Here is a 115,343-nt window from a genome sequence, read left to right as displayed (position 1 = left end):
GGCATCACCTCGAAGACCACCAGCAATTACACCGGGAGGTGTGCCGGATCCCCGCTCGGCGGCACCCGCAGCTCGCGCTGCACCAGCAGCGCGAGCTCGCGCAGCAGCACCTGGTCGACCTCGGCGAGCGAGCGCGGGGCCGGGTCGAAGACGCACAGCGATCCGATGCGCTCCCCCGACGGCGATTCGATCGGAAATCCGGCATAGAAGCGGATGAGCGAATCGCCGAGCACGAGCGGGTTCTGGCTGAACCGCTGGTCCTTTTGGGCGTCTTCCACTACGAAGGGTCCACTTCCGGCAATCGTGTAGGCGCAGAGCGAGTCGGCGCGCGGAAGCTCCGGGGCCGCCACTCCCACCCGCGCCTTGTGCCATTGACGATCGCGATCGATGACGCTGATCACCGCCGACTCGGTTTCAAACAGTCGCTGTGCCAGGGCGACGAGTTCATCGAACCGGGCTTCCGGTGGGGTGTCGACAATGCCGAGGCTGTCGACGGCGGCCTGCCGGGTGCCCTCCTCGCTGGCCACATTCGACGCCCGCTGACCAATTTGTTCGGCGTTGATGCCGAGGCGTGCCGCATCGAGAGTGTCGGCCATGGCACCGGCCAGCAGCAGGGACCAGTCCCGGTAGTCGGCCGGGGTGCGGTGGCGGTCGGGCGTGAGCGTGGCGGCGGGTGAAAAGGGCAGAAAGGTGGTGCGCGGTGCCTCAGCCGCGAGCTGCGCGCTGACCCGGTTGAGGTCTGCTGCGGAATGATCGGCGATGAACCCCAGCGGCAGGTTGAAGATCTCGATACTGCGAATCGGCGCGACCCCCAGAATGTAGATTTTGGTACTTTGCGAAGTCTCCTGTTCGAGCACCCGGAGCAGTTCGCCGAGTCGGGTGCGCCACTCATGCACGCTCATGAGTGCCAGAGCCTCGTTGACGCCAACCGTCAGCACGACGGCATCGAAGCGGCTGAGCCTCCGACCGTGCAGTGCGGTGAGCGCATTCGCCGCCGTCATGGTGCGACTGGCCACCAGGTCGATGTCGACTCCGCGACCGGTGAGCACCGACAGTTCCCGGGCGAGGTAGCCGGGCAGGGCGAGTTGGTGGCTGAGCACGCCCCAGCCGACGGCCGGTCCGCCGCCGAGGATGAGCACCCGATCACTGTCGATTCCGGGAGCGTGCGCCTGCGGGGCGTCACTCGGCCGGGGCAGGTGGCGGTCGTGGCGCTGGGCGGACGCCGTCCACACGCGCATCAATGGGCGGAGCACCCACCGGGTGAAATCGTGCATGGGTGCCTTTCGGGTACAGCAGAAAAACTCATTCTGCCCCGAATGGGGGAAGCCCTTTTACCACCATCCTAGTTCTCGGCTGATTCGCAGGATATGCGCCTCAGATCAGCGCAGCCACCGCGTGCGCGAGGGTGAAAATCATCAGGCCAGCGAGGGCGCCGACCACGGTCCCGTTGATGCGAATGAACTGCAGGTCGCGGCCCACCTGCAGCTCGATCTTCGTCGCCGTCTCTTCGGCGGGCCAGCGCTCCACGGTCTCGGTGATCACACCGGCGATCTCGTGGCGATAGTTGGCCACGAGATAGCTGGCCGTGTCGGCAATCCAGCGGTTGATACGGGAGTCGAGAGCGGCATCCGCTATGAGACGGCCACCGACATCGTTCAAAGTCGAACGGATGCCCGTCCGCAGCGCGCTCGTCGGGTCATCGAGGGCGTCGGTGAGGGAGACCTTGATCGCCTCCCAGGTGTCACCGGCAATTTCACGCAGCCTGGCGTTGTCGAGCACCTCGGCCTTGAGCTTTTCTACCCGGGCGATCATCACGGGTTCATATTGCAGGTCATGCATGACCTCGCCCAGGTACTCGTCGAGGGCCCGCCGTACCGGATGCTGCCGGTCACCCCGCGCCGACGCCACGAAGGCCAGCACCTCGCGGTAGGCCTTGTCGTCGACGAGCTTGTCGACGAAACCGGGCAGCCAGGTCGGCAGCCGCTGCGACACCACCCGACCGAATGCTTCCGGGTGGGCACGCAGCCAGCCGTCCGCGCGGTCGAGCAGCAGGTCGACGGCCGCGTGCTGCTGCCCGCTCGTGACCAGGCGATCCCCCACCCGGCCGACACTCGGGCCCCATTCGGGCTTGACCAGGTGCTCCCGAGCGACGGATTCGATGAGATTCTTGATCGCGTCATCACCGAGCAGGTTGAGCAGGCCCTGGCCAACGACGGCCAGCTCGTCGGTGAGTTTTTCTGCATTGCGCGGATTGCGAAGCCACACGCCGACACGATGGGAGACATCGATCGATTCGAGCTTGCCGCGAATGACGCTCTCGGAGAGAAAGTTGGTCTCGACGAATTCGCCGAGGCTCGCGCCGATCTCGTCTTTTCGGTTGGCAATGATATTGGTGTGCGGAATGCGCAGGCCGAGCGGGTAGCGAAACAGGGCGGTCACGGCGAACCAGTCGGCAATGGCGCCGACCATGCCGCCCTCGGCGGCGGCGCGCACGTAATCCAGCCAGGGGTAGCGGCCTGCCAGGGCGAAGGACACCGCGAAGATGACGGCCATGAGGACGAGAAGCCCCGCCGCGAGCCGTTTCATGCGTTTCAGCGCGGTGCGGCGGGCGTTGTCGTTCGGGGAGTCGGCGGGGGGTGCCGTGGATATGCTCTGCGCCATGACTCAAGCCTGCCCGATTGGGCGGCCGAGTGGTGCCCATTCATGCGTGTTCCGCTCGAACGGTCGGTCGGCAACGCCAACGGTGCTCGTCGGCAGTGGGATTGAGATACGGATATACCCTTAGGGGGTATACTCCGAGGATATCAGCAGATTCGAAAATCGAGGAGTGACATGACACGGCCCAACTCGAACCACAGCACGCACGACAGAACGAACCACCTGGCGCCGGAACACGCGGCCATGAACCACGGCGCCATGAACCACGCCGGGCACGGCGATCACGTCGGGCAGTTCCGGCGCCTGTTCTGGACCATGCTCGTCATCGCGGTGCCCGTGGTGGCGTTCAGCCACATGTTCGGGGCGCTCCTCGGGTATGCGCTTCCGAGCATCGCGGGCGTGACTTGGATCTCCCCCGTGCTCGGAACCGTCATGTATGTCTGGGGCGGACGACCTTTCCTGGGCGGAGCGGTGTCTGAACTGAAAGCACGGAAGCCCGGCATGATGCTGCTGATCGCCCTGGCGATCACGGTCGCGTTCCTTGCTTCCTGGGGCGCGAGTCTCGGCGTCATCGATGCCGAGCTCGACTTTTGGTGGGAGCTCGCGCTGCTGATCGTGATCATGCTGCTCGGCCACTGGATCGAGATGCGGTCGCTGGCGCAGACATCCACTGCACTGGAATCTCTCGCCGCGCTACTGCCCGACGAGGCCGAACGGGTTTCGGGTGACGAGATCGTCGTAGTCTCCCCGAGCGACCTGGTGCTGGGCGACCTCGTCGTGGTGCGGCCGGGCGGGCGGGTGCCGGCCGACGGACGGATCACCGAGGGCACGGCCGACGTCGACGAATCGATGATCACCGGCGAATCACGGCCGGTGCGGCGCTCGCGCGGCGACCAGGTCGTGGCCGGTACGGTCGCGACCGACTCGGCCCTGCGGGTGCGGGTGAGCGCGGTCGGCGATGACACTGCGCTGGCCGGAATTCAGCGACTTGTCGCCGAGGCGCAGAATTCGTCGTCGCGGGCGCAGCGCATCGCCGACCGCGCCGCCGGCTGGCTGTTCTGGTTCGCGCTCGGCGCCGGAGTTGTGACCGCGATCATCTGGACCCTGCTCGGCCAGCCGCAGGATGCCGTCGTGCGCACGATCACCGTGCTCGTGATCGCCTGCCCGCACGCTCTCGGGCTGGCGATTCCGCTGGTGGTGTCGATCGCCACCGAGCGCGCCGCGAAGGGCGGCGTGTTGATCAAGGACCGTCTCGCCCTCGAGAGCATGCGGCAGGTAACGACGGTCTTGTTCGACAAGACCGGCACGCTCACCAAGGGTGAGCCCACGGTCAGCCACATTGCCGTCGGCGGCACCGCGTTCTCGAGCGACGAGGTGCTCGCGTGGGCGGCGGCGGTGGAGGGCGACAGCGAGCATCCGCTGGCCCGCGCCATTGTGACGGCGGCGCGAAGCCGCGAACTGACCGTGCCGCGGGCAAGCGAGTTTCAGACGACTGCTGCTATCGGCGTGACCGGGCTGGTCGAGGGCCACCGCGTGGGTGTCGGTGGGCCCAGCCTCCTCAACGAGAACGGGGCGCGGCCGCTGGCCGAGACCGTGGCATGGCAGAATCAGGGCGCGATCATTCTGCACGTGCTTCGTGACGGCGTCGTGATCGGCGCGATCGGCCTTGCCGATGCGATTCGCGAGGAGTCGCGGCAGGCTGTGGGAGCGCTACACCGACTCGGCATCGAGGTTGTCATGATCACCGGCGACGCCGAGGCGGTGGCCCGTTCGGTGGCCGCCGAACTCGGCATCGACCGGGTTTTCGCCGGCGTGCACCCGGAGGACAAGTCGCGCAAGGTCATCGAGCTGCAGCAGGAGGACCGCCGGGTGGCGATGGTCGGTGATGGCGTCAACGACGCACCGGCCCTGGCCCAGGCCGATGTCGGCATCGCCATCGGCGCCGGAACCGACGTGGCGATCGCATCGGCGGGCGTCATCCTCGCGAGTGACGACCCGCGTTCGGTCCTCTCGGTGATCGAACTTTCCCGGGCAAGCTATCGCAAGATGAAGCAGAACCTCTGGTGGGCCGCTGGCTACAACCTGCTGTCGGTTCCGCTCGCTGCCGGGGTGCTCGCGCCGATCGGGTTTGTGCTGCCGATGGAGATCGGCGCGCTGCTCATGTCGGTGTCGACCGTCGTCGTCGCCGTCAACGCGCAACTGCTGCGCCGCCTCGACCTGCGACCAGAATCCAGCGTTCGCGAGCGGTAGCCCGCCGGCGGAGAGTCGGCTAGTCCGGGCCGGCCGAACCGCGGCGATGACCGGCCTCGATGCGTTGACCCCAGAAGGTTCCCGCAATGATCAGAACGGCCCCGGCCGCGCCGACAAAACCCAGTGTTTCGCTGCCGATCGACACTCCTACGAGCACCGCCCAGATCGGTTCGGTGCCCATGAGCAGGCTCGCACGGGCCGCGGACGTGCGGCGAATCGCCCACATCTGCGCCAGGAATGCGAACACGCTGCAGGCCAGGCCGAGATAGACCACGCCGATCCACGCTGCCACGTCGAAGGTCTTGACGGCCAGGGCGAGGCCGGGAAGGTCAAACACCGTGAAGACGACCGCCCCGACGAGCGCCTGCAGGAGCGTGAGCGTGATGGTGCTGTCGCTGCGGCCGCGGGTGAGGTGGCCCATCATGGTCACGTGCAGGGAGCGCACGAGCGCCGCCGCGAGAATGAGAAGATCACCCAGGTTGGGCTGCGCAAATCCGCTGCCTGAGACGAGTAGTGCGACCCCGACCACCGCAAGCACCGCGGCTACGAAGAATGGACGCGGCAGCCAACGCCGGGCAGCGAGCGACTCCAGCACCGGTGTGACGATGATCGTGAGGCTGATGATGAGCCCCGCATTCGTGGCCGACGTGAACGCCACGCCCTGGGTCTCTAGCCACAGGATGCTCGCCTGGGTCACCCCGAGCAGCAGGCCCACCCCGAGCGCACGCCGGGGCGGCAGTCGTTCGCGTCGCAGCACCCACACGATCAGCAGGGCAACGGCCGCCACCAGAAACCGGAGCGCGAGCACGGCCGACACACTCGCCTGCTCGGTGAGTATCTTCGCGCTGAGGTAGCTGCCGCCCCAGACCGCGGCCACGAGCAGCAGCACGAGGTCGACGCGGTAGCGCCCGAGGTGCGGCAGCAGCGCACGGCGGGCCGAAATGCGGCGGGTCGGCGTGATGGTCATGAGGCAATGGTGCTGGGCGGCATCCGTTAAGTCTAGATGTCACTTCTTGAACAAATGCTTTAGCCTGAGCTTATGGAATTGCGTCAGCTGGCCGTACTGCGGGAACTCGGCGAGCGCGGAAGTGTCGCTGCGGTGGCCCGGGCGCTGCACATTTCGTCGTCGGCGGTCTCCCAGCAGCTCAGTGCCCTCCAACGGCGGGCCGGCGTTCCGCTCACCGAGAAGCGCGGTCGGGTGCTCGGGTTGACGCCGGCCGGTGCGGCTCTGGCGTTGGCCGCCGCCGACGTATCGACGGCGATGGCGCGGGCCGATGAGGCCGTCGCGCGGTTTCAGCACGACGCCAGCTTGCCAGTGACCGTGAGCGCGTTCCACAGCGCCGGTCTCGCCTGGTTCGGCCCGCTGCTGAACCGCCTGCACGAGATCGGCGGGCCAACCGTGGGCTGTGGCGACGAGGATGTACCACGGGAACGCTTTCCCGTGCTCGTGGCCGACTATGACCTGGTCATCGCGCACCGGGTTCCCCACGACCCCGTCTGGCCGAACACGGTCGCGGTCACTCCGCTGTTGTTTGAGCCGCTCGACGTGGCCGTGCCGATCGGGCATCCGCTCGCCGGCCGTGCGTCAGTGTCGATCGACGATATCCGCCACGAGCCCTGGGTCACCGGACACACCGGTTTTCCGCTCGCCGAGGCGGTGAACATGGTCGCCGCTGCGGCCGGTCAGCCGTTGCGCATCGTGCACCGCATCAATGAGTTCTTCGTAGCGGCCTCGATTGTGGCTACCGGAGCCGCGATTGCTCTGCTGCCGCGGTACACCATGGCGCCGCGCGCGGGAGACGGTGTGGTGCTCGTGCCGTTTCGCGACCTGCCAGTTGGACGGCGAATCGATGTATTGAGCCGCCCGGAAACGCTCGCGCGTGCGTCGGTGCGTCGGGTACTCGCCGAACTGGTCGGCGTGGTCGGACAGCGTTCGCTCACGCAGGCCGACAGCTCAAAACCAGCGTGACGGATCCCCCAGCGCACGACCCACTGTTCCCCCGGTGCGACCCAGTGCAGGCCGGCACCGGAGTTGAAAGCGTTGGCGGGAGCCGTCATCGGCTCGATCGCGATGGCCAGGCCGCGCACGGGCACACCTGATTTGTTCGTCGCGCCGTTCGATACCGGAAAGATGCGCGGAGTGAACACCTGCACGTAGCGCATGTTCTCATCACCCCACAGGGTGAGGCTGCGGCCATCCGCCGCGGTGAGGGAATGCTCGCAGCGGCCGCCCGTCGCGATCACACCGCCGAAGCCGTCATCCAGGTCGAGGTCGCCCACAACGACACCAGAGCGGAGGTCAAACCGTGTGCCGTCTACCGGGGACTCACCGACCGCATTGAGCCGCTCGTCGACATCGATGTGCTTCGATGCGGCCACCTGTAGAACGAGGTCGGCCGTGGGTACATCCCCGATTTTCAGAAATGGATGCGCCCCCACGGCCACCGGCGCCGGTTCCGCTCCGACGTTGCGCACCCGGTGCGTGACGTCGAGGCCGCTCGAAGTGAGCTCGTAAGTCACCTCGGTCTCGACGTGAAACGGGTAGCCGGACTGCGGAAACACGGTCGCGGCCAGGGTCACCGTGTCGCTGGTTCGTGACAGCTCACGATAGGGAGTGAATCGCAGCAGTCCGTGGCTGGCATTCTGTTTGCCCGGCTCGGTGATCGCAAGCTGCCGGGTGACCCCGTCTTGAGTCCATTTGCCGTCGCGAATGCGATTGGGCCAGGGCACGAGCACGATACCCGCCGCCATTGGCGGCTGAACGGCCTCGCTGAACGTCTCCACGAGATCTATGCCATTCACGGAATATGCCCGCAGTCCGGCCGCGACCTCCGTGACAATGGCCCGTGCGATGCCGCTCGGGGTCGTTGCCGTCAGTTCGTATTGAATCCCGGTGGCTGCTCGCATTCGTTCAGCCTACGGCCACGCGGCAGTCCGGCCGCGAAAGGTGTGCGCGACCTCGTGCGAGTGCGCGACCGGAGTGCGATCCTGAGCCGTTTGGCCCTGTGCCGCTACGCGGACGCGCGGATGATGAGATCGGTCGGGAGAATTATGGTGGCGGGTCGTTCCCCGTCGATGACGCGGAGCAGCAGGCGCACCATTTCCTCGCTGATCCGGCCGAAGGGCTGACGCATCGTCGTCAGCTGTGGGTCCATCGATGTGGCGATGGGTGCGTCGTCGAATCCGGCGACGGCTACGTCGTGCGGCACTCGACGCCCCGCATTGGTCAGTACATCGATCGCTCCCGCTGCCATCATGTCATTGGCGGCGAACACGGCATCGAGGTCTGGATGCCGGCTCAGCAACTCGGTCATGGCCGCCGCGCCGCTGGCCCGGCTGTAGTCGCCACGAGCCACCATGCTCGGTTCATAAGCCGCGCCCTGCTCGGCAATATAGGCATCGAGCCGGCGCCGCCCGCCCGAGGTGTCATCCGGGCCCGCAATGGTCGCGATCCGCCGCCGACCATGCGACCCGAGATAGCCGATCATCTCCCGGGCGCCGTTGTAGTCATCCGCCGCGACGTACCCCATCTTCCTTTCGAACCCCAACGGCACCCCGCAGGCGATGGCGGGAATATTGGCCGCGACGATGTCCGAGATCAAGCCGCTTCGCGTGCTGTGCGAGGAGACCAGAAGAACTCCGTCAACGTGGCCCGCGTTGATGAATTCCGTGGCCCGTCGCTGCTCGTCGACGGTGCCGGCCATGATCAGGACCAGGGAAATATCCCGTGCGGCGAGCGCCGTCGATGCGCCCTGCATGAGGGCGGCAAAGTTAGGGTCTTCAAACAATCGATCGTGAGTTTCGGAGAGCAGGAAGGCGACCGAATTAGCCCGGCTGGTAGCCAGGCTGCGAGCGTGCGGGTTTACGCGGTAGCCGGTTTTCTTGATCGCTGCGTTCACAGCGGCCAGGGAATCCGGACTCACCCAGTGTCCACCGTTGAGAACCCGCGATACCGTGCCACGAGACACCCCAGCCGTCGACGCAACGTCGTCTATGGTCGGGCGCCGTTTGGCGGGGGGGATACTCACGGTCACAGCCTAACGACCGTCAGGCCTTGACCGCGCCCGCGGCCAGGTCGACTTTCCAGTACCGCTGCAGCACGAGGAACAGAACAACCAGTGGAATGATCGAGAGAAGTGCCCCGGTAATCACGAGTGTGTACATGGCCGGCGCGGTCGCCCCCTGGTTCAGCAGTCCGCTGAGACCCACCGTGACGGGGTACAGCGCGTCGTTGCCCAGCATGATGTACGGGAGCATGAAGTTGTTCCACACGGCCACGAACTGGAACAGGAAGATCGTCACGAGACCGGGAGCCATCATCGGCAAGGCGATGCGGTTGAAGACGTAGAGCTCACCGGCCCCCTCGGTGCGGGCCGCTTCGATCATGTCGTTCGGCACCGCGGCCGCCGCGTAGATGCGGGCGAGGTAGATACCGTATGGACTGATGATTTGCGGCAGCAGCACCGACCAGTAGGTGTTGGTCAAGCCGACCTGCGCGAGCAGGAAGTACTGCGGGATGGCCAGGATGACCCCGGGCACGAGGACGCCCATCAGCAGCACCGCAAAGACCTTGCCCTTGCCGGGGAAGGCAAACTTGGCCAGTACATATCCGGATATCGCTGATACCCAGGTGGAGGCCAGCGCCCCTATGCCCGCGTACAGTGCGGTGTTCAGCACCCACCGCCAGTACAGGCCGTCTCGATAAGCGCTGAGTTCGACGATGTTGTCCCAGAGGTGCGTACTGGGCATGAGTGTGAAAGTCGAGAATAGTTCGGAGCTATCTTTGCTGGCGGCCATGACCACCCAGAACACGGGGAACAGGCAATAGGCGGCACCGATCAACAGGATGCTGGTCGATACGTAACTGGGTTTCTGACGGAATACACGTGTTTTGGCCACGTCTAGTCCTCCTGTCCGAATGCGCGCTTCTGCACGACGCGCAGAAACAGGAACGAGATGGCGAAAGTCACGAGGGCGATCACGATTGATGTCGCGGCCGCCGAGTAGATGTCGTCACGGGTGAAGGCGTCGCGGTACACGAGCATGAGCGGTGACCAGCTGGTGGAGAGACTGTTGGTCAGCGGGCGCAGCGTGGTCGGCTCCGCGAATACCTGCAGGGTGGCGACCATGGAGAACAGTGCTGTCATCACGATGGCCGGGGTGATTATCGGAATTTTGATGCGCCAGGCGATCTGCACCTCCGAGCATCCGTCCAGCTTGGCTGCCTCGTAAATGTCGGTCGGCACGGCTTTCAGTGACGTGTAGATGACAATCATGTTGAATCCGACGCCGCCCCAGAGTGCGATGTTGGAGATGGCAAAGATGACAGCCGATGAGGCCAGGAGCGAGGGAACGTCCCAGCCCAGCTTGTCGAAGACGAAGTAAAACGGGCTCACCGCCGGGAGGTAGAGAAACCCCCAGAGCAGCGAGCTGATGACGGCCGGCACAGCGTACGGCAGGAATATCGCCGTTCGGGAGAAGTTGCTGCCCCTCGTGCGCCGCGAATCAAGCAGCAGGGCGAACAGCAGGGCCAGTCCGAGCATCACCGGGATGAGGATCACGCCGTAGAGCAATACGCGTCCGGCACTGGCCGCGAATTCCGGGTTGGACAGGGACGCAATGTAGTTGTCGAGCCCGGCGAAGGTGGTCGTGCGGGAACCAGACCCCAGACCCAGGCCGCTGACCTGAGACTTCTGAAAGCTCAGGAACAGCGTGTAGATAATAGGCGCAGCCATGAACAGGACGAACAGAATGATGCCCGGCGCCAACATGAGGTAGGGAACCAGCACACGCTGGCGAAAATTACTGCGCCGTGCTGCCGGCCGGTATTCGGCGCGGACCACGGGCTTCGGTGCCTCGATCACGGTCACGAGATGTCCTCAATAAAAAAAGAGATGGAAGGGAGGGGAGGGCCGCTGGCGGCCCTCCCCTCCGTGTTATTTGGTGGTGCAGGTTATTTGGTGGTGCAGGTTATTTGGTGGTGCAGGCTTTTTAACGGTGCAGATTATTTGACGGTGAAGCCGCTCTTCTTCATATCGTCGATGGTGATTTTCTGCATGGCCGCTACGGCCTCGATGAACCGAGCCTGCTGCTTCGATTCCGCTGCCTTGGCGAATTCATCGTTGTAGGCGCTGTATGCCACGTTGACGTTCGGCCCGTAGGTGAAGGGAGCCACGGTCTGCGCAACCTCGGCCGCGACGTCATAGAAGTCGGGCTGGTTGCTGAAGAACTCCGGCGGCGCGGTGAGGGCTGCGGCGGCCGCGGCCGTGTCGGCCGGGTAGATGTTCGCCGTGGTCACCAAAGCGGCGACGGCATCCGGGTCGGTATTCAGCCAGGTGGCAAACTTGACCGCTTCTGCGGGATGTTCGGACTGAGTTGTCACGCCGGTGGACGAGCCACCCCAGTTGCCGGTTGCCGGTGCGGAGGCATCCCACTGCGGCATCGGGGCAGCCTTCCATTTGCCCGCGGTGTCTGCGGCGTTACCGGCGAGAACGCCCGGTGCCCAGATCGCGCTGAGCCAGCCGACCTGCGTGCCGCTGTTGAGGCCGGCATTCCACTCCGGGGTGTACATGGGCGTGTTGTTGACGACACCCTCTTCAACGAGTCCGCCCCAGAATTCGGCGACCTGTTCCGTGGGCGTTGCGTCGATATCGACGCTCCAGGCGTCACCGTCGATGCCCCACCAAGATGCTCCGGCTTGCTGGGCCAAACCGGTGAACCAACCGGCGTCGTTGGCCGAGAACGTGCCGAGGTAGTTCGCCGGATCGGCTGCGTGAACGGCCCGCGCTGCATCGGCGTATTCGTCCCAGGTTGTGGGAACAGCAAGGCCCAGTTGTTCGAACACGTCGGCACGATAGTAGAACATCATCGGGCCGCTGTCTTGCGGGATCGCGTAGACGGCATCGCTGCCGAGCGTGACGGCATCCCAGACACCATCGGCGAAGTTGCTCTCGATATCTCCGGCGCCTTGAGCCGAGATGTCGGCGAGGGCGTCGGCCGAAACCAGGGTCGGAATCTTCTGGTACTCGGCCTGAATCAGGTCGGGAGCACCGCTGCCGGCTTTGATCGCCGTCAGGAGTTTGGTGATGGCCGGGTCGCCGCCGTCTTGTTTCTGGACGGTGACCTGAATGTCGGGGTTTTCTTCGTTCCAGATGTCAACGACCTGGTCGAGGTTGGGCGCCCAGGCCCAGTAGTTGAGCTCAACGACCCCGGACGCACCCCCCGAATCGGTCGCCGTGCAACCGGCTGTGAGCAGTACCGCGGCGGCGGCCAGGGCCACCGCGCTTCGGCGAAATGATGTGCGCATTCGTCCTCCTTGTCGAAAGCTGTGCTGCGTGTGGTCACGCTGGTAACGCTGACGGCACGAGAACCGGGCGAAACTGGGAGCGGTTCTAGTAACTCATAGTAGCTAAATGTTGTCAACACTTGGTTAGCATCTTTTTTTTTGGTCGAAGTCGTGCTAAAACTGGGAGCGCACACAGTCAAAGGAGATCCCCCATGCCGGTTCAACCCGTATCCCCTTCCACCTCCCGCGCCACGGCGCGCTGGATGAGCGGCACCACCAAGTTGCGTTACGGCGGCGACTACAACCCGGAGCAATGGCCCCGCGAGGTGTGGCTGCAAGACATCTTGCTCATGAAGCAGGCCGGCATCAATCTGGTCAGCATCGGGATTTTTTCCTGGGTCCTGCTGGAGCCGCGCGAGGGTGAGTACGATTTCGGATGGCTTGACGACATCATGAACCTGCTCGGGGAAGCGGGCATCGACGTGGATCTGGCAACGCCGACCGCGGCCCCGCCGGCGTGGTTTTGGAAGAAATACCCGGCATCTCGTCCCGTCACCCGTGACGGCGTCACGCTGGGTAACGGTTCGCGTGGCATGGTGAGCCCGAGCTCTCCCGAGTATCGGCATGCGGCCACCGCCATCACGGAGCAGTTGGCTCGCCGCTATGCCAGCCATCCGGCGCTCGTGATGTGGCACGTGCACAACGAATACGGCGCACCGATCAGCGATTCCTACGACGACTATTCGGTCGCGGCATTTCGCACCTGGTTGCAGTCACGGTACTCAACGTTGGACGCGCTGAACGAGGCCTGGGGCACGACCTTCTGGGGCCAGCGCTACGGCGAATGGGGCGAGATCGACGCCCCGCGGGTCTCAGCATCGGTCAGCAACCAGGCCCAGCGCCTCGACTTTCGGCGATTCACTTCCGACGCACTGCTGGCCTGCTACGTGGCCGAGCGTGACGTCATCCGTCGCTTCACCCCCGACCTGCCCGTCACCACCAACTACATGGCTACCAACTGCCTCGCCGCGGACTACTGGACGTGGAGCCGCGAGGTCGACATCGTCTCGAACGACCATTATCTGGTAGCGGAACGAGACGACAACCACATCCTGCTGGCAATGGATGCCGACCTGACCCGATCTCTGGCCGGCGGCGCACCGTGGATTCTGATGGAACATTCGGCGGGAGCGGTCAATTGGCAGCCCCGAAATATCGCCAAGCGACCAGGAGAACTCGCCCGCAATTCCCTGGCACATTTGGCGCGAGGCGCCGACGGCATCCTGTTCTTCCAATTCCGTGCATCGCGATTCGGGGTGGAGAAATTCCACTCGGCCATGCTGCCGCACGCAGGCACGGACACGCAGGTCTGGCGCGACGCCGTAGCGCTTGGTGACACTCTGGATCAACTCGAGTCCGTGCGCAGCACGCGGGTGCAGGCCAGGGTGGCGTTCCTCTGGGATGTGGAGTCGTTCTGGGCACAGGACCTGGAGTGGCGCCCCAGCGTCGACCTCGATCACCGGGCATGCATCGAGGCGTATTACACCGCGCTCTGGAAGCGGAATGTGACGATTGATTTCGCGCACCCCGCCGCGGACCTGGGTTCCTATGACTTGGTCGTTGCGCCCAGCCTGTACCTGGTGGGGTCGAAGGCGGCCGCCAACCTGAGCGCGTATGTGGTCGCGGGCGGACATCTGTTGGTGTCCTATTTCTCCGGCATCGTCGACGAACACGACAGCGTGCATCCCGGTGCCGCTCCCGGAGCTTTGCGCGATGTGCTCGGGCTGGCCATTCACGAGTTCAAACCCCTGCACGAGGGAGAAACGCTCAGCCTCGAACAGGGCCGCAGCGGTTCGACCTGGGCCGACGACATCCACGTGTCGACCGCCGATGTGCATACCCGATATCTCGACGGTCCAGCGGCTGGCGGGCCTGCGATCACGCGGAACAACCACGGAGCAGGAACGGCGTGGTACGTCTCCACCGGCCTGACCGGCACCGACCTGGATTCCCTCCTCACCGAGGTCTTGAGCGGTGCCGGTATCGCGGTTCCGGCACCGGCAGCAGCTGGCCTCGAGGTGATAGCGCGCAGCGCCGACGACGACGAATTCGTGTTCCTGATCAATCACGCTGACACCGACGCCTCCTACCCCTGCCCGGGATACGAGCTGCTCACCGCCGCGGAGATTGCGGATACGGTCGTGATCCCCGCCGGGCTGACCCGGGTCGTGCGCCGACGTCGTTGACGGAGATTCCCGGGGCGGCGCAACGCATGGCCCCCGGGATCGACTCGGCTAGGCTGACGCGTATGACTGCCGAGAGCGCCGCCCGAATCATCGCCTTGCCGAACATCCCGGCCCCGAGCATCGCCAAAACCGCCTTCGTCGCCCCCGGCGCCGTGATCGTCGGCAACGTCTCCCTCGCCGACCGGGCCAGCGTCTGGTACAACTCCGTGCTGCGTGCCGAACTCGAGCCGATCACGATCGGCGCCGGCTCGAACCTGCAGGACAACGTCTCCTGCCACGTCGACACCGACTTTCCACTCACCCTCGGCGCGGGTGTCTCGGTCGGCCACGGCGCCGTGCTACACGGCTGCACGATCGAAGACAACGTGCTGGTGGGCATGGCTGCGACCATTTTGAACGGTGCCGTCATCGGCACCGGATCGCTTGTGGCCGCCGGCGCCGTCGTTCTCGGCGGAACCATCGTGCCCCCCGGGTCGCTCGTGGCCGGTGTTCCCGCCAAGGTTCGACGCCCCCTCACCGACGACGAGATCGCCAGCATTCGGCATAACGCCGAAAACTATCTCAAGCACACCGAGCTGCACCGCTCGGCGCTCGCCCAGCAATAGAAGACCAACGGCATCTAGCGGGATTTTCGATCCGCCCCTGCCGCTCCCGGCCGGTCCCGGCCGATCCCGGCCGATCCCGGCCCAGTTTCGCACTACACGATGCCCTGTTGCGTGAACGGTTGATAACAATGCTGCGCGTTGCCCGTGCCGCAGGCGGCCCGGGCACCGCAAATTGACAAAGTTTAGCTCTTCGAGGTGACCGCGACCAGCCCCCGGATGGGGCGTACTTCCACACATCTCAGCCCCGTTATAGTGCTGACACTGGTAGTTGAGATTTATTCAAATTATCCGCGAGCCTGACATATCCCGGTGTGATCCTTCCAACGGATGCTCGACCGGCGCGTTCCAGTAACTCCTGTTCCCCCCGAACTGCAGGGATTCCATGAAGGCACCAGACCACCAACCCTCGACACCCAGTTTCCCGCCAGTATCGGTTTCTTCCGCCCGCAACGTTGTTTCGAAGGCTCGTCCCAGTCGGATGGACGAATGACCGAATCCATAGCCTCGTTCCCGCATGCTCGCATCGCCGCTTCTGCAGACATCGATGATCAGGCTGACATCGGACCGGGAACCGTAATCTGGCATCTCGCCCAGGTGCGCGAGCACGCGGTCCTCGGCCGAGACTGCATTTTGGGGCGGGGTGCGTACATCGGACCCGGCGTCACCGTCGGCCACAGCTGCAAGATACAGAACTACGCTCTGATCTACGAACCTGCATGCCTGGAAGACGGAGTATTCGTCGGCCCCGCAGTGGTACTCACGAACGACACGTTTCCGCGCGCCGTCAATGTCGACGGCACACCTAAAACCGCTGAGGATTGGGATGCCGTCGGCGTGCTCGTGCGCACGGGTGCCTCGATCGGCGCCCGCTCCGTGTGCGTAGCCCCACTGACCATCGGGCGGTGGTCTCTGGTCGCTGCCGGCGCCGTCGTGACCCGGGATGTGCCCGATTACGCCCTGGTCGCCGGAGTACCAGCCCGGCGCATCGGATGGGTCGGGCGCAGCGGCACCCCACTCAAAGATGAAGGCGGCGGCCGGTTTGTCTGTCCAATCACGGGTGACGCGTATTTCGAACGCGACGGCGCGCTCACGGAGGAGCAGTGATGACGTGACATGTCATCACCCTCAAATCAGAGCAACCATCCGTTCCTGTGCGCATTGCGCACACCAGACCTCTTAGGTAGTGCAGATGACAGTCAATGAAACTCGAATCGTGCTTGGCGGGTCGGTGGTCGACCTGCTGGAAATGCAGGATGCGTTGAAACGCATTTCCGATCACCTCACCAACCGAGCGGATGCACCGCTCGCGGTGGCATCGGTGAACCTCGATCACGTGCACCATTTTGGAACCGGTGCAACGCTGGCGGTAACCCTGGAGCATCTGCCGCGCGGCGGCTCCTCGGAGGAAGTCGACTGGCTGCACCTGATCGACGGAGCACCGCTTGCCGCTCATGCGCGTCGCCTGACCGGACGTGCTTGGCCGCGGCTCGCCGGCAGTGACTTGATCGAGCCCATTCTGGAGAGTGCCGGGCTTTTGGGCGTTCGTGTCGGCTTTCTCGGCGGGACGGAAGATACCCATCAACGCCTGCGCTCCGAGTTCGCGCTCGTGCGGCCAACTTTGCGGGTGGCCGGTTACTGGGCACCGAGTCGCGAGGTCGTCTCCGACCCGGCACGCTCGGCGGCCCTGGCGGGGGAGATCAAAAATGCCGATATTGACCTGCTGGTCGTCGGGCTCGGAAAACCACGGCAGGAATTGTGGATAGCCGAACACGGTGTACAAACCGGGGCGACCGTGCTTCTGGCATTCGGCGCCGTCGTAGATTTTCTGGCCGGCCGGGTTCGTCGCGCTCCCCACTGGGTCACCGTTCATGGTCTGGAATGGGCCTGGCGCCTCGCGATCGAGCCCACCCGGCTCGCGTCACGCTACCTCGTTGACGGTCCGGCCGCGTACCTTCTGGTGCGGCGCACGAACGCGGCCAGCGCCGTGTATTCCGGTCCGAAGCGGCCGACCCGATCCGAGCCACCGCCGCCCCTCATCGACGCTTCCCCCCACAGCCCCCACACGGGCAATCCGCACGGCGCCATCATTATCCCGGCTCACAATGAAGCGGGCGTCATCGAACGCACCCTCGGTTCGATTGCAGAGCTGGCCACACACGGCCAGGTCGAGGTCATCGTGGTATGTAACGGGTGCACCGATGCGACGGCAGCTCTAGCGCGCCGTTTCACCGGAGTTGTCGTGCACGAGATCGAGACGGCTTCGAAACCGTCCGCAATGAATGTCGGCGATGAGGTGGCAAACTCGTGGCCTCGTTTGTATCTCGATGCCGACATCGAGATCACCCCCGCCGCGGTGCTCGAAGTGCTCGAGGCGCTCCGGTCGGACTCGATTCTCGCCGCCCGCCCCGCGTTCGCGTACGACACCACCGGCGCCTCGTTCCCGGTGCGCAGCTATTACCGGGCCCGAATGCGCATTCCGGTGACGAAAGATGCGCTGTGGGGAGCCGGAGGATACGCACTCAATGCCACCGGCCATGCCCGTTTCGGCCGCTTCCCCGAGCTAACGGCCGACGACGCGTTCGTCGACGGCATGTTTACCAGCGCGGAAAAACGGGCGTTGGTTACGGTTCCGACCCGTGTGCGCACGCCACGACACACGGCCGGGCTGCTCGCGGTACTGACCAGGCAACGCCGCGGCATCGTGGATCTCGACGCCGCCGGATCGGCCCTTGAACGAGTTGCGGCGCTTTTTTCCTCGATCCGGCGACCCTCCGACGCGGCGGATGCGTGCTGGTACACCGCGCTCACGGGCGCCGCCCGATTGCGCTCCCACTGGTCGACCCGAAATTCCCGTCTGGTGTGGGAGAGAGACGTCTCCAGCCGCACTGCCCTGTCTGATGCCGCTGATGTCTGCGCCCCCTTTGGGGGCATCCCCAACCCCCTCGCCCCGCGCTAATGTCATCGTCGTAGGAGATGAGCAACGCTCAGCGAGATTGCTGCTGAAGCCAGCATACGAAACATTTTTGACGACCACTCGACAGGCAAGGGAAACCACGTGGACTCGCTCAGGATTTCATACACGAGCTCCCAACCGAACCGGGAATGGCGTTGAGCGCGCAACCCGGTTTCGGCATAGACAGCGACGCTGACGTAGATATCGTCATCGTCACGCACAACAACGACGCGGATGTCGACGCCGTGCTGCACAGTTTGCCGGCTGGGGCTCCAAATCTGCGGCTGCGTGTCGTCGTCGTTGACAACGACTCCACCGACGACACCCTGCTCAAGCTTGCCGCTTACCCGAAGGTTCGGGTGCTGCGCAGTGGCGGCAATCTCGGCTATGCCGCTGGCATCAATATTGCACGCCGAGAATTCGGCAGATCCCGTACACTGCTGATCCTGAACCCGGATGTCGAGGTGATGCCCGGTGCCATTGCCGCCCTGCATAACAGCATGGCGCAAACCGGCGCGGGGATCGTCGTGCCGCTGTTGCACGACTCGGCCGGCGTGCGCCAGGCGTCACTCCGCCGTGAACCGTCAGTAACACGCACTCTCGGCGAAGCGCTCTTCGGCGATCACCTCGGTGGTCGGCCCGGCTGGTTGTCCGAGATCGACCGCCGGGCGTCACACTATCGGCTCCCCCGAGAGGTTGAGTGGGCGACCGGCGCTGCCCTTCTCATCGATGGAAGCCTGGCTGAACGACTCGGGGACTGGGACGAACGCTATTTTCTGTACTCGGAAGAGACGGACTACTTTCGGCGCGCCCGCCAGGCTGGAGCCGTTGTCTGGTTTGAACCAGCTGCCCTCATTCGCCACCGGCAGGGCGGATCGGGTGGATCAGACGGTCAGATTGCGCTTATGGCCGTCAACCGGGTTCGCTATGCGCAGGCCTGGGGGACGCGAGCGCATGCCACTCGGATTCGCGCTGCGGTCATACTTCATGCCTCCCTGCGCCTGAACCAACCCGCGCAACGCTATGCTGCCATGGTTCTGACACGCCGTGGCCGGTGGCACGGGCTGCCGCGCGCGACCCTGACTGGCGTCGCGAATATCAGCGGGGCCACGCCGCCCAGCATCGAGCACGTGCTATTGACCCGATTCAACCTGCCGTCCGCAGGACCGGAACGGGTGATTCGGGCACAGAAGGGCTGGCTTGCCGAGCGGATCATCCTCTTTGAGCGCTACTGCCTTCCGTCGGTTCGCGCCCAGACCAACCAGAATTTCACCTGGATCATCTATTTCGATCCCGAAAGTCCACACTGGCTTCGAGACCGCGTGAGCGCTCTGCAGTCGGACGGCATTTTTCAGGCCGTGTTTCGTTCCTCGGTCAGCCGTTCCGACCTGATCTCGGATATTCGTGCCGTTGTGGGTCGAGAGCGCGACGTGCTCATCACCACAAATCTGGATAATGACGACGGCCTCGCCACGGACTTTGTGGACCGATTGCAGCAAGCGGATGCCCCCTGTTGCCGTGCTGCCCTCTATATCACGGGCGGTCTCATCGTAAGTCCGAATGGTTTGTACCTGCGGCGGGATACCCACAATGCCTTTTGTTCCGTGCGGGAAAGTTGGGGCGATCCCGTTTCCTGCTGGGCAGGCTGGCACACCCGCCTGGGCGAGTCCATGCGCGTCGTCGAAATCGACGGCGCTCCCGGCTGGCTCCAGGTGGTGCACGGCTCGAACGTCAGCAACCGGGTGCGCGGTCGGCTCGTCTCCCCGCTGCCCTACGCCGATTTATTCGGTGCGCAGCTCGACGCGCTCACCGTGCCCGCGCGCCGACGGCTGCTGGTCGACCGCTTGGTCGCGGTGCCAACCAGAAACGCGCGGGAAGCGCTGCGCGCCGGGGCCAAATGGGTGGCCGTGCAGCTGTTCGGCACGGCGGGACTTGACGACATCAAACTGCGGTTCGTTCGGTGGGTCCGGTGACGACTCGGAAACTGCTTCAGATCCTCGCGCGGCGGTGGTATGTCGTGGTCGTTGTGCTCACGCTGACCGGTCTCGTTTACATCTCGCTCGCCCGGGACGGCTCAGCCTACTCCAGCGAGGTTCAGGTTGTCTTCGTCGCCCCTGGGGATGTTGTTCTCGCACCGTTCAACGACCAGCGCCGAGAAACCCTGGTCGGTTTCGCCGCCGCCATCGAAAGCGAAATGAACAACGGACGGCCCACAAACCGACTGGCCGAACGTGCCCCGCTCTTCGGCACCGGGGTCAATCAGGGCTATCAGGTGCTCCTGCCCAATCGCGGTGGTCAGTGGCAATACAGTTTTCCGGATCCGGTACTCACAATTCGCGCCGTGGGACCAAACCCGCAGTGGGTCACTGCGACCGTCGACGGGCTCGTCACGCGCATCAACGCATTGGTCGCTGACCGGCAGCAAGGCAGCGGGGTGCCCATCGTCGACACCATTCACACCAAGCGAATACCGAACGAGACGGCCGTGGATTTCGTCGGAAGCTCCGCGGGCGCCCGCACCCGGGCACTGGTTTCGCTCCTTCTTGTCGGCCTGGCCGTCTCGGCATTCCTGGCCGTAACTGTCGACCGACTAGCGCAGAAAGTGCACACGCAATGACCCTTAGCAATTTTCTGAACAGTTTGGCACGACGCTGGCATCTTCTGCTTGGAGCACTCACGCTCACCGCGAGCCTATGCCTTCTCGCCTATTCCGCCGTGCCCCCCACCTACGAGCGCGCAGCCAGTGTTCTTCTGCTCCCTGGCACACAGACCATTCCTACCGGCGGAAACCCCTACCTATATCTCGCCGGCCTCGGCCAGGCCAGTGAAGTTCTGGTGGCAGCGATGAACGCAAGCTCGGTGCGACAGGATATTCGGCTCGACTACCCGAGCACGGAGGTCTCCGTGGCTCGAGACCCAGCCAGCAGCGGCCCGCTCATCGCGGTATCAGTGTCGGGGCCGAGCGATGCGGCGGTGACCGCTGTTCTAGAACGAGCGCTGACGGCCATTCCTGAGACGTTGTCGACACTACAAACGCAAGCGGGTGTTTCGGAGACGGCTCGGATCGACTCACTGCAACTCACCAGCGATCCCACCAGCATGCTCGTGCGTAAGAATCAGTACCAGGCGGTCGTCATTGTCGCTGCCGGGGGTATAGTCCTGTCGCTGCTCGGGGTCGGTTTCGTCGACGGGCTCCTCCTGTCTCGGCAGCGCGGCCAGCTCGGCAGCATCCGCGCGTGAGCGTCTCTCCCGCTGCGCTCCTGCGCATCTCCCGGCTGAGACCCGGCGGCCGGATTCCAGATTTTGACGGGCTCACCGTGCTCACCGTCTATCTGGTCCTTTTGTTCGCGGTGCCGTCCAATCTGACTATCACTGCGCTCGGCTCGGCCGGCCGGCCGGCGTCACTGTGGGCTTTGGCTGCCGGGGTGTGGTGGTGCTGGTGGCAGGTGCAACGCTACGTACCGTCGGGTTGGCAGCCTCAGCCCGTTCGACTTGCCGTTTTCGCCTTTCTCGTGATCGGAGCGCTCAGCTACTCCACAGCGCTGTTGCGGGGGCTTCCGGCCGACGAGACAAATCCCGCCGATAACGGCATGCTGCGTCTGGTGGCGTGGACCGGAATCCTGCTCGTGGCCAACGACGGCCTGCCCGACGCCGATGCCTTGCGGCGCCTATTGCGGCGCATCACGTGGGCCGCCGCTCTTCTGGGCGGTTTGGGGATCGCGCAGTCTCTCACCGGAAATCCCCTGATCGAGTGGATCTCCATTCCCGGGATGAGCTCGGACTTCGCCGTTCTGGACTCCCGTGGTGGTTTCATCCGCGCCTCGGCCACCGCCAGCCAGCCGCTCGAATACGGCGTAGTGCTCTGCCTGACGTTTCCCATCGCCGTCATTCTGGCTATGGAAGACAGAACCCGTTCTCTGCTGGCACGCTGTCTTCCCGCCGCAATCATCGCTTTCGCCTCGGTGTTCTCGGTGTCTCGGTCGGAACTGATCGGCCTCGCCGTCGGTTTTGTCGTGCTCCTGCCCAGCTTCTCGAGGAGAACTCGACTGATTTTCGCTGCTCTGGGAATCGCGCTCGCCGGAGTGATCGCCGTTCTGGTGCCCGGCTTGTTGGGAACCATCCGCGGGCTCTTCACCGGCATCGCGATAGACCCGAGCACCCTCTCCCGCACGAGCAGTTACGACGACGCAATTGAACTGGTGAGCCGGTTTCCCCTCGTGGGAAAGGGGTTCGGCACCCTACTGCCCCACTATCACATCTTCGATAATCAGTACCTGCTGCTAACCATCGAACTCGGCTTGCTGGGGCTTCTCTCCTTTCTCGCGCTCGCGATCACCGCGCTCGTGGCCGCCGGCGTGGCTCGCGAGCGCGCGGCCACGCGCATTGATCGTCAGCTGGCCTTGGCCCTGCTCGCTTCCGCCCTGGCCGGGGCGGTCATGATGGCCTTTTTTGACGGACTGTCATTCTCGATGTCGGCGGGGGCGTTGTTCCTCGTTCTCGGTCTGTGCGGTGCCGCACTCCGCCTCTTTTCGAATCCCCCGGTACCGGCATCCTCTCAATCGATGTTCACGCGGTACACGTGATAGCTGTAATCCTCGGCGAAGGTATCGCGAAATTGCCCGGAAGCATCGACCGGCAGGCTGCGCCCCTCATCCAGCACCGTCACCGACGACCCGTGCACACTGGGAGGAAGCGTGAAAGTGCGGGTGCCCGGCATCGACGATCCATCGATCATTGCGAACACATAGGCATACCCGTCGTGGCTCTTGAGCATGGTGTCCAGTTCTGCACCGAATGAGTAATCATAAGATTGGGTGTTGATCACCCCGGCGAGCGCGTGGATCTGCGCGTTCACTTCTTTCACGGCCCCGACCTGAGCATTTCCGCAGAACCCCGGAGTCACCTGCGATTGCCGGAAGACGTTCACGGCCTGACACGACCCGCCCAGACTCTGATTGAAGTACGCGATTCCGCGGGCCTCGTGGATGATGGAGCTCGCCACAGCGCCTTTGAGTTGGCCCGGGTTGATGTTGTTCGTCGGCGGCGCATCGGGTGGACCGCCATTGAGGTTTTCCACCCACGCCCAACGGGGCTGCAGATCGCCGTCGGCGGCGTCCTGCAGGGTCAACCCGGTGAGGATCTTTCCATAGCTCGACGCCGAACGACAGTTGGCCTGCTCGACCGGAACCAGATAGGCGTCCCGATACGGCAACGAGTCGCAATAGGGAATTGTGTACCAGTACATATCAACCGAGACCACATCGGTGTACCTGTTCACATATTGCTGCGCAACCTGTTGGTCTAGATCTTTCGCCACCACCATCTGCGTGAAATTGGCGTATTTGAACCGACCGTCTTCGGGAAGACCATCGACGATCGCCTGCAGATGCGCTGGTCCGGCCGTCGGAGAAAACCTGCCATCGACCTCGTCGTCAAGAAATCGACCCACCCAGTTCGCACTGTCGTCGGAGAAGCTGCTGTTGAGCTTGTTACCGATCCAAAACACACCATTGTCCGCAAACAAGTGATAAGGGGTACCCTCCCACATGCCGCTGTAGGTGTTGATTCCCAGTGATTTGTCGTACTGGACTTCAGCGTCGGAGCTGAAGTTTCCGAACCAGGAAATGATGGGAAAAAAATTCGGGTCGCTCCAGCCGGCCGCGCTCGCCCTCTCGAACCGATCCCAGTAGGCGGGTCCGCCTTCCCACGGAATCCGCGGCAGGGCGAGGGCTCCTGAGACAACCGGCTGCACCGAGGCGGGCTGCACCGACTCGACGCTGTCGACCTTCGACGTGCCGAGCAGCACAACGGGCAGCCCGACAACGGCCAGAAACGCACACGCGACGACGACCGTTTTCCACCGAGTGCCCGGAACCCGCATGCTCCGAAACTTTCTCATGTTTTTATTCCCTCCTGCGCGTTCGCAAGAATCAAGAATATTGAGCAATTGGAGGGCCCGAGCGTTCCAACTGTGCTCTCGGGCGAAAGCGAGGCGCATTGCCGTATCGACCGCGTTGTCGGGACGGGAGAGCAGGCTGCGCACCCGGTGCGCGAAATCCGCCGGGTCGGTTGCCACCTCGATCAGGTCCGTGTCGAGCCACTGCACCGCGGGCAGGTCAGTCGACACGACAGGTAGCCCTGCTGCCAGATATTCCAATGTCTTGAGCGGAAAGCTCGCGCGATTGAAGGCCGTATCGGCGTACGGCGTGAGACCCACCCCCATGAGCCCGAGCAGCTTGGGCAGTTCGGCCTGCGGCACCTCCCCGTGCCAGGTCACGCCGTTCGCGGCGAGAAAGCGGTCGAGGAACGCACGGGTTTCTGCAGTGCGCTCGGCGCGCGGTCCGACCACGATAATTTCGGTTCCACCGGCCCGAACCGCTTCCAGAATCTCTGGATCCAGGCGTTCATTCAGCTGCCCGATCAGTCCGGCAATGGGTTTGCGCCGCGCACCCGTGGGCGAGTCACCGCTGGCCGGGTCGCATCCGTTCGCGAGCACCTCGACCGTCACGGCGTAGTCGCGCGCGAGCCGGGCGGCGAGGTTTGGCGACACCGCGGCCGTGACGTGCGCGGCGTGAACGTTGCGCTCCAGATCGTTCTCGATACGAACTGTTGACAGTCCCATCAGCGCCGCCCCGGCCAGCCAGTCGTCGGTGACATACAGCAGACGGGTGCCGCCGATACGGTGCGGAAATCGTTGCCGGGGTGATGCCACGATCACGGCGGACACCTCCAGCCGCAGTCTTCGCACCACCGATCGGATGTGCCGCTCGAGCACGACCGTGGCGGCGCAGCGAATTCCCGGCCGCGACGCACCGGGCCAGGTGCGAGTCTGTAGCCGGGTGACGCCAGGGGCCACGAGGGAAATACCGGACCGGTTGTGTTCTTTTCCACCGCCCTGTCGGCGCGTCAGCACCGAAAACGGCGGATCCACCCACAACACCGGAATGAAGACGCCCAGCGCGGTCATGAGTCTGCGATCGGTCCCCGCCACCGACTCCCACCGTGTGCCGGCGATGAAGACGATCGATCGCGTCATCATACGCCCGTCGATCGCCAGCGGTACCGACCGAGCACGAGCGCGGCGCGATGCCGGAGGGCATGTGCCAGCAGGTTGGGCGAAAATCGCGACTTGACCGGCCCCAGCCGCTCGGCCCGACGCAAAGCTTTCGCTTGCGGCAGGCTGTCAAGATCGGCGTGGATCTCCCGGGCGTACTGCAGGTAGCCGTCTGTTTCCGGGGAGCCCCCACGGCCGGCCGAATACGCCTGGGTGGTGCGGGTGAGTGCCTCGTTGGCCAGTGTGGCCCGGGCGATCCGAAGTAATCGCGCGTCTGCGACGGCATCGCCCAAGCCGTCGGTGAGCAGCGTGAAGAAGGCGTCGGCTCGTTCCTCCAAATCACGTTTCACATCGACTTCTCGGGCCGACAGGCTGTCTGAGTGCTCACGGTGCCAGGCTTGGTCAGCGCCGCCGACCCATCCCACGTCAGACACGCGGGCGAGCCTCAGCCACAGTTCCAGATCGTGGGTATGCGCCAGGGGGCGCATACCGCCGACCGACCGCAGCGTGCAAGCCCGCATCAGCACTTCGGGTGAGGTAATGCAGTTGTGACCGAGTCTGCATCGGCGTTCCAGCCAGCCTCGGCCGGGCCAGACGGTCCAACTTCGCGCAGAGCCTCGATGCCGCAGCACGGTGGGTGCCGTGAAATGCACCGGATGGCCGTACACAAGGCCCACGCCGGGAAAGTGTTCGGCGAGGGCGGCGGCCCGAGCAATCGAGCCCGGCGTCAGCATGTCATCGGCGTCGAGCCTGATGACGAATTCCCCGGTGGCGTGGGCAAGCCCTTCGTTGAAGGCAGTGGCCGGTCCGCCGTTGTGCGTGCGTGTGACCAGCGTCACTCGTGAGTCGGCGGCGGCCAGATCTTCTGCCAGCTGCACCGAATCATCCGCTGACGCGTCGTCAACGATAATGACGTCGACACGCACGCCGCGTTGGACTAGCACGCTGTTCACCGCCTGTCGCAGGTACCGTTCATAGTTGAAGTTGGTGATCACGACACTGACCCGTGGCACCCGGATGGGTGTTTGACGCACCCCCGGCCCGTCCACTCGGCCCGTCGCGCGGAGGGCTGCCGTTGTCACCTCAGCCCACCGCGCGCAGAGCGGCCCGCTGCCGGTGCAGGCTCAGGGCGTTCCGCAGGGCCGTCACAATTCGGTCCTGCTGCTCGGTCGTGATGCCGGGGTAGATCGGGAGCGACATGATCTCATCCGACAGGTGTTCCGCCAGCGGAAAGCTGCCGCGTGGCAGCCCGAGGTCGGCGAACCCAGGCTGCAGGTGCACGGGAACCGGATAGTGCACGGATGCGCTGATTCCCTGCTTCGTGAGATGCTCGACGATCCGGTCACGATGGGGCACCCGAACCACGTAGAGATGGAAAACGTGTTCGTTGCCTTCGACCACGCGCGGAATGACAACCTCGGGCAGGTCGACCAAGAGCTCGTCGTAGTAGCGGGCGGCATCTCGCCGCAGCTGATTCCATCCATCCAGTCGGGCGAGTTTCGCCGACAACACGACACCCTGAAGACCGTCCAGTCGAGAATTCAGCCCGGCAAACCGGTGCTCGTATCGGTTGGTACCGCCGTGATTGCGCAGTGCTCGCACCATATCGGCGACGAGATCGGAATTCGTGAGCACCGCCCCGCCGTCCCCGTAGGCACCGAGGTTCTTGCCGGGGTAGAAGCTGGTCCCGCCGGCATCACCCAGACTGCCGGCGCGCGCGCCGAACCTCGTCGCTCCCTGCGCCTGGGCCAGGTCTTCCACGAGGAACGCGTCGGGACCGCTGGCCTCCCGCAGGAGCTCCATCGGTGCCATCTGGCCGTAGAGGTGCACCCCGATAACGGCCCGGGTGTGCACAGACACGCTCGATCGAACCGCTTCCGGATCGATGAGAAAATCTTCGTCACAATCGACGAGCTTCACCACGGCACCCGCCCGCAGCACCGCCTCCGCTGTGGCGACGAACGTGTTGGCGGGCAGGATGACCTCGTCGCCCACTCCGATTCGAGCTGCACGCAAGACGAGCTCGAGCGCATCGGTGCCGTTTGCCACCCCGAGAACGTGTTCGACTCCGCAGTAGGCAGCGAACGCGCCTTCAAAACGCTCCACCTCCGGACCAAGTATGAAACTCCCGTTGTTCATTACCCGATCGAAGCCGGCGTGCACTTCGTCGTTGATCGCGGCGTGCTGGAAGCCGAGGTCTACCAAGGGCACGGGGAGGGGAAGGTGGTCCAGGTGAGTCACTGTGACGTTCCGTTCTGATCGGGTGATTGCGGTCTGTTCCTGTATTCGTCGGGCGAGCTGCGCAGCACGACGACGCCGCCGCAGTCCGGTCGCCGGTCGACAATCCGAAATCCACGGGTTTGCGTCAGCTCCGTCAGAATCCGGTAGCCGGCAGGTTCATCGGTGCCCTCGAGGAGCACTGTCGTCGCCGTGTCCAGCACGCCGATATCGTCGATCAAGGTGATAGCGCTCTGGGCGACGAAAACCAGGCGCTTCTCGTGATGCCCGTGCCGAACGAGCTCGGCGGGCCTCCACTGCGGTGTCTCGATGACGGCAACCTGTGTGACGGCGGGGTTACCGAGTAAGCCACGTTGCACGGCACGACTGGACCTGTTCCAGGAATCGCTGCCCAGGAAGATGACTGCCCGCGTCACGGGTTCGCCCTGCGCGAAGCCCTGCAGGTATCGGGACCAATCGTTGCCGGTCACCCGCTGCTTGAACGGAGACAGCCGGGCGCGCAACCACCGCTCCGTCGGAGGGAGGGTGCTGCCGTTTCGCAAGCGCGCTACCCGACCCGCGAGTCTGCGTCGAGGGCCGGGTGGAGCGACGATACTTCGCGTGGCGGCGAGCGCCCTGCCTGCTGGTGCACTGTATGCGCGCTCGAGCCGGGTGGCCAGCTCAGCCTGGCTCGCGGCTCGGAGCATTATGAGGAGGTGTTCGTGCCAGTCGGCCGGGGAGAACGGGGGCACGGGACTGATCGACGACCGCCATTGCACCGAAACCGCGGAACCGGTAGCGATGGTGCGGCCCGTCAGTGCGGCCACGACGGCACGCATCCGCTCCAATTCCGGATGCAGCATGGCCGGGTACATCAGGGCAGCCGCGTTCGCTGCGTGCAGGTCGCCCCGGCACAGGTCGACCCGAATTTCACAGGCCCAGTGCACCGGGTCGGGTTCGGCCGACTGGTGGTGGGACAGCACTGCAATCTGCAGCCTGGAGAGCCAGTCCTGCGCAGCTCGCCAGTCACCCTGCAGCAGCGACGTATAGATAAGGCCGACGACGCCCTCCGGAATAAAAAAGTAGTTCAGGCAGCGCACAAATTCCCGTTGGGCAAGCGGGTAGTCTCGATGCCGCAGAGCGGTCCATCCCTTGCTGATCAGCTGCCGGTCCCGGCCGGGACTGCTCACGGCCGGTGTCGGGGACCGCTGCGTTTCTCCCACGAGGCTCAGGTCGCCGTGCGGCCACCGCTGCGTAATCTCGATCTGCGTGCCATGTCTGCTGACGAGGTCGAACCACTGCCTGATTTGACTGCGTTGGGCCAGCGTGTGGTAGTCATGAACCAGCCGATGCCCCGCGCGGGTGATCCGCTCCAGCTCCTCCGGGGCGCCCAGCAGGTGACTGATCTTGTCGACAACGTCGTTTTCGTCGGCGAAAACGCAGTTCACCATGTGCCTAAAGCCGAAGGCTTCAATGGATGCTGTTCGCTCCGTGACCAGGCAGGTCATGGAGGCAGGGATTTCCAGGTGTTTACGAACGACATCCTGGGCGATCGTGCCGCAGGTGGGGGCAAAGCTGCTGGCGTTGAGAAGCCGAGAATACCCCTCACCGAAGAGCATGCGACCGGTGGGCGACTCTGAATTCCAGCCGAAATGCGGCGTGGCCATGGTGATAAATTCGGGAACGAGAGCGCGACTCACGGCATTCCGCCACGGATAGTGGCTGGCCTGGCTTCCGGTGAGCAGGACGGGCACGTTCTTGGCCAGGCCATAGTCACGGAACACAGCCGGGTCAATGGCGTTGGGCCAAACGAAAAGTCGACCGCCGATCTCGGGCGTGTACTCGGCCATCGACATGGAGGTCGTGACGAACCAGTGCACCTCCCACCGCGCCATATCCGCGACGAAGGCTGCACGAGAGGAATCGAAGGCGTCGGCGTGCAGAAAACCCAGTTTGGGTATGTCCGGATGAGTAGAGGTGTTGCTGATGACGCGATTCCCCGCGTACACGCCTGATTCGAACAGGCATAGGTCAGGGCGGATGCGATCGCACACCTCGTCGTAGTCGCAATCACTGTCGATGACGACCACGTCGAAGAACTCCTCGAGGCTTCTGAGTTGTTCTTGCACGTGAGCTTGCAGAAAAGCGGGCAATCCGGGACGCGTCCACCGAAAAAAGGCCATTCGCGGACGGGCTGCTGCCTCCGGCGGCAAATCGCTCGCCCGGCTCATGATTCGGCTCTCTTTCCTTGCAGACCCCGAAGCACCCAGCCGTGGACGGCAAGATAGAAAGAAAGGCGAGCGACGAGGCGTTCCGGCAGGTAGCTGCGCATCATCGGCAGGGCTGCCACCAGGTAGACGGCCAGTCCGGCTGTTCCACCCACGGCCAGTCGCAGTAGGTTCCCCTCAAGCGACACCATGGCTAGATACCCCGTTCCGGCCGCAAGGCTTGCGGCCAGCAGGGGGCCACCGACAGCCCGGGCCAGCACCCGGGGCACGGAGTGCAGCACGGGTCGCAATGCCCACAGATACACCGGGATGACGACGACGACGATCACCACGACGTGCGCGATGGCGGCGCCCTGCACGCCCAGCACTGCAACGCCCACCGCGATGGTCGGCAGCAGGGCCAGCAACCAAACGGCCTGAATCAGGAAGACGCGACCGGTGCGCCCGATCCCGACCAGAAGATTCGACAGCAGCAGGGTCACCACAAAGATTCCCCCGTACACGGCCAGGATGGCCAGGACTGGCGCTGCTGCAGACCATTGCGCCCCGTAGAGCACTCCGACGATTTCCGCCGACAACGCCACAGTCAGGGCGCTGACCGGAAGAGCCGCGAGTGCCACCATCCGCGTCCAGTGCAGCAAGGCCTCCTGCAATCGCTCCGGATCCCGGCGCAAGGCCGAGAATGCGGGCATGGCCACACTGTTGATCGTTCCGGCGAGAATCGACGTCGACCAGGATGCAACGCTGAAGGCCAGGGTGTAGATGCCCAACAGAGCGGGCCCCGCCAGGGCGGCGATAAAAGCAGCATCCGCATTCAGCAGCATGTAGTTGAGAAAGTTCGCGCCGGCGAGGGGAACGCCGAACTTGAGCACCCTGGCGGCTTGCGCGCTGTTCCAGCGCGGTGCATACCAAGGGCGGGTACCGGAAATCACCACCATACCCGCGACGACCACGCCGACGACTCGTGACCAGGCAAAGGCCAGGGCGCCGTCGCCGTGCAGGGCGAGAATGATCAGCACGGCGTTCGAGGGGATGAACGCGATGGCGGTCGCTGCGAAGAGGCGTCCCTGCCGGTAGTCCCGCACCAGGATGGCGGACGACACCGCGGTAAACGAACTGAGCAGAATGGGAATGGCAAGGATCTGAATGGCCGTCTGGGCTTCCGGAGCGCCCAGGGCTGCCGCGATCTGTCCGGAGGTAAAGAACATCGCTGTGGCCAGGGTGAAGGAACTAATCATCGACAAGGCCGTCACCACCGATGCGGCGTCGGCCAGTTCCACGTCACGCCTCGCGATGCAGGAAGACAGACCCAGTTCGCACAAGGCCGAGACGATGACGTACACGACCAAGGCGGCCGCGAAGATACCGAAGTCGTATGGTGAGACGATGCGCACCACGAAGATGGTGACGATCATGCCCGCCACCTTCGTCACGAGCGTGTTCACGAAACTCCAGCTGACCCCGTGTTTCAGGGGGCGTCGTTGCCTGTCGTCGGCTGCATCGTCAGCCACGTCGCCCCCTGAAATCTGCGCCAGCCCGGCTCAGCTGTGCGGCCGCTGGCATCCGCTGTGCCGGCACTCCGACCCAGGTCTCGTGGGGTGCAACGTCGACCAATACCGCTGCCCCCATACCGATCACAGCGGCTGCACCGATCAACGTTCCCTCTCGGATGCTCGCATTCATCCCGATGTAGGCGCCCCTGCCGACGTGCACGTCGCCGCCGACGGCGACGCCGGCGCACAGCGTCGCGAACGATCCCACGCGGTTTCCGTGCGTTAGCGTGACATTGGGCATGACCACGACGTGCTCGCCCAGTTGCACGTCGGTCGTGAGCACCACACCGCTTAGCAGAATGCTGCCCGCACCGACGTGGCAGGAATCGGGCACCCCGACCGCAGGATGGATGAGCGTGGTGTAACGATCGGGCGTCACTCCCAGGTCGGCCAGTCGTGCGACGAGGTCGGCGCGAGCCGCTCCGCTTCCGACGCAGACCAGCAGGTCGGCCGTGGGATGGTACGCCACCTGAGACAGGCCACCGACGATGAGAACGCCATCGAGTGCTGTGCCCGCGAGCTCTGCCTGGTCGTCGACAACGTAGACGACATGCGGATCGTCGTTTCCGCGCAACACGCTCAGAACTTCGCGGGCCAGTCCGCTGGCCCCGATGAGAAGCAGCTCACGCATACCAAATCGCGTTCATGCTGCGCTCCGCTTCTGAGCGGATGCCGCGACCACGAGCGTGTCCATCACCCGGTCCTGGTCGGCGAAGGTCAGGTCGTGATAGAGCGGAAGGATCAGGGTGTGATCGGTGAGATACTCGGTCACCGGCAGTGGGGCGTTTTGGTCGCGCCACGCGTCAAACGCCGGCTGCCGGTGCGCCGCCATGATGCCCCGGCGTGCCGAGACCTCAGCGACGGCCAGCGCCGCAAGAACCCCCTCCCGGTCCAGGGCAAAATCGGGCTGCACGTCGATCCAGAACGACTGGAAATTGCCCGTTCCCCAGGCAGGATCGTCGACCGCGCGAAGGCCCGGAATACCCGCGATGACGCCCGCGTACCGTTCGGCGAGTTCACGGCGGCGGCGCACGATCTCCGGAAGTCGTCCGAGCTGCACGATTCCGACGGCCGCCTGCAGGTCGGTCATCCGATAGTTATAACCGATCTCTGCATAGACTTCGGGCACCGCCAGCAGACGCCCCTGCCGGTCGTTCGCTGACACGCTCATCGCGTGTTCCCGTAACCGACGCGCGCGGGTCGCCCAATCCTCGTTGTTCGTGGTGAGCATTCCGCCCTCACCAGTGGTGAGGAGCTTGCGGGGGTGGAACGACCACGCTGCAATATCGGCGCCGGCGCCGACGGGACGGCCCCCGTAGGTGGATCCGGCACCGCACGCGGCGTCTTCGATGATCACGATATCGAGCCGATCGCACAGCTCTCGCACCGGGGCGAGATCAACCGGCACCCCGCCCTGATCGACAATGATGACGGCCCGGGTCTGGGTGGAGACCACCGCCGCCACGGTCTGTGCCGTCACGTTTCCGGTCGTCAGGTCGACGTCGGCGAAGACGGGCCGGGCACCGACATAGGTGGGGGCATTCGCGGTGGCGATGAAGGAGAAAGACGGAACGACCACCTCGTCGCCCACGCCGATGCCGGCGACGATGAGGGCCAGATGCAGGGCGCTGGTGCAGCTGGAAGTGGCCACGGCGAAGTCGACGTGCATCTGCTGTGCGAATTCCATTTCGAAGCGCGCCACGCGCGGGCCCTGGGCCACCCAGCCCGACTCGATGACCTCTGTCAGGGCGAGAACTTCCTCGGCGCCCAGCCAGGGCTTCATGACGTTGATTCGACTCATGAGTGCACCAGGGAACGGGTGGCGGCTATTTCTTCCCGCAGCGGCGTCCACCAGGCAACGAGCTCACGCAGCCCCTGCGCGAGATCCACTTCAGCTTCGAAGCCGAAGGCGGCGCGAGCAGCGGAGATGTCGGCCCAGCGCCGTGATACACCGTTGACCGCCCGATCCGGACCGTGTTCCACCGTCTGGTCCGAGCCCATGGTTAGGAGAAGCTGGCAAGCCAGCTCTAACAGACTCGTCTCCATTCCGCTGGCGATGTTGTAAACGCCTGCAGCTATTCCGCTGGTCGCAGCGAGCAAGTTTGCGCGGGCGATATCCGTGGTAAAGATGAAGTCCATGGTCTGGGCGCCATCCCCGAACACCAGCGGCGGGCGGCCGTCCTTGATCCGTTCCATCCACCGCACCAGCACTTCGGTGTACACCCCGTGCACGTCCATTCGCGGGCCGTACACGTTGAAATAGCGCAGACCTACGTAGTCCAGCCCGTACATGGCCTTGAAGCTGCGCAGCATGCCTTCGTTGAACGACTTCGCCGCGCCGTAGAAGGTGTCATTGTGCTGGTGGTGGTGCAGTTCCGGGGTCGGAAACTGATCGGCCAGACCGTATACGGACGCGCTGGACGCTGCGACGATTTTTTCCACGCCGCACGCCGCGGCGGCTTCCAATACATTGAACGTTCCGTCGACCAGTACTTCCAGCGCCAGCCGCGGCTCCTCGGCGCACTGGGTGATGCGAATGGCGGCTTCGTGAAAGACCAGGCGCTTTCCCTCCGTGACTTCCCGCACGAGTGCGCGGTCCCGCAGATCCCCTTCGATGAGCGTGACGCGGCCGGACGCGAGTGCGCCCGCAAGGTTCGCCGCTCGGCCGCGAACGAGGTTGTCGAGCACGTCAATATGCGCTACCTCGGTCAGTAGCAATTGGTCGACGATGGCTGAGCCGATGGTGCCTGCACCTCCGGTCACGAGCACATTCGCCCCGCTCAAATCAGTCATAGTGTTTCTCCAATCAGCTCGCGCTGGTCGTTGGCAATGAGTCCGGCAACATCCGGTCTGGCCAGACTGCGGCTCGCCGCCTCGAGCACCGCGAGTACCCGCAAGCCAGCCTCTCCGTCGGTAATGGCCGGCCTGTTTTCCCTGATGCAGGCCGCGAACTCGGTCACCATCGCCGCGAGTGCTTCGCGCTCTGGCAGCGCGGGAGACCAGGTGTCACCAAGCCGATACGAGACCGTCGAGGCCGATCGCTCCTCTTCGTGCAGCGCTTGCAGATTCAGATCGACGCCGCGGTCGTAAACGCTTATGCGCTGTTGCGGGTTCAGGTCGTCCCAGATCAGGGTGCGTCTTGTGCCGCCGATGATCATCTGGCGAATCTTCGTCGGGCTCAGCCAGTTCACGTGCACGTGCGCGATCGCACCGCCATGAAGGGGAAGAACCAGATAGCCGACACAGGATTTGCCGGCGCCGAGCGGATCGGCACCGTGAGCGGTCACCGATAGCGGATGAAGCCCTCCCGGCAGCACGAAGTCAATGATCGATAGATCGTGCGGGGCGAGGTCCCAGAACACGTCCACGTCGGGCTGGATCAGACCCAGGTTCACCCGGACTGAGTCGATGAACAGGATGTCACCGAGAGCCTTCTCGCGCACGAGTTCGCGCATTTTCAGCACCGCGGGCGTGTAGCAATAGGTATGATCGGCCATCAGGATCAGCCCCGCTTCGGCAGCGGCACGCACCATGTCTTCACCGCGGGAAGCGGTGTCAGCGAGCGGCTTTTCCACCATGACGTGCTTTCCCGCCGCGAGGGCAGCACAAGCGATCTCATGGTGTGTGGCAGCCGGCGTGGCAACCGCCACGGCATCGATATCGTCCGCAGCTAAAAGCTCATCGAGCGCCGTGACGACCCGGACTCCGCCATGTCGATCGGCGACGAGCTGGGCCCGGTGACGGTCTCGGTCGCAGATGGCGACCAGGTCCCAGTCCGGGCTGGCATCAAAATTTCGGGCCAGATTCGGCCCCCAGTAGCCGGCGCCGATCACAGCGATTCGTAGCTTTGCGATAATTACTGCCACCTTGTCGAGTTGTTTGCGGAAAAGTTGGACCAGCGGCCCGTCGTCATATGAGGAGACAACAACGTCAAGATAAAAGGTGTGGGTATCCGTCACGCACGCGCCGATAAAAGTCGAACTTTACTCAGTACTGAAACCTTGGCATACAGAATGTGCAACTGCTTGCCCCCGAACAGGGGTAAGTCAAAGATCACCGTGTCGTGCAAAGCTGAGGCGTTGTCAGTTTGCGCACACGGTCCGAACGCTTTCGGATCGGCCCCAACGGGGTTCACCGGGCTGCGCGGCCGCAGCGCCAGGGAGGCAGCCATGTTCAACCGTCGCGTTGTGATCGTCGGTGGGGGAATCATCGGCCTGGCCGTCGCGGAACGGCTGACCAGACTCGGAGCCCACGTGACTCTTCTGGAAAAGGAGGCACGCTGGGCGGCGCATCAAACCGGGCACAATTCCGGCGTCGTGCACGCCGGCCCGTACTACACGCCAGGCTCGTTGAAGGCGCGCATGTGCCAGGCCGGAAACAGGTCAATGCTGCAGTTCGCCTCGGACAACGGCATCGCCCACCGCCGAAGCGGAAAGCTCATCGTCGCGGTCACCGATCACGACCTGCCCCGGCTGCACGCCCTGCACCAGCGGGCGCTCGCCAACGGCGCTACGGCCCGCCTGATCACTGCGGCAGAAGCCCGGGACTACGAGCCCCATGTTCGCGCCGTCGCCGCCCTGCGGGTAGAAGACACCGGCATCATCGACTACGTCGCCGTGACGAATGTTTTGGCCAGGTTGGCGCAAAATAACGGTGCCGATCTGCTGCTGAACACCCGGGTCACGGCGATCACGGTCACCGGTCGGAACGTCACGGTGGAGCATTCCTCCGGAACCGTGGCGGCCGACCTGCTGATCAATTGCGCCGGACTGCACAGCGATCGCATCGCGTTGCTGGCCGGACTGACGCCGACGGTGCGGATCATTCCGTTCCGCGGCGAATACTACGAGCTGCGCGCCCACCGGGGTCACCTGGTGAACGGGCTGATCTACCCGGTTCCCGATCCCACCCTGCCTTTTCTGGGCGTTCATCTCACCCGAATGATCGACGACTCCGTGCACGCGGGGCCCAACGCCGTGCTGGCCCTGGCTCGTGAGGGCTATACCTGGGGCCAAATGAATCTGCGCGACACCCTCAACGCGATCACCTATCCGGGTTTTCTGAACCTGGCACGCCGCAACGTTCTCACTGGGGCGCAGGAAATCGCCCGATCATTCTCGAAGCAGTTGTTTGCCGCCAGCCTAAGCCGTCTGGTACCCGAGATCACGCGTGACGACATCGTTCGGGCCGGTTCCGGCGTTCGGGCGCAGGCAATCAGGCCGGACGGCTCACTCGCCGACGACTTCATCATTCAGCAGGGGTCGCGCCAGATCCACGTGCTCAATGCGCCGTCTCCGGCCGCCACCAGCGCCCTCGAAATCGCCCGGCACATCGCGACCACGGCTGCGACCGCGCTCACGCTGCATAGCAGCTGAGACCTGTGCAGCCACTCACCACCTGCCGTTCGGATGGATGCCCGCGTCAGGCCAGCAGGGACTGCTCGGCGGCTTTGACCACGTTGGACAGCAGCATGGCACGGGTCATCGGGCCGACACCGCGCGGGTTCGGGGAGAGGTGCCCGGCGACCACGGCGACGTCGGGGTGCACGTCGCCGATCAGGCGACCCTTGCCGGTGATCTCGTCGTGCACGCGGGTGATTCCCACATCGAGCACGGCGGCGCCCGGCTTGATCCAGTCGGCCTGAACCAGGTGCGGCACGCCTACGGCGGCCACCACGATGTCGGCGCGGCGCACCTCACCGGCGAGGTCGACCGTGCGCGAATGGGTCAGGGTGACCGTCGCGTCGAGGCCCTTGCGAGTGAACAACAGCCCGAGCGGACGCCCGACGGTGAGGCCACGGCCGACGACGACGACGTTCTTACCCACGATCGGCACGTCGTAGCGGCGGAGCAACTCAACGATTCCGGCCGGGGTGCAGGGCAGCGGTGAGCGCAGTTCTCCCTCGATGCCGAGCACGAGACGCCCCAGGTTGGTCGGGTGCAGCCCGTCGGCGTCTTTTGACGGGTCGATGAGCTCGAGCATGGCGTTTTCGTTGTGGCCGACCGGCAGCGGGAGTTGAATGATGTAGCCGGTTACCTCACGGCTGTTGTTGAGGTCGTTGATGGCCGAGCGCACGTCGGCACTTGTCGCCGAACCGGGCAGGTCGATGCGCAGCGATTCGATGCCGACCTCGGCGCAATCGCGGTGCTTGCCCGCGACGTACGTCTCGGATCCCGGGTCATTGCCCACCAGCAGCGTGGCCAGGCCCGGCACCACGCCGTTCGCGCGCAGGGCAGCGATACGGCCCCGCAACTCGGCCTTGATGTCGGACGCGGTTTTAACCCCGTCGAGTGTGATTGCCGTCATCATGGTTCCCTACTGTCGTCGTTCGCATCAGTGAAGTCTCGTGCACTGCTGCTGTCATGCAGCGCCGGTGTCATGAAGTGCCGGTGTCATGAAGTGCGCGGCCGGCGTGGATCGGACCGGTTACGCACCGGCAACCGAGAGACACGGATGCCGCTGGCCAGCCGGCCGGCGGCATCCGCTTTCGAAGCGATTGCCGTACTGGAGAGAAGGAGTTACTGCTGCAGGCCGGGATACAACGGGAAGGCCTGGGTGAGCGCGCCGACGCGGGCGCGGAGGGCGGCAGTGTCGGCGCCGGGCTTGAGAGCCTCGGCGATAACGTCAGCGACCTCGGTGAATTCCACGTCGCCGAACCCGCGGGTGGCCAGGGCTGGCGTGCCGATACGAAGGCCGGAGGTGATCATCGGCGGGCGCGGGTCGAACGGAACGGAGTTGCGGTTCACGGTGATGCCGACTTCGTGCAGGGCATCTTCGGCCTGTTGGCCGTTGATCTCGGAGTGGCGCAGGTCGGCGAGCACGAGGTGCACATCGGTGCCGCCGGTGAGCACGTCAATGCCGTGCGCGCGTGAGTCGTCGGCGGTGAGGCGATCAGCGAGGATGCTGGCACCACGCAGGGTGCGTTCCTGGCGTTCCTTGAACTCGGGCTCGGCGGCGAGCTTGAACGCGGTGGCCTTGGCGGCGATCACGTGCATGAGTGGCCCGCCCTGTTGGCCGGGGAACACGTTGGAGTTGAGCTTCTTGGCCAGGGCCATGTCGCGCGACAGAATGATGCCCGAGCGCGGGCCGGCCAGGGTCTTGTGCACGGTGCTCGACACGACGTCGGCATAGGGCACGGGCGAGGGATGCAGGCCGGCGGCGACGAGACCGGCGAAATGGGCCATGTCGACCCAGAGCAGCGCGCCGACCTCGTCGGCGATGGCGCGGAAAGCTTCGAAGTCGAGGTGACGCGGGTACGCCGACCAGCCGGCGATGATGACCTTCGGCTTGCTCTCGAGCGCCTTGTCGCGCACGACGTTCATGTCGACGCGGAAGGTTTCCGGGTCGACACCGTAGGCGACCGGGTTGTACAGCTTGCCCGAGAAGTTCAGTTTCATGCCGTGGGTGAGGTGGCCGCCGTGGGCCAGCTCGAGGCCGAGGATGGTGTCGCCGGGCGTGGCGATGGCGGAGAGGACGGCAGCGTTGGCGGTGGCACCGGAATGCGGCTGCACATTTGCGTAGGCGGCACCGAACAGGCTCTTGGCACGGTCGATGGCAAGCTGCTCGGCGACGTCGACGTACTCGCAGCCGCCGTAGTAGCGGCGCCCGGGGTAGCCCTCGGCGTACTTGTTGGTGAGCACTGAGCCCTGCGACTGCAGCACGGCGCGCGGAACGAAGTTCTCGCTCGCGATCATCTCGAGGTAGTCGCGCTGGCGGCCGAGCTCCTGCTCGAGCACGGCGGCGATCTCGGGGTCGACGACCGAGAGTGGTTCGTTGAAGGTCGACTTCAAAGCGGTAGCGGAATCAGGCACGGAGTTCTCCTTATATATGGATGTTGCGGCCCAGGCGTGCGGCCACTAACCGTGTCAGTCGCTCCCCGATGGTGACCCATCTTCGTGCTACGCCAGTTGCGACTCACTTAGCATATCAGCGGATGCCGGTGCCTGCGCCGAATTGCGGGCGACAACGGTCCGCGCCGCGCGAACGGATCGACCGTCTCGTGCGGGAATAGCCGCGGGCGGCCTGCCGTTGACATCAAGGTACATGCAGACGTATTGAAGTTGTGGAGGCTGGTATGCAGTTCGGAATCTTCACGGTCGGAGACAGGACCACGGATCCCACCACGGGCGGGACACCGACCGAAAACAACCGCATCAAGGCCATGGTCGCGATCGCACAGAAGGTCGAGGAGGTGGGCCTCGACGTTTTCGCCACCGGTGAGCACCACAACCCGCCGTTCGTTCCGTCGTCGCCGACCACCATGCTCGGTTACATCGCTGCGCAGACCTCCCGGATCATTCTCTCCACAGCCACGACGCTGATCACAACGAGTGACCCGGTGAAAATCGCCGAGGACTTCGCGATGCTGCAGCACCTCGCCGACGGCCGGGTGGACCTCACGCTCGGTCGCGGCAACACCGGTCCGGTCTATCCGTGGTTCGGCCAGGATATTCGCGAGGGCATCCCGCTCGCACTGGAGAACTACGCCCTGCTTCGCCGGCTCTGGCGCGAGGAATTCGTCGACTGGGAAGGCCGGTTCCGCGCTCCGCTGCAGGGTTTCCAGTCCACCCCTCGGCCGCTCGACGGCGTGCCGCCATTCGTCTGGCACGGAAGCATCCGCAGTCCCGAAATCGCCGAACAGGCCGCCTACTACGGTGATGGATTCTTCTCGAACCACATCTTCTGGCCCGCCTCACACACCGCGAAGATGGTGCAGTTCTACCGACAGCGTTTCGAGGACCACGGCCACGGCACCGCCGCGCAGGCCATCGTCGGACTCGGCGGCCAGGTGTTCATGAGCAAGAACTCCCAGGATGCCAAGCGCGACTTCCGCCCCTACTTCGATAACGCGCCGGTCTACGGCAATGGACCGAGTATGGAGGACTTCACCTCGCAGACCCCGCTCACCGTGGGTAGCCCGCAGGAAGTCATCGACCGTACCCTCGGATTCCGGGACTACGTCGGCGACTATCAGCGCCAGCTCTGGCTGATGGACCACGCCGGCCTTCCGCTGAAGACCGTGCTCGAGCAACTCGACATTCTGGGCGAACAGGTCGTGCCCGTACTCCGCCGCGAGTTCGCGAAGAACCGCCCGGCCGACGTGCCAGAGGCCCCGACCCACCAGTCCTTGGTGATCGCCGCCGGCGGCTCGCCAGTAGGGCCCGCGGCACTCGTTGAGGGAGCGGGCACTCCTAGGTAGGGGTGCCGTCATCCCTGATGCGTGCCGCGGGCGATGCCGTCGGTCAGCGGTCGGCCCGGTGCTCCTGAAGTTCGTCCACGATGAGCAGGTCGGGGCGCAAATGCGCGGTATCGTAGGCGGCCCGGCCCACGAGGTGCGCGGCCATCGGCGCGGTCAGAGCCTGAAAGACGACGATCGCGACAACGAGGGTCACGGTGCGGACCGAGAAATTGTTGATCGCAACATCCGCTGTCACGGCCATGAGACCGAAAACCTGCGGCTTGGTCGCGGCGTGCAGGCGCGACAACACGTCAGGAAAGCGGATGAGCCCAATTCCGGCGGCGAGGCACATGGTGGCACTGGCGAGCACGAGAATCGCCGTGAGCACGTCGTGCATAGTGGCGTTCATGCGTTGTCCCGGGTGGGCAGAAAGCGGGCGACGCTGAGCGATCCGAGCACCGCGAACAGGGCCAGTACGAGCAGCACGGGCAGGGTGTCGGTGTGCCGGTTCAGGGCCATCTCGGCGCCAAGGGCACAGACGACCGTGGCGACGAGCACGTCCGAGGCGATGACCCGGTCGAGCACGCTCGGTCCGACGACGATGCGGTACACCGCGAGCAACGCCCCGACCCCGAACATGAACCCGGCGACCACGGCCACAACCTGCAACATCATGACGTTCCCTTTCCATTCATTCGCTTGGCGCGGCGGGCAGCGCGGCGGTTCTCCGGCCGTACCCCGCGCATCCGCTCGACTTCTTCGCGCGAACCGAACCCACGCACGATGCGCCGCTCGGTGTTCTGCACGCGTCGTCGGAAGCTCTCGATATCACCGGCGCTGTGCATATTGAGTACGTGCAGGTACAGAATCGACGATTCCCGGTCGATATCCACCACGATCGAGCCGGGCACGATCGACGTGGCCACGGCGGTCCAGGTGAGAATGAGGTCGCTGCGGGTGTGCAGGCGAATCGCCAGAATTGCGTTGCTCGTGACCAGCCTCGGCTTGACCGCCAGCCAGGCCACGTCGATCGACGCCCACACAATGTCAACGACCAGCCGCACGAAGAACACCACGGTGCGCAGCGGATGCACCCGCCCGCTCAACTGCACCGGCACCAGATAAAACCCCACGGTCACCACCATGCCCACGACGAAGCCGGTGAGCAGGTTCAGCCAGGAAAAATCACCCCACAGCAGCATCCACAGCACGATCAGCGCAATCAGCGGTGGGATCTGGTTGCCGACGGCTGCGAGGCGCTCGCGTGGCGTGGTCATCGGGCGCCCCCCTCGAAGTTCGTGCCCTTGTTGCTGTTTTCGATCGCTCCGGTACCGTTCGGGAACACGGCGTCGATGTAGGTCGATGGCGAGCTGATGTTGCCCGCGGCGCGGGTGGTCAGGTCGAAGATCGGTCCGGCGAAAACGGTCAGGCATAGGGTGAACACGAGCATGGAGGTCGTCGCGCCGACCATCAGCGGTGAAATCGTCTTCTTGAGTACGAGCCCAACGTCTTGCGGGTCTTCCACGAGCGAGGCCGACATCGACGAGGTGTAATCCTTGACCTCTTGCCTGGGCCGCCAGAACGCCATGCTCCACACCCGGGCGAAAGCGTACAGGGTGAGGAGCGAGGTGAGCGCGCCGACCCCGATCAGCACGTAGATGATCGGGTCGCCAACGATCGCGCCGGCCTGAAAGAGTGCGATCTTGCCGAGAAAACCGGAGAACGGCGGGATTCCCCCTAGGTTGAGGGCACCTAGAAAGAACAGAATGGCCACGAGCGGTGACGATTTGAGCAACCCTCCGAGGCGCGACAGCGATGTGGTACCACCGACGCGGTCGATCAGCCCCGCAACGAGAAACAGGGTCGTCTGCACAACGATGTGGTGCACGACGTAGAAGACGGTCGCGGCGATGGCGAGTGGAGTTCCGATCGCAATGCCGAACAGCATGTACCCGACATGACTGACCAGGGTGAAGGAGAGCAGCCGTTTAATGTCGGCCTGGGCGAGCGCTCCCAAAATGCCCACGAGCAGGGTCAGCGCCGCAACGATCATGAGCGGCATCGAGAACGGATTGTCGGGAAAGAACAGGGTCTGGGTGCGCAGAATCGCGTAGACACCGACCTTGGTGAGCAGCCCGGCGAACACCGCGGTGACCGGTGCGGGCGCGGTCGGATAGGAGTCCGGTAACCAGAACGACATTGGGAACACGGCCGCTTTCACCCCGAAGGCGGTCAGCAGCAACAGCCCGAGAATCAACTGGATGTCAGCGGGCAGATCGGGCATCCGCTCGGCGATCAAGGCCAGGGTCACCGTGCCGGTGGCGCCGTAGATGAGGGCGATTGCGCTGAGGAACAGCAACGACGACACCAGGCTCACGACGATATAGGTGATGCCCACTTGAATGCGGGCGCCGGTGCCGCCAAGGGTGAGCAGCACATAGCTCGCCGAGAGCAGCATCTCGAAGCCGACATACATCGAGAACAGGTCACCCGCGACGAAGGCATTGAAGAGTCCGGCGGCCAGCACGAGATAGGTCGGGTGAAAGATCGACACCGGCGTTTCGGTGTCGCCGTCGACGATGCCCTGGCCGACCGCGAACAGCAGCACTCCGAGCAGCATGAGCGCCGAGATGAGCAGCATGATCGCCGATAGCCGGTCGACGACGAGCACGATTCCCCACGGGGCCTGCCAGCCGCCGACCTGCACCACGGCGGGCCCAGTCCGGTCGACGAGCACCAGCAATGCCGCGCTCATCACGGTCGCCGCGGTGAGGCTCACCACGCTCACCAGCACCTGCAGGCGACGGCGCAGACCGAGCATCAGGGCGACCGCCGCACCGAGCAGCGGCAGGCACACGATGAGGGGAACCAGGGCGGTCATCGCGCGTCCCCCTCGGCTGACGCGGATGGGCCGGAGCGGCCGGAGCGGCCGGCAGCATGCTTTGAGTGCGTGCCGGTGGGAGTCGTGCTGTCTTCGTCACTCGTGGCGCCGTCACCCCGCTCGAACTCGTCGAGGGATTGCGCGATCGCGTCGTCATCGTCGGACGAGGAGAGGAAGGTGACGTCGGCCTCGCCGGCGCTCTCGGTGGCGTGCTCGTCGGTGAGAGTGTCGCCCTCGTCGCCGAGTTGGGCGAGCCACCACGACCGATAGATGAGCGCGAGCAGCAGCGCGGTGATGCCGAAATTGATCACGATCGCGGTGAGCATGAGTACCTGCGGGATCGGGTCGACCATGTCTTCGACGCTCGTACCGGTGACAATCGGTGAGCTGCCGGGGCGGCCGCTCATGATGAAGATGAGCAGGTTGGTGGCGTTGCCGACCAGCAGAAGTCCGATCAGCACCCGGGTGAGGCTGCGTTCGAGCATCACGTAGACGCCGGCCGCGTACATGACGGCCATCAGGATGACGAGGGTGAGGGAGGCACTCATCGGTCGACCTCTTCGGGAGTTAACGTGGATGCGCCCTCGGGCGCGGGGCCTGGTCGTTGGCCGATCTCGTCGGCCTCACTCTGCCGGTCAATTTCGCTGCCGAGGCTGCGCAGTATGTCGTAGGTCAGGCCGATGACGACGAGGTAGACGCCGACATCGAAGATGGTCGAGGTGCCAAACGATAGGTTGCCGAGCACGGGAACCGTCGCCGTGAAGTACGCCGATTGGAGCGGAATCCCGTCGAAGAAGAGTGAGATGACGCTCATACCCACGGCGAGAATCACGCCGAGTCCGAGAATCTTGCCCGGGTCGATCGGGGCCGCTTCGCCGAGTTCGTAGCGTCCGCCGGCCAGATAGCGGGCCACGAGGGCCAGACCGGCGAGGAGTCCACCGGCGAAACCGCCGCCGGGTAGGTTGTGGCCGGCGAAGAGCAGGTAGATCGACACGATCATGGCGGGGTGAAAGAGCAACCGCACGAGCACTTCGATGAGAATCGACCGGCTGCGCGGAGCGTTCTTGCGCCCGGCCAGGAGGAACGCCTGCCGGGTGACGGCGTGGCCATCGCTGGAGAGTTCAGGGTCGGCGACGACGCGGCGACGGTTGGCTGCCGAGCGCAGGCTGCGGGATTCCTTCAGCCGCGGCACGACCGCATTGCGACCCGAGACGAAGAGCAGGCTCGCGACGCCGGTGGCCACGACGATGAGCACGGATACCTCGCCCATGGTGTCCCAGGCGCGAATATCTACGAGCATTACGTTGACGATGTTGTCGCCGTGACCGTCTTCGACCGCCAATCGGGGCAGGGCGCCGGCAATGCTCTCGAACTGGCGGGCGCCAAGCGCGATGAAGCCGATGGTTCCCATGACCAGGCCCACGAGGCTGCCGATCAGCAGGCGTCGCTTGGGGCGCACCGGTTTGTTGTGGTGGGTGATGTTCGCGGGCAGGCGGCGCAGCACGAGCACGAAGATCACGAGAGTGATCGATTCGACCAGCGCCTGGGTGAGGGCGAGGTCGGGCGCGCCGTGAAAAGCGAACAGGGCGACGAGGCCGTAACCGGTGACACCGGCGAGGATGACCGCGGTCATCCGCTGTCCAACGCGCGCCGCCATGACCGCGCAGATGGCCATGATCAGTGCGATAAGCACCTGGCCGGGGTAGTCCCACAACACGATTGTGTCGGGCCAGGTGCGGTTGACGAAGGCTGCGAAGCCGAGGACGAGCACGAAGACGGTGAAGATGGTGCCGAGGTACTGCGGTAGCCCGCCACGCTGGGCGAAGTGGGTGACCCGTGCTGCGAGGCGGTCGACGCCGCGAATGGCCTTGCCGTAGCCGCGGCCGGCGTCGATGTAGTCGGGCACCTTGGCCTGCAGCCGCGAGACCCGCCGTCGGGAGCGGAACAGGAGGGCGCCCAGCAACAGCACGACCACGCTGAGGTAGAAGGCCGGCTCCAGCCCGTGCCAGAGCGCCAGGTGATACGGCGCTTCGGTGCGACTGCCGACGCCCGGCACGGTATCGGCGTAAGGCGCGAGCAGCGGGTCGAGCACGGAGGCGAACAGTCCGAGGCCGATGGTCAGGGCGGTGAGCACACCGGGGGCGAACAATGTGTCCCACGCGCTCGCGTGCAGAACGGTGCCCGGCTGTTTCTTGCGCGTTCCGAATGCACCCCAAAAAAAACGGATGCTATACGCCACCGTGAGTACGGATCCCACGGCCGTGCCGATGAGCGCCGCGTAGCCCCAGCCGGATCCCCCGACGCCGGCGTCGAGCAGTGAGGTGAACACGGCCTCCTTGGCGACGAAACCCAACAGCGGCGGCAGGCCCGCCATCGACGCGACCGCCACGAGCGCGATGACGGCGAGCGCCGGGGCGCTTCGACCGACGCCGCTGAGCTTGCGCCAGTCGCGGGTGCCTGCCCGATGGTCGATGACCCCGACGACGAGGAACAGCGTGGCCTTGTAGAGGGCGTGGGCGAGCAGCAGGGCGGCGCCGGCGAGCGCGGTGTCGCGGGTGTTGAACCCGATCGCGATCATGAGAAAGCCGAGTTGGCTGACCGTGCCGTAGGCCAGCAGTAACTTGAGGTCATACTGGCGCAAGGCACGCCAGGCTCCGACAATCATGGTCCAGACGCCGAGGGTCACCAGCACCGGCAGCCAACCGTCGCTGTCGGCATAACCGGGGGCAAGACGGGCGACGATATAGATGCCGGCCTTGACCATCGCGGCGGCGTGCAGATACGCGCTGACCGGAGTCGGAGCAGCCATCGCGGCGGGCAGCCAGAAGTGGAACGGCACGAGCGCCGATTTTGACAGCGCTCCGACCAGGATGAGCAGAACAGCCCAGGTGCCCATCGCGTCCGTGACCGGGTTGGCGACGATGTAGGAGAGGCTTGTCGTGCCGGCTGCGACCGAGATCATCACGACGCCCACGAGCATGACCAGGCCGCCGAATGTCGTCACGATCAGGGCCTGCAGGGCAGCGCCACGGCTCTCGCGTTTCTGCGTATAGTGCCCGATCAGCAGGTAGGAGAGCACGCTCGTGATCTCCCAGAACATGAACATGATCACGAGATCGTCGGCCGTGACCAGGCCGTACATGGTTCCGGCGAAGGCGAGCAGCAGGGCCGCAAAACGGCCGAGGCTGGGCTCATCGGCACTGAAATAGCGGGCGCAGTACACCAGCACGAGGGCGCCTATGCCGGTGACGACGAGGGCGAGCAGCCAGGCCAGCGTGTCGACCCGAAAAGAGAGGCTGATGCCGAGCTGGGGTATCCACGGGAGCGTCTGGGTCACAGCCCCACCCGCGGTGACCGTGGCAGTTTGCGTGAGCGTGAAGGCGAAGGCACCGGCCGGCAGCAGGGCGATCAGGTAGAAGACGCGGGTGCCGAGGCGGCGGGTGAGCCACGGTGTGAGCACGGACAGCGCGATGAACGCGAGGAGGAATGCAACCATGCGTCCTCCAGGCTTGTCAGGTCGGGGTGTCAAGGTCTAGTCTACCCGCCGACGGGCGGCCCCCGACCGTAGTTCCGGCGGTCGGTCCCGCTCGTGGGGGCGTGTCTCGTTGGTTTGATCGGCTCACGGCGCCTCCTCACTTAGGCGTACGAACAGGGCCGCGGAGTAGGGTTGCGCTACCCCCGGCCAACGCCGCGAGCCGCCAGAAGCGCGCTCGCGCGCAGTTTCCGGCCACTTCCCGCGTCACTTTCGAGCCGGCTTCGGCGTCGCGTCGTTTATTTGCGTCGTACCGCCATTCGTAACCGAGAAGCTGTTCCGGAGCGACCGGCCAGCGAAATCGAGTACCGTTTTGAGCCCCACCCACGGCCAGCAGCCCTCCCCCACGCCCCCACTGGGTAACGCGATGCACGGTCACCACGACCACGTGAACCCACGAGGAGGGACTCCGCTCGAGCACATTGAAGACGCGCTGAGCGTGCACGAGGACGATGCCCTGCATAAGGGCCTCAAGTCCCGCCACGTCCAGATGATCGCGATCGGCGGCGCAATCGGCACCGGGTTGTTCCTCGGTGCCGGAGCACGCCTCGCCAGCGCCGGTCCCGCCCTGGTGTTCGTCTATGCGATCTGCGGTTTCTTTGCCTTTCTCATTCTGCGGGCGCTCGGCGAACTGGTGCTGCACCGCCCGAGCTCCGGCTCCTTCGTGTCGTACGCGCGCGAGTTCTTCGGCGAGAAGACGGCGTTCGTGACCGGCTGGCTGTACTGGCTCAACTGGGCGATGACGGCGATCGTCGACGTGACCGCCGTTGCCCTCTACATGAACTTCTTCGCCACCTACTGGGCGCCGTTCGGCTCGATACCGCAGTGGTTGTACGCCCTCGCCGCGCTGGGCCTGGTGATGTTCCTCAACCTGCTCTCGGTCAAGGTGTTCGGGGAGATGGAATTCTGGTTCGCGCTGATCAAGGTGCTCGCGATCGTGGCATTCCTGGTCGTCGGCACCTGGATGGTGATCTTCGGCACGCCACTGGACGGGGCCACCACCGGGTTTGCGCTGATCGGTGCAAACGGAGGCTGGCTGCCGAACGGGCTGATCGCATCCGTTCTCGTGGTGCAGGGCGTCGTGTTCGCGTACGCCTCCATCGAGCTCGTCGGCACGACCGCCGGCGAGACGAAGAACCCCGAAAAGGTCATGCCGAAGGCGATCAATACGGTCATCATTCGCATCGCGGTTTTCTACGTCGGATCGATTCTGCTGCTCTCGCTGTTGTTGCCGTACACGGCATACACGGCCGGCGAAAGCCCCTTCGTCACCTTTTTCGGCACGATCGGGGTGGACGGGGTCGACGTGATCATGAACCTCGTCGTGCTCACTGCGGCGTTGTCCTCGCTGAACGCCGGCCTCTATTCCACCGGACGCATCCTTCGTTCCATGTCGCTTGCCGGTTCGGCACCGCGCTTTGCGGGCAAGATCAGCCGCAACGGGGTGCCGTTCGGCGGCATTCTACTGACGGGGGCCGTGACGCTGCTCGGCGTCGGGCTCAACGCCATCGTGCCCGACGAGGCTTTTGAGATCGTGCTCAACATGGCTGCGATCGGCATCGTGAGCGCCTGGAGCATGATCGTGCTGTGCCAGCTGCGGTTGCAGGCCTGGGCCAAGCGCGGCATCGTGATGCGCCCGGTGTTCCGCATGCCGTGGGCGCCATACTCGGGCTACCTCACCCTGGTCTTCCTCGTCGGTGTGCTCGTGCTGATGGCATTCGACTGGCCCGTCGGCACGCTGACGATCAGCTCGCTCGTGCTGATCGTTCCCGGGCTGATGATCGGCTGGTACGCCTGCCGCGGCCGCATCCTTGAGATCGCGGCGGCCCGAGATGGCTTCACCGGCCACCTGCCGGTCGTAGCCAACCGTCCGCTCTCCGACCGCCCCCGCCGCTAGCTCGCCCGCCCGCCCGCGTTTACCGAGCGGAGCCGGTCAGGAGCGAGCGCGACGGCGGGGCATGCGGTCGGTGACGATCACGAGCAGCAGCGCCACGACCAGCACCCCGACATAGACGATCGGCACCATCTCGAGGCCGACGGACTCGATCAGTACCGCGCCAAGCAGGGCGCCCCCGCCGATTCCGGCGTTGAATGCGGTCGTGTAGAAGGCACTCGCGGTGTCGCGGATGCGCGGCGACGCTGCGTGCAGCATCCGTGTCTGCAGGAGCGGGGGGAGCATGCCAAATGCCATCCCCCACAACACGAACGCGGCGATCGCCAGGGGCAGCGTGGCCGTGAACACCGCGAGGAGCGTCACGCTGACACCGCTCACGGCCAGACCCAGAATCAAGCCCAGGCTCGGGCGCGGGCCAAAAATCGTGCCGACCAGCAGTAGTCCGACCGCGCCGGCCACGCCATAGGCGAAGAGCAGCGGTGCCACCAGGCTCAGGTCGACACCGAGCCCATCGAGCAGGAACGGCGCAATATAGGTGTAAAAACTGTAGTGGCCGATCATGGTGATGCCGGTGATGAGACAGATCAGCGCCACGGCTGGTACCGTCGCGTCACGCGGCTGCCGGATTTTCGGTGCGGATTTGGTCGCGGAAGCCGATGCCGGGGCTCCGGTGGAGTACCGCGCTACCGGGGGGAGAAACTTCCAGACCAAGACCGCGCCGACGAGCATCAGGCCGGCGAGTACGACGAACGAGAGGCGCCAGCCGAGCAGGTGCCCGCCCGCGGTACCGAGCGGCACGCCGAGGACGAAGGCGAGGGTGCCTCCCGCGACCGTGATGGAGACCGCGCGACCGATCTGGGCTTTCGGCACGAGGTGGCCGGCGTAGGCGCCGACAACCGACCAGAACAGGCCGTGCGCGACGCCGCCGAGCACCCGGGCGGCGACGACGAACTCATAGGTCGGAGCGACAGCGGTGAGGATGTTGCTCACCGCGAAGATGACGAGCACGACGATGATCAGGCCGTGCCGCGGAAAGCGGCGGGTCCAGATGGCCACGGGCGCGCTCGTGAGTACGACCGTGAAGGCGAACCAGGAGACGAGCAGCCCAATCTGCGACTGGGCGACGTTGAGGCTGCGGCTCATCTCGGGAAGCAGGCCGGTCGGCAGCATTTCGCTGGTGACCGAGAGAAAAACGGCGGCGGACAGGGTGATCAGCCCGACCCAGGGGAACGGAGGAACGGCCCGGGTGGAGCGCGTCGAGGAGACGACGGGAATAGACCCGGTGGGCAAGAAGATATTGGCGGTGTTGGTCATGGCTGCACTCACGCTGAGAGTCGAGGTCGACCGGTGGGATCATTCACACCGAGGTCGAAGCCACTCGACTGCGCGCCGACGTGCGCGCCCGGGGCCGACTTGTTCAGTGCGACCAAGGGGTAGTCTACCCAAACCAGGTACCGCGGCAAGGTGTTGGCCGCTGCATCCGCACTCGCGCCGGGTATTCTGAGCCAATGACTTCTTCGACCCCGCACCATTGGGTAATCACGCTGGTCTGTGCCGACCAGCCCGGAATCGTGCACGCGGTCAGTGGCGCCATCGTGCAGGCGCGGGGCAACATCTCGGAGAGTCAGCAATTCTCCAGTGATGACACCGGGCGTTTCTTCATGCGGCTGCAGGTGCAGTCGCCGGCGACCCGGCCCGAGCTGGAGACAGCGCTCGCGCCCGTGATCGAACGCTATGCGATGGCGTCGATCATCGATGTCGTCGGGCGTCCGCTGCGCACGCTCGTGCTCGCGTCGTCGGCCGGTCACTGCGTGAACGACCTGCTGTTTCGTCAGCGTGGCGGGCAGTTGCCGGTCGAGATTCCACTCGTGCTCAGCAATCACGGCACACTGCGCGACCTGGTCGGGTTTTACGGCGTTCCGTTCGAGTCGTTGCCGATCACGGATGCCGCCAGCAAGGCCGCTTTCGAGGCCCGCGTCATCGAAGCTGTCGACGAGCTCGATATCGAACTCGTCGTGCTCGCCCGCTATATGCAGATTCTCACGCCCGAACTGTGCGCTCGGCTCAACGGTCGGGCGATCAACATTCACCACTCGTTCCTGCCGGGGTTCAAGGGTGCCAATCCGTACCGCCAGGCGCACGCCCGCGGCGTGAAGCTGATCGGGGCGACGGCGCACTTCGTGACCGGCGATCTCGATGAGGGGCCGATCATCGAGCAGAACGTGGTGCGGGTCGATCATTCGCGCACCCCGACGGAGCTCGTCTCGATCGGGCAGGACGAAGAGAGCCGCACGCTCACCCAGGCGGTCAAGTGGTTCGCCGAGAACCGGGTGCTGCTCGACGGGGCCCGTACCATCATCTTCAAGTAGCGGTCCTGATTTGCGGACCACCTCGTGGTCCAGGGCCCCTGACCTATCGTGGGCCCGCTCCGAGCCCGAACCGCGGGGGCGGGACGCATCGCTAGAATTGACGGGTGACAGACACGCGCGCCCTGCCGAAGATCGGCCCCAACGACATGCTCCGGTTCGTGCTCGAACTCTTCGCCTTCGTCAGCCTCGGGATCTGGGGCTTCGTCGCCTGGCCGCTCCCCTGGCCCGGCGTGCTCCTCGGCCTCGCCACCCCAGCTTTTGCCATCCTGGTCTGGGCACTGTTCCGATCGCCAAAGGCAGTGTTCCGCATCGATCCCTTTGGCAAGGCCTTCATCGAAATCGCCATCTTCGGCTCGGCCGCCATCGCCTGGTGGGACCTCGGTTTTCCCGTTATCACCGTGATCTTCGCCGTCGTCGCCACGGTGAGCGGAATCATCTCGGGGCGCACCGAGCTTCGTTGAATGGTGCCCGGGTCGAGCAATGCCCGGGTGACGCCGTCAATCGGGCATTGCTTGCTCTCTCCTCTTGTTACGCCACTGTGCCAAGCCATTCCACCGCGGAAGCGATATCCGTTTCGGTGATGCCGTGGCCACCGGGGCGCAGCCCCTGCTGCACCTGCGCGCCGCGCTGTTCGAGCACGGTGATGAGCCTCTGCACGCTCGGCAACGGCGCCATCGGGTCACTTGTACCGTTCCGGAGCAGCACGGCGGAGCCTGCCAGTTCGCTCTTCGCGACCCGCGCGTCAATCGCATTGGATCCTGCATCCGCGGCAGTCCGGTCGAGCGGATGCATCCCGGAGAACGCGATCACCCGCGCCAGCACCTGGGGGTGTAGCAGCGCCGTGGCGAGGGCGATATTGGCACCGTTCGAGAATCCGACGGCGACCAGCCGGCGATCGCCCAGCTCGTAGTGGCTCCGTGCCCAGATGAGGAATGTGGCGAGGTCATCGGCTCGTCGGGCCACGTCGTCGGTGTCGAAGACGCCCTCCGACCGGCGACGGAACCAGCGGTTCATACCGTTCTCCTGCACCCGACCGCGCGGGGCAAGCACGGCGGCCCGCGGGTCCAGCGCGGGGGCTAGACCGCTGATCTGCTGTTCATCACCCCCGGTTCCGTGCAGCATCAGTAGCACGGGCGCGTCGATCGAACCCGGTCGGAACAGGTGCGGCCACTCGGCTTCCGGTATCGCGACACTCATTCGGCAGCAGCCGGAACCGGCGCAGCAGCATCCGCTACCGCCGGGTTGTTTGCGGGCGGCAGCGTGATCGGCACGACCGCATTCTCAATGGCCTCTCGGCTCGGCTCCAGCCACGGCGGAAGCTTGAGCGAACGGCCGAGCTCGAGCAGCGGCTCGTCGATGTCGAATCCGGGGGTGTCGGTAGCGATTTCAAACAACACGCCGCCGGGTTCGCGGAAGTAGATCGATGTGAAGTACTGGCGGTCGAGAATTGCGGTCACGCCGTAGCCGCGGTCCGCGAGCTGCTCGCGCCATTCGGCTTGGGTTGCCCGGTCGGGGACCCGGAAGGCCACGTGGTGCACGCTGCCGCCAGCAGTCAGGCCCGGCTGTCCATCAGGGTCGGCGAGCACGTCGACGAGGTTTCCGGGCGCACCATCGCCGGCCCCCACGCGAATGCGGCCATCCGTTTCGGAGATGACATGCATGCCGAGATCGGTCGTGAGCACCTGCACGGTCTGCGCCGGGTCGGCCACGGTGAGTACGGAGGAGTGCTGGCCGCGTACCGCGAATTCGGCGGGAACGGCGGCGGAGTCCCAGGGATTGCGCGGATCCACCGTCGACGACGCCACCAGGTCGAGCTGCAGCCCGTCGGGGTCTCGCAGCGAAAGCCGTTCCTCGTGCGAGGAACGCCCGGTGACTTCGGATTCCACGCCGAGCTTCGCGAAATGGTCCTTCCACCAGCCGATGCTGCCCGCCGGAACCGAGAACGCGGTCGTCGTCGACTGGCCGGCGCCGGTGCGGCCGCTGCGAATGCCGGTCCAGGGAAAGAAAGTGAGCAGCGAGCCGGGTCGGCCGGAATCGTCGCCGTAGTAGAGGTGATAGGTGCCCGGGTCGTCGAAGTTCACGGTTTTCTTGACGAGGCGCAGGCCAAGCCCGGTCACGTAGAAGTCGATGTTGCGCTGCGGGGCGCCCGCGATCGCAGTGACATGGTGCAGTCCGGTGGTCTGAACGGTCATGTGGTCTTCTCCTGACAAATCGAGCGGTTGATATTTATGCAAACGCATGCATCCACCATCGTATTCCTTATTTCTCAGACGCGGCGCTCCGATGGCATCCGCAGTGCGTAGGCGGCAGCCAGGAGCAGAAAGACCGCGCCGACGGCAAACCCGGCCGAGAACGAGAAGGTATCAACGAGCAGGCCCGCTACGAGCGGACCGACGATCGCACCGGCATCCGCACACATCGAGAACACCGACACCGGGCGGCCCCCGCGCGCACCGGCGGCATCGCCCACCGCGGCGGCCGGCGCGGTGCCCATGAACGCGGCGGCGACCCCGTAGACACAGAGCAGGGCACCGAGCACCCAGATGTTCGGCGCGAACGAGATGGCCACAATGGCGAGCCCGGCCACAGCGAACGCCCCGATGATGGCTGGTTTACGGCCGACGGTGTCGACAAACCGGGCGGCCGGCGCGAGCGCGAGCGCTTGCGCCACCGCCGCCGCGGCGAGGGCGATGCCGGTCCACGAGCTCGTGCCGCCGAGCACCACCACGACGAAGAGTGGAATGAGCGTCGTACGCACCCCGAGCGAGGTCCACCCCTGAGCAAAGTTGGCCAGGCACGCCGCGCGAAAACGTTCGTCGCGCAGCACGTTCCGAAACGGCGTTCGTTCAGCGGATGCGTCGGCGCCGGCCAGCGCGCTGCCCCGCCCGCCCGAACGCAGCAGAAACAGCCCGACCAGGCCCGCCACGGTGAGGGTGCCGGCGTAGAAGAAGAACGGCGCGGTCAGTGAGATGGTCGCGAGCAGGCTGCCGATCGCTGGGCCGGCCATGCCGCCGATCAGAAATCCGCCCTGATAGAAACCGATGGCGCGGGCCCGGCGACCCGGCTCGGCGGTGCGCAGCAGCAGCGTCATCGCCGACACCGAGAACATTGCCGAACCGATACCGCCCGCACCGCGTAGCAGCAGCAGTTGCAGGTAGCTGTCGGCGGCGCCGACCAGCCCGCTCGAGAGCGCCACGATTCCGATACCCACGGCGAGCACGGTGCGCTCCCCCGCCCAGTCGATCAACCGGCCGCAGGCGGGGCTGAAGACGAACCGCATGAGCGCGAACGCGGAGACGACCGCTCCGACCTCGAGGTTGCCCACCCCGAAGCTCTGCACGTAGACCGGCAGCACCGGAACGACGACGCCGAACCCCACCATCACGAAGAACGCGATCACGCCGAGCACGATCACGTCGCGGTTCAGGCGGGGCTTCGGCCCCGCGCCGGGCGCAGTCGCCCCCGGTACCGTCAGCCCGCGTACAGCGGATACCCCCGGTCGCCGCCGCATCCATCTCGCCACTCGCATCCCCCCAGCCTAAGCTCCCGCGCTGCGCTGCGCGGCGGCGGGCCCATCCTGCGAACGCGGGCCCAGGTGCTGTCCTGGACCCGCGTTCCGGGCCCGATGCAGGAGACCGTGCCCGACAACCGTGCGGGGCTACCGCACGACCAACAGGGAACGCGACGCACTGTTCGCGGCAGCGACCGTCTCGTTGCCGGCGTAGTGTCCGGCGACCTGGTACAGACCGCGATCGAGCCGGGGCAGCGTGACGCTGCCGTGCCCCTTTGCGTCGAGCGCCACGGTGAAGCGGCGCTTGTCGACCGTGACGGTGACCGTGTCGCCGACCGCACCCTTGCTGGTCACCGCGACCGACACGGTGACCCGGCTGGAGAAGAAGACGGCCCGGTGATTCAACGTCACCGCAACCTTGGCGGCATACTTCACCACGACCCCCGCAGACGTCGCCGACGCGCTCGGCAGCCCGTCCTTCGACGCCGTCACCAGCACGGTCAGTGTCGTGCCGGCGAGCGCCGCCGTCGGCCGGAAGGTCGAGGAGGTCGCGCCGATAATGTCGACGCCATCGCTGCGCCACTGGTAGCCGAAGGCGAGGCCCTCGGTGTTCCATTTTCCGGGATCAGCCGTCAAGACAGATCCGCTCTCGGGGGTGCCGGACACGCTCGGCACCACCGTGTTCACCGGTGCGACCGGTTCGCTGCCTGCGCTGGCGGCAACGGCAAGAATCGTCGATGCTGTGCTGTCGCCGTAATCCACCACGCCGAGATACGGTGTGTTCGGCAGGAGGCCGGCCCAGCTCAGCGTGTATATGTGCGGAACGCCTTGCGATCCTTGGATCGCCGACGGGGTCGCCGTGAACCCGTTGGTGGGTTTCCCCGACGAGACCGAGAAGGTATTCACGTCGAATGCTGTCGAACCGGAGAACACGTCCACGATGACCTGGTAGAAACCTGCCTCCGGGGCAGGAAGGTCAACGAATTCGTCGGCGGAACCGGTGGCGGACTGCCAGCCAGCGATCGGGTCGCCGCCCGGGCCGTCGAGCAGGAGCACGAACAGGTCGAGGTCGGTCGAATCATCCACAGCGTTCAGGTCGAACCGGGCCAGCCGGTCTCCCTGAATCTCCACCTCATAGGTGAACTCATCGCCGGTCGAGCCCGCATCGGTGTGCGGGCTGGACGGGTCGTCGGCGTTGTCCCGGTGTACCCCGTTGGCGAGGCCGCTGAGGTTCAGCGCGACCGGCTCGGACCCGCCCGGCGTCACCGTGACGTCAACAGAGCCGTCGAGGCCGGTGCCGCTCACCTGCGTGGGGGCCACGACGGTGACGGGTCGAATGGCGATCGGGCTGTGCACGATGTCGAAGAAGTCCCCCGGGTCGCCCGATCCGCCATTACCGAAGCCCCAGTCCAGCGAACCGGTGGCATAGACGTCGAGTGGGGCATCCGTTCGGGTGAACGTCACCGTGTAACTCTGTGTTTCGCCAACGCTGTCGAAGGTCAACGTGGCCGGCGAGACGACCGCGTTGATGCCGGGAATATCGATCGGGGTCGCCGTATAGGTGCCTTCCCGGGCGCTCGTCACCGTGCGGGTCACGGTCTCCGGTGCGGCCAGGGCGCCAATCGTGATGGACGGCAGATTCAGGTTGCTCGCGTCAATCGGATCCACACCGGCATCGAATCCGATTCCCTGGAGGTAGGCCAGCCAGTCGGCGGGGCCGCTCTGGTAGATCAATCCTGGAAAGTCGAACGCGGTCGGGTTGACGTTGCCAGCGCCCTGCGCGAACGGGTCGCTGACCCGGTCGCCGTCGGCACCGACGGTGTCCTTGGCGGTCGTCATCATGACCGACTTGATTTCGGCCGGTGTCGCGAGCGGCTTGACACCGAGATACAGCGCGGCCAGGCCGGCGATGTGCGGGCTGGCCATGGAAGTTCCGGACAAAAATTTGAACGTCGGCTCGGTACCGGCCGCGTTAGCACCGTCGGCGAGAATCCCCACGCCGGGAGCGGCGATATCGGGTTTGAGGATGTCGCCGCCGTCGGCTGTCAACGGACCGCGGGAGGAGAATCCGGCGATCTGCGGAACCGCGGTCTGTACGTCGGTCGTGTTTTCGGGCGTGAACGTGACTGTCGCCCCGACGGTAGCTGCGTAGGCATAGATCGGGTCGAAGGCGGGAGCATCCAGGTGGATGCTCGGCACCGCGTGCTCGTCCGGGTCAACGTCGAGCGGGGTGCGGTTGACCAGCACCATGCCGCTACCGCCGGCCCGCAACACCTCCGCCGATTTATCCACCCGGTTGTAGACGCCACGCTCGCAGAACACGATCGCCCCGGCGACCTTCGCGTCGTCGAGTGCGCCGGGCGCGCAGAGCAGCGCGTCGGCCGGGTCGAAGCCGTCGACCGCCACGAGGTCGGCGCGGACCAGATCGCCCGCCAGCGGTGGCGCGCCCGGCGTGCGGTCCACGGTTATGGAGGCTCCGGCATAGGCCGAGCCGTTGCCGAGGGTGGCAGTGGCTTCGTAGGCTGGAATCGTGCTCGCCGCGACCGTGGTGATCCACGGTGCGGCGTTGTCAACGGTCGATGGGCCGGGCCCGGCGTTGCCAGCGGATGCCGCCACGAAAATTCCCGCAGCCGCAGCTCCCAAGAATGCTTGGTCGGACGCCGAGAAGGTGGTCTGCGCCGGGCTGCCGCCGAGCGAATAGTTGATCACATCGACCCCATCCGAGATCGCCTGGTCCAGGGCCTTCAGGATGTCGGACTCGGCGCAACCATCGTCGTCCGTCGACCGGGAATCGACGCCCGACCAGCAGACCTTGTAGGCCGCGATCTTCGCTCCAGGGGCAACGCCCGAGATGGCACCGAAACCGACGCCGCTCACGTTGGCATCAATGTTGAAATTGCCGCCGGCGGTGCTCGCGGTGTGCGAACCGTGTCCATCGCCGTCACGCGGGGAGACATATTCGCCGGTCGCGGCCGTGCCGATCTGATCGGCGCCGAAGCCGTCGAGGTAGTACCGGGCGCTCACGATTTTCGTGCTGCAGGCGCTCGGGGTAAATTGCTCTCCGGTCTGGCAGGTGCCGGTGAAGGTGCTGCCGTCAGCCTTGTTCATGGTGATGGTGTCCCCGTCGAGCCACGGCTGGTCGCCCGGCGACGTGCCGAGCGGCTCTCCGGCGAATGACGGGTTCTCGGGGGCGATCCCCGAGTCGAGCACGCCGATGACGATGCCCTTGCCGGCCTCGTTCGGGCCACCGAGCTTGGACCACAGGCCGGTGGGGCCGCTCAACCGCAAAAAATCGGTTGACGACTCGACCGTGAGGTGTTTGAGAGCATCGGGTTCGACCGACATCACGTTCTTCTTCATCGCGAGGGCTGCCGCCTGCTTGCCGGTCAGCTGCGCCGCGAACCCGTTGAGGGCGAGCGTGTAGGAGTACGCCAGGGTTGCATCGACGGAGGCCGCCACCTCGCGCTGAACGCGTGTGAGATAGTCCCGGTAGTTCTCGACCGAGCGGCTCTGCGCGTCGAGCTTGGCCCCGGCATCTGGCATGGTGGCCGAGAAACCGTTGACACCGCCCCGATACAGTGCGACAGCCTCGTCGCTGAGGGTCACGATGTAGCGGCCGGCCGTGAAATCCATCCGCTGCCCACCGGGCGAGGCGATGCTGCCGAACGGTCCGGTCGCAGCAGGGGCGGCGCCGGCGCGCAGTGTGCCGCCGACGAGTATCGAAGCGCCTACCAGGGCGACGGCGACGGTGGCCGCGATTGTGGCACGGCGACGCGTGCGAGATTTTGGCGTCGGGTTCAGCGCTGAATCCGGCGCTGACATCGTTCGCCTGAAGAAAGAACTCACGTGGGCGTCCCATCCGATCGGGGTGCGAGGTGGTCTCGTTCCACACAGGAACGGTTCGCTGTTCCACGGCGCGGGACAGTTCGCACGTGACGGTAGCGCGCTCGCCACCCCCCGGATAGGGGCACTTCGCAGATACCGCACGCAGGGGCACGGCGTGGGTGAACGCGGGGTGCGCCAACGAACGCGCGCCGCAGCATCCGCTTCAAAACGGATGCTGCGGCGCGTGCCGGCCGCTTCGAAACGGATGCTGCGGCGCGTGCCGGCCGCTCGGCCCGGCTACCGCACGGTCAGCGTGCGCCCTTTGCTCGCCGCTGCGGCGATGAGGTCGGTGCCCGCATAGTGCGCGGTGACCGTGTATGTGCCGCGGTCGAGACCGTTCAGCGTGAGCGATCCCGTGCCCGTTGCGTCAAGGGCCACGTTGTAGCTCGTGTCGTCGACCAGAACCTGCACCGCCCCCGGCTGCGCCGAGCGCGGTGCCTTGGTCTTCACCGAGACGTCGATCTTCACGCCGGTCGAGTGCCGCTGGGACTTCGACTCCAGCGTGAGGTCGAGCGTGGACTGGTACTTCACGACCACCCCGGCCGACGTTGCGATACCGTCCGGCAGACCATCACCCGTCGCGGTGACCACCACGGTGAGCGTCTGGCCAGCGACCGACGTGGTCGGCTTGTAGTCGACCGTGGTGGCCTTCTTGATATCGCGACCATCGGACTGCCACTGATAGCTGAAGGCCAGGCCGGCAACGTTCCACACACCGGGGTTGGCGGTCAGTTTCTGACCGACGACAGCGGCGCCCTCGATCGAGGGCGCGACCGTGTTGACGGGAGCCTCGGGCTCGGGTTCCGCGCCGCTGGCCACCGACACCACCGTCGATACCGTGGTGTCGCCGTAGCCGACCAGGCCGAGATACCCGGTCTCGGGCGTCAAGCCCGTCCAGGACAGCGAGTACGTCGCCGCGACACCCTGCTGGCCAGCGACGACAGCTGGCGCGGCCGCGAACGACCCCTCGCCGGCGCCGGCGAGCACCGAGTAGGTGTTGACGTTGAACGCGGTCGATCCGCTGTAGACGGAGTTGACCACCTGGTAGAAGCCGGCCTGCGGATCGACCAGGTCGAGGCGCTCATCGGCCGACCCGGTCGCGGACTGCCAGCCGGCAACCGGGGTTCCACCGTCACCGTTCAGACGGTAGACGATCAGGTCGAGGTCGGCGGTCTGATCGAGTGCATCGAGGTCGAAGCGGGCAAGCTGGGTGCCCTCTGGCACCTCGACCTGGTAGCGGAACTCGTCCCCGGCTGCGCCCGTTCCGGTGTTCGGGCTCGAAGGGTTGGCCGGGTCGCTCTGGTGCAGCCCGGCCGCGAGCCCGATCAGTTTCAGCGGCACGTCTCCAGTGGCTCCGGGCGTAATGGACACGTCGACCGAGCCGTCGACGCCGGTGCCCTCCGCGGTGGCGGGGGCAACGAGGGTCACCGGCTGGATGGCGACGGGACTGTGCACGAGCGTGCCCGCGTCACTCACCCAGTTGAGCGCGCCGGTCGAGAACGTGTCGAGCGGGGCATCCGTTCGGGTGAAGGTCACGGTATAACTGACCGATTCGCCCGCGGCACCGAAGCTCAACGTGGCGGGCGAAACGATCGCGTTGATGCCGGGCACGGTGACCGGCTGCGCCCTGAAGGTGCCGGCTTCGGTGCTGGTGACGGTGCGCGTGATGGTTTCCGGTGCGGTCAGTGACCCGATCGCGATCGAAGCCAGGTTGAGGTTGCTCGGGTCGACCGCGTCGGCGCCGACGTCGTAGCCGATGCCCTGAATGTACGAGTACCAGTCGTCGGTGTCGTTCAAATAGAGCAGGCCCGGCTCGAACATCTTCGTCGGGTCAACGTGTCCGGCACCTTGGACGAACGGGTCGGTGACGGTGACACCGTTGGCGTCGACGGTGTCGTAGGCGCTTGTCATCAGTGCCGATTTGATCTCACCCGGCGTCGCGAGCGGGCGTTCACCCAGGTACAGGGCGGCGAGCCCGGCGATCTGCGGGCTCGACATCGATGTCCCCGAGAGGAACTGCCAGGTCGGCTCGCCACCCGCAGCATTGGGCCCGTCGGCGAGAATGGCCACGCCGGGCGCGGTCACGTCGGGCTTCAGGATGTCGCTGCCGTCGGCGAGTACCGGTCCGCGGGAGGAGAACCCGGCCACCTGCGGTGTCGGCGGCGTGTAGCTGGTCGTGTTGCCATCGGTGAACACGACGGATGCCCCGGCGCTGCCCGCGTAGCCAAACGTCGCATCCCAATACGGCGCGTCGAGGTGAACGGTGGGCACGGCGTGCTCGTCGGTGTCGACCGAGCCGGGCACGCGGTTCACCAGGAGCATGCCGATGCCGCCGGCCCTCAGTACCTCGGCCGACTTCGCTACCCGGCCATAGACACCGCGTTCACAGAACACGACGGTGCCGGCGACCTGCGCGGCATCGAGGGAATCGGGGCCGCAGAGCCGGGCGTCGCCCGGGTCGTGGCCAGCGACGGCCACGAGGTCACCGCGCACGAGCGGTCCGGCCAGCGGGGTGGCGCCAGGGGTACGGTCGACCGAGATCGATCCGCCCGCGTAGGCGGTGCCGTCGCCGAGAGTCGCGGTGGCCTCGTAGCCGGGGATGGTGCTCGCGGCGACGGTGGTGATCCACGGGGCCGCGTTGTCGAGCGTGGAAGCGCCGGGGCCGGAGTTTCCGGCCGAGGCTGCCACGAAGATGCCGGCGGCGGCCGCGCCGAGGAAAGCCTGGTCGGTCGGCGAGACCGTGGTGTCGGCCGCTCCGCCGCCGATCGAATAGTTCAGTACGTCGACGTTGTCGGCGACGGCCTGATTGATGCCGGCCAGCAGGTCGGAGGTGGCGCAGCCGTCATCGGTGGACAGTGCGGGGTCCGGGCCGGACCAGCACACCTTATAGGCGGAGATCTTCGCCGCCGGGGCGACGCCGGAGATGAGTCCGTAGTCGAGTCCGCTGATGGTCGCGGTCACGTCGTGGTTGCCGCCGGCGGTGCTCGCGGTGTGCGACCCGTGGCCGTCGCCATCGCGAGGCGAGAGGTATTCGCCGGTAGCAGCGCTGCCGATACGGTCGGCGCCGAAGCCGGTCACGAAGTAGCGCGCACCGACAATCTTGGTGTTGCAGTCGTTCGCGGCAAACTGCAGCCCGGTGACGCACTGGCCGGTGAAGGTGGTGCCGTCGCTCTTGTTCATGGTGATGGTGATGGTGTCACCGTCGAGCCAGGGTTCCTTACCGGCCGTGTTGCCGAGCACGTCGCCGGAGAAGGAGGGGTTCTCGGGCGCGATTCCGGTGTCGAGCACACCGATGACGACGCCCGCGCCCGCGGTTTCGGTGCCGCCGGTATTCGCCCAGACGCCGTCATCGCCGGAGAGCCCGAGAAAATCGGTCGATGAGGTTGCCGTCACGTGCTTGAGCTCGTCGGGCGTGATGGCCACGACCTCTTTCTCGGCCGAGAGCGCGGCGGCCTGCGCGGCGGTGAGTTCGGCCGCGAACGCGTTGAGGGCGAGTGTGTAGGAGTAGTCGATCGTGGCATCAACGGATGCCGCCACCTTCTTCTGCTTGCCGCTTAGATAATCGGAATAGCTTGCCGAGGCGCGACTGCGCGGGTCGAGGCGGGCACCGGCATCCGGGGTGGTCGGGGCAAAGCCGTCGATCCCGCCGGTGTAGGTGGCGACGGCGTCGTCGGCCAGGGTCACGATGTAGCGGCCGTCGGTGAAGTCGGTGACCGGCTGGCCGATGCCGGCGCCGATGATGCCGCCGAGTCCGGGAGCCGGCGGGGCGGCTGCAGCGCCGGTCACGCCGACCAGGGCGGCGGCGGCGACGAGGGTCGTGGTCACGAACACCGCCATCACTCTTCGCCGCGGCAGTGGAGCGAACTGCGGGTTTTCTGGCGGGAGTGCGATTCGCCTGAAGTGTGATTTCACGTGCGTGTCCAATCGGATCGGAATGCGCTGACCGCTCTGCCCCAGTTCAGGGTGCAGCGTGATCGTGAACGTATCGCACGAGTCCCAGCCCCGTACAGTGCGCAGATTGCTCGGTAACAGGATCGTTATCTTGGCGTCTGCACAATTCGGGCCTCGAAATGCTCCCGATTCAGACCGGTCTGTCTATGACTGGGTGTACCGGTCTGTCTGCTTTTTCCGACCCTCCGGAGGCAACCGAAGCCACGCGAGCCGCCGCGATGTCCCGGCGTCCGCCGATCGCGCGCAGCGCGTTCACAATGGTCACCAGGTCGACGATCTCCTGGCTGATCGCTCCCGCCGTCGCAGGAATCAGCCCGAACGCCGCGACGACCATGAGAACGACGCTCAGAATAATGCCCAGCCAGATGCTCTGCAGGGCCACCTGCACGGTGTTTTTCCCGATGCGCACGGCACGCACGGTGCGGGAGATATCGTCGAGCAGAATGACCACGTCGGCCGATTCGCTCGCCGCCGTCGACCCCTTCGCTCCCATTGCGATGCCCACGTCGGCGACGGCCAGCACGGGAGCGTCGTTGACACCGTCACCGACCATGATCACCGGCCGCCGGGTGAGTGCCCGCACCGCATCGACCTTGTCGCTCGGCAGGCAATCCGCCCGCACGTGTACGATGCCGGCTTGGCTCGCCACGTGCTGGGCGGTGCCGCGCGCATCGCCGGTGAGCATGAGATTTTCCCGCACACCGAGGCGTGCCAGGTCGGCGACCGTTTGGCGGGCGTTGTCCCGCACCCGGTCGCTCGCCACGATGCTGCCCGCGAATCGATCATCGACGGCGATGTACATGGCCAGCTCGCCGCCGACCAGGTGCGTGGCCGTGGCATCCGCCGTTCCCTCGTTGATGAAGGAAAGCTTGCCGATCCGCACCACGCCGACCCCGAATCGCGCCTCAACACCGAAGGTCGCGGCTTCGCTCGCCGAGTCCGCCGTGTGCAATTCGAGACCGCGCTCGTGCGCGGCCGCGATAACGGATGCCGCGAGCACGTGACTCGAATACTGCTCGGCCGATGCCGCCAGGGTCAACAGTTCGTCGGCGCTGAACCCCGCTTCGGGGCGCACCTCGGTGATCGTGGGTGTTCCGTAGGTGAGCGTTCCGGTTTTATCGAAGACGACCGTTTGGGCACGGGAGAGCGCTTCGAGCACCCCGGCGCCCTTGACGATGATGCCGTTGCGGGCGGCGCGACTCATGCCGCCCATGAACGCGACCGGCGCGGCCAGCAGCAGCGGACACGGTGTCGCCACCACGAGCACCTCGGCGAACCGCACCGGATCATTGGAGAGCATCCAGGCGAGTCCGGCGAGTGCGAGCGCGCCCGCGGTGAACGGCACGGCATAGCGGTCGGCGAGTCGCACCACCGGGGCTTTGCTCTGCGATGCCTCTTCGACGAGGGCGATGATGTGCTGGTACTGACTGTTCGCGGCAGTCGACGTGGCGACAATGGTCGCCGCCAGCTGCCCATTGATCGATCCGCTCAGAACTCCGTCACCGGCCGTGCGTTCGACCGGGAGGCTCTCGCCGGTGAGCGAGGACTCGTCGAACACGGCGCTGTCGGACCGCAGTTTTCCGTCGACGGGCACGACCTCGGCGGGGCGCACGAGGAGGAGGTCCCCCACACGCACCTCGGTGGCGGGCACGTCGATGGCCTCTTTCGACGCGGCGTCGAGTCGATGCGCGATTTGGGGGGCGCGTTTCAGCAGCGCGTCGAGCTCACGGGCTGCCCGCCCCGCCGCGAAGTCTTCGAGGGCTTCCCCGCCCGCGAGCATGAGCACGATGAGTAGGGTTGCCACATATTCGCCGACGAGAACGGTTGCGACGATCGCGATGATGGCAAGCAGGTCGACGCCGAAGCTACCCCGAAACAGTTGCCGCAGCATACCAACGGATGCGATCAGGGCTGCGGCCAAACCGAACCCGCTGAACAGCCAGCGCACCGCATCCGCTGCCCCGACGAGAGCCAAGACCAGCCCGAGCAGGCCGACGAGGACGGTGGCGCAAACGAGGGGGTAACGGCGCACAAGCGCGAGAAGGCGAGGCATGCCCGAATTCTCCCGCTCTCCGCGGCTTTTCGCCACCACACCGCGCCACGCCGGCACCCCGGAAAGCCCACAGGGCCCCGACCGATTGCGATCGAGGCCCCGCGGGAGTACGTGCGGACTACGCCAGACGCGCCTGCAGGTTCTCTGCGATCGAGGCAAGGAACTCCTCGGTGGTCTGGTAGCCCTGGTCCGGGCCGACCAGGAGCGCGAGGTCCTTCGTCATCATGCCGCTCTCGACGGTCTTGATGACGACGTCTTCGAGGGTCAACGCGAACTCGGCCAGGGCCGGGTTGTTGTCGAGCTTCGCCCGGTGCGAGAGGCCGCGGGTCCAGGCGTAGATCGACGCGATCGGGTTGGTCGAGGTGGGCTTACCGAGCTGGTGCTGACGGTAGTGGCGCGTCACAGTGCCATGGGCGGCCTCCGCCTCGACGACCGTGCCGTCGGGGGTCGAGAGCACGCTGGTCATGAGGCCGAGCGAACCGAAGCCCTGGGCCACGGTGTCGGACTGGACGTCACCGTCGTAGTTCTTGCAGGCCCAGAGGTAGCCGCCCTCCCACTTCATGGCGGAGGCGACCATGTCATCGATCAAACGGTGCTCGTAGGTCAGTCCCGCCGCGTCGAAGGCGGCCTTGAACTCGGTGTCGAAAATGTCCTGGAAGATGTCCTTGAAGCGACCGTCATAGGCTTTGAGAATCGTGTTCTTGGTCGAGAGGTAGACCGGCACCTTGCGCTCGAGGCCGTAATTCAGCGAGGCGCGTGCGAAGTCGATGATCGATGAATCGAGGTTGTACATGCCCATGGCCACACCGTCGCCCGGAGCCTGGAAGACCTCAAACGTGGACGGCGCGCTGCCGTCCTGCGGCGTGAAGGTCATGCTGAGCGTGCCCTTGCCCTTGAACCGAAAGTTGGTGGCCTTGTACTGGTCGCCGTAGGCGTGGCGGCCGATGATGATCGGCTTGTTCCAGCCCGGCACGAGGCGAGGGATGTTGGAGATGATAATGGGCTCGCGAAAGATGGTGCCGCCGAGGATGTTGCGAATGGTGCCGTTCGGCGAGAGCCACATTTGCTTCAGGCCGAATTCCTCCACCCGCGCTTCGTCGGGGGTGATGGTGGCGCACTTCACGCCAACGCCATGCTTTTGAATGGCGTGTGCGGCGTCGATCGTAATCTGGTCGTTGGTCTCGTCGCGCTTTTGAATTGAGAGGTCGTAGTACTCAAGGTCGATGTCGAGGTACGGGTGAATCAGCGTTTCTTTGATGGCGTGCCAGATGATGCGGGTCATCTCGTCGCCATCGAGCTCGACAACTGTTCCCTCAACCGTGATCTTCGACAAAAATTTCTCCTCTGTACTCAGTAAGGCCCTCACGGCCATCGTCTACCTTACTAGAGGCTCACAACTATCTTGACATCGAGATAAATCGGGCAGGTGAATTGCCGGGGTCAAACACTCCCGCGACTATCGACTACCCCGGCCGCACGTTAGCCTGATCACATGGGTGAGCTGACGCTGGAAGAATTATCCGCACGAAACATCGTCGCGGCCAACTCCTTGAGCCTGAAACCAGGCCAGGAACAATTCATTGCGCCGGTCTCGTATTCGGTCGCAGCTTCGGTGATCAACCCGGCCACATCGTGGCAGCGTGTGGTGCTTCTGGACGGCATCGTCGCCGGTTTCATCCACGGCAATTTCGACCCCAACTCCGAGCACGAAGAGTTTCGCGCCTGCATCTGGCGCATCAACGTCAACGCCGACACACAGGGCCAGGGCGTCGGCAAGTACGCCGCCGAGGCGCTCGCCGCCGAAGCCCGTGACCGTGGTTTCGACCACGTCAACGTCATCTGGGAACCCGGCACCGACGGCCCGGAGGCCTTCTTCCACCGCCTGGGATTCGTCGATGTCGGCGAGACCCAGTACGGCGAAGTCATCGGATCGCTGAAGCTCTGACCCGCGTTCAGTCTGCGCATGACCACGCCGGAGCCCGACGACTTCGTGTCCCGGGTGCTTGGTGTGGTTGATTCCATTCCGCCGGGCCGTGTGATGACCTATGGCGGCGTGGCCGCGCAGCTCGGCTCCCGCGCCGCCCGCGCTGTCGGCCAGGTCATGGCCCGCTACGGCTTTGAGGTGGCGTGGTGGCGCGTGATTCGCGCTGGCGGGCATCCGCCGTTCGGGCATGAGGCCGAGGCGCTGCCGCACTACCGCGCCGAGAACACGCCACTGCTCGCGTCACCCACTGATACCGCGGCTGCAATCAGCAGAGCGGCGACCACCCCGGCGGCAGATACCAGCACAGCGGATACCGCCTACCGGGTCGACTACGCCGCCGCCCGCTGGTCGCCGCGCGTGTAGCGCCCACAGTTCGGGCTCGGGTTCAGAGCCGCTTTTCGCCGGGTTCAGGGACCGATTCGGTCGGGCCCTGGTCGGTGTGCAGGCCCGCAGCGGGGTTCACGGCGACTCCGGGGCTTGCGTCGGCGTTCATGACGACGACCGACCAGTCCCGGCACGATACCCAGAACCAGCAAGATGATCGGTCCCGGCCGCGCCCCATTTTGCGCATGCGGGGGACGGTGTGGGTGGGCTCACTGCGGGAGGCGTCACACTGCTCATCGTCTGGCAGCCTTTCTGCTGGGGTAGGTGCCGAAGGAACAGAAGTCCGGATTCAGCATCTCGCACCTCCATAGATCGCACTAGTGACCAAGGACCCGAGGTGCCGGCAGTGGCTCCGCGATGGTTAGCGCCGTTCGATCGCCGTTCGGGCACCCAAGGAGAAGCCGTGAGGTCCGCGCTTGTACACCCTGCTGGCGCGGTGCTACCGTGCTTGCATGCAGAGCGATCCTGTCGTCACCAACCCGCAGTTCTATCGCGTGATCTTCGAGAACGAGCGGGTACGCGTCCTCGAATATCTAGACCGACCCGGCGACGAATCGACGCCGCATCGGCATCCCGACAGCGTCATGTTCACCCTGACCGCATTCCGCCGACGTCTCTCCTCCGGCGGCCGGTTCATCGACGTCGACCTGCCGGAGGGCGTCGCGCGCTGGCTCCCCGCCCAGGAGCATTCCGGGGCGAATACCGGCGAAACGGACACGCACACCATTTTTGTGGAACTCAAGGAACCCGCTCCTCATCCGCTCCCGGCCGGGGCCCCCGAACAACTCGGCCCCATGCCCGACTAGCGGCTACACCAGGGAGTCGCGCCACGCGGCGTGCATCGTCGCAAATCGGCCGGTGCCCGCGATGAGGTCGTGCGGGGCGCCGTCCTCCACGATGCGGCCGTGTTCCATCACGAGCACGCGGTTGGCAATGGCCACAGTCGACAGGCGGTGGGCGATGATCACGGCCGTGCGATCATGCAGCAGTGTCTGCAGCGCCTCCTGCACGAGCCGTTCGCTCGGAATATCGAGCGATGACGTAGCCTCATCGAGGATAAGTACAGCCGGGTTGGCGAGAAAAGCGCGCGCAAACGAGATCAGCTGGCGCTGGCCAGCCGACACTCGCCCGCCACGCTTGTTCACGTCGGTGTCATACCCATTCGGCAGGCTCTCGATGAAGTCGTGGGCACCGACAGCTGCGGCGGCAGCGCGAATCTCCCGCGCCGAGGCATCCGGTTTGCCGATGGCGATATTCTCGGCGACCGACCCGCTGAACAGGTATGCCTCCTGGGTGACCATGACGATCGCGCGCCGCAGGTCCCTGGGGTGCAGGTCACGCAGGTCGACGTCGTCGAGACGCACCCGGCCATCCGTCGGGTCGTAGAACCGGCTCATGAGCTTGGCGAGCGTCGATTTGCCCGCTCCGGTCGACCCGACCAGGGCGATGGTCTGCCCGGCCGGAATATCGAGGTCGAAGTGCGGGAGAATCTCCCGGTCGGCCTGGTAGGCGAACTGCACGTTCTCGAAGCGCACCCGACCGCGAGCCTCCCAGAGATCGACCGGGGCAACCGGATCGGGTACGCCGGGGCGTTCCTCGAGCACGCCCGAGATCTTCTCGAGCGCCGCCGCGGCCGACTGGTAGGAGTTGTAGAACATCGCCATCTCCTCCATCGGGTCGAAGAACCGGCGAGTGTAGAGCAGCGTCGCGAGCAGCGCACCGATCGCAAGCTGGCCGTCGGCCACCCGGAAACCGCCGACGAGCAGCACGGCGGCGACCGTGACATTGCCGATGAGCACGAGCCCCGGATCGAAGACTCCGAACAGTTGGATGACACGCGCGTTGACCTGGCGATAGCTTTCGACGAGTGTGCCGAACACCGATGCGTTGTGCTTCTCGGTGCGGAACGCCTTGACGGCGCGAATGCCGGTCATTGTTTCGACGAACCGCACAATCAGGCTTGCCGACGCGACCCGAGACTGCCGAAACAGGCTCTGCGAGCGCACCTGGAACCAGCGGGTGAGGATGACGAGTGGCAGCAGCGCGCACAGCAGCACGAGTCCACTGGTTCCGTCGAGCAGCACCAGGGCGATCGCGGTGAATGACATATAGAGGAGGCCCTGCACGAGCTGGTTGATGCCGGAGTCGAGCAGTTCCCGAATGGCATCGAGGTCGCTAGTCTGGCGTGAAATGATGCGGCCAGAGGTGTAGGACTCGTGAAACTCGAGGCTGAGCTTCTGCGTGTGCAGGAACACCCGCTTGCGCAGGTCGATCAGCACCGCCTGGCTCACCCGGGCGCTCAACACGGTGTACCAAGCGATCAGCAGCGCACCGAGCACTCCGGCGACGAGGTAGATGGCGCCGGCCGCGGCGAGCGGCATCCAGTCCTGCTTGAGCAATGCGGGCAAGCCACGGTCGATGCCGAAGGCGATGAGCGCCGGGCCGGCCACCTGAGCGGCGGTCGAGACGACGACCACGAGCATGGCGAGCACAACCTTGCCGCGCACCGGCAGCAGCAGCGAGCCGAGCAGCCGCAGGGAACGCGCCCGAATCTGCTTGCTTTCGGCCTTGCTGAAGTCGTGGCGTTCTTCGCCGGTCACACCGGTGACGGTCACAGCTTTTCCTCCGCTCGGTTCGATTCTCTGCGTTCTTCGTCCTCCAGGCTGGAGATGACGAAGGTGTAGTGTGCGCTGGTACGAAGCAGCTCGGAGTGCGTGCCGACGGCGGTGATGCGGCCGTCTTCGAGCAGCGCTACCCGGTCGGCGAGCATGACCGTCGACGGTCGGTGCGCCACGATGAGCGCGGTGGTGTCGACGAGCACCTCGCGCAGCGCGTTCTCGACGAGCGATTCGGTGTTCACGTCGAGCGCCGACAGCGGGTCGTCGAGGATGAGCACCGACGGTCGGGCGGCGACCGCGCGGGCGAGCGCGAGACGCTGTCGCTGCCCGCCGGACAGGCTCATGCCTTCCTCGCCGACGAGGGTGTCGACGCCGAGTGGCAGGTCGTAGACGAACCCGGCCTGCGCGATCTGCAAGGCTTGAGCGAGCGCGGCATCCGCTTCGGGGCTGGTAGCGAACAAATCGGCGCGACCCAGCAGCACGTTGTCACGAACGGATGCCGAGAACAGGGTGGCATCCTCGAACGCCATCGCGAGGTGGCTGCGCAGTTCTTCGCGGCCGAGTGCTCGCACGTCGACACCGTCGAGCGTCACGGCGCCCGAGGTCACGTCATAGAGGCGGGTCGTGAGGGCCGTGAGCGTGGACTTGCCCGAACCGGTGAGGCCGACGAGCGCCATGGTCTCCCCCGGATCGAGCACGAGATCGATGCCGTTGAGCAGGTCGGGAAAGCGCTCCGGTGAGTCCGGGTAGCGAAAGTGCACGTTGTCGAACGCGAGGCGCCCGAGCGGCGCGGCGAGTGTGGCCGGGTGCGCCGGGTCGGTGATCTCGTTGGGGGTGTCGAGAATGTCAAAATACCGGTCGGTCGCGGTGCGCGCGTCGAAGGTCATCGACAGCAGGAATCCGATCGATTCCACCGGAAACCGCAGCACGGTCGCCGTCGCGAAGAACGCCAGCAGCTCGCCGCCGCTGAGCTCTCCCTGGCTGGTGAGCCAGACGCCGGTTACGAGGCAGAGCGCGAACGCCACGTCGGGCACGAGCAGCAACCAGAGCCAGATACCGGCGATGGCGCGTGCCTTCTCGATCTCGGTGCCGCGCAGGCTTTCCGCCTGCGCGGCGAAGTTCTTCAGCGCGAACGATCCACGTCCGAACGCTTTGAGCACACGGATGCCGTGCACGGACTCCTCGACGGCGGTCGCAAGGTCACCGGCCTGATCCTGGCTGCGCCGGGCGATCACCGAGTATTTCTCCTCGAAGACGTAGCCGTAGATCCAGATCGGGATGGAGCAGACCACGAAGATCACGCCGAGAAGCCAGTGCATCCAGAGCAGAATGACGACGCCGACGACAATGGTGAGAAAGTTGACCACCAGCAGCACGAGCCCGAACGATACCCAGCGGCGAATGAGGTTGAGGTCGCTCACGGCGCGGGAGAGCAGCTGCCCGCTCGGCCAGCGGTCGTGGAAGCTCACCGGCAGATCCTGCAGCCGGGCGTACAGGTGATTGCGCATGCGCGCCTCGATATGGGTGCCCGGGGTGAGCACAAACCAGCGGCGCAGGGCGATCATGATCGCCTCGAGCACGCCGAGTCCGAGAACTATCCACACGGCTGGCCAGATCTGTACGGCACTGTCGCCGTTCCCCACCGCGCTGAGCGGGCCGTCGACGAGCCAGGCCAGCACCTGGGGAATGACCAGTGCGACGAGTCCCGCGAGAAGCGCTGCCACCATGCCGAGGTAGATGCGGGGCAGGGCCGGTTTGGCATAGGGGTAGAGCCGTTGCAGGCTGCGAAAAGTGTTGGCCCGTGCGGCAGAGTTCGACGGGGGTGGAGACGAGTGGGGCGGATGCGCCGGTGCGGCGGTGGTGGTCATGGTCCAGTCCTGAATGCGGTGCGGCCGCGCCCCGGGTTGCGGGGGGCGGCGGATGATTCTGGTCGCCGAATCTGAGTGGTACCGGCGACAGGGGACGTACGAATGGCGGCGTGCGGCGCGAGTGCGACGAACGAGTCAGCGGGCAGTTGCGGGCTGCCCCTGCGGTAGCGGCGAGCGGATGCTCCTCGGCCGGAACCGAATACCACCAGGGCACCACGCCGAGCTGGGCACGGGAACGGCTAGTCGACGAGGGACACAGCGGCGGCGTAGAACGGGGCAAACAAGCCAAAGTGTGCGCCGTCGTTCGCGTTCGTCGCGAGCGTGATCGGTGCTGTCTTTGTCATGTCTGCCTCCTGGGCGCCTCAAGGATTACGTGTCTCATGCCCCCCGGATCAGGCAGCCTTCCAGACTATGGCGAGCCGGGGCCAGAACGCAAGGTCTTTTCTTGCCGAGAGCATCCGTTGGCCGTCACGGCGTCCACGCCCCGAGCGCCGAACCACCCGATAACGCGCGTTTTCCGAGCGCGGCGTCACGTAGTCTGGGGTCTGCGCTCGTCTTCGGCAGGGCCATTCCCTGCGCCTCGCCCCTTTGGAAGGACCCTTCATGCTGCCCACCCTGTTCGGGATCGATTTTCTCGACTCTGACTGGCTGATCCACTCGTTTGGATCATTCGTGTTGCTCGGCGTCGCGGCGGTTGTCTTCATCGAGACCGGATTCATCGTGCTGTCGTTCATGCCGGGCGATTCACTGCTGTTCACCGTCGGCCTGCTCACCGCGACCGGCGTCGTGCCGCTGCCGATCTGGGTGACCTGCCTAGTCGTGTTCGCGGCCGCATTCGCCGGCGACCAGCTCGCCTATGCCATCGGTCGAAAAGCAGGCCCCTCGGTCTTCTCCCGAGAGAAGAACCGCTTCTTCAACCCGCAGAACGTCGAGCGTACCAACGCCTTCTTCGCCAAGCACGGCGGCAAGTCCATCATCCTGGCTCGCTTTCTGCCCGTTTTTCGCGCCTTCGTGCCGGTCGCCGCTGGCGTCGGCAGGATGCGCTACCGCAGCTTCGTGGCATACAACGCTATCGGCGCCTTCGCCTGGGGCGTCGGCCTCACCCTGGTCGGATTCTTCCTCGGCCAGTTCGCGTTCGTCGCGACCTACTCAGAATTCTTCATCATCGGCATCATCCTGCTCTCCGGGATCCCGATTCTCACCGAACTGGCCAAGGCTGCACGCACGACGCTCAGGGAGCGTCGTGCGTCCGCACGAGTGCTGCCGACGATCCCGTCGGATCTGCGCGAATAGCCCGGCGTTACCGAACCGCGTTCAGGCGTGCCGCGGCGAGCAGTTCGGCGGCCGCGAGGGTGGTGCTCTGGTTCGCGCGGGCATCCGTGAAAATCTGCGTGAGCACGGAGCCGATCGCCGCAACGCGCTCGGTGATCTGCTCGAGGTCGGCGTTCGGCTCGCTCGCCATGGAGAGGTAGACGACGCCGCCGGCGTTGACAACGAAATCCGGTGCCCAGAGGATGCCGCGCGCGTCCAGCTGGGCGGCCCCTGCGCCGAACGCGAGCTGGTTATTGGCCGCGCCGCAGACACCGAGAACGTTCAACTCCGCGATCACGGACGCGGTCAGCACGCCGCCCAGGCCGCACGGCACGAACAGGTCGGCGTGCACCCGGTGCGCATCGGCGACCGACACCCACGTAGCGCCGAGCTCGTCGGCGAGCGCGCGTTTGTCGGGGTTGATGTCGGAGACGGTGAGGGTGGCACCAGCGGCGGCGAGGGCCGTGGCCAGGCGTCCGCCCACCTGGCCGAGGCCCGAGATGATCAGGTGGCGGCCGCGCACCTCGCGGCTGCCGAACAGGGCTTCAAGGGTGGATTCGATGCTCGCGTACACGCCGGCTGCGGTGGCATCCGCTGGCTCACCGACGCCGCCGCTCGCGGCGGGCAGTCCGCAGACGTGGTTCGTGCGTTCGGCCACGATGGCCATGAGCTCGGCGCTCGTGCCGACGTCTTCGGCCGTCATGTAGGCGCCATTCAGGCTCTCGATGGCGTCGCCGAGGTCGAGCATCGCCAGACGTTTCTCAGCGTCCGTCAGTACCGTGCCGAGCGGCAGGTAGATGACGGACTTACCACCGCCGCGGTGCAGACCGGCGGCCGCGTTTTTCAGGGTCATGGCGGCGGAGAGCCGCAGGGCGTCAGCGACCGCGTCGGTCCAGCTCGCGTACTGCCATAGGCGGGCGCCGCCGAGGGCCTGGCCGAGACGGGTGGAATGTACGGCCACCGTGATCATCAGCCCCGACCGTTTCCCATTCGTGATCAGCACTTTTTCATGGGAAAGTGGAATCTGCGCGAGGGAATCGAGGGCAGCGCCTGGGTGTGTGAGGGTCATGGAAACTCCGTTGTTCCGGGCCTTGTGGGCCGAGTGCGGCGGCGCCGGTGTGTGGCACCGCCTCGATCAGGATACCCAAAGCTGGCACCCGGGGGAACAGCTGCGCTTCGCGCTGCTGGCACGCGAATCCCACACGCGGATTCACCTCCCCCGCCGCCAGGACGGATACCCGGGTGTGACCCTAGTGGAAGAAGTGACGCTCTCCCGTGAAGTACATCGAGACCCCCGCCGCGGTCGCCGCGGCGATGACCTCGGCGTCGCGCACCGATCCGCCGGGCTGTACGACGGCCGCGATGCCGGCGTCGAGCAGCACCTCGAGTCCGTCAGCGAAGGGGAAGAACGCGTCAGACGCGGCGACCGATCCCTCGGCGCGTTCGCCGGCGCGGCTCACAGCGAGGTGGCAGGAGTCGACCCGGTTGACCTGGCCCATACCAACGCCAACGGACGCCCCGGCGTGCGCGAGCAGAATAGCATTCGACTTCACGGAACGGCACGACTTCCACGCGAATTCGAGATCGGCGCGGGTGGCGGCGTCCACTTCGCGGCCGGCAACGAGGGTCCAGCCGGCCGAGCTGAAGCCGTCGAAGCTGTCGGTCTCCTGCACGAGCAGGCCACCCGAGATCTGGTGCAGTTCGAGCGAGGAACGCTCGTAGTCGGCGGGCAGCTCGAGCAGGCGAATGTTTTTCTTCTTGGTGAGCAGTTCAACCGCGGCCGGCTCGAAGCCGGGGGCGACGAGCACCTCGGTGAAGATCTCGCTAATGGTTTCGGCCATGCCGAGGGTGACGACGCGGTTCGCGGCGATCACGCCGCCGAACGCGGAGATCGGGTCGCAGGCGTGGGCGCGCAGGTGCGCGGAGGCGATGGCATCCGGTGCGTTGGGCTTGGCAACGGCGATTCCGCAGGGGTTGGCGTGCTTGACGATGGCGACGGCCGGCTCGCTGAAGTCGAAGGCGGCGCGCACAGCGGCATCCGCGTCGACGTAGTTGTTATACGACATTTCCTTGCCGTGCAGCTGCCTGGCCTGTGCGATGCCGCGGCCGCCTTCGCCGACGTAGAGCGCGGCGGCCTGGTGCGAGTTCTCGCCGTACCGCAGTATTGCGTCGCGGGTGACCTCGATGCCCAGTCCCGCGGGAAACGGCGACTCGTCGTCGTCCTCTTCTTCGGCTGCCTCGAACGTGATGTCCTCGTCGAGGGCCTCGAAGTCGTCCTGCCACTGGTCGTAGACGTTCTCGGTGAACCAGGCCGACACGCTCAGGTCGTAGTCGGCGGTGTGCTCGAAGGCGAGCGAGGCGAGCTTCTGGCGCAACTTGAGTGTGGAGCCGCCGGCGGTGGCGGCTTCGATGATCTCGCCGTAGTTGCCCGGGTCGACGACGATGGCCACGTTGGCGTGGTTTTTAGCAGATGCCCGCACGAGGGCCGGTCCGCCAATGTCGATCTGCTCGATCACGTCGGCCGGCTCGGCGCCGCTCTGGGCGGTTTCGACAAACGGGTACAGGTTGACGACGACAAGCTGGAAGGCCTTGATGCCGAGCTCGGTCAGCTGCGCTTCGTGCGTTTCGAGGCGCAGGTCGGCGAGGATGCCGGCGTGCACGCCCGGGTGCAGGGTTTTGACACGGCCGTCGAGCGATTCCGGGAAGCCGGTGACGTCGGAGACGTCGGTCACGTCCATGCCGGCGGCGCGAATGGTCGCCGCGGTGGATCCGGTCGAGACAATTTCGACGCCATCCGCGGTGAGGGCGGCGGCGAGCTCAACCAGGCCGGTCTTGTCGCTCACGGAGATGAGTGCACGCTCGATGGTGATCTGGTCCCGGTCACGGTACGAGCTGGGCGCGCTGGTGTGAGCGATCATGCGTTGCTGTTCTCCTTGAGGTTCATGTGTCCGTTGGCGATGTCGAGCACGGCCTGAATGAGCAGGCGTCTTTCGACGATCTTGATGCGATTCTGCAGGGAAGTCTCGGTGTCTCCGGGTAGAACGTCGACGCGCTCCTGCACCAGGATGGGGCCCGCGTCGACACCGTTGTCGACCACGATGATGCTCGCTCCGGTCTGTCTTGCGCCAGCGGCCAGGGCGTCGCGCACGGCGTGCGCGCCAGGAAATTCGGGGAGGTAGGCCGGGTGCGTGTTGATCAGGTTCGGCGACAGGGCGGCGACCACGCGCGGCGGCAGCAGGCGCATCAGGCCGCTGAGCACGACCAGGTCGGGCTGCCACTGCTGAATCTGCGCGAGCAGTTCGTCGCCCCAGGCCGCACGGTCGGCGAAGGAGGAGAACGGAACCGAGAAGGCCGGGATGCCGAATTCGGCGCCGAGTTCGAGGCCGTCCGCGTCGCGGTCGGCGCCGATGGCCACGATTCGTGCCGGAAATTCGGCGTCTTCCGACGCCTCCAGCAGGGCTCGCAGGTTGGATCCTCCGCCGGAGATCAACACGACAATAGACAGCACGGTTTGAGCTTACCGTTTGGCTCGGCGTACCGAGGGGAGCCGCACTCGGCCGGCGAGCAGGCCGAGGGCCGCGGCCACGCCGATTTCGGCGGCGGCGAGCGCGCCGACCAACAGCGGATTCGGACCGACCTCGACCAGGCGGCCGGGGCCGATCGCTCCGGCCGACGACCAGGCGAGCAGGCCGAGGAGCGCTCCACTAACGAGCCCAATGCCGAGACCGGTGAGGACCTGTTCGAGGGTGGTGCGTTCGGGCACCCCGGGGCGATCCAGCCACTGCTGGGTCACGACGCCGAACACGAAACCAATAAGCACGGGCACGAGCAGCCCGAGAAAGCCGTAGGCGGGGGTGCCCTGCGGCAGCAGGCCGAACAGGGGCAGGCCGGGCAGTGTTCCCACGATGGTGCCGATCGGCGAGACGGAGGTTCCGACGCCCATCGCGATACCGGGCCCGACAAACCAGGCGCTGGCCCAGATCACGAGGTTGGGAATGAGCGCGAGCTGGGCGAGGGTGATGGTGGCGCCACCGAAAACGCCGGCCTGCACCGCTTCATAAAGCCCGATGATAGTCGCGTAGTTGACCGCGATCAGCACGGCCACGGCCACGCCTGACACGACCAACACCCCCGCGGCGGCCGCTGTTCCGCCGCGCAGTGCGCCCTCGATGAGGGTGCGAACGTTCTGCGGTATGCGTTGATACGACGAACGGATGCCGCGGCTCACCCGATCAAGGCCCGCTGCAGCTACCGCAGTCTTGCGCCGCCCTAGTTCCGCCCCAATGAGAACTCCGGCGGAATAGATGAGCGTCGGCAGAAGGAGACCCTGCAGTTGGTTGGGTTGGACCGTTTCCGACATCGCGGACAGTGTCACGAGCGCGGCCAGAATGGCGTAGGTAGCCACGGCGACGCCGACGCCGGTCCAGCGGTGCGGGGTTTCGGCGGCACGACGACCGGTGTGAACGCCCATCAGCACCGAAAGTATGGTGAAACCGAGCGGCACTACGGAAATCAGAAAGGGAGCGTCCGCGCCGGCCAGGCCGAGCGAGGCGGCAGCGTCGTGGCCGAGTTGCACGGTGAGGTCGACGCCGTTGCCGAGCAGCCAGATATCGGCCGCCGCTCGCCAGAACACGAACCATTCGACCGATAGTTTGAAGTGGGCGGCCCAGAGTATGGTGAGCGGCACCATGGCGACACCGATGCCGATGGCGACAACAAGTATTGCCTCGAGAGCGGCGAGCAGGGCGGTCGTTATGCGGTTCATCCGTTGCGAGCCTATCTCGCCGTACCGCCAATGCTCGCCAGCACGCGCCCGATACGCCGAAGGGGCCCGCCGCTAATCGGCGAGCCCCTCAGGACGTGCGTGCTGCTTACAGTGCGGCGAGCGCCTCACGCAGCAGGTTCGCTGCCTCACTCGGCGTCTTGCCGACCTTGACTCCGGCGGCCTCGAGGGCCTCCTTCTTGCCCTGGGCGGTTCCGGCTCCGTCGGAGACGATGGCGCCGGCGTGGCCCATGGTCTTGCCCTCGGGCGCGGTGAAACCGGCCACGTAGCCGATGACCGGCTTTGTGACGTGCGCCTTGATGTACTCGGCGGCCTTCTCTTCAGCGTCGCCGCCGATTTCGCCGATCATGACGATCGCCTTGGTCTCCGGGTCGTTCTCGAACGCCTCGAGCGCGTCGATGTGCGTGGTGCCGATGATGGGGTCGCCACCGATACCGATCGCGGTGGAGAAGCCCAGGTCGCGCAGTTCGTACATCATCTGGTAGGTCAGGGTGCCCGACTTGGAGACGAGACCGACCGGGCCCTTGACGGTGATGTTCGCCGGCGTGATGCCGACGAGTGCCTCACCGGGCGTGATGATGCCGGGGCAGTTCGGGCCGATGATGCGGGTCTTGTTGCCTTTTTTGATGGCGTAGGCCCAGAATTCGGCCGAATCCTGCACGGGAACACCCTCGGTGATGATGACGAGAAGTGGAATCTCGGCGTCGATCGCTTCGATCACGGCGTCCTTGGTGAACACCGGCGGTACGAAGATGATCGACACGTCGGCGCCGGTCTTGGCGACGGCCTCGGCGACGGTACCGAAGACGGGCAGCTCGACCGAGCCGTGCACGACGGTGGTGCCGGCCTTGCGCGCGTTGACGCCACCGACCACCTGGGTACCGGCCTTGAGCATGAGGGCGGTGTGCTTGGTGCCCTCACCTCCGGTGATGCCCTGAACGATGACCTTGGAGTCTTTGTTGAGGAAGATTGACATTCTTGGTTGTCCCTTACTTCGCAGCGTGGGCGAGCTCGGCGGCCTTGGCGGCGCCCTCGTCCATGGTGGCGGCCAGTGTTACGAGCGGGTGGTTCGCCTCGGCGAGGATGCGACGACCCTCCTCGACGTTGTTACCGTCGAGGCGCACCACGAGCGGCTTGTTGGCGCTCGAACCGAGCTCGGCGAGTGCGCCGACGATGCCCTTGGCAACGGCGTCACAGGCGGTGATGCCGCCGAAGACGTTGACGAACACGCTCTTGACCTGCGGGTCACCGAGGATGACGTCGAGTCCGGCGGCCATCACCTCAGCGGATGCTCCGCCCCCGATGTCGAGGAAGTTGGCCGGCTTGACGCTGCCGAAGTTCTCGCCGGCATAAGCGACGACGTCGAGGGTGCTCATGACGAGCCCTGCGCCGTTGCCGATGATGCCGACTTCACCGTCGAGCTTGACGTAGTTGAGGCCGGCAGCCTTAGCTTTGGCTTCGAGCGGGTCGGCCGCGGCGGCGTCCTCGAGGAGGGCATGCCGGGGGTGACGGAAGTCGGCGTTCTCGTCGATCGTGACCTTGCCGTCGAGCGCGATGATGTCGCCCTCTTCGGTGAGTACGAGGGGGTTGACCTCAACCAGGGTCGCGTCCTCACCCGTGAATACGTTGTAGAGCTTGACGAAAACCGGGGCGACCTTATCGACGAGCTCCGCCGGGAACTTCGCGTCGATGGCGATCTGCTTCGCCACCGCCAGGTCGATGCCGATCATCGGGTCGACGGCCGTGTAGGCGAGCGCTTCGGGCTTCTCAACGGCGAGAACTTCGATCTCCACGCCCCCCTCGTAGCTGGCGAGCGATAGGTAGGAACGGTTCGAGCGGTCTAGCAGCACGGAGAAGTAGAACTCCGCCTTGATGCGGGCTCCGCCGGCCACCATGACGCGGTGAACGGTGTGGCCCTTGATGTCGAGGCCCAGGATGCCCTGGCCAGCGGCCTCGGCGTCTTCCGGAGACTTTGCTACCTTGACGCCGCCGGCCTTGCCGCGGCCACCAACCTTGACCTGCGCCTTGACTACGACAACGCCACCGAGCTTCTCGGCTGCTGCCCGGACGTCGGCGGGGGTGTCCGCGATAATGCCCGGCAGAACCGGCACACCATATTCCTCAAAGAGGTCTCTCGCTTGGTACTCGTAAAGATCCACGCTGCTCTTCCAATCCGCGTCTTGGCGATCACACCGCCGCTGAAGATATATGAGGTTGTTGGTAACGGCAGTCAGCGCCGTGAATTAGCTCGACGTCAAGACATACCGGCCCGTGAAAACTCTATCGCCTGAATCGGGCGTCGGGTCGCACCCGGCGACCTCCCCATACCGGCGCGCGGCCAGGGAATGAGCGCCGAAGGCTAGCCACACCTTGCTAGACGCCGGCCCCGTCAGGTGCTTATCTGGTGTAATGTCCGATCTTATCCAAGCGGTGGAACCGCACACCGCCGGCCTCGCCTCCCGGCTGAACTGGCTGCGCGCCGGTGTTCTGGGCGCGAACGACGGCATCGTCTCCGTCGCCGCCCTCGTCGTTGGTGTTGCGGCAGCGACCACCGATTCCGGTGTCATTCTCATCGCCGGTGTGGCGAGCCTGCTCGCAGGCGCGATTTCGATGGCCCTCGGCGAATACGTGTCGGTCAGCAGCCAGCGCGACTCCGAACGTGCCCTCATCGCCAAGGAGACGTGGGAGCTCGAGAACGAGCCAGCCGAAGAGCTCGCCGAACTGGCTGGATTCTACGTGGCCAAGGGGCTGTCAGCCCAGACGGCGCAGCAGGTTGCCATCGAGCTCACCGAGCATGACGCCCTCGCGGCGCACCTCGAGGTTGAGCTGCACATCACCGCGGACGGCATGTCGAATCCGTGGCACGCGGCCCTTGCATCCGCTGTCGCGTTCACCGTCGGCGCGGCGCTCCCCCTGCTTGCCGTTCTGCTGCCCCCGGCGGAGTGGCGCATCGGTGCCACCTTCTTCGCGGTTCTGGTGGCCCTCGTCACCACCGGTTGGCTGAGCGCTCACCTCGGCGAGAGTCCCAAGCCGCGCGCCATCGCCCGCATCGTGATCGGCGGCATCCTCGCTCTCGCCGTCACCTATGTGATTGGCGCGCTGATCGGCGGCACGGTGTAACTCGAGTTCCTCACCGGCTGTCTCACTATGCTGAAAGCATGGCATCACTGCGCAGCGGAGCTGGCCCAATCTCTCGATCATCGATCATTACCGCGGGCGCGCTCGACGCGGCCCTCGTGCTCTTGTTTGCCGTGATCGGTCGGCTGAGCCACGGCGAGACCCTGGCCGGCCTGGGCGTGACCTATTGGCCGTTCCTTGGCGGCCTGACCATCGGCTGGCTATTGCTGCGCGCCTGGCGCCACCCGCGCAACATCGTCTGGACCGGCCTCGGCGTCTGGATCGCGGCCGTCTTCGGCGGCCTCCTGCTGCGCCTGGCCGGCGGCCAAGGCATTCAACTCAGTTTCGCGATCGTCACGACCATCGTGCTCGGCGTGTTTCTGCTCGGCTGGCGTGCCATCGCCGCGATCGTGTCCCGCGCTTCTCGCCAGCGGATGCCCACCGCCGCCTGATCGGCGTGCCTCAGACGGCAGCGTCCGCAGCACAGCAGGTATCTGCCGGGCCCGGGCACTTACACCGCCTAGTCGGCCCGGCGTAAACCCGAAGTTGCGAGCAACTGGCCATCATGCAGAACCGCGAGCACGTCGATGGCGAACCGCGCCGTCATGTCGGCCAACGTCTCCGCGCCGCCCGCCACGATCGCCGTCGCGAGCACGTCGGCCGTGACGATGTCGGCGGCAAACACGCTCACCTGGCGAAACGGCGAAGGCTCGTTTCGTTCCGTCCAGATGTGTTCGCCGCGTTCCGCGCTGCCCGACGTGGCCACGGCCCGAAGCGGATGCCGCAGCGGCACGCGTGCTATCACGTCGCCTCGATCGTCCGGATCGACGATCGCCACGACCCACTCGGCATGCACGCTGACCGCTGCCGGAGCTGTTCCGCGATGCCCGGTCGGCGTCGCATGGTCGGCGGGCTCTGTCTCGTCGTACCGGTCCCCCGGCACGCCGCCGACCAGGACGTCACCGCCCGCGTTGATCGACCAGTTGGTGAGGCCGCTGAGGCGAAGGGCCCCTCCGGCTTCGGCGATGGCGAGCGCCTTGACCACACCCGACAGGTCGATCACCCCATCCGCCCGATGCGGCGTGAACACCCCCTGGGTGCGGTCCCGCCAGTCCAGCGCAAGGGCATAGCAGTTGCGCAGGCTCGCACTGGCGTCAGTCAACCGGAGCTCGCCGCGCGCGACTCGACTCAACTCCGAGTCTGCCCGGTACAGGCTGAACTGCTCGTCCCATCGACGGAACACGGTCTCGACGAGCTGCGCGGCATCGGCCCGGGCCGTGTCACCCAACGCGGTCGCGGCTTCGGCGAGTCGCAGACTCACGATCGTGCCCATGGTCGCGAAGGTGGGCACGGGCATCGGTGCGAAATCCTTGCGCATCGTCGGCGCCCTAGAACCCGGCCGTATCGAGGGCTGACTGCAGCGACCGCAGGTAGCCTTCGCTCGTATAGGTGGCACCGCTGACGTTGTGCACGCTCGCCGATTGGGCGGAGAGCACCTCGGAGCGGAGAATCGGTGCGGCCTGGCTACTGATAGCTACCGATCGGCCTCCCCGGTTGGTCAGCTGCAGCGGTGTGACCTCATTGATCGTTCCGTTGGCGATGGTCACCGACACCTGCATGTCGCCGAACTGGGTGTGAATCACCGAGCCGGTGAAGGTTCCAGACGGAGCCGACGACACGGTCGCGGTGGACGCAGCGGCGTTCGGGGCAACTCGCGCGGTCGCGGCCGTCGTGGTGCCCGTGTTCGAGGCGGTCAGGCTCTGCGAGGCATCGATCGACTGCGATCCCAGGTGCCAGCCGATGCCGACGATCGAGACGGAGGCTAGGGCGGCCAGGGCGACTGCGCGTGCTCTCACCAGTCGAACCTTTCGTAGTGGATCTGCTTCTTGGGCACCCCGCCGGCGCGGGCATCGCGTACGACGGCGTCGGTCCACGGGCGGGGGCCGCAGATGTAGATGTCGGATTGTCCCAGTTCGGGCACGATCGTGCGCAGGGTCAGGCCGGCCCGGGCGGCATCCGCTGGCAGCCAGGTACTGACTCCCTTGGGCCGGTGGCCGGCGAGGATGCGCAGCTCGGCGCCGCGCGCACGGCAGAGATCGGTGAGTTCGTCGACCAGATAGGTGTCACCGATGGCGTGTGAGCGCAGCAGTACGGTGGCATGGCCCGGCGCGAAGGACACCGTTTCCAGCAGCGAGCGAATGGGGGCGACGCCGATGCCGGCGGCGATCAGTGCGACGCGAGGCGAGGTGCGTGCGTTCTCGGTGAACAGCCCATAGGGGCCTTCGAAACTCACCCGTGTGCCGCGCGGAACCCGGGGCAGCTCGGCCGATGCGTCGCCGAGGCCACGCACGGTAATGCGCAGCGTGCGTCCGTTCGGGGCGGCCGACAGCGAGAACGGATGCGCCTGCCACCACAGTCCGGCAGACCAGAACCGCCAGATGAAGAACTGGCCGCTCGTGGCCTCGAGCAGGTCGAGCCGACGCCCGACAAGGCTGATCGACGCGACGCCGGGCGCCACCTGCTCGATGCTCGCCACGCGCAGTTGGTGCCGCAGCGACCGCACGACCGGCAGCACGAACCGAAACAGGATGAGGGACCCGGCGACGGCCGCATACAGGGCCAGCCAGTAGTACCGGGCGATAGCGCCCTCGCTGAGCAGGCCACCAACGCTCAGCTGGTGCGGGATGGCCACGAGCACCGCGAGGTAGGCGAGCAGGTGCACGGCGTGCCAGGCCTCGTAGCGAAACCGCCGGCGCACCACCACGAGCGAGGTGATCACGACGCCGATCATGAGGGCGAGGCCGAGAAACGCGAGCGGCATGTCCGGCAGGGTCGTGAACATGTTCCAAACCTCGAGGAACACATTCGTGTTTTCGGCGAGCGCATACCCGGTCACGAGCAGCGCGGCATGGCCGAGGATGAGATACAGGGCCGGCTTGCCGAGCGACTGGTGCACGGCCATAGCCTGGTCATGCCCGAAAGCGCGATCGATCGGGGGCAGCCGCGCGGCCAGCACGAGCATGGCGAGCAGCATGTTGGTGCCGACGAGGCCGGCGACGATTCCGAGGGAGGTGAAAGCCTCCGCGGGGGTGCCGAACTTGGCAGCTCCCCCGTCGGCGAGAAAGATGGCGATGACGATGGCGACTGATGCAACGCAGAGAATCTGCAGGTTATCAGCCAGGCGCATCCGCTTAGTGTAAGCCGGGTGCGGTGACGCCGTGCGCGTGCGGTGCGTGGGTGCCGCACCGGTTCGAGTGGTGCGCGTGTCGAGGCTCATGGGTAGAGCATCGGCCGGGCGCCCATCGAACTGCTATGGATAAGCTGTGAACAGTCTGTGTGTCACCAATGCCTCGAGCGCTACCGCAACGGGCACGCTAGATCTTTTCGATCGGCGCGATCTTGATCAGCAGTTTCTTGGCGCCGGCGGTGTCGAACTGCACGTGCGCGATGCGCTTGGTGCCCTCGCCGGTGACCTGGTTGACCCGGCCCTCGCCAAAGTCATGATGACGGATGCGGTCACCCGCGGTCAGTTCGAGGGCTCCGTTGTCGCGCACCGTTCCGGTGATCTTGTTCGCCCACTCGGTCTTCGGCTTGCCCGGCGGCAGGCCGGCCTGGGCGCTGTTGCTGCCACTGGTCGAACCATTGCCCGAACCGCTGAGCGAATTACCGAAGCCACCGAATCCCCCCTCGCGGCGCGCATTGAGGGCACGCGGCTGGGTGCCACCGTGGGAATTAGCCGTGCCGGGTGACTGCTTCCAGTCGATCAGCTCGGCCGGAATCTCCTGCAGGTAACGGCTCGGCATGGCCACGTTGATGTTTCCGAATTGCGCGCGGGTCATGGCCAGCGAGAGGTAGAGCCGTTGGCGCGCCCGGGTGATGCCCACGTAGAACAGGCGTCGTTCTTCGGCCGGGCCGCCAGGCTCGTTCGCCGACATTTGGTGCGGCAGCAGCCCCTCCTCGACGCCGGTGAGAAAAACCGCCTCATATTCGAGGCCTTTCGCGGTGTGCAGGGTCATCAGCGAAACCGTGCCAGAGGCGTCGTCGAGGTCGTCGGCCGCGGCCACGAGTGAGACCTGAGTCAGAAAATCGACGAGACCGCCGTCGGGGTTCTCCTTGTTGAAGTCCTTGGTTTGCGCGACGAGCTCCTCGATGTTCTCTGCGCGCGCCTCGTCTTGCGGGTCTCGGCTGCCCCGCAGCACGGCGAGCAGGCCGCTGCCGGCGAGCAGAAACTCAAGCACCTCGGAGACGTTGGAACCACCAATCGGGACACCGTCGCCGGTGACCCCGGTCGGCACGAGCATGAGGGCGGCGGCGTCGAGCAGCTCAGCCAGCTTCAGGATGGCGCCGGTCACCTTGGGGCCGAGGCCGAGTGCGGCGGAGTTGCGCATGGCCTGGCGAAAGGTGAGCCCGTTATCGTCGGCGAAGCTCGACAGCCCGGTCTCGGTGGCCGGGCCGATACCGCGCTTGGGGGTGTTCAAAATGCGGCGGAGAGCCAGTTCGTCGACCGGGTTGGCGACGGCGATGAGGTAGGCCAGGGCATCTTTGATCTCGGCCCGCTCGTAGAACTTGGTGCCACCGACCACCCGGTACGGCGTGGCCGAGCGCACCAGGATCTCTTCGAGCGCTCGGGTCTGCGCGTTGGTGCGATAGAACACCGCCATATCGCGGTAGGCCATGCCTGCGCCGTGCAGCACCTGAATCTCGTCGGAGACGAACTGGGCCTCGTCGTGCCCGGAATAGGCGGTGTAGCCGATGATCTTCTCGCCGTCACCGCCGGCGCTCCACAACTTTTTGTCGGTGCGGTCGAAGTTGTGGCCGATGACCGCGTTCGCCGCCGAAAGAATGTTCTGGGTCGACCGGTAATTCTGCTCGAGCAGAATCACCTTCGCGCCCGGGTAGTCCCGTTCGAACCCGCTGATGTTGCGTGTGTCCGCCCCGCGAAAGGCGTAGATCGACTGGTCGGAGTCGCCGACCACGGTGAGCGAGGCCCCGGGAATGGCTCCAGTGGCGTCGCGCAGGTTGCGCACGTGCACACCGTCGTCTTCCATCTCTTGGGCGAGATCGGCGGTGACCGGCCGGGTGAGCTCGTGCACGAGGGCGTACTGGGCGTGGTTGGTGTCCTGGTATTCGTCGACCAGCAGGTGCCGAAACCGGCGCCGGTAGAGCGCGGCGACCTTGGGGAATGCGCGGAACAGGTAGACGGTCTCGCCGATGAGGTCGTCGAAGTCGAGCGCGCTCGCGGCGCGCAGCCGGGCGGAATACTGTCGAAAGATCTCGACGAACATGACTTCCTGCGGGTCGCTCATGTTCGCGTTGCGCGCGTAGGAATCGGCGTCGGCGAGCTCATTTTTGAGCTTGGAGATCTTGGCGCCGGCCGATCCGGGCGTGAACCCGTAGGTGTCGGCGTCGAGAGCCTTGATGATGCGCTTGAGGGTGACCCTGCTGTCGGCCGAGTCGTAGATGCTGAACGTGCTCGATAGGCCGATCTTGTCGGCCTCGCGACGCAGGATGCGCACGCAGGAGGAATGGAAGGTGCTGATCCACATTCCGTCGGAGGCCTGGCCGAGAATGGCGTGCACCCGCTCCCGCATTTCGGCAGCGGCCTTGTTGGTGAAGGTAATGGCGAGAATCTGGCTCGGCCAGGCATCGCGGGTTTCGAGCAGGCTCGCCACCCGCCGAGTGAGCACGCTGGTCTTGCCCGAGCCGGCGCCGGCGATGATGAGCAGCGCCTGGCCGCGATACTCGACGGCCTCTTTCTGCTGCGGGTTGAGCCCGTCGAGCAGGGGGCTCTGTTCGCGTTCCCCCATGCCCGCATACCCGTTGGAATCGAGAATGATCGGCGTGGCCGAACGAGTTGTGGTGGCGGGTGCGGATTCCGCGTTGAGAGGTGTGGTCATGACGCTATCCAGTGTAGGCGAGGCCCCTGACAGGCAGGCCGATCAGCGCCGTTCGTCGCGCACGTGCACGGCAAGATCGGGGTGATCGGCGAAGACGCCGTCGATACCGGAGTCGAAAATGACGCGAAACTCCGACTGCCAGTGCCCGAAATCCGCCTGGCGGGTGCCGCTCCGAAACGTCGGCGCGAGAAACCTATTTTCCGGGCGCAGGGTCCAGCAGTAAATTTCGAGCCCTGCGTTGTGGGCATCATCGACCAGAGCGGATGCCCCGACAACGTCACCCCCGTCATCCGTTTCGAGAATGAGCGATTTCGGAACGCTGATGCCGTCGATGCTTTCAGGCCCGGCGGCGAGGTTCGCAAGCCCGTCAGGCGTGAGGTGGTCGGTGTAAGGCAGCGCCCCGGCTCCGTACTCGGCGACCTGGTCAGCCGGGTGCCCCCGGTCTTCGAGCAGAAAGATCCGCTTGCCGCGCACACCCTCGTCCCGCACCCGGGCGAGCACGCTCGGTTCAAAGCTTTCCACGGTGAGGCGGTCGGTGTTCCAGCCGGCCGCGGAGACCTCGGCGGCGAACAGTTCGGCCAGGGGCAAGTCGAGCCCCGCAAAATAGTTGGCGTGCTTGATCTCAGCGACGATGCCGAGCACCCGGTCGGTCCGCTCGGCCGCGGCATCGACGAGGTCGAACAGGTCGCGCAGTCGCAGAATCGGCTGCTGGCCGTCGAAGGTCGCGTTGTTCTGCCGCAGCCTCGGCAGCCTTTCGCGGGCACGCAGGGTGCTCAGTTCGGCCCAGGTGAAGTCCTCCGTGAACCAACCGGTGACCGGCCTGCCATCAATGTGTTTCTCGGTGCGGCGAGCGGCGAATTCGGTGCGAGTGGCGACATCCGTTGTGCCGGAGATCTCATTTTCGTGGCGAATGACGAGTACGCCGTCGCGGGTCGCTACCAGGTCTGGTTCGACGGCGTCGGCGCCGAGTGCGAACGCGAGCCCGAACGCGCCGCGGGTGTGCTCGGGCCGGTGACCGCTTGCCCCGCGGTGGCCAATGACGATCGGTTGCATGGTTGCAGGCTAACCGCGCCCACAGAACGGATGCTGAGGACCGCTATCCGCTGATAGCGGAACGTCTCCAAATGCCGCCTGGAATGCTGTAAATCGGCTGATCCCCAGCACATTCGAACGCGCTCTCCGGTACCTTTGATGAAGCGCCGCACCAGGCGCTGCGCGTCGGCTAGCCCCGCGCGCACCAGTTACTCCTCCAGCTGATTGTGAGTACAGCAACACATGGCATCCTCCAACCCCGCTTTCTCCCGCAACGAAGCGTTCGGCGCTCGTGGCGCAGTGGCGTCGTCGCAGGCCCTCTCTGACAACGATCTGCAGTCGATGTACAACCGGCCCGCCGCCGGTGCGCAGGACACCGAGCGCATGACCTATGAAGACACCATCACCAAGACCGGCCTCGGCTTTGCGCTGCTGCTCGTGGCGGCGGCGATCTCCTGGGTCGCTACCCCGGTGCTGCCGTTCCTGTTCATTCTTGGCGCCATTGCCGGTTTCGTGCTCGGCCTGGTCAACACTTTCAAGAAGGAGCCGTCGGCTCCGCTGATCCTCGCCTTCGGCGCGGCCCAGGGCTTGTTCGTCGGCGGTATCTCGAGCGTCTTCGAGCGCATCTACCCGGGCATCGTCACGCAGGCGGTCCTCGCCACGCTCGTCGTCGTCGCCGTGACCCTCGCACTTTTCAAGAGCGGCAAAATCCGGGCCTCGAAGAAGGCCACCAAGGTCTTCCTGATCGCCATGATCGGCTACGGCGTATTCTCGCTTATCAACGTCGGCATGATGATCTTCGGCGGCACCGACCAGGCCTTCGGCCTCCGCAGCGCGAGCATCAGCATTCTCGGCTTCGACCTCAAGCTCGGCGTCATCATCGGCATTCTCGCCGTCCTCATGGCCGCCTACTCGCTCGTACTCGACTTCGACTTCATCCAGAAGGGCGTCAACAACCGCCTGCCCCGCAAGTACGGCTGGAGCGGCGCCTTCGGCATCATGATGACCGTCGTCTGGCTCTACGTAGAGCTCCTGCGCATCTTCGCCCTCACGCGCGAGTAGCTTCACTCTCGGAAGAGCGCCTTCGTTCCCAGGACCGAGGGCGCTTTTGCGTTCCCGTGGCACATCGCGTTCCCGTGGCACATCACACTGTGGTTGGCTTAAGTAATGAGTTTCACTGACCTGCACGCGCTGCTCCCGCTCGAAGCAAACGGTATGAACGCCGCGTTCGGCTATATCGGCAGCGCCATCGTGCTCCTCGGCCTCGCCTGGGTGGTCATCCTCGCTATCCGCCGCTACCTCAAGGCACCCAAAGACTGATCGACAGGGCGAGGACAGCGCCGTTGCCGAGCAGCGCCGCCGTCAGCTGAGGCACCGTCTGAGCTAACCCTGTTCGCGGACGGCGCTGTTGTGCGGCAACGCGAAGCCTGCGTTGGGAGCGCTTCCTCAACCTTCCTCGCAGTCCGGTCGGAATCGATATCCCATTCCGGATTCGGTGAGCAGATACCGGGGGTTCCGGGGATCGGGTTCGATTTTCTTCCGAAGTTGGGCGATGTAGAGGCGGAGGTATCCCGTGTCGGTGATGTGTTCTGATCCCCAGATTTCGGTGAGGAGGCTTTGGCGGGACACGAGATTACCCGCATTTCGCACGAGGATATCGAGGACTTGCCATTCCGTCGGGGTCAGCCGCACGAGCTCGGGCCCGCTGGGCGTTGTCCGCGTGATGCTCTTGGCCGCGAGATCGATGGCGATGTCCGCGATTCGCGTGATCGGCGCCGTCTCCTGGTTGGGAACACGCCGCGTGAGGGCGCGGATGCGAGCCAAAAGTTCGTCAATCGAGAAGGGTTTGGTGACGTAGTCGTCAGCGCCGGCATCGAGCGCCTCGACTTTGTCGGCCGCCCCTGTTCGGCCGGAGACGACGAGAATAGGGGCTTGAGTCCACCCGCGAAGTCCCTGGATGACCTGGATACCGTCGAGTTCGGGCATTCCGAGGTCGAGCATGAAAATATCGGGCCGATGGTCGATGGCTGCGTTCACGGCTTCAGTTCCGTTGGCCGCGGTAATGATCTCGTATCCTCGTGCTCCGAGGGTCACGCATCTTCATGGATTCTCCTGGTTGAGGGTCACCGCGGGGGTACGGGGATGACGCGCACTGATGTCTCCATCAGAGGCTGCAGCAGACCGCATGGGGATAGATCCCGCCACCGGCAGAGCGATGACCATCGTCAGGCCGCCGCCGGGGGTGGTTTCCGCTTCGAGGGTACCGCCCATGCCCTCGGAGAATCCCTTGGACAGGGCAAGGCCAAGTCCTAGACCGGAGCGGTTATCGGTGTCGCCGAGGCGTTGGAAGGGAACGAAGACGTCATCACGTCGCTCGAGGGCGATACCGGGGCCGTGGTCGATGACGCGGATCTCCACGGTGCCGCCGAAGCTGCTGGTGGCGATGCGCACGCGCGTCCCCGATGGGGCAAAACGGGTGGCGTTGGCGAGGAGGTTGACGACAACGCGCTGAAGCAGTCCTTGGTCGGCCAGGAGCCGGGGTAGATCCGGGTCGAGGTCGAGTTCGATGGCTCCCGGTCCGAGATGCAGTTCATCAAAAGCGGTGAGAATGACGTCTTCGGCATCCACGGCGCCCAACGACACACCGAGGACGCCGGCCTGTACTCGGCTGACGTCGAGAAGGTTGGTGACGAGTGCGGTGAGCGTCTGCAGACTCTCGTCGGCGGTGGCGCGGAGCTCTTCTCGATCGGCTTCAGACCACGTCACGTCGGTCGCGCGCAGCCCGCTCACTGCGGCGACGGCGGCAGCGAGCGGTCGGCGGAGGTCGTGACTGACGGCGGAGAGAAGAGCGCTGCGAACCCGGTCGGTCTCGGCGAGCGGTCCGACCTCGTTCGCCGTCTCGGTGAGGACGGAATGTTCCATGGTCGCGTCGATCTGCGCGGCGATCACGGCCAGGAGACGCCGTTCGGAGGCTTGCAGATCGCCGCCGTGGAGTTCGAGAGTGGCACGGGTGCCGATCGGCACGGTCGTGAACTGTGCGTGCGTTGTGGTTGCACCGTCGCGCAGGAGCACCTGCCCGTCCTCGATGAGGACGACCTCGTCGAGGTTGAAGGCTTCCCGGGTTCGTCCGATAAGTGCCTGCAGGGCGCCTTGCCCCGAAGAACGCTACCGGAGATGGTGGCCAGGAGGTCTGATTCCGCAGCCGAGCGTTTGGCTGCGCGGGTGCGGCGAGCGGCCTGGTCGACAACGTAGCTCACGAGGACCGCGTTCAGACCGTACAGGAAGAGTGCCAGCATGTGCAGAGGTTCGTCGACAGTGATTGTGTATAACGGTTCCACGAACAAAAAGTCCAGGGTGAGGCCCGACAGGAACGCAGCGAAGAGTGCGGGCCAGATGCCCCCGACCAGGGCCACGAGAACGACCAGGAGCTGGTAGGTGAGAACATCGCTGGTGATCGATTCGGGGCTGCGGAATGCGACGAGCAACCATGTGACGAGCGGACCGCCGATCAGGGCGAGGGTGAACCCTGCGACACGGCGTTTCAGGGTGAGAGCTCCTGCGAGGCGTGGGAGCGTGAAGCGCCCTCCGGCCGCGGCATGAGTGACGATGTGAACGTCTATGCTGCCAGACTCTCGAATGACCGTTGATCCAATGCCGGGCCCGGTGAGAGCCGCCATCAGACGGCTTCTGCGGCTGACGCCAATGACGAGCTGGGTTGCATTCACCCCCTTTGCGAAGTCGACGAGCGCGTGCGGAATATCATCGCCGACAACCTGGCGGTAGGTGCCGCCGAGTGTCTCCACCAGCGATCGTTGCTGGTCGAGTTCCCACGGGTGCGTGGAGCGCAGGCCGTCCTGGCTGGTGATGTGCACGGCCAGGAGTTCGCCGCCCGCGGACCGCGCCGCGATTCGCGCCCCCCGTCGGATCAGGGTCGCACCCTCCGGGCCGCCTGTGAGAGCGATGACGACCCGCTCGCGGGCCTCCCACTTACTATCGATACCGTGCTCGGCACGATAACTGTTCAGTGCGCTGTCGACCTCGTCCGCCAGCCACAGCAGTGCGAGCTCTCGCAGGGCGGTGAGATTGCCCAACCGGAAGTAGTTCGACAAGGCCGCATCGATGCGTTCAGCCGGGTATATCCGCCCCTGGGCGAGGCGACCAAGGAGAGCCTGCGGGGCGAGGTCGATGACTTCGATCTGATCGGCAGCCCGAAGCACTTTGTCGGGGATGGTTTCGCGTTGCGGTGCACCGGTGATCTGTTGCACGACGTCGTTGAGCGATTCGATGTGCTGGATGTTGACGGTGGACATGACGTCGATTCCGGCGTTCAGCAGCGTTTCAACGTCTTGCCAACGTTTCTCGTGCTCGGAGCCGGGCGCATTGGTGTGGGCGAGTTCGTCCACCAAGGCCATATCCGGCTTCCGAGCGACCACGGCGCTGAGGTTCATCTCGGTCAATTCAACGCCACGGTGCAAGATCGTGGTGCGCGGGATGGTCTCGAGCCCCTCGGTCATGGCCGCTGTGGCGGCGCGGCCGTGGGTTTCCACGATCGCTACGACCACATCCTTACCCTCATGCTGCAGGCGTCGGCCTTCTTCCAGCATGGTGTAGGTCTTGCCGACGCCGGGGGCGGCACCGAGCAGCACTCGTAGCCGCCCTCGTCTCATGACTTAACCTTTCTGCCCGTCAAGGGCGATGTTCAGTTCTAGGACGTTCACGGTCGGCTCGCCCAGATATCCAAGGTCCCTCCCCTGGATGTTCGCTTCCACCAGCGCCCGGACGACATGTTCAGGCAATCCCCGTTCACCGGCCACTCGGACCACCTGAAGCAGAGCGTACTCGGGGCTGATGTGCGGGTCGAGACCGGACGCCGACGCCGTGAGGGCATCCGCTGGGATGTCCGCCGGGTCGACGTGGTTGAACTGCGCGATCTGTGCTTTTCGTTCCTGGATCGCGGCGACGAGGTCGGAATTCTCCGGCCCCCAGTTGGACCCGCTCGATGCACCGGCGTCGTAGCCGTTGCCGGCCGCGGAGGGCCGCCCCTGAAACCACTCGGGCAGGGGGTTGCCGTCGACGTCGGCGAAGGATTGACCGATGAGGCTGGACCCGACCGGGGCGTCGGCGACGGACAGCGTGGATCCGTCGGCCTGGGCGGGAAGTGCCAGCTGCCCGATGCCGGTTATGGCGAGTGGGTAGGCCACCCCGAGGATAACGGTAAGAACGAGCATGGCGCGGAGGGCGACCCGGTAGTGCCGGATGCCCGAGCGGGGTGAGCTCATGATGACGTCTTCTTTCTCAGATTTTGCACGGGTCAGAAACCGGGGATCAGGCCGACGACGAGGTCGATCAGCTTGATTCCGATGAAGGGGGCGATCACGCCACCGAGACCGTAGACAAGGAGGTTGCGGCTCAGAATCTTCGCCGCGCTCAACGGGCGGTACCGCACCCCCCGCAGGGCGAGCGGAATCAGCACGACAATGACAATGGCGTTGAAGATTATCGCCGACAGCACCGCCGAGGATGGGGAATGCAGTCCCATGATGTTCAGCACCGCGAGTCCGGGGAACACTCCCATGAACATGGCGGGGATTATCGCGAAGTATTTCGCGACGTCGTTGGCGATCGAGAATGTCGTGAGCGCACCGCGGGTGATGAGCAACTGCTTGCCGATTCGCACAATATCGATCAGTTTGCTCGGGTCTGAGTCCAGGTCAACCATATTCCCGGCTTCCTTCGCCGCGGAGGTGCCCGTATTCATCGCCACGCCGACATCCGCTTGAGCGAGCGCGGGTGCGTCGTTCGTGCCATCGCCGGTCATCGCGACCAGGTTGCCACCCTCCTGCTCTTGACGGATGAGGGCAAGCTTGTCCTCGGGGGTTGCTTCTGCCAGGTAGTCATCGACTCCGGCTTCGGCCGCGATGGCTTTGGCGGTGAGTGGGTTGTCGCCGGTGATCATGACGGTGCGGATGCCCATCGCCCGCATTTCCGCGAAACGTTCCTTCAGCCCTTCCTTGACGATGTCCTTGCGGTGAACGACCCCGAGGACGCGGCCTTCGCCGGACGCGCTCTTCACCGCGACCACCAGGGGAGTTCCGCCACTCTGAGCGATGCGTTCTACCTGCTCGTTCAGGTCGGCGAGCACGGAGCTTGCAACCCGTTCGTCTTCCGCAATCCAGGCGAGGACCGCGGAGCCGGCACCCTTCCTGATCCGCGTGCCATCCGGCTGATCGAGGCCACTCATCCGGGTCTGCGCGGTGAAGAGGACAGTTTGCCCCACCGTGTACCCGCCCACATCGACGCCTTCCACACCGGCCAGGTCGACAATGGACTTGCCTTCCGGGGTGGGGTCGGCAAGCGAGGAGAGTGCGGCCGTTTGGATAAGTTCCCGCTGGCTCACGCCGTCGAGGCACACGAACTCAGAGGCGCGTCGGTTGCCGTAGGTGATGGTCCCCGTCTTGTCCAGCAGCAGGATCGTCACGTCGCCGGCCGCCTCGACCGCTCGTCCGGACATCGCCAATACGTTGCGTTGAACGAGGCGGTCCATGCCGGCGATACCGATGGCCGAGAGCAGTGCGCCGATCGTGGTCGGGATCAGGCAGACCAGCAATGCGATCAGGACCGGCAGGCTGACCGTCGCTGCCGAATACGAGGCGATCGGGTTCAGGGTGAGCGTGACGATGACGAAGATGATGGACAGGCTGGCCAGGAGAATGTTCAGGGCGATTTCGTTGGGGGTCTTCTGACGCGACGCACCCTCGACGAGGCCGATCATCCGGTCCACGAAGGTTTCGCCCGGCTTGCTGGTGATCCGCACGACGATGCGGTCAGAGAGAACCCGGGTTCCGCCGGTGACGGCGCTGCGGTCGCCGCCGGATTCCCGCACGACGGGCGCGGATTCGCCGGTGATGGCGGACTCGTCAACCGAGGCGATGCCCCAGATAATGTCGCCATCCCCGGGAACCAGGTCACCCGCGGTCACGACCACGACATCGCCGAGTTTGAGTTGTGCGGAGGAAACGTCCTCGGTTGCGCTCGTCGTGGCGGCGGGATCGGAGCCCTGGTTGTAACCGGTCACTTTGTGCGCCAGGGTGCTGGTACGAGTCTTGCGGAGGCTGTCTGCCTGCGCCTTGCCGCGCCCCTCGGCGACGGACTCAGCGAGGTTGGCGAAGAGCACTGTCAACCAGAGCCAGACAGCGATACCCCCGGTGAAGGATCCGGGAACTGCCGAACCGCCGGAAGACTCGGGCCCGCCGAAAAACGGTTCGGCGATCGCCAGGACGGTGGTGAAGGCCGCACCGACCTCGACGATGAACATGACGGGGTTACGCCACATCTGCCGCGGGTCGAGCTTCTTGAATGCCCCCGGCAGGGCGGCGATGAGCATCTCAGTGCCAAACGTGCTCTGCGAACGTTTGCTGGCACTCTCGCCAGGCATGTGCTCGGTCGTGGTTGTTGTTGTTGTTGCGGACATGGTTACTGCAGCCCTTCCGCCAGGGGACCCAGCGCGAGTACGGGGAAGTAGGTGAGTGCGGTCACGATAACCGTCACACCGAGGAGAAGACCGATTAACTGCGGTCGATGAGTGGGCAACGTTCCCGACGTCGCTGGTACTTTGTCCTGAGCCGCAAGGGATCCGGCCAGCGCCAGCACGAACACGATTGGGATGAACCGACCGAAAAGCATCGCGACACCGAGGGCGGTATTGAACCAGGGGGTGTTCGCCGAGAGGCCGGCGAACGCAGAACCGTTATTGTTCGATGCCGAGGTGAACGCATACAGTACCTCGGATAACCCGTGGATGCCGGGGTTCCAAATCGAAGTCGCCTCGACGTCTGCCCGGACAGCGGGGATCGCGAAGCTCAACGCCGTACCCATCAATACCAAGGTCGGAGTGACCAGGATGTACAGACTCGCGAGCTTGATTTGCTTGGGACCGATCTTCTTTCCCAGATATTCCGGCGTTCGCCCCACCAGGAGTCCACCGATGAACACCGCAATGATTGCGAGGATCAACATGCCGTAAAGACCCGACCCGACGCCACCGGGAGCGACCTCGCCGAGCATCATATTGATCATCGGCAACATGCCGCCGAGGGCAGTATATGAGTCGTGCATGGAGTTGACCGCACCGGTCGACGTCAAGGTGCTGGTCGAGCCGAACAGGGTCGAGGCAAAGATTCCAAATCGCTGTTCCTTGCCCTCCAGGGCACCTCCCGCGAGCTGTGGCGCTGTTCCTGCGCCGTTCAGCTCAAGGAGCGTGAGGGCGGTGAGGGAGGTGACGAAGATCGCGCCCATCACGGCCAGAATCGTGTAACCCTGCTTGTGGTTACCGACCATTCGTCCGAACGTGCGCGGAAGCGCGAACGGGATCATCAACATGAGGACGTTTTGAAAGAGACTCGTCCACGCGGTCGGGTTCTCAAAGGGGTGCGCGGCGTTGGCGTTGAAAAAACCACCACCGTTTGTGCCGAGGTTCTTGATCGCTTCCTGCGACGCGACCGGACCACCGGGAAGATTCTGCAGACCGCCGCTCAGCGTTGTGATCTCCGTGAAGCCATTGAAGTTCTGGATCACTCCGCTCGCCAGCAACACCACGGCACCGAGCACGGAGATCGGTAGGAGTAGGCGCAGGGTACCTCGCGTCAGGTCGACCCAGAAGTTACCAATCGTGCTCGACTTGCGCCGGGTGAATCCGCGCACGAGTGCGATGGCAATGGCAATACCCACGGCTGCGGAGACAAAGTTCTGCACCGCCAGACCGGCGATTTGCACGGTGTAGCCCATCGTCAACTCGGGTGAATAGGACTGCCAGTTGGTGTTTGCCACGAAGGACGCTGCCGTGTTGAACGACAACCCTTCCGGAACCGCGGGTAGTCCGAGGGAATAGGGCAACATCGCCTGCGTGCGCTGCAGGACGTAGACGAAGATCAGCCCGACCGCGGAGAAAGCCAGTACGCCACGCAGGTACGACTGCCACGTCTGCTCGGCGCTGGAGTCCACACCGATCACGCGGTAGAAGCCGCGCTCAACCAGCAGGTCCTTCTTCGAGGTAAAGATGTGGGCCATATAGTCGCCCACTGGTCGGTACAGGACGGTGAGGATGAGGGCCAGAGTGGCGATCTGAAGGATCGCGAAGACGACATCCATCTAGAAGCGCTCCGGTTTCACGAGGGCAACAACGAGGTACACCACGGCGGCAACGGCCAGCGCCGCGGCCAGCAGATCGAAGAAGATCACAGCTTCTCGACCCCCCACCCGATGACGCCGACCAGCGCGAACACGACAACGATGCCGAGCACGTAAACAATGTCAAGCACAATTCACTCCATCTGGAGAAGGATGACGCGACACCCGAAGCGGGGCACGACGGCCGCAGGGGCACGACAATCGAGTAGACACCCTCGTTCCCGACCAAACGGCCGCCCTAACGGAATCCATACAGGAATTCGACGAAACCTAACGACCTCTGCACCCTGTAGACCGAAAGCCAGGACCACTGCGGCAAGCTGTCCAGAGGCGCCGCCCCGGAACGCGACCCAAATCGCAGCTTGGTATCAACCGTGTTACCGTGCGCGGATACACGTGCCGGCTCTTCCATGCCACACAATGGACCAGTGTGTTTCGCACATCAGCAAGATCCGAGTCACGCCACGGTGACTCGTGTGTGCCAACTGAAGGAGCTCAGTGGATTCATCACGGATTCCGGTTATGCCGGAGAGCGTCCCCGTAGCTGCCCGAACCGGAGCGCCGGCAAATAACTTCACTCGCTGGCTGATGAAGAATCGTGTTCAGCCGGTTGGCCCGGAGAGCAGTGAGAAGGCGGCGCCGACGCACAGCTGGTGGAAGGTGATGTGTCTGACCGGCGTCGACTACTTTTCGACGCTCTCCTACCTGCCCGGAATAGCCTTCCTCGCGGCCGGCGCGCTCTCGCCACTCGCCACTCTCCTGATCGTGGCGCTGACTCTCCTCGGGATGCTTCCGATGTATTGGCGGGTCGCCAAAGAGAGTCCCCATGGCCAGGGTTCGGTGGCAATGCTGGAACGACTCCTACCGTTCTGGAAGGGTAAGTTCTTCGTCCTGGTACTTCTCGGGTTCGTCGCAACGTCGTGGATCATCACAATCACACTGTCGTCAGCGGATGCGACGGTACACCTGCTCGAGAACCCCTACGCACCGGCCTTCCTCGAAGGCCACCAGGTCACTATCACGATCGTGCTGCTGCTTATTCTGGGCGGCGTCTTCCTGCTGGGCTTCACCGAGGCCGTCAAGGTCGCCATCCCACTCGTGGCGGTCTTTTTGGTCCTGAACGGCATTGTCATCGGCGTTGGCCTCTACGACTCATTCACGCAACCCGGCGCGCTGGAGGGCTGGTTGGACGCCCTCACGACGCGCGGCGGCAGCGCCGGCGACATTATTGGGCCTGCCCTCCTGGCCTTTCCGCTGTTGGTGCTCGGGCTGTCGGGGTTCGAGACCGGGGTGAGCATGATGCCGTTGGTCGGCACCACGGGGAAGACTGCAGCGGAGCGACTGGCGTCGCGCATCCGCAATACCCGGAAGCTACTCACCGCTGCCGCGCTCATCATGAGCATCTACCTTCTCTCCAGCAGCTTCGTCACCACGCTCCTCATCCCGCCGGACGCGTTTCAGGAGGGCGGCGAAGCCAGCGGCCGCGCCCTGGCCTATCTCGCGCATGAGCTGATCGGGAACGAGTTCGGTACCGCCTATGACGTCAGCAGCATCCTCATCCTCTGGTTTGCCGGCGCGTCCGCGATGGCCGGGCTGATCAATATCGTTCCGCGGTACCTCCCCTCCTACGGCATGGCGCCGGAGTGGAGCAGGGCCATACGGCCCGTCGTCTTGGTCTATACCGGCGTCAGCATCCTCATAACGATCGCATTCAAGGCCGACGTGAACGCTCAGGCGGGCGCCTACGCCACCGGAATTCTGGCCATGATGCTCTCCGGCGCGGCCGCGGTCACAATTTCTGCTGCCCGGCGTCGGCAACGACGAGCCACCCTCGGCTTCGGCGCCTTGACCCTTATCCTGTTCTACGCCTTGGCCGCGAACATCCTGAAAAAACCCGACGGGATTGCCATCTCGGCACTGTTCATCGGTGGAATCATCGTCGTCTCCCTCATATCCCGGGTGTCGCGCACCACTGAGCTGCGCGTCGAACGCGTCGACTTCGACGAATCGGCCCGCAGCTTTATCGCCGCGTCACTGGCTTTCGATGGCGCATTGAACCTGATTGCAACGCGGCCGCCCTCCGGAAGCCTGCCCGCCGACTACGCCGAGAAAGAGTCCGAACAAAGGCAGATGAACCCGGTGCCGGGTGCCGCCGATGTGCTGTTTTTGGAGATTGACGTCGTTGATCCGTCCGGCTTCAGCGACGTGCTCCGCGTTCGAGGCGTCGAGGTCGACGGGCATCGGGTGCTCCGTGCGCAGAGCCCGGCAGCGCCGAACGCGATTGCCGCGATACTTCTGGCCCTGAGAGATGCCACGGGCGTGCGACCGCAGGCCTTCTTCGAATGGTCGGAAGGTAACCCGCTCGGGCATCTCCTCCGGTACCTTTTGCTGGGGCGCGGAGATACGGCCCCGGTCGTGCGCGAGATCCTGCGCGAGAGTGAACCAGACCCGACGCGGAGGCCGGGGATCCACGTCGGCGGCGGCTGACCGCCGAGCCATCATCGTCCACGAAAGCGTCAAAATTCGCTCCATCCGTGAGCCAAATGGCAACTGCGCGCATTCATCACGGCTGGGCCAGCAAAATCGACGTCGTTCCAGGGGCCGTTGGGCGCATCCAAACGTCCCCGGGATGTGCTCGCCCACGCCCCCGGAGGCCGGCCGTTCCTGCCGACCATCGCGGGACGCCGCCACCGTACTCCCCGCGTCACAGCACAGCACGAAAAAGTAGGGCCGGCTCCAGAGCCGGCCCTACTTTTTCGCGATGCTACCGCTGGGTTACTCCCACTCGATGGTTCCCGGCGGCTTCGACGTGACGTCGAGCACCACGCGGTTCACACCGTCGACCTCGTTGGTGATGCGATTGGAAATCTTCGCCAGCAGGTCGTAGGGCAGGCGGGTCCAGTCGGCGGTCATCGCATCCTCCGAAGACACCGGGCGGAGCACGATCGGGTGACCGTAGGTGCGGCCGTCACCCTGCACGCCCACCGAGCGCACATCGGCGAGCAGCACCACCGGGCACTGCCAGATCTCGCGGTCGAGGCCGGCGGCGGTCAGCTCGAAGCGCACGATCGCATCCGCTTGACGCAGCAGGTCGAGGCGTTCCTGGGTGATCGACCCGACGATGCGAATGCCGAGACCGGGGCCGGGAAACGGCTGGCGCTGAACGATTTCGTCCGGCAGGCCGAGCTCGGCGCCGATCGCACGCACCTCGTCCTTGAACAGGGTGCGCAACGGTTCGACCAGTTCGAACTGCAGGTCTTCCGGCAGGCCGCCCACGTTGTGGTGGCTCTTGATGTTCGCGGTGCCGCTTCCGCCGCCTGATTCCACCACGTCAGGGTAGAGGGTGCCCTGCACCAGGAAAGCGATCGGGTCACCGTCGGTTTCGGCGGCTTCCTTGATGAGCTCGGCCTGGGCTTGCTCGAAGGTGCGAATGAACTCGCGGCCGATGATCTTGCGCTTGGTCTCCGGATCGCTCACGCCCTCGAGCGCGGTGAGGAACTGCTCACGCACGTCGACGGTGACCAGGCGAATGCCGGTGGCCTTGACGTAATCCTCTTCGACCTGGCGGCGCTCGTCTTCGCGCAGCAAGCCGTGGTCGACGAAGACGCACACCAGCTGGTCGCCGATGGCCTTGTGCACGAGGGCTGCGGCCACGGCGGAGTCGACTCCGCCGGAGAGCCCGCAGATGACCTTGCCGGTACCGACCTGCGCGCGGATCTTGGCGACCTGCTCGGCGATGACGTTGCCGCTGTTCCAGTCAGGGTTGATACCGGCGGCGCGGTGCAGAAAGTTCTCCAACACGTGCTGGCCGTTTTCGGAGTGTTTGACCTCGGGGTGCCACTGCACGCCGTAGAGCCGCTTCTTGTCATTGGCGAACGCGGCGACCGGGGTGGAGGTCGACGAGGCCAGCACGGTGAAGCCCGCCGGCGCGGTGGCGACCGAGTCGCCGTGGCTCATCCAGACCGTTTGGCTGTCGGGCTGGTCGGCCAGCAGCACGTTGTCGGCGTTGCTCACGACGACCGGGGTCGAGCCGTATTCGCGGGCTCCGGTGTGGGCGACGGTGCCGCCGAGGGCGGTCGCCATCACTTGGAAGCCGTAGCAGATGCCGAGCACGGGCACACCGAGTTCGAAGATCGCTGCGTCGAAGGCTGGCGCACCGTCGGCGTAGACGCTCGACGGGCCACCGCTGAGCACGATTCCGCGCGGGTTCTTCGCGAGCACCTCGGCGGCGGTGATCGTGTGCGGCACGATCTCCGAATAAACGGACGCCTCCCGCACGCGCCGCGCGATCAGCTGCGCGTACTGCGCACCGAAGTCGACAACGAGAACGGGGCGATCGAGCCCCGAGTCGGCGATGGGTGCATCCGCCGACGCGGTGTCGAGGGTGTCACTCATGAACGCACCTCGGTAGCCTTTTTCGCTTCGAGCTGCTCAAGGGAACGTTTGACGCGGCGGGTCATGGGGCCTTCCAGAAAGAACGAGAGCGTGGGGATGATGCCGCCGAGCGCGATCAGCACGAAGAGCGGGAATGGCCAGCGCATCAGGCTCCACAAGCGGAAATCGGCGAACAGATAGAGCACGTAGAACCAGCCGTGCACGATCAAAATGATCGTGCTGAGGTTGATTGCGGCGACCGTGTCGCGCGGCACGAAGGCGAGAAAGCCCTCGGAGCCGTTCATCTCGAGTTCGTAGCCGAGCACGAACTTGGCGTAGACCTCGGCGCAGAGCAACAGCAAAAAGACACCGGTGATGATGGACGACACCTGGTAGAGCCGAAGCGCACCGGGGATTCGGGAAATATCGGCGGGCTTGGGATCAAGTGGCATGGGCTGATTCTACGCGCCCGTGCTGGGAGCCCCTGCAGTCACGCCTTGGAGCGCTGCTTCTTCCTGTTCGCGTTCCAGGGCATCGCGCACGAGCCGGTACCAGAGGAACACGGCGAACCCGGCGAAGACGACCCACTCGATCGCGTAGAAGATGTTCAGCCAGTTCAGCGACTGGTCGACTTCGGGCACCGGGGAATCGATCACATCGAGGCCCGTCGGGGCAGCGGCGTCGACGATATAGGCGGAATACACCGACTGGTCGGTGAAATCGGCCCACAAATTGATCAGAGCGGATGGCGCAACCTTGGTCAGCTCCATCGAATCGCCGTCCGGGGCGGGCAGCTCCGGGGCTTCCCCGGTGAGAAAGCGTCCGGTCAGGGTGACCGGGCTGGTGTCGGGTGCCGCCTGGAGCTGGGCGATGACGACCTCGGCGGTGCTTTTGTCGGGAGCCCAACCGCGTGCGACGGCGATGCTGGCGGCGGCATCCGTCTGAAAATGGCTGACGACCCAGAACCCCAAGCTGCCGCCGTTGAAACGCGTCGTGATGAGCTGCTCGTCACCGACCACCCAGGTTCCGTCGGTGGTGACCATTTGACCGGTCGCGATCTGCGTCACCCCGCCGTCAGGCTGCGCAACGTCGGCGAGTGGCTTTACCTGCTCGGTGCTGCGCTCCACAACCACGCCGGACTCGATGGCGCGGTCCAGCTGCCAGTGCCCGAGCAGGGCGAAGGCCGCGGCAATGCCGAGGGCAAGCAGCAGTGCGGCCACCCAGCGGGGGCGCAGCATCATTTTGATCACGAATAGTCACCTGTGTGGGTTTCTCGCCCGGGTTTGCGTGCCGGTCTGTCGGCGTCATCTTCGGGTTCTGCGGAGTGCTGACCGAGAGCGAAATCGGCCATCGAACCCGAGCCGGAATCGGCCGAATGCGAGCGTTTCGCTGCATTCAGCGTATCGGCCGGTGGTTGGGAATTGGCCGAGTCGACCATCCGCTTGGCCGCGCGCCGGGTGGACTCGTCGGCATCCGTCGCCTGAGCGGCTGTCACCGCCTCGACCAGCGCGATCTCCTCGTCGAGCATCGGGTTGCGCGGCGCGCGCGCGGCAGCGGATGCTGGCCCGCGGCGACGCAAGGCCGACCCGATCTTTTCGGAATTCGCCGCGAACAGCGGACCAAGGATCGCCATGACCAAGACGTAGAGGCCCGCGAACGGTTGCAGGCGCGGATCGAGCCCGGCCGACACCGACAGGGTCGCCAGAATCAGCGTGAACTCGCCGCGATTGACGAAGATTGCGGCGGTGTTGAGGGCTTCGCGTGGCCCCATTTTGTGCAGCCAGGCCAGCAGCGCCCCGGAGAGCAGGCTGAGCAGAAAGGTCATCACGATGGCCACGAGCACCACGCCGATCACCGATCCGAACTGGGCCACGTCGAGGGCGAGGCCGAAGTTGAGAAAGAAGAACGCCGCGAAAATATCGCGCAGCGGCACTGCGACGCGCTCGATCTTGGCGCGGTAGCTGCTCGCGCCGAGCACGACGCCGATGAGGAATGCGCCGATCGCGTCGGTCACGCCGATGATCTCGCCGATGCCGGCGAACAACACCACCAAGCCGAAGAACAGAATCGTGAACAGTTCGTCGTCTTTGGTGCGCATGAGGCGGGAAACGACGCGACCCCCCCACCGGGCGAGGGAGAACATGGCCACGAGAAAGAGGAAGGCGATCGAGAGCTGCAACACGATCGGCCAGATCTCGGTCTTGCCACTGAGCACGACGGAGACGATGGAGAGGTAGATGGCGATGAAGATGTCGCCGACGACGGTGACGCCGAGGATCATCGGCGTCTCCTTGTTGGCGAGCCGACGTAACTCGATCAGGAGCTTGGTAATGATCGCGCTCGACGAGGTGCCGGTCATGCCGGCGATGACGAGGGCCTCCCGGGGGCCCCAACCCACCAGCAGGCCGAAGATGAAGCCGGCACCCATGTTGATGAGCACCCAGGAGCCGCCGGAAATGATCAGGGTCTTGGCGTTGCCAAAGAACTCCTCCTGGTCGAACTCGAGGCCCAGGCTGAACAGCAGCAGAATCAGGCCGAAGACGGCGATCAGCTCGATGTCGCCGGACTCAAAGTCGAGGGGAAAGAAGTCGGTGTTCGGGCTCGCGAGAAGGCCCACGATCATATAGATCGGAATAGTGGGGAGCCCGATCAGCTTGCCCAGGCGGCCAAGAACGTAAGCGCCGACGAGCAGAATGCCGAGAACGAGGAGGTCTTCGCCGACGTGCATCGGCCTACCCCCCGGGTGGAGCGTCGACGGTCTTGGCCTTCACTTCACCGGTGCGGAAGAAGGCGAAGGCCTTGACCACCTTTTCGGGCGAACCGGCAACGACGAGGGTGTCACCGGGGAAGACTTTGAAGTCGGCGGCGGGGGCGGGGTTGGCCGATTCGCCGCGCACGACGGCGACTACGGTGAGGCCGGCAATGCCGCGGTCGGCGGGGTTGCCCAGGGGCTGGCCGGCGATGTGGTCTTCGTAGTCGACGGTGAACCAGTCGATGCTGAGGCCGGGAATCTGGTCGAGGGCGCTGAGCGACTCGGTGATCTGGGTGCCGCCGAGCAGCTCGGCGAGGGTGTGCGCCTCGTCTTCGTTGAGCCGAAGCGAGACCTTGCTCGCGTCGGGCCCGCCCTCGTCGTCGGCGAAGGTGATGAGGTCGCTGTGGCCGGAGCGGTGGGCGATGACACCGACCTTGCCGCCGTCATCCGTGATGAAGGTGTGCAGCACACCCACGCCGGGAAGTTTGACCCGCCGAACATCAACCATTGTCATGACTCCTGAGGTTTAGGGGCAGTTCCCTTATTCTACCGGAGCCGCTTTTGCCGTCCGCGCGCCGCGGGCTGCGCCGCTGCGCCGCTGCGCCGCCGCGCCCGGTACCGGTGGCCGCGCCAGCTACAGTTGGCGCGGCCCCCGGCACCCGGCGCCGTGAGCGTTCAGGCGCGCTGAGTTATGCACAGATTCCCTGTGGCTCGGCCCAAGGAACTCATTCGCTGCCATTGTCTGGCCATGGCAAACACGGCGCCGTCCGAACCCGCATCAAACTACCTGCTCGCAGCTCTCGTGCGCCCAGATGGGCTCCTGCTCTCCTCGGATGCTGCGGCGGTCGGACTGCACGAGGCACTGCGCACGGAGTTCACGCACCACCGGGTCACCCGGCTGCGGCGCGGTGTCTATCTACCCACGATGCACTGGGACCGTCTCGACCTCGACGCGCGTTACCTCTTTCGCATCCGCTCCTACGCTGCGGTCAGCGTTGATCCACCGGTGTTCTCCCACCACTCTGCGGCGGCGATCTGGGGGTTTCCCCGACCCACAAGCTGGCCGACGGATGTCCACATCACCGTGCCGCAGGCGTTGGGCGGTCGTTCCAAGCCCGGAATCGTGCGGCACAGCGCCACCACCCCGGACGCCCTGCCGAGCGGCGCTACCACGCGCGGCGGACTGTTGGTCACGTCCGCGGCCCAGACCGCCGTCACGATGGCACGTGTGCTGCCGTTTCCGCAGGCTGTCGCAATGATGGACAAGGCCATTCACATTCCACGCAGGGTGGCACCCGAAGGCAGCCCAGTGACGATACTGGTGTCGCGCGACGAGTTGCAGTCGGCCATGGACATGCTCGCCGGCTCTGGCCGACGCTATGGCAAAAGCGCAGCCCTCCGCGCCGGGGACTTCGCGTCGACGCAGTCCGATTCCGGCGGGGAGTCGATCAGCCGCGCGCACATGTTCCTGCTCGGATTCACCGCTCCCGAGTTGCAGGTGCGCTTCGACGATGCCGCAGGGTTCATCGCTTATGTCGACTTCTTCTGGCGAGGCATCAACAAGGTCGGCGAGTTCGACGGGCTCGGTAAGTACGTCAAGGAGGCCTACATGAGCGGACGCACCACCGCCGAGATCGTGATGAACGAGAAGCGCCGTGAAGATCGAATTCGCGCGTGCGGACCATCCGTTTCGCGGTGGGACTGGCCGGTCGCGCGCGACCTCGCGGCTTTCGGAATGTTCCTCTCGCGCATCGGCGTCCCCCGGGCTCGCTAGCACACCCACGTTCTCGCGCCGTCACCGCGCCCAGTGCCGGTGACCGCTCCCGCTAAGGGTGGCGCGGCCACCGACAGCTGGCGCGGCCACCGACCGCGGGCCCGGCGACCGCGGGCCCGGCGACCGCGGGCCCGGCAACCGCGGGCCCGGCCGGGCTAGGTGGTGATTGCGATGTCGGGGGCTTCGAGGCGCACCCGGTCGGCGGATTCGTCGTTGGGCTCCTCCTGCGACGCCCGCTCGGCGGCCACGCGGGTGAGGTAGAAGCTCACCTCGCGGTCGATGCGCTCATGGTCCCAGCCCAGCACGCCGGCCATCAGCGCGGCGGCCACCGGCGCGGCCGAGACCCCGCGATCCCAGGCCTCGATCGAGATGCGGGTGCGGCGGGCGAGTACGTCTTCAAGGTGCAGCGCGCCCTCGTGCGAGGCCGCGTAGACGACCTCGGCACCGATGTAATCGTCGGCGCCGGGCAGCGGTTCGGCGAGCGCCGGGTTGTCGCGGATCAGGTCGAGCAGCTCGTCGGTAAGGGTGCCGTAGCGGTTGAGCAGGTGCTCCACGCGCACGGTGTGCACATCGAACGCCTTTGCTATCTTGCCGCGTTTATTCCACGCGGCCTGATAGCCCTCAGCACCGAGCAAGGGGATGTCCTGGGTCGTCGAGGCGGGAATGCGGCCGTCAAGGGCCGAGACCGCGGCATCCACTGCGTCTTTGGCCATGATGCGGTAGGTGGTCCACTTGCCGCCGGCGATCACGACGAGGCCGGGCACCGAATGCCCGACGAGGTGCTCGCGGGACAGCTTCGAAGTCTGGTCGCTCTCGCCGGCCAGCAGCGGACGGAGACCTGCGTAGACCCCCTCGACGTCTTCCCGGGTGAGGGGTACCGTCAACACTTCATTGATGTGTTCGAGGATGTAGTCGATGTCGGCCGCCGTCGCGGCCGGATGCGCCTTGTCGAGGTACCAGTCGGTATCGGTCGTGCCGATGAGCCAGTGCCGGCCCCAGGGAATGACGAACAAAACGCTTTTCTCGGTGCGCAGCAGCAGCCCCATCGCGCTCTGGAACCGGTCGCGCGGCACCACGAGGTGCACGCCCTTCGACGCCCGCACCTTGAAGGTGCCGCGTTCGCCGACCATGCGCTGGGTGTCGTCGGTCCAGACGCCAGTCGCGTTTACGACCTGCTTGGCCCGCACTTCGAAGTGTTCGTCGGTCTGCAGGTCGTGGGCGCGCACGCCGACGACGCGCTCCCCCACCTTGATGAATCCCTCGACCCGCACCCGGCTTGCCGCGTGGGCGCCGTAGAACGACGCGGTGCGCACGAGCGACGACACGTAGCGGGCATCGTCGACCTGGGCGTCGTAGTAGGTGATGCCACCGACCAGGGCGTCGTTGGCGAGACTCGGAATAAGCTTCTGCACCTGGCTCTTCGACAGATGGCGGTGGTGCGGCACGCCGGGCGGGCGCCCGCCGGTGTACGAGAAAATGTCGTAGAGCAGCATGCCGGCGCCGATATAGAACCGTTCGGTGAAACGCTTCTTGAGCGGGTACAGAAAGCGCACCGGCTTCACGAGGTGCGGTGCGATGCGTTGCAACAGCAGGCCCCGCTCGGTGAGCGCCTCGCGCACCAGGCGAAAGTCGAGCTGTTCCAGATAGCGGATACCGCCGTGCACGAGCTTGGACGACCGGCTCGACGTGCCCGACGCCCAGTCTCGTGCTTCCAGAATCCCCACGCTCAAGCCCCGCGTGACGGCATCGAGGGCGGCGCCGGCGCCGACGATGCCGCCGCCGACGACGAGAATGTCGAGTTCCTTGTCTTTGAGCTTGGCGAGAGCGGAGACCCGCTCCTCAGGACCCAATTTTGTGGACCGCGTGACCGAATTGTGGGAGGCCATTGCTACTCCTGTTCAGACTCAGTTTTTGAAGACGAGAGGTCAGGGCGTGATGCGATAACACGTGTGCGACATTATTGTTGCGGGGGAAGCTGAAAGTACGTCTGTCTTCGACGCTAGTTCACTCGGTACGGCGCGACAACCACTTCAACCCGCTGAAATTCTTTGAGATCAGAGTATCCAGTAGTTGCCATCGACCGGCGCAGCGCGCCGATGAGGTTGGCGGTACCGTCGGCGACCGGAGCCGGGCCGTAGAGGATCTCTTCGAGCGGGGCTACGGTGCCCACCTCGACCCGCTTACCACGCGGCAGTTGCGGGTGGTGCGCTTCGGCGCCCCAGTGGAATCCCCCACCGGGGGCATCCGTTGCCCGTGCCAGAGCGGTTCCGAGCATGACGGCGTCGGCGCCGCAGGCGATGGCCTTGACGATGTCACCCGAGGTTCCGAGGCCGCCATCGGCGATGACATGCACGTAACGCCCGCCGGATTCGTCCATGTAGTCGCGGCGCGCGCCGGCAACATCCGCAACGGCGGTGGCCATCGGCGCATGGATACCGAGGGTTGCGCGGGTAGTCGAGGCTGCTCCCCCGCCGAAACCGACCAGAACGCCGGCGGCACCGGTGCGCATGAGGTGCAGTGCCGCCGTGTAGGTGGCCGCGCCACCGACGATGACGGGTACGTCGAGTTCGTAGATGAACTTCTTGAGGTTGAGCGGTTCCTGGTTTTGCGACACATGCTCGGCCGACACCGTGGTGCCACGAATGACGAACAGGTCGACGCCAGCGGCGACGACGGTTTCATACAGTTCCTGGGTGCGCTGCGGCGAGAGCGCCCCGGCGACGGTGACGCCACCCGCGCGAATCTCCGCGAGACGGGCGGTGACCAGGGCCGGCTGGATCGGGGCAGAGTACATCTCCTGCATGCGCGCGGTGGCCTTATCGGCGGACAGGTTGCGAATTTCGGCGAGCAGCGGTTCGGGGTTCTCGTGCCGGGTCCAGAGGCCCTCGAGGTCGAGCACGCCGACGCCGCCGAGCTGACCCATCATGATGGCCGTGGTGGGCGAAACGACGGAGTCCATCGGGGCGGCGAGCACCGGAATGGCGAACTGGTAGGCGTCGATGGTCCAGCCGACTGAAACGTCCTCCGGGTCGCGGGTGCGCCGACTGGGCACCACCGCGACGTCGTCGAAGGCGTATACGCGGCGTGCGCGCTTGGAACGGCCGATCTCGATTTCCATGGTTCCAGTTTAGAGGCAGTCACCGACATCCCTTTTTCGAGCGGATGCTACGACAGACAGGCTGCTTCAGAAGCGGGACGGCGGGTATTCCGCGGGGCCTTCGAGTTTTGAGCGAGGAGCGGATGACCCGTCGTCAGCGCGGGCCGCCCCAAGAGCGCGAGCGGCGGCCCGAGCCGGACCTACCGACGGTAGTTCGGGGCCTCCACCACGATCTGCACGTCATGCGGATGGGATTCCTTCAGCCCGGCGGGTGTGATGCGCACGAACTTGCCCTTTTGCTTGAGCTCGGCGATGGTGCGGGCACCGACGTAGAACATGGACTGACGCAGGCCGCCGATGAGCTGGTAGGCCACGGCTGCCAGGGGTCCGCGGAACGGGACCTGGCCCTCGATACCCTCGGGAATCAGCTTTTCGTCGCTAGGGACATCGCTCTGGAAGTACCGGTCCTTGGAGTAGGACGTCTTCGAGCCGCGGGTCTGTAGTGCGCCGAGCGAACCCATGCCGCGATAGGTTTTGAACTGCTTGCCGTTGACGAAGACGAGTTCGCCGGGACTTTCGGTGCAACCGGCGAGCAGGGAGCCGAGCATGACGGTGTCGGCGCCGGCCACGAGGGCCTTGGCGATGTCACCGGAGTACTGCAGCCCACCGTCGGCGATGACCGGAATGCCGGTTTCGCGCGCGGCCAGCGAGGCCTGGTAGACGGCGGTGATCTGCGGGACGCCCACACCGGCAACGATCCGGGTGGTGCAGATGGAACCGGGTCCCACGCCCACCTTGATGGCGTCGGCACCCGCGTCGATGAGCGCCTGAGCGCCCGAGCGGGTGGCCACGTTTCCGCCGATCACGTCGACGTCGGCGAAGGCCTTGTCTGTTTTCAGCCTACGAATGATGTCGAGCACGCCGGCGCTGTCGCCGTTGGCGGTGTCGACCACGAGCACGTCCACCCCCGATTCGAGCAGGGCACCCGCGCGCTGCCAGGCGTCACCGAAGAAGCCGATGGCGGCGCCGACGCGCAAACGTCCGCCGTCGTCCTTGGTGGCGAGGGGGTATTCCTCGCTCTTGTCGAAGTCCTTCACGGTGATCAGGCCGGTGAGCTTTCCGTTGGCGTCGATCAGGGGGAGCTTTTCGATCTTGTGCCTGGCGAAAATCGCCAATGCGTCTTCGGGTGCCATACCGACCTTGCCGGTGATCAGCGGGGACGTGGTCATGACCTCGCTGACCCTGGTGAGCGCCTTCTTGGCGTGCGGCACGAAACGCATGTCCCGGTTGGTGATGATTCCCACGAGAATGCCCTCCCCGTCGATGACGGGCAGCCCGCTGACGCGGAACTGGCCACACAGGGCATCAACCTCGGCCACCGTGGCGTCGGGCGACGTGGTGACCGGATTGGTGATCATCCCGGATTCGCTGCGCTTGACCAGGTCGACCTGCTCGGCCTGGTCACCAATCGAGAGGTTGCGGTGCAGAATTCCGAGACCACCCTCGCGGGCCATAGCGATGGCCATGCGCGTCTCGGTCACGGTGTCCATGGCGCTGGACAGCAGCGGCAGCGACACATTGATTCGTCGGGTCAACCGGCTTTTGGTGACCGCCTCACTCGGAATGACGTCCGTGTGCCCCGGCAGAAGCAGCACATCGTCGTAGGTGAGCCCGGTGAATCCGAACGGATCTGGCTGATCCATGAAACTCCTTACCTAGCAAAAAACAGAAAATTGTCCGACAAATCGCATGATTTAACGGGTCCTTCAATGTTAAGCGTGTTTGCGCTCATCACATTCCGCCCACGAATCGTGAGCCGGTGCGAACTTTCGAAAAATTTAGGACATAATCGGCACTTACAACACCAACGACGTTGGCTGTACTTGTCCGGCGCCCGCTCGGTCACCCGCCGGTCGGCACCAACATGGAGGCACCGTGAAGTCCACTCTTACGGCTCAGAGATCCGTACCAAGAATGCTCGTCATTCTGTTTGTAACGCTCCTCGCAGCCCTGTCTATGGCCACCTTCTCGGCGGGCAGTGCGCACGCCGACGAGGTAGGCACTGAGTACAACTTCACTCTCTCGGGCAACGTGAAGTTCAATGGTGAAGCCCTCGTCGGCGTGGCCATCGCCGTCGACGGCAACGGCTACAAGGCCGACACCGTGACGGATGCCGACGGCAAGTGGGCGATCGGCGTTCCCGAGAAGGGCACCTACGAGGTCACCCTCGACGAGGAAACCCTGCCGAAGGGCGTCGTCGTCGCCAAGGGAGGTAACGTTATCGATACGGAATTCGGCTTGACCGACCGCAAATCGGTCAACTTCTTCCTCGGTGAAGGCACCCGCAACACGGTTAGTTTCTTCGACCAGTTCGTCAACCGCTTCGTGAACGGTTTGAACTTCGGCCTGCTGCTCGCGCTCGCGGCGATCGGGGTGTCGCTGATCTTCGGCACCACCGGCCTGAGCAACTTCGCACACGCCGAGATGATCACCTTTGGCGCCCTGATGACTCTGGTCTTCTCGATCAACCTGGGGCTACCGATCTGGCTCGCCATTCTGATCGCCATCGCGCTCAGCGGCGTGCTGGGGTACGGCCTCGATGCGGTGATCTGGAAACCGTTGCGCCGCAAGGGCGTGGCAGTGATCCCCCTCATGATCGTGAGCATCGGCCTGTCGCTCGCCCTGCGCTACCTGTACCAGTACTTCTTTGGCGGCAGCACGAGCCAGCTCCCCGGGGCCGGAATGACCGACCTGAAGTTCGGTCCGATCTCGCTCTCCCCGATCGACCTCGCGAGCATGGGCATCAGCATCGTCGTGCTGCTCGCCGTGGCCTACTTTCTGCTGCGCACCCGCATCGGTAAGGCCACCCGTGCCGTCTCCGACAACCCCAGCCTGGCCTCGGCGAGCGGTATTGACGTCGACGGCGTAATCCGCATTGTCTGGGTGGTGGGCGCAGCCCTCGCCGGACTCAGCGGTGTGCTCTGGGCGTATTTTCGCCCGGGCGTCAGCTGGGACATGGGCTTTCAGATGCTGCTTCTCGTCTTCGCCGCGGTAACCCTGGGCGGTCTCGGCACGGCCTTCGGAGCCCTCGTCGGCTCCCTCATCGTCGGGCTCTTCGTTGAGCTCTCGACGCTCTGGCTGCCGTCCGACCTCAAGGTCGTCGGCGCCCTTGTTATTTTGATCCTGGTACTGCTGTTCCGGCCGCAAGGCATCCTGGGCCGCAAAGAGAGAATTGGTTAGGGGTTCACATGGACTGGGGAGCAATCTTTAGCAACGCTGCCGTCGAGCTGATCAGCCCGACCACTGCCGCCTACGCACTCGCCGCCCTCGGGCTCGCCGTGCACTTCGGATACACCGGCCTGCTCAACTTCGGCCAGGCCGGGTTCATGGCTCTCGGAGCCTACGGCTACGCGATCTCGATTCTGACCTTCGGGTTTCCTGTCTGGGGCGCCTTCCTGGTCGGCGTGGGCGCGTCCATTGTCTTCGCGTTGATCCTGGGTATTCCTACCCTGCGACTGCGGGCGGACTACCTGGCCATCGTGACGATCGCGGCCGCGGAGATCGTGCGGTTGTTGTTCACAACGAACACCTTCGCCTCGGTGACCGGTTCGGCCAACGGTTTGAGCGGCTACAAGAACGAATTCGCGGCGCTGAACCCGCTCGCTGAGGGCAGCTACGGGTTCGGCCCCTTTGAGAACAACGCCTATGACACCTGGCTGCGCATCGTTGCCTGGTCGATTGTGATTCTGGCGGCTTTGTTGGTCTGGCAGGTGATGCGCAGCCCGTGGGGCCGCGTCATTAAAGGCATCCGGGAAGACGAAGACGCCGTGCGCGCGCTCGGCAAGAACGTCTACGCCTACAAAATGCAGTCACTCGTTTTCGGTGGAGTGCTCGGCACCATCGCCGGCATGATCTTTGCCCTGCCGCGAGCGGTCGTGCCGTCGAACTATCAGACGACGCTGACCTTCTTCATCTACGCCATTCTCCTGCTCGGTGGTGCCGCGACGGTACTCGGCCCGATCATCGGTTCGATGATCTTCTGGGTGCTCCTGTCGTTCTTCTCCGGTTTCGTCGCCCGGGCTGTGGAGGCGGGCTGGTTGCCGTTCATGACGGCCATCCAGGGCGGACAGCTACGTTTCATCCTGGTAGGAGTGGCGATCATGTTGATCGTCATCTTCAGACCGCAAGGCATCTTCGGTAATAAGAAGGAGTTGGCTTTTGTCCGCTAACGCTGTTCCCCAGGGTTCGACGGCTCCGCTGGAGCCGCCCGTCCCTTCCCAGAAGCCGATCAAATCGACCGGCCTGCACATCGGTGAAGCTGAACCGGGCTGTGCGAAGGTCGACCCGATTCTCGTCGTCGACAACGTTCGCCGTACCTTCGGTGGGCTCACCGCCGTCGACGTCGAGCACGTTGAGGTTCCGCGCGGCGCGATCACAGCGCTCATCGGCCCCAACGGCGCCGGCAAGACGACCCTGTTCAACCTGCTGACCGGCTTCGACAAGCCCGATGACGGCAAGTGGACCTTCGACGGCCGCTCCCTCGCTGGCGTTCCGGCGTACCGGGTCGCACGCATGGGCCAGATTCGTACGTTCCAGCTGACCAAGGCGCTCGGTCTGCTGACCGTCATGGACAATATGTTGCTCGGCGCCAAGGGCCAGACCGGCGAGAACATGTTCCGTGCGCTGCTGCCCTTTCTCTGGCGCAACCAGGAAGAGGAGAACCGGGCCAAGGCGCTGGATCTTCTCACCCGGTTCAAGCTCGACACCAAGAAAGACGACTACGCGGCGAGTCTCTCCGGTGGGCAGCGCAAGCTGCTCGAAATGGCGCGGGCGCTCATGAGCGACCCGACCCTGGTCATGCTCGATGAGCCGATGGCCGGCGTCAACCCCGCTCTGACGCAGTCGTTGCTCGACCACATTCTGAACCTCAAGTCCCAGGGCATGACCGTTCTATTCGTGGAGCACGACATGCACATGGTGCGCCATATTGCCGACTGGGTGATTGTGATGGCCGAGGGCAAGGTGGTCGCCGAGGGCGACCCGCACGAGGTCATGAAGAATCCAGCCGTGATCGATGCCTACCTCGGGCAACACCACGACGAGGACATCGGCGAAGACCTCGGTGCCGAAGCCGAAAACGTGTTAGCCATGAAGGAGTTGCTCGATGACGAACGCTAACCCACTGGCCCCGCCGGCGCCGGCCGAGACCCGGGAAGCTGTCGTCGAGGTCAAGAACGTCACCGCCGGCTACGTCACCGGCGTGAACATTCTCAACGCCTGTTCGCTCACCGCCTATGACGGCGAACTGATCGGCATCATCGGCCCGAACGGCGCCGGCAAATCGACGCTGCTCAAGTCGATCTTCGGCCAGGTGAAGGTGCGCGACGGCGAAATTCTGCTGCGCGGCAACAACATCACCAACCTCAAGGCGAACAAGCTGGTCGCGCAGGGCGTGGGGTTCGTACCGCAGAACAACAACGTTTTTCCCACACTGACCATTCGCGAGAACTTGGAAATGGGCATCTTTTTGAAGCCCAAGGGCCTCGTGGAACGTCTCGAGTTCGTCACCGAGATTTTTCCCGAGCTCGGCAAGCGCATGTCCCAGCGCGCGGGGTCCCTCTCGGGCGGCGAACGCCAGATGGTCGCCATGAGCCGCGCGCTCATGATGGGCCCACACGTGTTGCTGCTCGACGAGCCGAGCGCCGGCCTCTCCCCCGTGCGCCAGGACGAAGCCTTCCTGCGCGTGAAAGAGATCAACAAGGCCGGTGTGACCACGATCATGGTCGAGCAGAACGCACGTCGCTGCCTGCAGATCTGTGACCGCGGTTACGTACTCGACCAGGGGCGCGACGCCTACACCGGCACCGGACGTGAGCTTTTGAACGACCCCAAGGTGATCGGCCTGTATCTGGGCACCCTGGGACAGGATTAGCGCCCAACCCCCCTTCACAGGCCAACAGCGGCGTCCGGGACATTCTCGGGCGCCGCTTCTGCATGTGTGCCCTGGCTCGTGAGCGGATGCCGGTTGCCCGCAGCACGCACGTAAAAGGGCCCCGGCAGAAGCCGGGGCCCTTCACCTCATGCAGTGGAGCTAGTTGGTACGGGCGTACTTGTTTTCTGCATCGAACTTATAGATGCCGATGGTCGCACCGGTGGGGTCGCCGTTCTCATCGAACGTGATCGGACCGGAGAAGCCGTCATAGTTGACTTGCTCACCGGCCTTCAACGCTGCAGCAGCGGCCTTGAAGTCGGTGACCGTAGTGCCGTCGCCGGTTCCGCCGGAGACCTGTCGCAGGTAGCTCGCAATCGACTTGCCCGACACGTCGTTGCCCGCATAGGCCGCCAGAGCGATCAGGACGACGGCATCGTACGACTCGGCTGCGTAGCTGTAGTCGGTCAGCGTCGGGGTGATTTCGAGCAGGCGACTGGTGAAGTCACCGAGGGATGCGGTGTCCAGGCCGGGCAGCGTGCCTTGGGCACCTTTGATGAGACCGGGCGCGAAGTCGGCGCTGTAGTCGGAGACGTTTCCGTCGACGAAGTACAGCTTGTCGCCCGGGAAGCCGGTGGCTACCAGGTCGGGAACGATGACCTTGGCCTGGTCGAACGTGATCAGGGCAATCGCGTCGGGATCCTGAGCCGTGACCTCGGCGATTTGAGCCGTGAAGTTCGGGTCGCCCTCGTTGAACAGCGCCGTCGCGACGACCTCGCCGCCGCCGGCGGTGAATGCGTCACCGACGTACTTGGCCAGGCCGGTTCCGTAGGCGTCGTTCAGCACGATCAGGCCGAGGGTGGCGTTGCCGTCTTCAGCAATCAGGTTGCCGAGCACTTCACCCTGCAGCACATCGGAGGGCGCCGTGCGCCAG

At 65.2% G+C, this 115,343-nt stretch carries 89 protein-coding genes, 2 pseudogenes and 1 riboswitch (1 of these 92 only partly in view); of the genes and pseudogenes, 29 read left to right on the top strand and 62 right to left on the bottom strand.

What is annotated here, in order from left to right; translation table 11 throughout:
- Positions 1 to 26 precede the first annotated feature (26 nt).
- The gene (locus tag E3N85_RS12345; RefSeq protein ID WP_134463572.1) at positions 27 to 1,274 is read right to left on the bottom strand and encodes a GAF domain-containing protein; all 1,248 of its coding nucleotides are present in this window, start codon (positions 1,272 to 1,274) and stop codon (positions 27 to 29) included.
- Positions 1,275 to 1,374: 100 nt separating this feature from the next.
- Positions 1,375 to 2,661 (bottom strand): DUF445 domain-containing protein, encoded by a 1,287-nt coding sequence (locus E3N85_RS12340; RefSeq protein WP_134463570.1) that lies wholly within the window; start codon positions 2,659 to 2,661, stop codon positions 1,375 to 1,377.
- Between the two features lie 171 nt (positions 2,662 to 2,832).
- Between E3N85_RS12340 and E3N85_RS12335 the strand changes: the two genes are divergently transcribed.
- A complete protein-coding gene (locus E3N85_RS12335) occupies positions 2,833 to 4,908 on the top strand; it encodes a heavy metal translocating P-type ATPase (RefSeq protein ID WP_134463568.1) in 2,076 nt (691 codons plus the stop codon).
- A gap of 19 nt (positions 4,909 to 4,927) precedes the next feature.
- Here E3N85_RS12335 and E3N85_RS12330 read toward each other — a convergent pair whose 3' ends face one another.
- On the bottom strand, positions 4,928 to 5,875 hold the full coding sequence (locus tag E3N85_RS12330) for a DMT family transporter (RefSeq protein ID WP_134463566.1): 948 nt from the start codon (positions 5,873 to 5,875) through the stop codon (positions 4,928 to 4,930).
- Positions 5,876 to 5,947: 72 nt separating this feature from the next.
- Here E3N85_RS12330 and E3N85_RS12325 point away from each other — a divergent pair, with 72 nt between their 5' ends.
- The gene (locus E3N85_RS12325; protein ID WP_134463564.1) at positions 5,948 to 6,877 is read left to right on the top strand and encodes a LysR family transcriptional regulator; all 930 of its coding nucleotides are present in this window, start codon (positions 5,948 to 5,950) and stop codon (positions 6,875 to 6,877) included.
- Positions 6,878 to 6,951: 74 nt separating this feature from the next.
- Here the strand turns inward: E3N85_RS12325 and E3N85_RS12320 are convergent.
- The 5 genes and pseudogenes from E3N85_RS12320 to E3N85_RS12300 form a co-directional block, all read right to left on the bottom strand.
- Positions 6,952 to 7,815: pseudogene (locus E3N85_RS12320) on the bottom strand (aldose 1-epimerase family protein); the annotation flags it as partial.
- Between the two features lie 104 nt (positions 7,816 to 7,919).
- The gene (locus tag E3N85_RS12315) at positions 7,920 to 8,942 is read right to left on the bottom strand and encodes a LacI family DNA-binding transcriptional regulator (protein ID WP_134463562.1); all 1,023 of its coding nucleotides are present in this window, start codon (positions 8,940 to 8,942) and stop codon (positions 7,920 to 7,922) included.
- A 13-nt stretch (positions 8,943 to 8,955) separates the two neighbouring features.
- Positions 8,956 to 9,807 carry a carbohydrate ABC transporter permease gene (locus E3N85_RS12310; protein ID WP_241978482.1) on the bottom strand — a complete coding sequence of 284 codons (852 nt, stop codon included), beginning with the start codon at positions 9,805 to 9,807 and terminating at the stop codon, positions 8,956 to 8,958.
- A gap of 2 nt (positions 9,808 to 9,809) precedes the next feature.
- Positions 9,810 to 10,778 carry a carbohydrate ABC transporter permease gene (locus tag E3N85_RS12305; RefSeq protein WP_370289269.1) on the bottom strand — a complete coding sequence of 323 codons (969 nt, stop codon included), beginning with the start codon at positions 10,776 to 10,778 and terminating at the stop codon, positions 9,810 to 9,812.
- A gap of 134 nt (positions 10,779 to 10,912) precedes the next feature.
- Positions 10,913 to 12,214: an ABC transporter substrate-binding protein gene (locus tag E3N85_RS12300; protein ID WP_134463558.1), complete on the bottom strand. Its 1,302-nt coding sequence runs from the start codon at positions 12,212 to 12,214 to the stop codon at positions 10,913 to 10,915.
- A gap of 191 nt (positions 12,215 to 12,405) precedes the next feature.
- On the opposite strand from E3N85_RS12300, the gene E3N85_RS12295 reads away from it, so the two are divergent.
- From E3N85_RS12295 to E3N85_RS12260, 8 genes are all read left to right on the top strand, one after another.
- On the top strand, positions 12,406 to 14,439 hold the full coding sequence (locus E3N85_RS12295; RefSeq protein WP_134463556.1) for a beta-galactosidase: 2,034 nt from the start codon (positions 12,406 to 12,408) through the stop codon (positions 14,437 to 14,439).
- 62 nt (positions 14,440 to 14,501) lie between these two features.
- Entirely contained in the window at positions 14,502 to 15,044 is a 543-nt protein-coding gene (locus tag E3N85_RS12290) for a gamma carbonic anhydrase family protein (RefSeq protein ID WP_134463554.1), read from the top strand.
- 486 nt (positions 15,045 to 15,530) lie between these two features.
- Positions 15,531 to 16,148, top strand: coding sequence for an acyltransferase (locus E3N85_RS12285; protein WP_134463552.1), 618 nt, complete (start codon positions 15,531 to 15,533; stop codon positions 16,146 to 16,148).
- Positions 16,149 to 16,233: 85 nt separating this feature from the next.
- Positions 16,234 to 18,000, top strand: coding sequence for a WecB/TagA/CpsF family glycosyltransferase (locus E3N85_RS12280; RefSeq protein ID WP_134463550.1), 1,767 nt, complete (start codon positions 16,234 to 16,236; stop codon positions 17,998 to 18,000).
- Positions 18,001 to 18,152: 152 nt separating this feature from the next.
- The gene (locus E3N85_RS12275; protein ID WP_166783946.1) at positions 18,153 to 19,970 is read left to right on the top strand and encodes a glycosyltransferase; all 1,818 of its coding nucleotides are present in this window, start codon (positions 18,153 to 18,155) and stop codon (positions 19,968 to 19,970) included.
- A complete protein-coding gene (locus E3N85_RS12270) occupies positions 19,967 to 20,614 on the top strand; it encodes a hypothetical protein (protein ID WP_134463546.1) in 648 nt (215 codons plus the stop codon). Before E3N85_RS12275 ends, E3N85_RS12270 begins: the two co-directional genes overlap by 4 nt.
- Positions 20,611 to 21,237, top strand: a complete 627-nt coding sequence (locus tag E3N85_RS12265) for a hypothetical protein (RefSeq protein WP_134463544.1) — start codon at positions 20,611 to 20,613, stop codon at positions 21,235 to 21,237. Before E3N85_RS12270 ends, E3N85_RS12265 begins: the two co-directional genes overlap by 4 nt.
- On the top strand, positions 21,234 to 22,580 hold the full coding sequence (locus E3N85_RS12260) for an O-antigen ligase (RefSeq protein ID WP_134463542.1): 1,347 nt from the start codon (positions 21,234 to 21,236) through the stop codon (positions 22,578 to 22,580). The genes E3N85_RS12265 and E3N85_RS12260 overlap by 4 nt, the downstream gene beginning before the upstream one ends.
- Here the strand turns inward: E3N85_RS12260 and E3N85_RS12255 are convergent.
- From E3N85_RS12255 to E3N85_RS12210, 10 genes are all read right to left on the bottom strand, one after another.
- The gene (locus E3N85_RS12255; protein ID WP_134463540.1) at positions 22,553 to 25,036 is read right to left on the bottom strand and encodes a glycosyltransferase; all 2,484 of its coding nucleotides are present in this window, start codon (positions 25,034 to 25,036) and stop codon (positions 22,553 to 22,555) included. The genes E3N85_RS12260 and E3N85_RS12255 overlap by 28 nt on opposite strands.
- Positions 25,033 to 26,133: a glycosyltransferase family 2 protein gene (locus E3N85_RS12250; protein ID WP_134463538.1), complete on the bottom strand. Its 1,101-nt coding sequence runs from the start codon at positions 26,131 to 26,133 to the stop codon at positions 25,033 to 25,035. The genes E3N85_RS12255 and E3N85_RS12250 overlap by 4 nt, the downstream gene beginning before the upstream one ends.
- 1 nt (position 26,134) lies before the next feature.
- Positions 26,135 to 27,292 (bottom strand): DegT/DnrJ/EryC1/StrS aminotransferase family protein, encoded by a 1,158-nt coding sequence (locus tag E3N85_RS12245; protein WP_241978481.1) that lies wholly within the window; start codon positions 27,290 to 27,292, stop codon positions 26,135 to 26,137.
- On the bottom strand, positions 27,289 to 29,397 hold the full coding sequence (locus tag E3N85_RS12240) for a glycosyltransferase (protein WP_166783944.1): 2,109 nt from the start codon (positions 29,395 to 29,397) through the stop codon (positions 27,289 to 27,291). The genes E3N85_RS12245 and E3N85_RS12240 overlap by 4 nt, the downstream gene beginning before the upstream one ends.
- A 98-nt stretch (positions 29,398 to 29,495) precedes the next feature.
- Complete coding sequence (locus tag E3N85_RS12235) at positions 29,496 to 31,007, bottom strand: oligosaccharide flippase family protein (RefSeq protein WP_166783943.1); 1,512 nt, start codon at positions 31,005 to 31,007, stop codon at positions 29,496 to 29,498.
- Entirely contained in the window at positions 31,000 to 31,680 is a 681-nt protein-coding gene (locus E3N85_RS12230; RefSeq protein WP_134463532.1) for a NeuD/PglB/VioB family sugar acetyltransferase, read from the bottom strand. The genes E3N85_RS12235 and E3N85_RS12230 overlap by 8 nt, the downstream gene beginning before the upstream one ends.
- Before the next feature lie 12 nt (positions 31,681 to 31,692).
- Complete coding sequence (locus tag E3N85_RS12225; protein WP_134463530.1) at positions 31,693 to 32,850, bottom strand: DegT/DnrJ/EryC1/StrS aminotransferase family protein; 1,158 nt, start codon at positions 32,848 to 32,850, stop codon at positions 31,693 to 31,695.
- Positions 32,847 to 33,842 (bottom strand): NAD-dependent epimerase/dehydratase family protein, encoded by a 996-nt coding sequence (locus E3N85_RS12220; RefSeq protein WP_134463528.1) that lies wholly within the window; start codon positions 33,840 to 33,842, stop codon positions 32,847 to 32,849. Before E3N85_RS12220 ends, E3N85_RS12225 begins: the two co-directional genes overlap by 4 nt.
- On the bottom strand, positions 33,839 to 34,906 hold the full coding sequence (locus tag E3N85_RS12215) for a Gfo/Idh/MocA family protein (RefSeq protein ID WP_134463635.1): 1,068 nt from the start codon (positions 34,904 to 34,906) through the stop codon (positions 33,839 to 33,841). Before E3N85_RS12215 ends, E3N85_RS12220 begins: the two co-directional genes overlap by 4 nt.
- Before the next feature lie 98 nt (positions 34,907 to 35,004).
- Positions 35,005 to 35,220 carry a hypothetical protein gene (locus E3N85_RS12210; protein ID WP_134463526.1) on the bottom strand — a complete coding sequence of 72 codons (216 nt, stop codon included), beginning with the start codon at positions 35,218 to 35,220 and terminating at the stop codon, positions 35,005 to 35,007.
- On the opposite strand from E3N85_RS12210, the gene lhgO reads away from it, so the two are divergent.
- The gene (lhgO, locus tag E3N85_RS12205; protein ID WP_134463524.1) at positions 35,219 to 36,424 is read left to right on the top strand and encodes an L-2-hydroxyglutarate oxidase; all 1,206 of its coding nucleotides are present in this window, start codon (positions 35,219 to 35,221) and stop codon (positions 36,422 to 36,424) included. The two genes, E3N85_RS12210 and lhgO, sit on opposite strands and share 2 nt — an antisense overlap.
- 46 nt (positions 36,425 to 36,470) lie before the next feature.
- Here the strand turns inward: lhgO and E3N85_RS12200 are convergent, their stop codons facing one another.
- A complete protein-coding gene (locus tag E3N85_RS12200) occupies positions 36,471 to 37,355 on the bottom strand; it encodes a bifunctional methylenetetrahydrofolate dehydrogenase/methenyltetrahydrofolate cyclohydrolase (RefSeq protein ID WP_134463522.1) in 885 nt (294 codons plus the stop codon).
- A 212-nt stretch (positions 37,356 to 37,567) separates the two neighbouring features.
- Positions 37,568 to 38,860: a serine hydroxymethyltransferase gene (gene glyA / locus E3N85_RS12195; protein ID WP_134463520.1), complete on the bottom strand. Its 1,293-nt coding sequence runs from the start codon at positions 38,858 to 38,860 to the stop codon at positions 37,568 to 37,570.
- Between the two features lie 21 nt (positions 38,861 to 38,881).
- Positions 38,882 to 38,970, bottom strand: a riboswitch (ZMP/ZTP riboswitch).
- 153 nt (positions 38,971 to 39,123) lie between these two features.
- Between glyA and E3N85_RS12190 the strand changes: the two genes are divergently transcribed.
- On the top strand, positions 39,124 to 40,248 hold the full coding sequence (locus E3N85_RS12190; protein ID WP_134463518.1) for an LLM class flavin-dependent oxidoreductase: 1,125 nt from the start codon (positions 39,124 to 39,126) through the stop codon (positions 40,246 to 40,248).
- Between the two features lie 43 nt (positions 40,249 to 40,291).
- Here the strand turns inward: E3N85_RS12190 and mnhG are convergent, their stop codons facing one another.
- From mnhG to E3N85_RS12160, 6 genes are read right to left on the bottom strand one after another with little or no spacing between them, the layout of a single operon-like run.
- Entirely contained in the window at positions 40,292 to 40,636 is a 345-nt protein-coding gene (mnhG, locus tag E3N85_RS12185; protein ID WP_134463516.1) for a monovalent cation/H(+) antiporter subunit G, read from the bottom strand.
- Positions 40,633 to 40,899, bottom strand: coding sequence for a monovalent cation/H+ antiporter complex subunit F (locus tag E3N85_RS12180; protein WP_134463634.1), 267 nt, complete (start codon positions 40,897 to 40,899; stop codon positions 40,633 to 40,635). Before E3N85_RS12180 ends, mnhG begins: the two co-directional genes overlap by 4 nt.
- Positions 40,899 to 41,504, bottom strand: coding sequence for a Na+/H+ antiporter subunit E (locus E3N85_RS12175; protein ID WP_166783942.1), 606 nt, complete (start codon positions 41,502 to 41,504; stop codon positions 40,899 to 40,901). The genes E3N85_RS12180 and E3N85_RS12175 overlap by 1 nt, the downstream gene beginning before the upstream one ends.
- Positions 41,501 to 43,108, bottom strand: a complete 1,608-nt coding sequence (locus tag E3N85_RS12170; protein WP_134463512.1) for a Na+/H+ antiporter subunit D — start codon at positions 43,106 to 43,108, stop codon at positions 41,501 to 41,503. The genes E3N85_RS12175 and E3N85_RS12170 overlap by 4 nt, the downstream gene beginning before the upstream one ends.
- A complete protein-coding gene (locus tag E3N85_RS12165; protein WP_134463510.1) occupies positions 43,105 to 43,656 on the bottom strand; it encodes a sodium:proton antiporter in 552 nt (183 codons plus the stop codon). The genes E3N85_RS12170 and E3N85_RS12165 overlap by 4 nt, the downstream gene beginning before the upstream one ends.
- A complete protein-coding gene (locus E3N85_RS12160) occupies positions 43,653 to 46,604 on the bottom strand; it encodes a Na+/H+ antiporter subunit A (protein ID WP_134463508.1) in 2,952 nt (983 codons plus the stop codon). The genes E3N85_RS12165 and E3N85_RS12160 overlap by 4 nt, the downstream gene beginning before the upstream one ends.
- Before the next feature lie 403 nt (positions 46,605 to 47,007).
- Between E3N85_RS12160 and E3N85_RS12155 the strand changes: the two genes are divergently transcribed.
- Entirely contained in the window at positions 47,008 to 48,537 is a 1,530-nt protein-coding gene (locus E3N85_RS12155; RefSeq protein ID WP_134463633.1) for an amino acid permease, read from the top strand.
- A gap of 36 nt (positions 48,538 to 48,573) precedes the next feature.
- Here E3N85_RS12155 and E3N85_RS12150 read toward each other — a convergent pair whose 3' ends face one another.
- Positions 48,574 to 49,860, bottom strand: a complete 1,287-nt coding sequence (locus E3N85_RS12150) for an MFS transporter (RefSeq protein ID WP_241978479.1) — start codon at positions 49,858 to 49,860, stop codon at positions 48,574 to 48,576.
- Positions 49,861 to 50,042: 182 nt separating this feature from the next.
- On the opposite strand from E3N85_RS12150, the gene purU reads away from it, so the two are divergent.
- Together purU and E3N85_RS12140 are read left to right on the top strand one after the other, a co-directional pair.
- Positions 50,043 to 50,903 (top strand): formyltetrahydrofolate deformylase, encoded by an 861-nt coding sequence (gene purU / locus E3N85_RS12145; protein ID WP_134463506.1) that lies wholly within the window; start codon positions 50,043 to 50,045, stop codon positions 50,901 to 50,903.
- A gap of 104 nt (positions 50,904 to 51,007) precedes the next feature.
- Positions 51,008 to 51,364 carry a YrdB family protein gene (locus E3N85_RS12140; protein WP_241978478.1) on the top strand — a complete coding sequence of 119 codons (357 nt, stop codon included), beginning with the start codon at positions 51,008 to 51,010 and terminating at the stop codon, positions 51,362 to 51,364.
- Positions 51,365 to 51,431: 67 nt separating this feature from the next.
- Here E3N85_RS12140 and E3N85_RS12135 read toward each other — a convergent pair whose 3' ends face one another.
- From E3N85_RS12135 to E3N85_RS12105, 7 genes are all read right to left on the bottom strand, one after another.
- On the bottom strand, positions 51,432 to 52,100 hold the full coding sequence (locus E3N85_RS12135) for an alpha/beta hydrolase (protein WP_134463504.1): 669 nt from the start codon (positions 52,098 to 52,100) through the stop codon (positions 51,432 to 51,434).
- Positions 52,097 to 53,095, bottom strand: a complete 999-nt coding sequence (locus E3N85_RS12130) for a ring-cleaving dioxygenase (RefSeq protein WP_134463502.1) — start codon at positions 53,093 to 53,095, stop codon at positions 52,097 to 52,099. Before E3N85_RS12130 ends, E3N85_RS12135 begins: the two co-directional genes overlap by 4 nt.
- Before the next feature lie 74 nt (positions 53,096 to 53,169).
- On the bottom strand, positions 53,170 to 54,432 hold the full coding sequence (locus E3N85_RS12125) for an MFS transporter (protein ID WP_241978477.1): 1,263 nt from the start codon (positions 54,430 to 54,432) through the stop codon (positions 53,170 to 53,172).
- 129 nt (positions 54,433 to 54,561) lie between these two features.
- Complete coding sequence (locus tag E3N85_RS12120) at positions 54,562 to 58,236, bottom strand: S8 family serine peptidase (RefSeq protein ID WP_134463500.1); 3,675 nt, start codon at positions 58,234 to 58,236, stop codon at positions 54,562 to 54,564.
- Between the two features lie 300 nt (positions 58,237 to 58,536).
- Positions 58,537 to 62,124 (bottom strand): S8 family serine peptidase, encoded by a 3,588-nt coding sequence (locus E3N85_RS12115; protein WP_241978476.1) that lies wholly within the window; start codon positions 62,122 to 62,124, stop codon positions 58,537 to 58,539.
- Positions 62,125 to 62,380: 256 nt separating this feature from the next.
- Positions 62,381 to 64,303: a heavy metal translocating P-type ATPase gene (locus E3N85_RS12110; protein ID WP_134463496.1), complete on the bottom strand. Its 1,923-nt coding sequence runs from the start codon at positions 64,301 to 64,303 to the stop codon at positions 62,381 to 62,383.
- Between the two features lie 118 nt (positions 64,304 to 64,421).
- A complete protein-coding gene (locus E3N85_RS12105) occupies positions 64,422 to 65,636 on the bottom strand; it encodes an NADP-dependent isocitrate dehydrogenase (protein WP_134463494.1) in 1,215 nt (404 codons plus the stop codon).
- Between the two features lie 159 nt (positions 65,637 to 65,795).
- Here E3N85_RS12105 and E3N85_RS12100 point away from each other — a divergent pair, with 159 nt between their 5' ends.
- From E3N85_RS12100 to E3N85_RS12090, 3 genes are all read left to right on the top strand, one after another.
- On the top strand, positions 65,796 to 66,248 hold the full coding sequence (locus E3N85_RS12100) for a GNAT family N-acetyltransferase (protein WP_134463492.1): 453 nt from the start codon (positions 65,796 to 65,798) through the stop codon (positions 66,246 to 66,248).
- 18 nt (positions 66,249 to 66,266) lie between these two features.
- Entirely contained in the window at positions 66,267 to 66,650 is a 384-nt protein-coding gene (locus E3N85_RS12095; protein WP_134463490.1) for an MGMT family protein, read from the top strand.
- A gap of 473 nt (positions 66,651 to 67,123) precedes the next feature.
- Complete coding sequence (locus tag E3N85_RS12090; protein WP_134463488.1) at positions 67,124 to 67,477, top strand: cytoplasmic protein; 354 nt, start codon at positions 67,124 to 67,126, stop codon at positions 67,475 to 67,477.
- A gap of 3 nt (positions 67,478 to 67,480) precedes the next feature.
- On the opposite strand, the gene E3N85_RS12085 is transcribed toward E3N85_RS12090, so the two are convergent.
- Together E3N85_RS12085 and E3N85_RS12080 are read right to left on the bottom strand one after the other, a co-directional pair.
- The gene (locus tag E3N85_RS12085) at positions 67,481 to 69,286 is read right to left on the bottom strand and encodes an ABC transporter ATP-binding protein (RefSeq protein ID WP_134463486.1); all 1,806 of its coding nucleotides are present in this window, start codon (positions 69,284 to 69,286) and stop codon (positions 67,481 to 67,483) included.
- On the bottom strand, positions 69,283 to 71,157 hold the full coding sequence (locus tag E3N85_RS12080; RefSeq protein ID WP_134463484.1) for an ABC transporter ATP-binding protein: 1,875 nt from the start codon (positions 71,155 to 71,157) through the stop codon (positions 69,283 to 69,285). Before E3N85_RS12080 ends, E3N85_RS12085 begins: the two co-directional genes overlap by 4 nt.
- 603 nt (positions 71,158 to 71,760) lie before the next feature.
- Here E3N85_RS12080 and E3N85_RS12075 point away from each other — a divergent pair.
- A complete protein-coding gene (locus E3N85_RS12075) occupies positions 71,761 to 72,450 on the top strand; it encodes a DedA family protein (RefSeq protein ID WP_134463482.1) in 690 nt (229 codons plus the stop codon).
- A 7-nt stretch (positions 72,451 to 72,457) separates the two neighbouring features.
- Here E3N85_RS12075 and E3N85_RS12070 read toward each other — a convergent pair whose 3' ends face one another.
- From E3N85_RS12070 to sucC, 6 genes are all read right to left on the bottom strand, one after another.
- The gene (locus tag E3N85_RS12070) at positions 72,458 to 73,537 is read right to left on the bottom strand and encodes a Glu/Leu/Phe/Val dehydrogenase dimerization domain-containing protein (protein ID WP_134463480.1); all 1,080 of its coding nucleotides are present in this window, start codon (positions 73,535 to 73,537) and stop codon (positions 72,458 to 72,460) included.
- A 181-nt stretch (positions 73,538 to 73,718) separates the two neighbouring features.
- Positions 73,719 to 75,386: a bifunctional phosphoribosylaminoimidazolecarboxamide formyltransferase/IMP cyclohydrolase gene (gene purH / locus E3N85_RS12065; RefSeq protein WP_134463478.1), complete on the bottom strand. Its 1,668-nt coding sequence runs from the start codon at positions 75,384 to 75,386 to the stop codon at positions 73,719 to 73,721.
- Positions 75,383 to 75,976 carry a phosphoribosylglycinamide formyltransferase gene (gene purN / locus E3N85_RS12060; protein ID WP_134463476.1) on the bottom strand — a complete coding sequence of 198 codons (594 nt, stop codon included), beginning with the start codon at positions 75,974 to 75,976 and terminating at the stop codon, positions 75,383 to 75,385. The genes purH and purN overlap by 4 nt, the downstream gene beginning before the upstream one ends.
- A gap of 9 nt (positions 75,977 to 75,985) precedes the next feature.
- Positions 75,986 to 77,233 carry a DUF6350 family protein gene (locus E3N85_RS12055; protein ID WP_134463474.1) on the bottom strand — a complete coding sequence of 416 codons (1,248 nt, stop codon included), beginning with the start codon at positions 77,231 to 77,233 and terminating at the stop codon, positions 75,986 to 75,988.
- A 106-nt stretch (positions 77,234 to 77,339) separates the two neighbouring features.
- Positions 77,340 to 78,227 carry a succinate--CoA ligase subunit alpha gene (gene sucD / locus E3N85_RS12050; RefSeq protein ID WP_104193334.1) on the bottom strand — a complete coding sequence of 296 codons (888 nt, stop codon included), beginning with the start codon at positions 78,225 to 78,227 and terminating at the stop codon, positions 77,340 to 77,342.
- 13 nt (positions 78,228 to 78,240) lie between these two features.
- Positions 78,241 to 79,410, bottom strand: coding sequence for an ADP-forming succinate--CoA ligase subunit beta (gene sucC / locus E3N85_RS12045; RefSeq protein ID WP_134463472.1), 1,170 nt, complete (start codon positions 79,408 to 79,410; stop codon positions 78,241 to 78,243).
- A gap of 250 nt (positions 79,411 to 79,660) precedes the next feature.
- Here sucC and E3N85_RS12040 point away from each other — a divergent pair, with 250 nt between their 5' ends.
- A complete protein-coding gene (locus tag E3N85_RS12040; RefSeq protein ID WP_134463470.1) occupies positions 79,661 to 80,371 on the top strand; it encodes a VIT family protein in 711 nt (236 codons plus the stop codon).
- 38 nt (positions 80,372 to 80,409) lie between these two features.
- A complete protein-coding gene (locus tag E3N85_RS12035; protein ID WP_174722484.1) occupies positions 80,410 to 80,820 on the top strand; it encodes a DUF3054 domain-containing protein in 411 nt (136 codons plus the stop codon).
- 68 nt (positions 80,821 to 80,888) lie between these two features.
- Here the strand turns inward: E3N85_RS12035 and E3N85_RS12030 are convergent, their stop codons facing one another.
- The 5 genes from E3N85_RS12030 to E3N85_RS12005 all read right to left on the bottom strand — a co-directional run bounded on the left by E3N85_RS12030 (position 80,889) and on the right by E3N85_RS12005 (position 87,318).
- Positions 80,889 to 81,725, bottom strand: coding sequence for an FAD:protein FMN transferase (locus tag E3N85_RS12030; protein WP_241978475.1), 837 nt, complete (start codon positions 81,723 to 81,725; stop codon positions 80,889 to 80,891).
- Positions 81,726 to 81,756: 31 nt separating this feature from the next.
- Positions 81,757 to 82,224, bottom strand: a complete 468-nt coding sequence (locus E3N85_RS16575) for an FMN-binding protein (RefSeq protein WP_241978474.1) — start codon at positions 82,222 to 82,224, stop codon at positions 81,757 to 81,759.
- Positions 82,221 to 83,645 (bottom strand): ferric reductase-like transmembrane domain-containing protein, encoded by a 1,425-nt coding sequence (locus tag E3N85_RS12015; protein WP_241978473.1) that lies wholly within the window; start codon positions 83,643 to 83,645, stop codon positions 82,221 to 82,223. Before E3N85_RS12015 ends, E3N85_RS16575 begins: the two co-directional genes overlap by 4 nt.
- Before the next feature lie 97 nt (positions 83,646 to 83,742).
- Positions 83,743 to 86,265, bottom strand: a complete 2,523-nt coding sequence (locus E3N85_RS12010) for an ATP-dependent helicase (RefSeq protein ID WP_134463466.1) — start codon at positions 86,263 to 86,265, stop codon at positions 83,743 to 83,745.
- A 42-nt stretch (positions 86,266 to 86,307) separates the two neighbouring features.
- Positions 86,308 to 87,318 (bottom strand): glycerophosphodiester phosphodiesterase family protein, encoded by a 1,011-nt coding sequence (locus E3N85_RS12005; protein WP_134463464.1) that lies wholly within the window; start codon positions 87,316 to 87,318, stop codon positions 86,308 to 86,310.
- A 222-nt stretch (positions 87,319 to 87,540) separates the two neighbouring features.
- On the opposite strand from E3N85_RS12005, the gene E3N85_RS12000 reads away from it, so the two are divergent.
- Positions 87,541 to 88,359 carry a Bax inhibitor-1/YccA family protein gene (locus tag E3N85_RS12000; RefSeq protein WP_134463462.1) on the top strand — a complete coding sequence of 273 codons (819 nt, stop codon included), beginning with the start codon at positions 87,541 to 87,543 and terminating at the stop codon, positions 88,357 to 88,359.
- A 105-nt stretch (positions 88,360 to 88,464) separates the two neighbouring features.
- Positions 88,465 to 88,617 carry a hypothetical protein gene (locus tag E3N85_RS16365; protein WP_166783941.1) on the top strand — a complete coding sequence of 51 codons (153 nt, stop codon included), beginning with the start codon at positions 88,465 to 88,467 and terminating at the stop codon, positions 88,615 to 88,617.
- A gap of 126 nt (positions 88,618 to 88,743) precedes the next feature.
- Here E3N85_RS16365 and E3N85_RS11995 read toward each other — a convergent pair whose 3' ends face one another.
- The 6 genes and pseudogenes from E3N85_RS11995 to E3N85_RS11970 all read right to left on the bottom strand — a co-directional run bounded on the left by E3N85_RS11995 (position 88,744) and on the right by E3N85_RS11970 (position 96,534).
- Positions 88,744 to 89,391: a response regulator transcription factor gene (locus E3N85_RS11995; protein ID WP_134463460.1), complete on the bottom strand. Its 648-nt coding sequence runs from the start codon at positions 89,389 to 89,391 to the stop codon at positions 88,744 to 88,746.
- A 6-nt stretch (positions 89,392 to 89,397) separates the two neighbouring features.
- Positions 89,398 to 91,964: pseudogene (locus E3N85_RS11990) on the bottom strand (ATP-binding protein).
- Between the two features lie 3 nt (positions 91,965 to 91,967).
- Positions 91,968 to 92,576: a potassium-transporting ATPase subunit KdpC gene (gene kdpC, locus E3N85_RS11985; RefSeq protein ID WP_134463458.1), complete on the bottom strand. Its 609-nt coding sequence runs from the start codon at positions 92,574 to 92,576 to the stop codon at positions 91,968 to 91,970.
- A 32-nt stretch (positions 92,577 to 92,608) separates the two neighbouring features.
- Entirely contained in the window at positions 92,609 to 94,732 is a 2,124-nt protein-coding gene (gene kdpB / locus E3N85_RS11980) for a potassium-transporting ATPase subunit KdpB (RefSeq protein WP_255453891.1), read from the bottom strand.
- A 38-nt stretch (positions 94,733 to 94,770) separates the two neighbouring features.
- On the bottom strand, positions 94,771 to 96,444 hold the full coding sequence (kdpA, locus tag E3N85_RS11975) for a potassium-transporting ATPase subunit KdpA (protein ID WP_134463454.1): 1,674 nt from the start codon (positions 96,442 to 96,444) through the stop codon (positions 94,771 to 94,773).
- A complete protein-coding gene (locus tag E3N85_RS11970; RefSeq protein ID WP_103461949.1) occupies positions 96,445 to 96,534 on the bottom strand; it encodes a potassium-transporting ATPase subunit F in 90 nt (29 codons plus the stop codon). It abuts the gene before it with no gap.
- A gap of 471 nt (positions 96,535 to 97,005) precedes the next feature.
- Here E3N85_RS11970 and E3N85_RS11965 point away from each other — a divergent pair, with 471 nt between their 5' ends.
- The gene (locus E3N85_RS11965; protein ID WP_134463624.1) at positions 97,006 to 98,970 is read left to right on the top strand and encodes an APC family permease; all 1,965 of its coding nucleotides are present in this window, start codon (positions 97,006 to 97,008) and stop codon (positions 98,968 to 98,970) included.
- Between the two features lie 288 nt (positions 98,971 to 99,258).
- Here E3N85_RS11965 and guaA read toward each other — a convergent pair whose 3' ends face one another.
- From guaA to E3N85_RS11940, 5 genes are read right to left on the bottom strand one after another with little or no spacing between them, the layout of a single operon-like run.
- Positions 99,259 to 100,878 carry a glutamine-hydrolyzing GMP synthase gene (gene guaA, locus E3N85_RS11960; RefSeq protein ID WP_134463452.1) on the bottom strand — a complete coding sequence of 540 codons (1,620 nt, stop codon included), beginning with the start codon at positions 100,876 to 100,878 and terminating at the stop codon, positions 99,259 to 99,261.
- The gene (locus tag E3N85_RS11955; protein ID WP_134463450.1) at positions 100,875 to 101,309 is read right to left on the bottom strand and encodes a DUF3817 domain-containing protein; all 435 of its coding nucleotides are present in this window, start codon (positions 101,307 to 101,309) and stop codon (positions 100,875 to 100,877) included. Before E3N85_RS11955 ends, guaA begins: the two co-directional genes overlap by 4 nt.
- A gap of 9 nt (positions 101,310 to 101,318) precedes the next feature.
- Entirely contained in the window at positions 101,319 to 102,098 is a 780-nt protein-coding gene (locus E3N85_RS11950) for an SURF1 family protein (RefSeq protein ID WP_241978489.1), read from the bottom strand.
- A 5-nt stretch (positions 102,099 to 102,103) separates the two neighbouring features.
- Complete coding sequence (locus E3N85_RS11945; RefSeq protein ID WP_134463446.1) at positions 102,104 to 103,585, bottom strand: cation:proton antiporter; 1,482 nt, start codon at positions 103,583 to 103,585, stop codon at positions 102,104 to 102,106.
- A 4-nt stretch (positions 103,586 to 103,589) separates the two neighbouring features.
- A complete protein-coding gene (locus E3N85_RS11940) occupies positions 103,590 to 104,123 on the bottom strand; it encodes a cation:proton antiporter regulatory subunit (protein WP_241978471.1) in 534 nt (177 codons plus the stop codon).
- A gap of 234 nt (positions 104,124 to 104,357) precedes the next feature.
- Between E3N85_RS11940 and E3N85_RS11935 the strand changes: the two genes are divergently transcribed.
- On the top strand, positions 104,358 to 105,383 hold the full coding sequence (locus tag E3N85_RS11935; protein WP_134463444.1) for a hypothetical protein: 1,026 nt from the start codon (positions 104,358 to 104,360) through the stop codon (positions 105,381 to 105,383).
- A 155-nt stretch (positions 105,384 to 105,538) separates the two neighbouring features.
- Here the strand turns inward: E3N85_RS11935 and E3N85_RS11930 are convergent, their stop codons facing one another.
- From E3N85_RS11930 to guaB, 3 genes are all read right to left on the bottom strand, one after another.
- Positions 105,539 to 107,269 carry a glycerol-3-phosphate dehydrogenase/oxidase gene (locus tag E3N85_RS11930; RefSeq protein ID WP_134463442.1) on the bottom strand — a complete coding sequence of 577 codons (1,731 nt, stop codon included), beginning with the start codon at positions 107,267 to 107,269 and terminating at the stop codon, positions 105,539 to 105,541.
- 113 nt (positions 107,270 to 107,382) lie between these two features.
- On the bottom strand, positions 107,383 to 108,501 hold the full coding sequence (locus E3N85_RS11925) for a GuaB3 family IMP dehydrogenase-related protein (RefSeq protein ID WP_134463440.1): 1,119 nt from the start codon (positions 108,499 to 108,501) through the stop codon (positions 107,383 to 107,385).
- Positions 108,502 to 108,680: 179 nt separating this feature from the next.
- A complete protein-coding gene (gene guaB / locus E3N85_RS11920) occupies positions 108,681 to 110,183 on the bottom strand; it encodes an IMP dehydrogenase (RefSeq protein WP_134463438.1) in 1,503 nt (500 codons plus the stop codon).
- A gap of 271 nt (positions 110,184 to 110,454) precedes the next feature.
- Between guaB and E3N85_RS11915 the strand changes: the two genes are divergently transcribed.
- Genes E3N85_RS11915 through E3N85_RS11900 form a run of 4 tightly spaced genes read left to right on the top strand, consistent with a single transcriptional unit; the run spans position 110,455 to position 114,412 of the window.
- The gene (locus E3N85_RS11915; RefSeq protein WP_134463436.1) at positions 110,455 to 111,720 is read left to right on the top strand and encodes a branched-chain amino acid ABC transporter permease; all 1,266 of its coding nucleotides are present in this window, start codon (positions 110,455 to 110,457) and stop codon (positions 111,718 to 111,720) included.
- An 8-nt stretch (positions 111,721 to 111,728) separates the two neighbouring features.
- Positions 111,729 to 112,709: a branched-chain amino acid ABC transporter permease gene (locus E3N85_RS11910; RefSeq protein ID WP_134463434.1), complete on the top strand. Its 981-nt coding sequence runs from the start codon at positions 111,729 to 111,731 to the stop codon at positions 112,707 to 112,709.
- 28 nt (positions 112,710 to 112,737) lie between these two features.
- On the top strand, positions 112,738 to 113,658 hold the full coding sequence (locus E3N85_RS11905) for an ABC transporter ATP-binding protein (protein WP_174722487.1): 921 nt from the start codon (positions 112,738 to 112,740) through the stop codon (positions 113,656 to 113,658).
- On the top strand, positions 113,645 to 114,412 hold the full coding sequence (locus E3N85_RS11900; protein ID WP_134463430.1) for an ABC transporter ATP-binding protein: 768 nt from the start codon (positions 113,645 to 113,647) through the stop codon (positions 114,410 to 114,412). Before E3N85_RS11905 ends, E3N85_RS11900 begins: the two co-directional genes overlap by 14 nt.
- A gap of 159 nt (positions 114,413 to 114,571) precedes the next feature.
- Here the strand turns inward: E3N85_RS11900 and E3N85_RS11895 are convergent, their stop codons facing one another.
- On the bottom strand, positions 114,572 to 115,343 hold the 3' portion of the coding sequence (locus tag E3N85_RS11895; RefSeq protein ID WP_134463428.1) for an ABC transporter substrate-binding protein. Its footprint extends 533 nt past the window's final position; the window shows 772 of its 1,305 coding nt (coding positions 534–1,305); its start codon lies off the right edge, out of view; its stop codon occupies positions 114,572 to 114,574.

Origin of the sequence: Cryobacterium sp. Hz9 (assembly GCF_004402825.1) — a bacterium.
Classification (GTDB): domain Bacteria; phylum Actinomycetota; class Actinomycetes; order Actinomycetales; family Microbacteriaceae; genus Cryobacterium; species Cryobacterium gelidum.
The sequence above is the reverse complement of the archived record's forward strand: the minus strand, read 5'-3'. Positions and strand labels throughout refer to the sequence as shown.

Excerpts from the sequence above, each read along its gene's own strand:
- E3N85_RS12345 (WP_134463572.1), bottom strand. The coding sequence starts at position 1,274 with ATGCACGATTTCACCCGGTGGGTGCTCCGCCCATTGATGCGCGTGTGG.
- E3N85_RS12340 (WP_134463570.1), bottom strand. The coding sequence starts at position 2,661 with ATGGCGCAGAGCATATCCACGGCACCCCCCGCCGACTCCCCGAACGAC.
- E3N85_RS12335 (WP_134463568.1), top strand. The coding sequence starts at position 2,833 with ATGACACGGCCCAACTCGAACCACAGCACGCACGACAGAACGAACCAC.
- E3N85_RS12330 (WP_134463566.1), bottom strand. The coding sequence starts at position 5,875 with ATGACCATCACGCCGACCCGCCGCATTTCGGCCCGCCGTGCGCTGCTG.
- E3N85_RS12325 (WP_134463564.1), top strand. The coding sequence starts at position 5,948 with ATGGAATTGCGTCAGCTGGCCGTACTGCGGGAACTCGGCGAGCGCGGA.
- E3N85_RS12300 (WP_134463558.1), bottom strand. The coding sequence starts at position 12,214 with ATGCGCACATCATTTCGCCGAAGCGCGGTGGCCCTGGCCGCCGCCGCG.
- E3N85_RS12295 (WP_134463556.1), top strand. The coding sequence starts at position 12,406 with ATGCCGGTTCAACCCGTATCCCCTTCCACCTCCCGCGCCACGGCGCGC.
- E3N85_RS12290 (WP_134463554.1), top strand. The coding sequence starts at position 14,502 with ATGACTGCCGAGAGCGCCGCCCGAATCATCGCCTTGCCGAACATCCCG.
- E3N85_RS12285 (WP_134463552.1), top strand. The coding sequence starts at position 15,531 with ATGACCGAATCCATAGCCTCGTTCCCGCATGCTCGCATCGCCGCTTCT.
- E3N85_RS12280 (WP_134463550.1), top strand. The coding sequence starts at position 16,234 with ATGACAGTCAATGAAACTCGAATCGTGCTTGGCGGGTCGGTGGTCGAC.
- E3N85_RS12265 (WP_134463544.1), top strand. The coding sequence starts at position 20,611 with ATGACCCTTAGCAATTTTCTGAACAGTTTGGCACGACGCTGGCATCTT.
- E3N85_RS12255 (WP_134463540.1), bottom strand. The coding sequence starts at position 25,036 with ATGATGACGCGATCGATCGTCTTCATCGCCGGCACACGGTGGGAGTCG.
- E3N85_RS12230 (WP_134463532.1), bottom strand. The coding sequence starts at position 31,680 with ATGCGTGAGCTGCTTCTCATCGGGGCCAGCGGACTGGCCCGCGAAGTT.
- E3N85_RS12225 (WP_134463530.1), bottom strand. The coding sequence starts at position 32,850 with ATGAGTCGAATCAACGTCATGAAGCCCTGGCTGGGCGCCGAGGAAGTT.
- E3N85_RS12220 (WP_134463528.1), bottom strand. The coding sequence starts at position 33,842 with ATGACTGATTTGAGCGGGGCGAATGTGCTCGTGACCGGAGGTGCAGGC.
- lhgO (WP_134463524.1), top strand. The coding sequence starts at position 35,219 with ATGTTCAACCGTCGCGTTGTGATCGTCGGTGGGGGAATCATCGGCCTG.
- E3N85_RS12210 (WP_134463526.1), bottom strand. The coding sequence starts at position 35,220 with ATGGCTGCCTCCCTGGCGCTGCGGCCGCGCAGCCCGGTGAACCCCGTT.
- E3N85_RS12200 (WP_134463522.1), bottom strand. The coding sequence starts at position 37,355 with ATGACGGCAATCACACTCGACGGGGTTAAAACCGCGTCCGACATCAAG.
- E3N85_RS12190 (WP_134463518.1), top strand. The coding sequence starts at position 39,124 with ATGCAGTTCGGAATCTTCACGGTCGGAGACAGGACCACGGATCCCACC.
- mnhG (WP_134463516.1), bottom strand. The coding sequence starts at position 40,636 with ATGAACGCCACTATGCACGACGTGCTCACGGCGATTCTCGTGCTCGCC.
- E3N85_RS12180 (WP_134463634.1), bottom strand. The coding sequence starts at position 40,899 with ATGTTGCAGGTTGTGGCCGTGGTCGCCGGGTTCATGTTCGGGGTCGGG.
- E3N85_RS12175 (WP_166783942.1), bottom strand. The coding sequence starts at position 41,504 with ATGACCACGCCACGCGAGCGCCTCGCAGCCGTCGGCAACCAGATCCCA.
- E3N85_RS12170 (WP_134463512.1), bottom strand. The coding sequence starts at position 43,108 with ATGACCGCCCTGGTTCCCCTCATCGTGTGCCTGCCGCTGCTCGGTGCG.
- E3N85_RS12165 (WP_134463510.1), bottom strand. The coding sequence starts at position 43,656 with ATGAGTGCCTCCCTCACCCTCGTCATCCTGATGGCCGTCATGTACGCG.
- E3N85_RS12160 (WP_134463508.1), bottom strand. The coding sequence starts at position 46,604 with ATGGTTGCATTCCTCCTCGCGTTCATCGCGCTGTCCGTGCTCACACCG.
- E3N85_RS12155 (WP_134463633.1), top strand. The coding sequence starts at position 47,008 with ATGCACGGTCACCACGACCACGTGAACCCACGAGGAGGGACTCCGCTC.
- purU (WP_134463506.1), top strand. The coding sequence starts at position 50,043 with ATGACTTCTTCGACCCCGCACCATTGGGTAATCACGCTGGTCTGTGCC.
- E3N85_RS12135 (WP_134463504.1), bottom strand. The coding sequence starts at position 52,100 with ATGAGTGTCGCGATACCGGAAGCCGAGTGGCCGCACCTGTTCCGACCG.
- E3N85_RS12130 (WP_134463502.1), bottom strand. The coding sequence starts at position 53,095 with ATGACCGTTCAGACCACCGGACTGCACCATGTCACTGCGATCGCGGGC.
- E3N85_RS12125 (WP_241978477.1), bottom strand. The coding sequence starts at position 54,432 with ATGCGAGTGGCGAGATGGATGCGGCGGCGACCGGGGGTATCCGCTGTA.
- E3N85_RS12120 (WP_134463500.1), bottom strand. The coding sequence starts at position 58,236 with ATGTCAGCGCCGGATTCAGCGCTGAACCCGACGCCAAAATCTCGCACG.
- E3N85_RS12110 (WP_134463496.1), bottom strand. The coding sequence starts at position 64,303 with ATGCCTCGCCTTCTCGCGCTTGTGCGCCGTTACCCCCTCGTTTGCGCC.
- E3N85_RS12100 (WP_134463492.1), top strand. The coding sequence starts at position 65,796 with ATGGGTGAGCTGACGCTGGAAGAATTATCCGCACGAAACATCGTCGCG.
- E3N85_RS12095 (WP_134463490.1), top strand. The coding sequence starts at position 66,267 with ATGACCACGCCGGAGCCCGACGACTTCGTGTCCCGGGTGCTTGGTGTG.
- E3N85_RS12090 (WP_134463488.1), top strand. The coding sequence starts at position 67,124 with ATGCAGAGCGATCCTGTCGTCACCAACCCGCAGTTCTATCGCGTGATC.
- E3N85_RS12080 (WP_134463484.1), bottom strand. The coding sequence starts at position 71,157 with ATGACCACCACCGCCGCACCGGCGCATCCGCCCCACTCGTCTCCACCC.
- E3N85_RS12075 (WP_134463482.1), top strand. The coding sequence starts at position 71,761 with ATGCTGCCCACCCTGTTCGGGATCGATTTTCTCGACTCTGACTGGCTG.
- E3N85_RS12070 (WP_134463480.1), bottom strand. The coding sequence starts at position 73,537 with ATGACCCTCACACACCCAGGCGCTGCCCTCGATTCCCTCGCGCAGATT.
- purH (WP_134463478.1), bottom strand. The coding sequence starts at position 75,386 with ATGATCGCTCACACCAGCGCGCCCAGCTCGTACCGTGACCGGGACCAG.
- E3N85_RS12055 (WP_134463474.1), bottom strand. The coding sequence starts at position 77,233 with ATGAACCGCATAACGACCGCCCTGCTCGCCGCTCTCGAGGCAATACTT.
- sucD (WP_104193334.1), bottom strand. The coding sequence starts at position 78,227 with ATGTCAATCTTCCTCAACAAAGACTCCAAGGTCATCGTTCAGGGCATC.
- E3N85_RS12040 (WP_134463470.1), top strand. The coding sequence starts at position 79,661 with ATGTCCGATCTTATCCAAGCGGTGGAACCGCACACCGCCGGCCTCGCC.
- E3N85_RS12035 (WP_174722484.1), top strand. The coding sequence starts at position 80,410 with ATGGCATCACTGCGCAGCGGAGCTGGCCCAATCTCTCGATCATCGATC.
- E3N85_RS12030 (WP_241978475.1), bottom strand. The coding sequence starts at position 81,725 with ATGCCCGTGCCCACCTTCGCGACCATGGGCACGATCGTGAGTCTGCGA.
- E3N85_RS12015 (WP_241978473.1), bottom strand. The coding sequence starts at position 83,645 with ATGAGCCTCGACACGCGCACCACTCGAACCGGTGCGGCACCCACGCAC.
- E3N85_RS12010 (WP_134463466.1), bottom strand. The coding sequence starts at position 86,265 with ATGACCACACCTCTCAACGCGGAATCCGCACCCGCCACCACAACTCGT.
- E3N85_RS12005 (WP_134463464.1), bottom strand. The coding sequence starts at position 87,318 with ATGCAACCGATCGTCATTGGCCACCGCGGGGCAAGCGGTCACCGGCCC.
- E3N85_RS12000 (WP_134463462.1), top strand. The coding sequence starts at position 87,541 with ATGGCATCCTCCAACCCCGCTTTCTCCCGCAACGAAGCGTTCGGCGCT.
- E3N85_RS16365 (WP_166783941.1), top strand. The coding sequence starts at position 88,465 with ATGAGTTTCACTGACCTGCACGCGCTGCTCCCGCTCGAAGCAAACGGT.
- kdpC (WP_134463458.1), bottom strand. The coding sequence starts at position 92,576 with ATGAGCTCACCCCGCTCGGGCATCCGGCACTACCGGGTCGCCCTCCGC.
- kdpB (WP_255453891.1), bottom strand. The coding sequence starts at position 94,732 with ATGCCTGGCGAGAGTGCCAGCAAACGTTCGCAGAGCACGTTTGGCACT.
- kdpA (WP_134463454.1), bottom strand. The coding sequence starts at position 96,444 with ATGGATGTCGTCTTCGCGATCCTTCAGATCGCCACTCTGGCCCTCATC.
- E3N85_RS11965 (WP_134463624.1), top strand. The coding sequence starts at position 97,006 with ATGCCGGAGAGCGTCCCCGTAGCTGCCCGAACCGGAGCGCCGGCAAAT.
- guaA (WP_134463452.1), bottom strand. The coding sequence starts at position 100,878 with ATGAGTGACACCCTCGACACCGCGTCGGCGGATGCACCCATCGCCGAC.
- E3N85_RS11955 (WP_134463450.1), bottom strand. The coding sequence starts at position 101,309 with ATGCCACTTGATCCCAAGCCCGCCGATATTTCCCGAATCCCCGGTGCG.
- E3N85_RS11950 (WP_241978489.1), bottom strand. The coding sequence starts at position 102,098 with ATGATGCTGCGCCCCCGCTGGGTGGCCGCACTGCTGCTTGCCCTCGGC.
- E3N85_RS11945 (WP_134463446.1), bottom strand. The coding sequence starts at position 103,585 with ATGCACGTCGGCGAAGACCTCCTCGTTCTCGGCATTCTGCTCGTCGGC.
- E3N85_RS11940 (WP_241978471.1), bottom strand. The coding sequence starts at position 104,123 with ATGACAATGGTTGATGTTCGGCGGGTCAAACTTCCCGGCGTGGGTGTG.
- E3N85_RS11935 (WP_134463444.1), top strand. The coding sequence starts at position 104,358 with ATGGCAAACACGGCGCCGTCCGAACCCGCATCAAACTACCTGCTCGCA.
- E3N85_RS11930 (WP_134463442.1), bottom strand. The coding sequence starts at position 107,269 with ATGGCCTCCCACAATTCGGTCACGCGGTCCACAAAATTGGGTCCTGAG.
- E3N85_RS11925 (WP_134463440.1), bottom strand. The coding sequence starts at position 108,501 with ATGGAAATCGAGATCGGCCGTTCCAAGCGCGCACGCCGCGTATACGCC.
- guaB (WP_134463438.1), bottom strand. The coding sequence starts at position 110,183 with ATGGATCAGCCAGATCCGTTCGGATTCACCGGGCTCACCTACGACGAT.
- E3N85_RS11915 (WP_134463436.1), top strand. The coding sequence starts at position 110,455 with ATGCTCGTCATTCTGTTTGTAACGCTCCTCGCAGCCCTGTCTATGGCC.
- E3N85_RS11910 (WP_134463434.1), top strand. The coding sequence starts at position 111,729 with ATGGACTGGGGAGCAATCTTTAGCAACGCTGCCGTCGAGCTGATCAGC.
- E3N85_RS11900 (WP_134463430.1), top strand. The coding sequence starts at position 113,645 with ATGACGAACGCTAACCCACTGGCCCCGCCGGCGCCGGCCGAGACCCGG.